General features: G+C 39.4%; 88 protein-coding genes and 2 tRNA genes. 27 read left to right on the top strand and 63 right to left on the bottom strand.

All coding sequences use genetic code 11. The annotated features are described in order from the left end of the window. Positions 1–100: 100 nt before the first annotated feature. From I6F66_RS12780 to queA, 6 genes are all read right to left on the bottom strand, one after another. Positions 101–910 carry an ABC transporter substrate-binding protein gene (locus I6F66_RS12780; protein WP_197209334.1) on the bottom strand — a complete coding sequence of 270 codons (810 nt, stop codon included), beginning with the start codon at positions 908–910 and terminating at the stop codon, positions 101–103. A 322-nt stretch (positions 911–1,232) separates the two neighbouring features. Further along, the gene (secF, locus tag I6F66_RS12775; protein ID WP_007586474.1) at positions 1,233–2,180 is read right to left on the bottom strand and encodes a protein translocase subunit SecF; all 948 of its coding nucleotides are present in this window, start codon (positions 2,178–2,180) and stop codon (positions 1,233–1,235) included. A 9-nt stretch (positions 2,181–2,189) separates the two neighbouring features. Next, positions 2,190–4,049 carry a protein translocase subunit SecD gene (gene secD / locus I6F66_RS12770; RefSeq protein WP_165739576.1) on the bottom strand — a complete coding sequence of 620 codons (1,860 nt, stop codon included), beginning with the start codon at positions 4,047–4,049 and terminating at the stop codon, positions 2,190–2,192. Between the two features lie 19 nt (positions 4,050–4,068). Then, on the bottom strand, positions 4,069–4,404 hold the full coding sequence (gene yajC / locus I6F66_RS12765; protein WP_007586472.1) for a preprotein translocase subunit YajC: 336 nt from the start codon (positions 4,402–4,404) through the stop codon (positions 4,069–4,071). Between the two features lie 25 nt (positions 4,405–4,429). Beyond that, entirely contained in the window at positions 4,430–5,557 is a 1,128-nt protein-coding gene (gene tgt / locus I6F66_RS12760; RefSeq protein WP_007586471.1) for a tRNA guanosine(34) transglycosylase Tgt, read from the bottom strand. A 183-nt stretch (positions 5,558–5,740) separates the two neighbouring features. Beyond that, complete coding sequence (queA, locus tag I6F66_RS12755; protein WP_165739580.1) at positions 5,741–6,772, bottom strand: tRNA preQ1(34) S-adenosylmethionine ribosyltransferase-isomerase QueA; 1,032 nt, start codon at positions 6,770–6,772, stop codon at positions 5,741–5,743. A 187-nt stretch (positions 6,773–6,959) separates the two neighbouring features. Between queA and I6F66_RS12750 the strand changes: the two genes are divergently transcribed. Both I6F66_RS12750 and I6F66_RS12745 read left to right on the top strand, forming a co-directional pair. Continuing rightward, on the top strand, positions 6,960–9,491 hold the full coding sequence (locus tag I6F66_RS12750) for a GGDEF domain-containing protein (RefSeq protein ID WP_165739582.1): 2,532 nt from the start codon (positions 6,960–6,962) through the stop codon (positions 9,489–9,491). 180 nt (positions 9,492–9,671) lie between these two features. After that, positions 9,672–9,884, top strand: a complete 213-nt coding sequence (locus I6F66_RS12745) for a hypothetical protein (protein ID WP_002957835.1) — start codon at positions 9,672–9,674, stop codon at positions 9,882–9,884. Positions 9,885–9,908: 24 nt separating this feature from the next. On the opposite strand, the gene I6F66_RS12740 is transcribed toward I6F66_RS12745, so the two are convergent. The 7 genes from I6F66_RS12740 to I6F66_RS12710 all read right to left on the bottom strand — a co-directional run bounded on the left by I6F66_RS12740 (position 9,909) and on the right by I6F66_RS12710 (position 18,550). Continuing rightward, a complete protein-coding gene (locus I6F66_RS12740; protein WP_007586467.1) occupies positions 9,909–10,829 on the bottom strand; it encodes a hydrogen peroxide-inducible genes activator in 921 nt (306 codons plus the stop codon). 82 nt (positions 10,830–10,911) lie between these two features. Further along, positions 10,912–12,180: an inorganic phosphate transporter gene (locus I6F66_RS12735; RefSeq protein ID WP_007586466.1), complete on the bottom strand. Its 1,269-nt coding sequence runs from the start codon at positions 12,178–12,180 to the stop codon at positions 10,912–10,914. 39 nt (positions 12,181–12,219) lie between these two features. Next, the gene (locus I6F66_RS12730; RefSeq protein ID WP_002957838.1) at positions 12,220–12,897 is read right to left on the bottom strand and encodes a TIGR00153 family protein; all 678 of its coding nucleotides are present in this window, start codon (positions 12,895–12,897) and stop codon (positions 12,220–12,222) included. A gap of 150 nt (positions 12,898–13,047) precedes the next feature. Then, the gene (phoU, locus tag I6F66_RS12725; protein ID WP_007586465.1) at positions 13,048–13,749 is read right to left on the bottom strand and encodes a phosphate signaling complex protein PhoU; all 702 of its coding nucleotides are present in this window, start codon (positions 13,747–13,749) and stop codon (positions 13,048–13,050) included. A gap of 46 nt (positions 13,750–13,795) precedes the next feature. Continuing rightward, positions 13,796–14,623, bottom strand: a complete 828-nt coding sequence (pstB, locus tag I6F66_RS12720; RefSeq protein ID WP_007586464.1) for a phosphate ABC transporter ATP-binding protein PstB — start codon at positions 14,621–14,623, stop codon at positions 13,796–13,798. A 27-nt stretch (positions 14,624–14,650) separates the two neighbouring features. Then, positions 14,651–16,300, bottom strand: coding sequence for a phosphate ABC transporter permease PstA (pstA, locus tag I6F66_RS12715; RefSeq protein ID WP_007586463.1), 1,650 nt, complete (start codon positions 16,298–16,300; stop codon positions 14,651–14,653). A gap of 15 nt (positions 16,301–16,315) precedes the next feature. Continuing rightward, positions 16,316–18,550: an ABC transporter permease subunit gene (locus I6F66_RS12710; RefSeq protein ID WP_165727118.1), complete on the bottom strand. Its 2,235-nt coding sequence runs from the start codon at positions 18,548–18,550 to the stop codon at positions 16,316–16,318. A 380-nt stretch (positions 18,551–18,930) separates the two neighbouring features. Here I6F66_RS12710 and I6F66_RS12705 point away from each other — a divergent pair, with 380 nt between their 5' ends. After that, positions 18,931–19,437 (top strand): glycine cleavage system protein R, encoded by a 507-nt coding sequence (locus tag I6F66_RS12705; protein WP_197178043.1) that lies wholly within the window; start codon positions 18,931–18,933, stop codon positions 19,435–19,437. A gap of 181 nt (positions 19,438–19,618) precedes the next feature. Here the strand turns inward: I6F66_RS12705 and I6F66_RS12700 are convergent, their stop codons facing one another. The 7 genes from I6F66_RS12700 to I6F66_RS12670 form a co-directional block, all read right to left on the bottom strand. Beyond that, complete coding sequence (locus tag I6F66_RS12700) at positions 19,619–20,074, bottom strand: hypothetical protein (RefSeq protein ID WP_166420441.1); 456 nt, start codon at positions 20,072–20,074, stop codon at positions 19,619–19,621. Between the two features lie 190 nt (positions 20,075–20,264). Continuing rightward, positions 20,265–23,384 (bottom strand): efflux RND transporter permease subunit, encoded by a 3,120-nt coding sequence (locus tag I6F66_RS12695; RefSeq protein WP_165739585.1) that lies wholly within the window; start codon positions 23,382–23,384, stop codon positions 20,265–20,267. 8 nt (positions 23,385–23,392) lie between these two features. Continuing rightward, positions 23,393–24,940: an efflux RND transporter periplasmic adaptor subunit gene (locus I6F66_RS12690; RefSeq protein ID WP_165739587.1), complete on the bottom strand. Its 1,548-nt coding sequence runs from the start codon at positions 24,938–24,940 to the stop codon at positions 23,393–23,395. After that, positions 24,930–26,306, bottom strand: a complete 1,377-nt coding sequence (locus tag I6F66_RS12685) for a TolC family protein (RefSeq protein WP_165739589.1) — start codon at positions 26,304–26,306, stop codon at positions 24,930–24,932. Before I6F66_RS12685 ends, I6F66_RS12690 begins: the two co-directional genes overlap by 11 nt. A 258-nt stretch (positions 26,307–26,564) precedes the next feature. Then, the gene (locus I6F66_RS12680; RefSeq protein ID WP_306344997.1) at positions 26,565–26,927 is read right to left on the bottom strand and encodes a hypothetical protein; all 363 of its coding nucleotides are present in this window, start codon (positions 26,925–26,927) and stop codon (positions 26,565–26,567) included. Between the two features lie 94 nt (positions 26,928–27,021). Continuing rightward, positions 27,022–27,636 carry a paraquat-inducible protein A gene (locus I6F66_RS12675; protein ID WP_165739591.1) on the bottom strand — a complete coding sequence of 205 codons (615 nt, stop codon included), beginning with the start codon at positions 27,634–27,636 and terminating at the stop codon, positions 27,022–27,024. Positions 27,637–27,638: 2 nt separating this feature from the next. Continuing rightward, entirely contained in the window at positions 27,639–28,904 is a 1,266-nt protein-coding gene (locus I6F66_RS12670) for an EAL domain-containing protein (protein WP_197176652.1), read from the bottom strand. A gap of 150 nt (positions 28,905–29,054) precedes the next feature. Here I6F66_RS12670 and I6F66_RS12665 point away from each other — a divergent pair, with 150 nt between their 5' ends. The 3 genes from I6F66_RS12665 to I6F66_RS12655 all read left to right on the top strand — a co-directional run bounded on the left by I6F66_RS12665 (position 29,055) and on the right by I6F66_RS12655 (position 31,389). Beyond that, on the top strand, positions 29,055–29,804 hold the full coding sequence (locus I6F66_RS12665) for an ABC transporter substrate-binding protein (RefSeq protein ID WP_165741917.1): 750 nt from the start codon (positions 29,055–29,057) through the stop codon (positions 29,802–29,804). A 78-nt stretch (positions 29,805–29,882) separates the two neighbouring features. Beyond that, on the top strand, positions 29,883–30,449 hold the full coding sequence (locus I6F66_RS12660) for an alkylphosphonate utilization protein (RefSeq protein WP_165741914.1): 567 nt from the start codon (positions 29,883–29,885) through the stop codon (positions 30,447–30,449). Positions 30,450–30,570: 121 nt separating this feature from the next. Beyond that, positions 30,571–31,389 carry an META domain-containing protein gene (locus tag I6F66_RS12655; protein ID WP_165741911.1) on the top strand — a complete coding sequence of 273 codons (819 nt, stop codon included), beginning with the start codon at positions 30,571–30,573 and terminating at the stop codon, positions 31,387–31,389. A gap of 107 nt (positions 31,390–31,496) precedes the next feature. On the opposite strand, the gene I6F66_RS12650 is transcribed toward I6F66_RS12655, so the two are convergent. Continuing rightward, on the bottom strand, positions 31,497–32,336 hold the full coding sequence (locus I6F66_RS12650) for a 23S rRNA (adenine(2030)-N(6))-methyltransferase RlmJ (protein WP_121953748.1): 840 nt from the start codon (positions 32,334–32,336) through the stop codon (positions 31,497–31,499). A gap of 238 nt (positions 32,337–32,574) precedes the next feature. Here I6F66_RS12650 and I6F66_RS12645 point away from each other — a divergent pair, with 238 nt between their 5' ends. The 8 genes from I6F66_RS12645 to I6F66_RS12610 all read left to right on the top strand — a co-directional run bounded on the left by I6F66_RS12645 (position 32,575) and on the right by I6F66_RS12610 (position 38,311). Then, on the top strand, positions 32,575–32,805 hold the full coding sequence (locus tag I6F66_RS12645; RefSeq protein ID WP_007586448.1) for a hypothetical protein: 231 nt from the start codon (positions 32,575–32,577) through the stop codon (positions 32,803–32,805). After that, positions 32,805–33,110 carry a cell division protein ZapA gene (locus I6F66_RS12640; RefSeq protein WP_007586447.1) on the top strand — a complete coding sequence of 102 codons (306 nt, stop codon included), beginning with the start codon at positions 32,805–32,807 and terminating at the stop codon, positions 33,108–33,110. The genes I6F66_RS12645 and I6F66_RS12640 overlap by 1 nt, the downstream gene beginning before the upstream one ends. A gap of 63 nt (positions 33,111–33,173) precedes the next feature. Then, the gene (locus I6F66_RS12635) at positions 33,174–34,196 is read left to right on the top strand and encodes an MBL fold metallo-hydrolase (RefSeq protein ID WP_165741618.1); all 1,023 of its coding nucleotides are present in this window, start codon (positions 33,174–33,176) and stop codon (positions 34,194–34,196) included. Between the two features lie 55 nt (positions 34,197–34,251). Next, the gene (locus I6F66_RS12630; protein ID WP_197176650.1) at positions 34,252–35,721 is read left to right on the top strand and encodes a LysM peptidoglycan-binding domain-containing protein; all 1,470 of its coding nucleotides are present in this window, start codon (positions 34,252–34,254) and stop codon (positions 35,719–35,721) included. 66 nt (positions 35,722–35,787) lie between these two features. Continuing rightward, complete coding sequence (locus I6F66_RS12625) at positions 35,788–36,276, top strand: peptidylprolyl isomerase (protein WP_007586440.1); 489 nt, start codon at positions 35,788–35,790, stop codon at positions 36,274–36,276. Positions 36,277–36,297: 21 nt separating this feature from the next. Next, the gene (locus tag I6F66_RS12620) at positions 36,298–37,026 is read left to right on the top strand and encodes an SDR family NAD(P)-dependent oxidoreductase (protein WP_010554366.1); all 729 of its coding nucleotides are present in this window, start codon (positions 36,298–36,300) and stop codon (positions 37,024–37,026) included. Between the two features lie 24 nt (positions 37,027–37,050). Beyond that, a complete protein-coding gene (locus I6F66_RS12615) occupies positions 37,051–37,890 on the top strand; it encodes an amidohydrolase (RefSeq protein WP_197140968.1) in 840 nt (279 codons plus the stop codon). A gap of 49 nt (positions 37,891–37,939) precedes the next feature. Next, the gene (locus tag I6F66_RS12610; protein ID WP_197140970.1) at positions 37,940–38,311 is read left to right on the top strand and encodes a hypothetical protein; all 372 of its coding nucleotides are present in this window, start codon (positions 37,940–37,942) and stop codon (positions 38,309–38,311) included. 95 nt (positions 38,312–38,406) lie between these two features. On the opposite strand, the gene I6F66_RS12605 is transcribed toward I6F66_RS12610, so the two are convergent. From I6F66_RS12605 to I6F66_RS12590, 4 genes are all read right to left on the bottom strand, one after another. Next, complete coding sequence (locus I6F66_RS12605; protein ID WP_007375956.1) at positions 38,407–39,582, bottom strand: mandelate racemase/muconate lactonizing enzyme family protein; 1,176 nt, start codon at positions 39,580–39,582, stop codon at positions 38,407–38,409. Between the two features lie 26 nt (positions 39,583–39,608). Further along, positions 39,609–40,376, bottom strand: a complete 768-nt coding sequence (locus I6F66_RS12600; RefSeq protein ID WP_197140972.1) for a class II aldolase/adducin family protein — start codon at positions 40,374–40,376, stop codon at positions 39,609–39,611. A gap of 165 nt (positions 40,377–40,541) precedes the next feature. Next, complete coding sequence (locus tag I6F66_RS12595) at positions 40,542–40,865, bottom strand: c-type cytochrome (RefSeq protein ID WP_002957866.1); 324 nt, start codon at positions 40,863–40,865, stop codon at positions 40,542–40,544. A gap of 183 nt (positions 40,866–41,048) precedes the next feature. Continuing rightward, complete coding sequence (locus I6F66_RS12590) at positions 41,049–41,588, bottom strand: DUF2058 domain-containing protein (protein WP_002957867.1); 540 nt, start codon at positions 41,586–41,588, stop codon at positions 41,049–41,051. Between the two features lie 198 nt (positions 41,589–41,786). On the opposite strand from I6F66_RS12590, the gene I6F66_RS12585 reads away from it, so the two are divergent. Beyond that, on the top strand, positions 41,787–42,935 hold the full coding sequence (locus I6F66_RS12585) for an MFS transporter (RefSeq protein WP_197209333.1): 1,149 nt from the start codon (positions 41,787–41,789) through the stop codon (positions 42,933–42,935). On the opposite strand, the gene I6F66_RS12580 is transcribed toward I6F66_RS12585, so the two are convergent. After that, on the bottom strand, positions 42,902–43,402 hold the full coding sequence (locus I6F66_RS12580) for a prolyl-tRNA synthetase associated domain-containing protein (RefSeq protein WP_197140976.1): 501 nt from the start codon (positions 43,400–43,402) through the stop codon (positions 42,902–42,904). The two genes, I6F66_RS12585 and I6F66_RS12580, sit on opposite strands and share 34 nt — an antisense overlap. 1 nt (position 43,403) lies before the next feature. After that, positions 43,404–43,799 carry a hypothetical protein gene (locus tag I6F66_RS12575; RefSeq protein WP_010554359.1) on the bottom strand — a complete coding sequence of 132 codons (396 nt, stop codon included), beginning with the start codon at positions 43,797–43,799 and terminating at the stop codon, positions 43,404–43,406. A 166-nt stretch (positions 43,800–43,965) separates the two neighbouring features. Between I6F66_RS12575 and I6F66_RS12570 the strand changes: the two genes are divergently transcribed. The 4 genes from I6F66_RS12570 (at position 43,966) to I6F66_RS12555 (ending at position 50,968) form a co-directional block, all read left to right on the top strand. Further along, positions 43,966–44,041, top strand: a tRNA-Ala gene (locus I6F66_RS12570). A 179-nt stretch (positions 44,042–44,220) separates the two neighbouring features. After that, positions 44,221–45,483, top strand: a complete 1,263-nt coding sequence (locus I6F66_RS12565; protein ID WP_197119717.1) for a PotD/PotF family extracellular solute-binding protein — start codon at positions 44,221–44,223, stop codon at positions 45,481–45,483. Next, entirely contained in the window at positions 45,483–48,701 is a 3,219-nt protein-coding gene (locus I6F66_RS12560; protein WP_197209332.1) for an ATP-binding protein, read from the top strand. The genes I6F66_RS12565 and I6F66_RS12560 overlap by 1 nt, the downstream gene beginning before the upstream one ends. Before the next feature lie 59 nt (positions 48,702–48,760). After that, entirely contained in the window at positions 48,761–50,968 is a 2,208-nt protein-coding gene (locus tag I6F66_RS12555) for an EAL domain-containing protein (RefSeq protein ID WP_197140995.1), read from the top strand. 76 nt (positions 50,969–51,044) lie between these two features. On the opposite strand, the gene I6F66_RS12550 is transcribed toward I6F66_RS12555, so the two are convergent. After that, complete coding sequence (locus I6F66_RS12550) at positions 51,045–52,292, bottom strand: glutamate-5-semialdehyde dehydrogenase (protein ID WP_007586417.1); 1,248 nt, start codon at positions 52,290–52,292, stop codon at positions 51,045–51,047. After that, a complete protein-coding gene (gene proB / locus I6F66_RS12545) occupies positions 52,289–53,395 on the bottom strand; it encodes a glutamate 5-kinase (protein WP_010554355.1) in 1,107 nt (368 codons plus the stop codon). Before proB ends, I6F66_RS12550 begins: the two co-directional genes overlap by 4 nt. An 869-nt stretch (positions 53,396–54,264) precedes the next feature. Here proB and I6F66_RS12540 point away from each other — a divergent pair. Then, on the top strand, positions 54,265–56,112 hold the full coding sequence (locus I6F66_RS12540; protein ID WP_007586413.1) for a sodium:proton antiporter: 1,848 nt from the start codon (positions 54,265–54,267) through the stop codon (positions 56,110–56,112). Positions 56,113–56,182: 70 nt separating this feature from the next. On the opposite strand, the gene I6F66_RS12535 is transcribed toward I6F66_RS12540, so the two are convergent. The 21 genes from I6F66_RS12535 to rpsJ form a co-directional block, all read right to left on the bottom strand. After that, the gene (locus I6F66_RS12535) at positions 56,183–56,821 is read right to left on the bottom strand and encodes a tetratricopeptide repeat protein (RefSeq protein WP_197209331.1); all 639 of its coding nucleotides are present in this window, start codon (positions 56,819–56,821) and stop codon (positions 56,183–56,185) included. Between the two features lie 111 nt (positions 56,822–56,932). Next, a complete protein-coding gene (locus tag I6F66_RS12530) occupies positions 56,933–58,246 on the bottom strand; it encodes an adenylosuccinate synthase (RefSeq protein WP_010554354.1) in 1,314 nt (437 codons plus the stop codon). Positions 58,247–58,460: 214 nt separating this feature from the next. Continuing rightward, entirely contained in the window at positions 58,461–59,339 is an 879-nt protein-coding gene (gene hflC, locus I6F66_RS12525) for a protease modulator HflC (RefSeq protein ID WP_010554353.1), read from the bottom strand. A 5-nt stretch (positions 59,340–59,344) separates the two neighbouring features. Continuing rightward, positions 59,345–60,514 carry an FtsH protease activity modulator HflK gene (gene hflK / locus I6F66_RS12520; RefSeq protein ID WP_010554352.1) on the bottom strand — a complete coding sequence of 390 codons (1,170 nt, stop codon included), beginning with the start codon at positions 60,512–60,514 and terminating at the stop codon, positions 59,345–59,347. A gap of 100 nt (positions 60,515–60,614) precedes the next feature. Beyond that, the gene (gene hflX / locus I6F66_RS12515; protein ID WP_007586404.1) at positions 60,615–61,904 is read right to left on the bottom strand and encodes a ribosome rescue GTPase HflX; all 1,290 of its coding nucleotides are present in this window, start codon (positions 61,902–61,904) and stop codon (positions 60,615–60,617) included. Between the two features lie 15 nt (positions 61,905–61,919). Next, positions 61,920–62,183, bottom strand: coding sequence for an RNA chaperone Hfq (gene hfq / locus I6F66_RS12510; protein WP_007586402.1), 264 nt, complete (start codon positions 62,181–62,183; stop codon positions 61,920–61,922). 78 nt (positions 62,184–62,261) lie between these two features. Further along, positions 62,262–63,179, bottom strand: a complete 918-nt coding sequence (gene miaA, locus I6F66_RS12505) for a tRNA (adenosine(37)-N6)-dimethylallyltransferase MiaA (RefSeq protein WP_007586400.1) — start codon at positions 63,177–63,179, stop codon at positions 62,262–62,264. Between the two features lie 10 nt (positions 63,180–63,189). Continuing rightward, the gene (mutL, locus tag I6F66_RS12500; protein ID WP_197209330.1) at positions 63,190–65,037 is read right to left on the bottom strand and encodes a DNA mismatch repair endonuclease MutL; all 1,848 of its coding nucleotides are present in this window, start codon (positions 65,035–65,037) and stop codon (positions 63,190–63,192) included. Between the two features lie 36 nt (positions 65,038–65,073). After that, positions 65,074–66,417 (bottom strand): N-acetylmuramoyl-L-alanine amidase, encoded by a 1,344-nt coding sequence (locus I6F66_RS12495; RefSeq protein WP_024597271.1) that lies wholly within the window; start codon positions 66,415–66,417, stop codon positions 65,074–65,076. A gap of 27 nt (positions 66,418–66,444) precedes the next feature. After that, the gene (tsaE, locus tag I6F66_RS12490) at positions 66,445–66,912 is read right to left on the bottom strand and encodes a tRNA (adenosine(37)-N6)-threonylcarbamoyltransferase complex ATPase subunit type 1 TsaE (RefSeq protein ID WP_007586392.1); all 468 of its coding nucleotides are present in this window, start codon (positions 66,910–66,912) and stop codon (positions 66,445–66,447) included. Between the two features lie 486 nt (positions 66,913–67,398). Next, positions 67,399–67,656: a 30S ribosomal protein S17 gene (gene rpsQ, locus I6F66_RS12485; RefSeq protein ID WP_002957888.1), complete on the bottom strand. Its 258-nt coding sequence runs from the start codon at positions 67,654–67,656 to the stop codon at positions 67,399–67,401. Further along, the gene (gene rpmC, locus I6F66_RS12480) at positions 67,656–67,847 is read right to left on the bottom strand and encodes a 50S ribosomal protein L29 (protein ID WP_002957889.1); all 192 of its coding nucleotides are present in this window, start codon (positions 67,845–67,847) and stop codon (positions 67,656–67,658) included. Before rpmC ends, rpsQ begins: the two co-directional genes overlap by 1 nt. Then, positions 67,847–68,260, bottom strand: coding sequence for a 50S ribosomal protein L16 (gene rplP / locus I6F66_RS12475; RefSeq protein WP_002957890.1), 414 nt, complete (start codon positions 68,258–68,260; stop codon positions 67,847–67,849). The genes rpmC and rplP overlap by 1 nt, the downstream gene beginning before the upstream one ends. Before the next feature lie 12 nt (positions 68,261–68,272). Further along, complete coding sequence (gene rpsC, locus I6F66_RS12470) at positions 68,273–68,974, bottom strand: 30S ribosomal protein S3 (RefSeq protein ID WP_002957891.1); 702 nt, start codon at positions 68,972–68,974, stop codon at positions 68,273–68,275. An 11-nt stretch (positions 68,975–68,985) separates the two neighbouring features. Continuing rightward, positions 68,986–69,318 carry a 50S ribosomal protein L22 gene (rplV, locus tag I6F66_RS12465; protein ID WP_002957892.1) on the bottom strand — a complete coding sequence of 111 codons (333 nt, stop codon included), beginning with the start codon at positions 69,316–69,318 and terminating at the stop codon, positions 68,986–68,988. A 13-nt stretch (positions 69,319–69,331) separates the two neighbouring features. After that, positions 69,332–69,610: a 30S ribosomal protein S19 gene (rpsS, locus tag I6F66_RS12460; RefSeq protein ID WP_004588689.1), complete on the bottom strand. Its 279-nt coding sequence runs from the start codon at positions 69,608–69,610 to the stop codon at positions 69,332–69,334. 15 nt (positions 69,611–69,625) lie between these two features. After that, positions 69,626–70,450: a 50S ribosomal protein L2 gene (gene rplB, locus I6F66_RS12455; protein WP_002957895.1), complete on the bottom strand. Its 825-nt coding sequence runs from the start codon at positions 70,448–70,450 to the stop codon at positions 69,626–69,628. 15 nt (positions 70,451–70,465) lie between these two features. After that, positions 70,466–70,768: a 50S ribosomal protein L23 gene (gene rplW / locus I6F66_RS12450; protein WP_002957896.1), complete on the bottom strand. Its 303-nt coding sequence runs from the start codon at positions 70,766–70,768 to the stop codon at positions 70,466–70,468. Continuing rightward, positions 70,765–71,370 (bottom strand): 50S ribosomal protein L4, encoded by a 606-nt coding sequence (gene rplD, locus I6F66_RS12445; protein ID WP_002957897.1) that lies wholly within the window; start codon positions 71,368–71,370, stop codon positions 70,765–70,767. The genes rplW and rplD overlap by 4 nt, the downstream gene beginning before the upstream one ends. A gap of 17 nt (positions 71,371–71,387) precedes the next feature. Further along, positions 71,388–72,023 (bottom strand): 50S ribosomal protein L3, encoded by a 636-nt coding sequence (gene rplC, locus I6F66_RS12440; protein ID WP_002957898.1) that lies wholly within the window; start codon positions 72,021–72,023, stop codon positions 71,388–71,390. Between the two features lie 27 nt (positions 72,024–72,050). Further along, positions 72,051–72,362 carry a 30S ribosomal protein S10 gene (gene rpsJ / locus I6F66_RS12435; RefSeq protein WP_002957900.1) on the bottom strand — a complete coding sequence of 104 codons (312 nt, stop codon included), beginning with the start codon at positions 72,360–72,362 and terminating at the stop codon, positions 72,051–72,053. Between the two features lie 418 nt (positions 72,363–72,780). Between rpsJ and plsB the strand changes: the two genes are divergently transcribed. Next, on the top strand, positions 72,781–75,219 hold the full coding sequence (gene plsB / locus I6F66_RS12430) for a glycerol-3-phosphate 1-O-acyltransferase PlsB (RefSeq protein WP_197119723.1): 2,439 nt from the start codon (positions 72,781–72,783) through the stop codon (positions 75,217–75,219). A gap of 21 nt (positions 75,220–75,240) precedes the next feature. Here plsB and tesB read toward each other — a convergent pair whose 3' ends face one another. Further along, positions 75,241–76,098: an acyl-CoA thioesterase II gene (tesB, locus tag I6F66_RS12425; protein WP_165727095.1), complete on the bottom strand. Its 858-nt coding sequence runs from the start codon at positions 76,096–76,098 to the stop codon at positions 75,241–75,243. Between the two features lie 77 nt (positions 76,099–76,175). On the opposite strand from tesB, the gene I6F66_RS12420 reads away from it, so the two are divergent. After that, positions 76,176–76,634, top strand: coding sequence for an EVE domain-containing protein (locus I6F66_RS12420; protein WP_024592465.1), 459 nt, complete (start codon positions 76,176–76,178; stop codon positions 76,632–76,634). A gap of 69 nt (positions 76,635–76,703) precedes the next feature. Then, entirely contained in the window at positions 76,704–77,738 is a 1,035-nt protein-coding gene (locus tag I6F66_RS12415; RefSeq protein ID WP_007587047.1) for a hypothetical protein, read from the top strand. 36 nt (positions 77,739–77,774) lie between these two features. On the opposite strand, the gene I6F66_RS12410 is transcribed toward I6F66_RS12415, so the two are convergent. Both I6F66_RS12410 and I6F66_RS12405 read right to left on the bottom strand, forming a co-directional pair. Further along, positions 77,775–77,972, bottom strand: coding sequence for a PLDc N-terminal domain-containing protein (locus I6F66_RS12410; protein ID WP_007587044.1), 198 nt, complete (start codon positions 77,970–77,972; stop codon positions 77,775–77,777). Then, positions 77,972–79,039 (bottom strand): potassium channel family protein, encoded by a 1,068-nt coding sequence (locus I6F66_RS12405; protein WP_007587041.1) that lies wholly within the window; start codon positions 79,037–79,039, stop codon positions 77,972–77,974. The genes I6F66_RS12410 and I6F66_RS12405 overlap by 1 nt, the downstream gene beginning before the upstream one ends. A 169-nt stretch (positions 79,040–79,208) precedes the next feature. Between I6F66_RS12405 and I6F66_RS12400 the strand changes: the two genes are divergently transcribed. After that, positions 79,209–80,519: a short-chain fatty acid transporter gene (locus tag I6F66_RS12400; protein WP_165740426.1), complete on the top strand. Its 1,311-nt coding sequence runs from the start codon at positions 79,209–79,211 to the stop codon at positions 80,517–80,519. 46 nt (positions 80,520–80,565) lie between these two features. Here the strand turns inward: I6F66_RS12400 and I6F66_RS12395 are convergent, their stop codons facing one another. The 6 genes from I6F66_RS12395 to I6F66_RS12370 all read right to left on the bottom strand — a co-directional run bounded on the left by I6F66_RS12395 (position 80,566) and on the right by I6F66_RS12370 (position 86,113). After that, positions 80,566–82,716, bottom strand: a complete 2,151-nt coding sequence (locus I6F66_RS12395; RefSeq protein WP_197176631.1) for a peptidase domain-containing ABC transporter — start codon at positions 82,714–82,716, stop codon at positions 80,566–80,568. A 26-nt stretch (positions 82,717–82,742) separates the two neighbouring features. Further along, entirely contained in the window at positions 82,743–83,045 is a 303-nt protein-coding gene (locus I6F66_RS12390) for a hypothetical protein (protein WP_139047204.1), read from the bottom strand. A gap of 134 nt (positions 83,046–83,179) precedes the next feature. Then, on the bottom strand, positions 83,180–83,365 hold the full coding sequence (locus I6F66_RS12385) for a hypothetical protein (RefSeq protein WP_007587028.1): 186 nt from the start codon (positions 83,363–83,365) through the stop codon (positions 83,180–83,182). 12 nt (positions 83,366–83,377) lie between these two features. Next, entirely contained in the window at positions 83,378–83,521 is a 144-nt protein-coding gene (locus tag I6F66_RS12380) for a class IIb bacteriocin, lactobin A/cerein 7B family (RefSeq protein ID WP_007587027.1), read from the bottom strand. Between the two features lie 202 nt (positions 83,522–83,723). Continuing rightward, positions 83,724–84,965, bottom strand: a complete 1,242-nt coding sequence (locus I6F66_RS12375) for an HlyD family efflux transporter periplasmic adaptor subunit (RefSeq protein ID WP_165722370.1) — start codon at positions 84,963–84,965, stop codon at positions 83,724–83,726. 131 nt (positions 84,966–85,096) lie between these two features. Beyond that, positions 85,097–86,113, bottom strand: coding sequence for a metalloprotease (locus I6F66_RS12370; RefSeq protein WP_165727092.1), 1,017 nt, complete (start codon positions 86,111–86,113; stop codon positions 85,097–85,099). A gap of 166 nt (positions 86,114–86,279) precedes the next feature. On the opposite strand from I6F66_RS12370, the gene I6F66_RS12365 reads away from it, so the two are divergent. Beyond that, the gene (locus I6F66_RS12365) at positions 86,280–87,491 is read left to right on the top strand and encodes an EAL domain-containing protein (RefSeq protein WP_165727091.1); all 1,212 of its coding nucleotides are present in this window, start codon (positions 86,280–86,282) and stop codon (positions 87,489–87,491) included. A 32-nt stretch (positions 87,492–87,523) separates the two neighbouring features. On the opposite strand, the gene I6F66_RS12360 is transcribed toward I6F66_RS12365, so the two are convergent. Continuing rightward, on the bottom strand, positions 87,524–88,600 hold the full coding sequence (locus I6F66_RS12360) for a hemolysin family protein (protein ID WP_024590554.1): 1,077 nt from the start codon (positions 88,598–88,600) through the stop codon (positions 87,524–87,526). Between the two features lie 84 nt (positions 88,601–88,684). On the opposite strand from I6F66_RS12360, the gene I6F66_RS12355 reads away from it, so the two are divergent. After that, a complete protein-coding gene (locus I6F66_RS12355) occupies positions 88,685–91,180 on the top strand; it encodes a S9 family peptidase (protein ID WP_197209329.1) in 2,496 nt (831 codons plus the stop codon). A 216-nt stretch (positions 91,181–91,396) separates the two neighbouring features. Beyond that, entirely contained in the window at positions 91,397–92,101 is a 705-nt protein-coding gene (locus I6F66_RS12350; protein WP_002957913.1) for a response regulator transcription factor, read from the top strand. Here the strand turns inward: I6F66_RS12350 and I6F66_RS12345 are convergent. The 3 genes from I6F66_RS12345 to I6F66_RS12335 form a co-directional block, all read right to left on the bottom strand. Beyond that, positions 92,098–93,609, bottom strand: coding sequence for a YifB family Mg chelatase-like AAA ATPase (locus tag I6F66_RS12345; protein ID WP_165727089.1), 1,512 nt, complete (start codon positions 93,607–93,609; stop codon positions 92,098–92,100). The genes I6F66_RS12350 and I6F66_RS12345 overlap by 4 nt on opposite strands. Positions 93,610–93,643: 34 nt before the next feature. Next, complete coding sequence (locus I6F66_RS12340; RefSeq protein ID WP_007587018.1) at positions 93,644–94,258, bottom strand: trimeric intracellular cation channel family protein; 615 nt, start codon at positions 94,256–94,258, stop codon at positions 93,644–93,646. Positions 94,259–94,999: 741 nt separating this feature from the next. Further along, a tRNA-Met gene (locus tag I6F66_RS12335) sits at positions 95,000–95,076 on the bottom strand.

Below are 95,076 nucleotides of genomic sequence, written 5' to 3'. Positions count from 1 at the left end.
CCCGATGGGTTAAGCCAAAACCATCTAAGTATCCCCATAAAAAGAAAAATGCCAGTCAGCTTAACTGACTGGCATTAAGCTCAGGCTCCTTTTTTTGTGTCTAAAAATAAGGGTTATCGAGCTTAATCTCTATCGTTTTGCCTTTTGTATAAGGTAGGGTATTTAAATCCTTTGCGAAGTATTCATTAAATAATGCATCAAACTCGCCGTTTTCTTGCATCACTATTAACCCCTCTTCAACAGCCTTTGCTAATTCAGGTTTACTCTTAGTCACAAAGTAATAAATACCGGTTGGATAACTTATATATAAATTAGGCACAATTACTAAATTACTTTGTTTGTTTTCAATAAGCTCAGAGTTAACCTCAATAAACGAGCGAGGAAAGTAATCTATTCGTCCACGGCTCGTTAAAGTGAACATGGCTTGGTAGTTAGTAAGCGGTCTTACATGTAATCCGTTATAGGACATTATTCTTGTATCTGGCCAGTTGTGCCCTTGTACAGCCGAAAACGTAGCTAGCTGCTCAATATTTTTTACCTTTTTAAAGCGCGCCAAGTTTTGCTTATTAGTTAATAAAGCTCGCTTACCTATATAGCCTTTAAATAGTGGTATTTTTATCGCCAAAGCAAGCGCCTCTCGCTCTGGACTGCTCATACTCCAATACATATCTAATTCGTTATCATCTAGGTTTATTAACTTACGCTTTTGCAGTTCTGATATGGGGGTCATTCGGATAACACCGGAGTAGTTAACACTTTCAAGTGCACGTACTAATAACTCATTGAGGTATTCTTCTCGTGCGTTTTGGGTATCTTGCTTTTGAGCAACATTAATTATTTGCTCTTGCGCCATAAGTGAAAAACTTACAAACAAACTAAATACACTGATAGAAACTTTTATTGGTAACATAATAATTACCTGCTTTGTTTAAATTACCTATTATTGGCTGAAAGGCTAAACACTTCTAAAGCATCCCTTGAGCACATAAATAAATAGATAACTAGAGCGATAACACTTGGCTTATTTTAGCCTCAGTGGCCGGTGACTTAACCTATGGCGATTTATATATTATTGCAAAAAGGTCCTACCGATTCACACTACAAAGTTAGCACTGTTTTCGTAAGCTTGCACTGTTACATCCGCTAATGAAAACTTAGACGCCTGAACAATTAATAAATTGCAGGTATAAAAAAACCGCTCATAGGAGCGGTTTTTATTTAATGAGACTCTACTACGGCATTGCGTCTAGGTCTGCACCTTCTTTTTCAATTACTTCTGGTATTAAGTCTTCTTTGCTTACGCCCATTGCTATAGCAACAGAACTCGCAACATAAATCGAAGAATAAGTACCAATAAACACACCAAACAGCAATGCAGTTGCAAAGCCATGAATGGTTTGTCCGCCCCATGCAAACAAAGCAATCAATACTAAAATAGTCGTGATTGAGGTTACAAGTGTACGGTTAAGTGTTTGCGTAAGTGAAATATCAATAATTTCTACTGTATCGTCAATGCGCACTTTACGGAAATTTTCACGAATACGGTCAGATACAACAATCGTATCGTTAAGTGAATAACCTATTACCGCAAGAATTGCCGCTAATATAGTTAAATCAAACTCTAAACCTAATATCGAAAATAAACCCACAGTAATAATAACATCGTGTAGTAGTGCACCTACCGCACCCACAGCAAAGCGCCATTCAAAACGAAATGCAACGTAGATTAAGATACAAATAAGTGCAGTTAACATGGCAAGGCCACCCTGCTCTTTTAAGTCTTCACCTACACTTGGGCCCACAAACTCAATACGGCGCATTACTACGCTGTCATCAGCTTTTTTAAGCGCATCGATTACTTGGTTACCAATTACTTCAGCTTTAACATCACTACCGCGCGGTGCTAAACGAACTAAAATCTCTTGGCTTGAACCAAATAGTTGTACTGATGCATCAGCAAAACCATTATCAGCTAGCGCAGCACGTACTTTTTTAAGGTCTGCTGGCTGTGAAAAACCAACTTCTACCGCAGTACCGCCGGTAAAATCTAAACCAAAATTTAGACCTTTAACAAAAACTGATGCAAACGACGCTAAAATTAATAACGTCGAAAAACCCATAGCCACTTTACGAAGAGACATGAAACGAAGGGTTCTACTACCCAAACTTAAAATTTGCATGTCAGCTCCTTAAATCGAAAGTTTATCAATACGTTTACCACCAACAAATAAGTTGATTACCGCACGGGTACCAACAATGGCTGTAAACATTGAAGTTAAAATACCAATCGCAAGTGTCACTGCAAAGCCCGCAATCGGACCTGTGCCTACTGCAAACAGTATAATGGCAGCGATTAACGTGGTGATGTTAGCATCAAATATAGTGCTAAATGCGCTATCGTAACCGAAATGAATCGCTTGTTGAGGGCTGCGGCCATCGGCCAGCTCTTCACGAATACGTTCAAAAATAAGTACGTTAGCATCAACTGCCATACCTACGGTTAATACAATACCTGCAATACCAGGTAGCGTAAGTGTCGCGCCTGGAATTAAAGACATAACACCAACAATCAGTACTAAGTTAGCCGCAAGCGCAAGGTTTGCAACCATACCAAAGCCTTTGTAGTACACAAGCATAAACACAAGTACAAACGCAAAACCAAGTGCAACCGCAGTCATACCCGCTTCAATATTTTCTTGACCTAAACTTGGACCTACAGTGCGCTCTTCAACAATTTGAATTGGTGCTACAAGCGCACCTGCACGAAGTAGCAAACTTAAGTTATGTGCTTCAGCTGGGTTATCGATACCTGTAATACGGAACGAGCGATCAAGACGTGCTTGAATTGTTGCTACGTTAATAACTTCTTCAACCTTAATAGGCGGAAGCGCTTTACCGTCTGCATCTTTTTTACCTGATGGCTTGTACTCAATAAATACCGTTGCCATACGCTTACCAATAGCACGTTTGGTAAAGGCATTCATTTTTGCCCCACCTTTGCTATCTAGCGTAATACTCACTTGCGGGCGTTGGTATTCATCAGCGCCAGATTGCGCGCCAGTTATATGGCTGCCTTCTAGAATAATACGCTTTTTAAGTACAACAGGGTAACCGTCGCGGCTCATGATCATTTCAGTACCCGCAGGGATACGACCTTGAGCAGCAGCGCTAATATCAGCGTTTTCGTCTACTTCACGAAATTCAAGTGTTGCTGTTGCGCCTAAAATTTCTTTAGCGCGTGCTGTGTCTTGAATACCAGGTAGTTGAACAATAATACGCTCAGCGCCTTGGCGTTGTACGTTAGGTTCTGCAACACCAATTTGGTTGATACGGTTACGAATAATCGTTTCATTTTGCTTGATAGCGTAGTCACGAATTTCTTTGAGTTTTTGTTCACTCATTGTCGCAAAAAATGCTTTATCGTTACTGCTGTCATCAATGTAGACATTTAGCGGGTAGCGAGTTTCTAAGAAGCTCTCTGCTGCATTTTTGTCTTCTTCAGTACGCATTTCTACACGCATACGATCGGAGCCTGCTACGCGGCGAACACTACGGTAACGTAGTTTTTCTTCGCGCAGGTCGCTACGAAAATCTTGTTCCATTTGCTCAAGCTGGTTATCAACCGCTGTTGCCATGTCGATTTCCATGGTGAAATGTACGCCACCACTTAAATCAAGACCTAGCTTCATAGGGTTGCCACCAACCGCTTTTAACCAAGCTGGTTGAGCTGGTGCCATATTAATGGCAGAAATATAATCGTCGTTAAGCGAATCACGCAGTAAGTCATGCGCTTTAAGCTGTTCTTCAACATTTTTTAAACGAACTAAAATTTGTCCATCTTCAAGTATTGTCGATTTAGCGGTTACATTATTTTTTTCAAGGATTGCGTTTACTTTGTCTACAACACTGAGATCGACATCAGCGCCTTTAGCACCTGAAACTTGTATAGCCGGATCGCGACCATACAAGTTTGGAGAGGCATATAAAAGGCCAATGGCTACCACAGCTAAAACAAGTAAATACTTCCAAACTGGAAACTTGTTTAACACGGGGTCGTCCTTATTATTTTTATAGCGACTTCATTGTGCCTTTTGGCAATACTGCAGATACTGCAGATTTTTGTACTGTTACTTCTGCCTGCTCGTTTAAAGAGATAACGATGAAATCTTTCTCTTCAGAAATCTTCACAATTTTACCCACTAAACCGCCTTGGGTAAGTACTTCATCGCCTTTAGCCATCATACTCATTAAGCTTTTGTGCTCTTTAACGCGCTTAGCTTGCGGGCGGTAGATTAAAAAGTAAAAAACCAAACCGAAAATAGCTAACATTATTAGCATTTCCCAACCACCGCTTGCCGCAGGTTGACCAGCTGCTGCGTGTGCATTTGAAATAAATAAACTCATGATACTTCCTCTTTAATTTTAAAGTTTAATTTTTTATATCTACTAGCTCTGGCACGTCTTGGCCTCGGCGAGCATAAAAATCTTGTACAAATTCTTCTAATTTACCTTCGCTAATTGCATTACGTAAACCTTCCATAACACGTTGATAGTAACGTAAGTTATGAATTGTGTTTAGTCGCGCACCTAAAATTTCGTTACATTTATCAAGGTGATGCAAATAAGCTCGTGAATAGTTTCCACACGTATGACAATCACACTCAGGGTCAAGTGGCCCTGTGTCTGTTTTATGTACTGCGTTACGTATTTTTACTACACCCGTGGTAATGAATAAATGGCCGTTACGCGCATTACGTGTTGGCATAACACAGTCAAACATATCAATACCACGGCGAACAGACTCAACTAAATCCTCTGGCTTGCCTACACCCATAAGGTAGCGTGGTTTGTCTTCTGGCATTTTAAACGCACAATGATCAAGAATATTCATCATTTCGTTTTTAGGCTCGCCTACTGATAGACCACCTAATGCATAGCCATCAAAGCCAATTTCTTCTAAGCCTGCTTGCGATTGTGCACGTAATTCTGGGTACATACCACCTTGAATAATACCAAACAAAGCAGATGGATTGTCGCCATGCCCTTCTTTTGAGCGCTTAGCCCAACGAAGAGATAACTCCATAGAATCTTTAGCTTCTTTTTCAGTTGCAGGGTATGGCGTACACTCGTCAAAAATCATAACGATGTCTGAGCCTAAGTCGCGCTGTACTTCCATCGACTTTTCAGGCGACATCATAATTTCATCACCATTTACTGGAGATTGAAATAACACGCCTTCTTCAGTGATTTTACGCATTGCGCCTAAGCTAAATACTTGAAAACCGCCTGAGTCAGTTAAAATTGGGAAATCCCAATTCATAAAGTCGTGTAAATCACCATGTTGCTTAATGATTTCAGTACCTGGACGAAGCATTAAATGAAAGGTATTACCTAAACATATTTGCGCACCAGTGGCTTTTACTTCATCTGGCGTCATACCTTTTACAGTACCGTAAGTACCAACAGGCATAAATGCAGGTGTTTCTATTACACCACGGTCAAAAATTAAGCGGCCGCGGCGCGCTTTTCCGTCAGTACAATCTAATTCAAATTTCATATCATCCTCAATGTCAGAAAAACAGTCCAACAAGCTATAATTTAACCGCTCGATTCTACCCTTTTTACCTCATTAATACTATTAGCTGCGATAAATTCAGGTTTGCTTATTATGCTAAACAAAAACCCCAGCTTCGTTGCTGGGGTTTTTAGTGTTTTTTACTGAGTATTAAATAATAAACGGTTACTTGCGTGTTAAAAACATCGCATCACCGTAACTAAAAAATCGGTATTTTTGTTCAATTGCCGTATTGTATGCACCCATAATATTGTCTTGTCCGCTAAAAGCACTGACTAGCATTATAAGCGTTGATTCTGGTAAGTGAAAATTTGTGACCATGGCATCAACAACATTAAATTGGTAACCCGGAAAAATAAATATATCGGTATCACCAAAATACGTATCTAACTTGCCGCCGTGAACTTTAGCTGCCGACTCTAATGAGCGTACTGAAGTTGTGCCTACAGCAATTACGCGCCCGCCACTTGCTTTGGTTTGTGCAACGGCAGCAACTACATCATCGGGTACTTCAATGTACTCGGAGTGCATTATATGCTCATCAACACTATCTACTCGTACTGGCTGAAAAGTACCGGCGCCAACGTGTAAAGTAACAAAGGCCATGTTTACACCTTTATCTTTTAGTGCCGTCATTAACTTATCGTCAAAATGTAAGCCCGCTGTTGGCGCAGCAACTGCACCTGGCTTTTCTCCATAAACAGTTTGGTAACGCTCGCGATCAGCTTCGGTATCAGGTCGGTCAATATAAGGAGGCAGTGGCATATGACCAATATCATTAAGTATATCTAGCACGTTTTGGCTATGATCAAACTCAAGCTCAAATAATGTATCGTGGCGTGCAACCATTATTGCCTTGGCTTTGCCCTCTAAAATAACTTCGTTACCAACCTTAAGCGACTTGCTCGCGCGTACGTGCGCAAGTACGCGATGTTCATCTAGCACTCGCTCTACAAGCACTTCAACTTTGCCGCCAGAGGCTTTTTGACCAAACATACGTGCTGGAATTACGCGTGTATTGTTAAAGACTAACAAATCGCCTTCGTTTACTAAATCAAGTATGTCGCTAAACACTTTATGTTCTAGAGTTCCGCTTGGGCCATCTAAAGTAAGTAAACGGCTGCTAGTTCTGTCCGCTTTAGGAAAACGAGCTATTAATTCATCAGGTAAGTCAAAGCTAAAGTCAGCCACGCGCATAATTAGTAATCCACATCATTTAAAATCGCGCCAAGTGTATATGTATCGGATATTAAGCTCAAGAAATCAGCCAAACTTATAATGTCTTGTTTGCGTGTTTGTCATTTAATTTTCTTGTTCTTATGGTTAAATGTCACTATTCTTGTTCGGCTGAATTATTATAAGTTACATTAGGGGTGTTCAACACGTGCCAAACCAGCTTAAATTGCTAATATTAAACGCAAGTAGTGCTGAACGTCGCGCGATTAAAGGCACTTTAGATAGCTTAAATGTATTTACCTTTATTGATGCGCAAGATAGCCAACAAGCTTTAAAGCTTTTAAAACAACACCCTGTTGATATTATAATAACGGGCATTAATGTTGGAAAAATTGACGGCTGGCGCTTTTCGAGGATGATCCGCTCAGGATTATTAAAAACACCAAAAAACACCCCAATTTTACTTATTCCGCCAATTTACTGTGAGCGTATTGCCGAAACAACAGCCAGAAGCTACGGGATAGATGCTGTACTGCCGTTTGAACATAAAGATATGCTTCCTCAAGTGCTTGCGAATGTTTTATCTACGCACCTAGAAAAAAGTAGCCGACTAAATTTATTGCTATTAGAGCCACTTCAAAATACGGCCGACAAAATTAGTGAACAGTTAAAGTTAAACTTTGCTATTACTCACGTTACCTCAGCTGAAGCAGCACTAAACGCTTACAACCAACAGCAGTTTTCAATTGTGCTACTCGATGCCACTACATCAAGTGCAGGGAGCTCGAGTGTACTCGTTGAAGAAATACTACAGCACAATTCTAAACAAGCTATTGTTACGATTATAGAAAGTGATGATGCTGATTACGCTGAGCAGCTTTTGCTGTCTGGTGTTACCGATTTTATTAGAGCCCCATACGACCCTTCATTTTTAAATAAAGTGTGTGACCACGCCGCACGACGTGAAGATTTTATGGTGAGTTATGCTGAGTTTGCTTACAAAGTAGAGCAGCTAAGCGTGAGCGAAGTGCGTTACAAAGAGTTATTTTCGGCTCATCAGCGTATTTTATTGCATTTGAATACGGTTGTTTTAGAGCTTGATCAGCAAGGGCATATTCGTTTTATTAACCCTGCATGGGAGACATTAAGCGGTTTTGGTGTTAAATCATCACTACAAACCCCACTAAGCGCTTATTGTAATAACGAAGATAAAGAAAGACTAAATTATACTATTAATGACATTTTACATGGTGGCGAACAACAGCAACAAATAGAAGTAAAGCTCACCCATAAAAATGGCAATTTAATTTGGGTCGAATGCAGATTACAGCTAATCAAAAATAGTCGTAATAACGCGACCATAACCGCCACTATCGACAACATACACGAACGTAAACAAGCAGAGATCCAACTACGTCATTTAGCACACCATGACCCATTAACTGGTTTACATAACCGTTATTACTTTGATCAACAGCTTAATAAAATATGCCAAGATAAATACACGTATGATGGCATAGAGCATGCTGTTATTTATATTGACCTCGATCACTTTAAAATAATAAACGACAGCAAAGGTCACCACCAAGGTGACATAGTATTAAAAGAAGTCGCGCAATTATTTAAAGCAAATATTGGCGAAGACCATTTGGTGTGCCGAATAGGCGGCGATGAGTTTGCAGTCATACTTACCGATATGAATTTACTGGATGCACACCTTATTGCTGAAGGTGTGTGCAGCGCAATAGAAAAACATGCTTTTAAATCAGAAGATCAGATATACACAATTAGCTGCTCTATCGGTTTAACTCAAATTACGATACAAAACAATGATCCTAATGAATGTTTAAAACAAGCCGATATTGCTTTGTATATTGCCAAAAATTTAGGGCGTAACTTAGTACATTGCTACTCAAAAGAGGACGCTCAAAACAATACGCTTCAAACTGGGCTTGAATGGGGTCACGAAATTCGACAAGCACTGCAGCAAGATAATATTGAACTGCATTACCAACCTATTTGGGATTTTAAAGAGTGTAAAGTTGCTTATTTTGAAGCGCTCTTACGCTTAAAACTCAAAGGTAAACTTGTGTACCCAAATCAATTTATTCCCTCTTTAGAGATGCTTAACGACACATTTTTGATGGATCAATGCGTTATACGTAATGCCGTTGCTTGTGTATCTAAGCACCCAGAGTTAAACCAAGTTGCTATTAATTTGTCAGCACAATCATTCTTAGATGAACGCTTATTGCCATTAATTGAATCAAACCTTGAAAAGTATAACGTGCCCCCTTCGCGGATAATTTTTGAAATAACTGAATCAGCAAGTATTAACAACTTAAAAGCGACTCGTAAAATGATTGAGAAGCTTAATAGCTTAGGCTGTCATTTTTCTATTGACGATTTTGGAACTGGCTTTAGTACATTTAACTATTTAAAGCAGCTTCCAGCACAGCATGTAAAAATTGATGGCTCATTTGTAAGCGACATGCTTAATGACCCTATAGACTTAGCGTTAGTAAAAGCAATAAATGATATTAGTCGGTCTCTCGATAAGCGCTCTGTAGCTGAGTACGTTGAAAACGAAGAGATATTTTTTGCACTAAAAGAGATAGGTGTTGATTATGGACAAGGCTACTTTATTGCACGCCCAATACCTGTTGAAAAAGTAAAAGATGAACTTGAAAAAATTTCAAAAAATAAAACGTTTTACCAACAACAAGCTAGCCCAAAATAAACAAAATTAAACAATTTGTTACTACCAATATTACCTTTCTTGCCTATACTTTCAGTATCAAATAAAAATGTCGTGCATTTTAACGCATTTCACTTTAAAAACATGACATTACCTTTTGGCGGCGTAGTACTGATATTTATAGTGGGTTTCAAAGCTATTTAAGCTTTTAAGGAGAAAGGTATGACACAGCTAGTTATGTTATTACTGATTATACATTTTGCAATCGCGTATCAGTGCTATCGTTACGCAAATATTAAAGGCTACCCAGTTAAGGTTTTTACTGTATTAGGTTGCGTGCCTTACTTTAACTTGGTGGTATGGATTTATTTACTATTTTTACCCGAACTTGAGCCTTTTGAAAGCCATCTTCAAAATCAAAAGCAGCCTTTATAGGCTGCTTTCATTCATTTCCTATTCTTATTTAGAAAAATCTAAACTACATTGGCGCTTTAAAAATATCTCAAGCTGTTGACTAAATAACTTAAAGTCGCGGATCCGCCCCGTAGTTTTACGCCACAATATGCCAATATCTCTATATGCATCGCTTTGTGATGGTGTTGCCACCATATTTTTATTATCTAAAATTCCGGCGTTAATCGCCATTTGTGGTAAAAAAGTCACCCCGAGCTGATGCTCAACCATACTCAATAATGTATGCAAGCTTGCTGCTTCAAATGGGTTAATACAACTAGCACGGTTTAAATGACATGCACTAAGCGCATGGCCTGTCATACAGTGCTCACGCTCGAGTAAGAATACGCTAGCCTCTGGTAATAGATTAAAGTCGACTACGCCCTTTGCAGCGCTGTAGTCCTTATGGTGCACTAAACTAAACTGATCTTTTGCCAATACTTGTGTATGAAATTTATCGGTTTCGTATGGCAGTGCAAGTAGCGCTAAATCAATATGCCCATGCTCAAGTTTATCCAGTAGCTTATCACTCGTATCTTCTATTAATACCAACTCTAAATCACAAAAGGTTTCTTTACAAAAGTGATACAGAGGAGCCGCTATAAAGCTAGCAATTGTAGGTATAACACCCACTGTTAATTTACCACTCAGTGGTGTTAAAAAGCTTTTAGTGAGTTCTTTTAAACTAATTGTATCGTTAATTATTTTACGAGAGCGCTCAACAACTTCTTCACCAATACTGGTAAACATAAGGCTGCGATTTTCGCGTTCAATAAGCTGGCAACCCAACGTTTCTTCAAGATTTTGAATAGCACTGCTTAAAGTAGATTGCCCTATAAAACAGGCACTGGCAGCTCTGCCAAAGTGCTGATGTTGATGAACAGCTAATAAATACTGTAGCTGTTTGATACTTGGAAGATTGGTCATTTTTTCTTTCCACAAATAAAAAGACCCCAACACCTAGGGCATTGAGATCTTTTCAAGCTAAAAGTCTTTGAGTACTTTTTTGTTAAACCCCAAATGCGGTTCTTAGTACGTAGAAAATAACAATAGCAAGGGCAGCGCCAACTGGCAATGTAATTACCCAAGAAACTACAATGTTTCTGATAACACCCATGTTAAGTGCACCAATTCCACGTGCCATACCTACACCTAATACTGCACCCACTAAGGTTTGAGTAGTAGAGATTGGCATACCAGTACCTGATGCAATAACAACGGTAGAAGCAGCGGCTAGTTCAGCAGCAAAACCACGGCTAGGCGTTAAATGTGTAATGCCTTCACCAATCGTTTTAATTACTTTTTTGCCCAAAATAGCAAGACCCGCAACAATACCGAAACCACCTAGAGGTAAAATCCACCAAGCAATAGCCGCTTTTTTAGCAATTTCACCATTGTTTTCAACAATATTTACAACAGCAGCTAGTGGACCGATTGCATTAGCAACATCGTTAGAACCATGTGCAAAGGCCATACAACATGCTGTTAATACCATAAGAACAGCAAACACTTTTTCAACATTGTTGAATTGCATTTGTTTATCTGCTTTTGGATCGATATTTAAACGAGAAATAGCAATTTTACCAATTATAGCAACGACAACTGCTACAGCTATTGCTAAGGCGTACCCTTCGGCTGCACCTAAATCAACACCAACATGCTTTAAGCCTTTTTTAATTGTGACCAAGGCCATTATAAAACCTGCTAAACCCATATAAAGTGGTACATAGCGTTTAGCATTTTTTAGTGGTGCATCTGTATTAAAAATAAGTTTTTGTGCACTCATAAATATTAAGTATGCAATAAAGCCTGATATGGCGGGCGTTATAATCCAACTACCAACAATACCACCTACTTTATCCCATTGAATCGCCTCAGTACCAACAGCAACTAACGCAAAACCAATGATTGCACCAATGATTGAGTGAGTCGTTGATACTGGCCAACCCAAGAACGAGGCCATTAATAACCAAGCACCCGCTGCAAATAAAGACGAAATCATACCCAGAACCATAAGTTCAGGAATGTCTGCAAATGGTGCGGCATCGATAATTCCTTTACGAATTGTTGATGTAACCTCACCACCTGCTAAGTAAGCGCCTGCAAATTCAAAAATCATCGCTATAAAAATAGCTTGTTTGATTGTTAGCGCTTTTGAACCTACAGATGTGCCCATGGCGTTCGCTACGTCGTTCGCGCCAATACCATAAGCCATAAAAAAGCCGACTGCTGCGGCAATTAAAATTAATACCGTGCCGTAAGATGCAATGATATCCATTGTAAAACCTTAATCTTTCGTGTTTGAACTGATTTTAAATTAACGAGCTAACATCAGCTCAAGACGTGATCCTACGCGCTCTGCAATATCTGCAAGCTCGCCAACCCATTCAATGATTTTGTACAAAAACATAACATCAATTGGATTTAACTCACCCTCTACATCACGTAGCTGGCGGCGTACTTTTATCTGCATTTCGTCCGTGTCTTGTTCTATGGCATCCAATTCAACTAACATTTTTTCTACTAAGGTGACTTCTCGACCTTTAAAACCCGTTTCTAGCAATTCTTCTAATTCATTAATTGCTTTAGATGCTTGTTTAGTCGCATCTACACAACGGGTTAAGTAAGCTAAGAAATCAGCTTGCATAACTTTTGGAATGGTCATTTCACGACCAATCACTCGCCCTGCAATATCTTTTGCTTTATTGGCAATTTTATCTTGTTGAGTTACTAGTTCGAGAAGATCTGTACGCTCTACCGGCATGAATAAACCACGCGGTAATTGTAAACGTATATCTCTTTTCATATCATCGGCTTCACGTTCTAAATTGCGAATAGTGATGCGAAGCTCTTCTGCTTGTACCCACTCTTCTTTAAATACGTGATTAAAAAAAGGTATCAAAGCTTTACTTGCTTGATGAACCTTCTTGATGTGTTCTTCCATTGGTTTGATAGGAGATTTTGCAAATACTCCTAAAAACGCGTTTGTAGGCATAACTGACCCTTTAATCAAATTGATATGCTTTGCAGCATGAATTTTACAGTATTAACCAAGATTGTGAACGCTTTTTATTACTTCACTAAAGCTTGCAATACATAAAGCGACACTAAGCCGCTTTAATAGAAAAGCATGATGGGTAAAAAATCATAGTGATTTTTCTATATCTTCTTGAGATGTATGGCGAATATCTTTGCCATTAACAAAATAAATAATGTATTCAGCAATGTTCTGACAGCGATCACCAATACGCTCTAATGAGCGAACAGACCAGACTAAGTCCATGATTTTAGGTATTGAGCGTGGATCTTCCATCATGTAAGTCATTATTTGACGTGTGATGGCTTCATATTCGCGGTCAACTTTTGCATCTTCTTTATGTACTTGAAATGCACGTTGCACATCCATACGCGCAAATGCATCTAGTACGTCGTGTAGCATTTTTAAAACCTGGCGGCCCATATTTTCAATATTTACTAATAAATCTTGCTGATCTTTGGTAAATGAGTCTAGTGCAACTTTAGCAATTCGCTCAGCTTCATCGCCAATACGTTCTAAATCGGCGATTGTTTTAGCAATTGCAATCACTAAACGCAGGTCACTTGCTGCAGGCTGACGACGAGCAATAATACGCGTACACTCTTCATCAATACTTACTTCCATTGCATTCACTTTATAATCGTTCTGACGTACCTTTTGAGCAAGCTCTGCATCGTTACGACTCACCGCATCAAGCGCACTATTTAACTGCTGCTCAACTAAGCCACCCATACTTAATACATGATTACGTACATTTTCTAGTTCTTGGTTAAAACGCCCAGAAATATGTTTATTAATATTATGTTCCATAGTTACCTTCTCTCTTAATCTTGCACAACACGCTACAACGGGCTAATTAACCGTAACGACCGGTAATATAATCTTCGGTCTTTTTCTTCGTTGGTGTAGTAAATAAGGTATTTGTGTCTGAGTACTCAATCAATTCGCCCATATACATAAAGGCTGTTTGATCAGATACTCGTGCTGCTTGTTGCATGTTATGTGTAACAATAACAACGGTAAATTGGTTTTTTAAATCGTTTATTAGCTCTTCTATTACCAAAGTAGAAATAGGGTCAAGTGCTGATGTAGGTTCATCTAATAAAAGAACTTCTGGCTCAATTGCAATTGAGCGAGCAATAACTAAACGCTGTTGCTGACCACCCGATAAGCCAAACGCGCTATCGTGTAATCTATCTTTTACTTCATCCCATAAAGCAGCACCACGAAGTGATTGCTCTACCACTTCGTCTAACTTACGCTTCTCTTTAATGCCTTGTAAGCGTAGGCCATAAACCACATTTTCATAAATTGATTTAGGAAATGGGTTAGGACGCTGAAACACCATACCTACATTACGACGAAGTGCTGCTACATCTACGCTCTTATCGTAAATATTTTGACCGTGAAGTAATATTTCACCTTCAATACGACAAATATCAACCAAATCGTTCATGCGGTTAATACAACGTAATAGAGTTGATTTACCACAGCCCGATGGTCCAATAAACGCAGTTACTTGGCCTTTTGGAATGTTCATATTTACTTTATTAAGCGCTTGCTTATCACCGTAGTAAAGATCGAGATCTTTAATCTCTAGCGCTTTTTGGTCATCCGTTAAATTTTCTAGGTCTAACTTCTGGCCTATATTAGCTTGGTTTACTTTTGGAGCGACTGTAATCATTTTTGTTACCTATAAAATCTTTACTAATTAGTGTTCAAGCGATCTGTACTTTTCACGTAAATGGTTACGTATACCAATGGCCGTTATGTTTAGGGTAATAATCACCGACACCAATAAAAAGGCCGTTGCGTATACCAGCGGACGTGCCGCTTCAACATTAGGGCTTTGGAAGCCAACATCGTATATATGAAAGCCTAAGTGCATGAACTTTCTATCTAAGTGAAAATATGGGAAGTTGCCATCAAGTGGTAATGTAGGAGCCATTTTTACAACGCCTACTAGCATTAACGGTGCAACTTCACCTGCAGCACGCGCAACTGCCAGTATTAAACCTGTCATAATTGCAGGGCTTGCCATTGGAATAATTATGCGCCATAACGTTTCAACTTTTGTTGCGCCAAGCGCTAGTGAACCATCACGTACGGTACTTGGAATACGAGATAAACCTTCTTCAGTCGATACAATAACAACTGGCAGCGTTAGTATAGCGAGCGTTAATGCCGACCACATTACACCTGGCGTACCAAATACTGGCGTTGGCGACGATTCTGGATAAAATAATTGGTCTAAGCTACCACCTAACATGTATACAAAAAAGCCGAGGCCAAATACACCGTATACAATTGAAGGAACACCGGCCAAGTTAATCACTGCGATACGAATCATTTTAGTGATTGCATTTTTTGCGGCGTACTCGTGTAAGTAAATTGCAGCAACAACGCCAAACGGCGTCACAATTACAGCCATCAGCATAACCATAAATACAGTACCAAATATAGCAGGGAAAACACCGCCTTCTGTATTTGCTTCACGTGGATCATCGGATACAAACTTACCTAGTTGCACAAAGTAGTGGCCTAGCTTTGCAAAAAAGCCCATATCGTTTGGAAACCAAACATCAAGTACTTGATACATAGGAATTGTAACAACTTCACCGCGCATATCTTTTACAGTTACGTGGTCACGTTTAGCTTGTTTGCGTAGTGCAAATAAATCTTTTTCAAGTACACCATACTCTGCACGTAATTCAGCACGTGCTTGAGCAAGCTCAGCAACACGCTCATCAGTGAGAGCGTTATCAAGTAAGTAGCCTTTTTCTTTTAAACGTAAGCGTTCAAGTGCGTAGTTAATATGCCCAATGTCACCATTTTGCAAATCAAGTGCTTCGTCATTTAAATCAACCGCACGCTCTACAAGCTCATGTAGCGCTTCTATTTTATCGCCATTAACCGGTTGACCGTCTTTAATAACGTTTTGCACATAACCATAAAAGTTACCGTTTTTACTACGCTCAAATACTGCAAGCGCCGCTGGTGCTGTTTTATTTGTTATGTCGGTTTCTAATATCCAACGAAAATCTAAATCTACATATTCGCGGTTACCTGTTTTAATAAGTAAGCGCTCTATTTCTTCTTTTTCAAACCCGCTAACATCAATACCTGTCGCGGCTAAACGCGTTTTTGGTACTAATTCACGATCGTAAACTTCGCCAATAACGGTTTGCTTTGCAATCGACCCTTCAAGTTCAAACTGTACAACTTCTGAAGGCCAGAAAAAGCTTAACCCTTTCCAGGCTATCATTGCCAATAAGCCTAAAACTGAAATCAAACTGATGCTCACTGCACCACCGGTCATCCAAATCCAAGGAGAACCAGACTTAAACCACTGCTTTACCATGTCATGTCTCTCCGCTTACATTGAGCTGTATTTTTCACGCAGTTGCTGGCGAACAAACTCAGCGACTGTGTTAAAAATGAATGTGAATATGAATAATACAAAGGCTGCTAAGAATAATATTCTATAGTGCGAACTACCTACTTCTGACTCTGGCATTTCAACTGCAATATTTGCTGCAAGCGTACGCATACCTTGGAAAATGCTCCAATCCATAATCGGTGTATTACCGGTTGCCATAAGTACAATCATGGTTTCACCAACTGCTCGGCCAAGTCCCATCATTACCGCAGAGAAAATACCTGGACTTGCTGTTAGTAATACAACACGTATTAGTGTTTGCCACTGCGTCGCACCTAATGCTAATGAGCCATTTGATAAATGCTTTGGAACACTAAATACCGCGTCTTCTGCAATTGAGAATATAGTAGGAATAACCGCAAAACCCATCGCAATACCTACAACAAGCGAGTTACGTTGATCGAATGTCATACCTAGCTCATTTGTTAAGTACTGACGTACATTGCCGTCAAACATCCAAAGTTCAACAAATTCGCTCATAGCAAACGAAAACCAACCAATAAGTAAAACGACCGGAATAAGGATGATTGAATGCGAACCATCAGGAATTCTATGGCGTATTTTTGTTGGTAATTTAGTCCAGGCTAAACCTGTCGCTAACATACCTAAAGGTAATAATATGAGTAACCCAACAATGGCAGGTAAGTGCTCTTCTATTAATGGGGCTAACCAAAGACCCGCTAAAAAACCTAAAATAACGGTTGGTAATGCTTCCATTATTTCAACGGTAGGCTTAACCACTTTACGTAATTTGCTCGACATAAAGTATGCCGTGTAAATAGCCGCCGAAAGCGCGATTGGTACAGCAAACAACATCGCATAAAGTGCTGCTTTTAATGTACCGAACGAAATTGGCACAAGTGAAAACTTAGATTCAAAGTCGTCACTGGCTGATGTTGACTGCCAAATATAACCTGGCTCTGGGTAACCTTCGTACCACACTTCTTGCCAAAGTGCTGACCACGTAACTTCTGGGTGCTCGTTATGAATGTCTAATACTGTTAGCTTATTATCCGCTAAAATTAACGCAGCATTTGAACGTGGTGCAATTGCAAAGTTTTCTATTGCGCCTTCACTTACTTTCCCCTGCCAAAGTTTTGCTTCGCTGGTTGTGTAGTACACGCCTAGCTCACCATTATTGCCGGTAGTAAAAAAAGTACGACGGTAAAACTCAGTAAATACATTTAATTTACTTTGCTTAGTTGTTTCAAATGAGCGAATTTTTTGATATTCACGGCCTGTGTCAGTGTTTACTTCAAACCACTGCGAAACCTCACCGTTATCATTAGCAAGCATGAGTGAGTTTGCGCCCGCTAGCAGTTGTGCAGATACAATATTTGCATTTTCTTCGTTAGCCGAAAGCAACTGAATTTGCTCTACATCACTTGGGTCACGCGTATCGTATACATACACTTGATTAGCAGAACGTACAAAAGTACGTGTTGTATCTGGCGACATTAATAATTCGTCTACACGTCCATTAACATCAAGTTCTGTACGCTCAACAACCCACTCTACTTCACCGGTAAACATATTCTCTTCAGCAATAAAGCTGCTAAATAATACACGCTTATCTTCTGTAAGAGCTACAACCGCTGTTTTGTCTTCATAGTGACTAAATGCAAAGCGTTTAATAGCTGCACCTTGTTCATCTACTTCTAAAGCCATTTCCCCTAGAGGAAAACCTAAGCGAGGTGTTAATTTACGCTCGTTATTTGGAAAGGTAACTAAAAATTTAGGTGCAACAACCATTACGGTGCCATCTTCTAAACCAAACGCATAATGCCCTTGAAAAGGCGCGCTTGTTGCAAAGCTTGTTGCATCACTTGGTAGCTCGGCGTTTAATGTTTTAAGCTTTTTACCAAAGCTGCCATCTTGCACACTGTAAAAATCAACCTGACCTTGCTGACTGAGTAAATAAGCAACTTCAGTTTGCTCTTCTACACCTAAGCCTGCTATTTGCTGTGAATTAGCAACATGAAAGCTATCGCGTTTTTCTACTTTTGCTGATTCAAAAATTGGCTGTACTACATAAAGAAGGTAAAAGAATATTAATAGCAGTGCTACCAATACCATTATCCCACCTGCGGTTATGCCAAACTTGGCAAACCGATCTTTAAATAGACGGCTTCGATCCGTATTAAAAGTCGGCTTATTCGGATTTGAAGTCATCAAAACACCCTTAAATCTTAACGTTGCATAAATTATATTTCATCAAGATGACAGTAATGTTACAGCAGTAATAATAAGCACTCTAAAACAGCTTTAAATAAAACTAACGAGGGAAAAGTCTAAATTAGCTTCAAATAGGTGATTTATAAGTGAACTAAATTATAAAATAATTGGACAAAGTATTTATCGAGGTCAATACTAAAAGAGTACTTAGTAAATAATAATGACTATTAATACTGCGTATAGTCAACACAACTATATTCATTTTTTTAATTTATAATCAAAGATTTATAAAAAGTGCAACAACACACAATTTAAATTAGACAACATACTTAATGCCTATGCATTTACTTTCTTTGGGCTTAAAAAGAGAATTATTTATGAAGCAGTTGGTTATAACTATTTTAGGGCAAGACCGCCCTGGTTTAGTAGAGAGCATCTCATCAGTCGTATTACAAAATCATGGTAACTGGCTAAGCAGTAACTTAAGCCATTTATTAGGTCATTTTGCAGGTATTATTCAACTTGAAGTTGCTGAGGAGCATTTTCAATCATTACAGAGTGCTTTAAATAAGTTACCTAAGTTAGACGTTCGTATTGAAACCGGAAACACTGAAGTTGAACCATCAACACTAGAGCAAATTAATTTAGTAATAACAGGCAACGACCGTCCTGGTATTGTGCAAGAACTGGCAAGTGTAATACGCCACAAAGGCGCTAACATTACTCATTTAAATTCAAGGCAGCAAAGTGCGCCTAATTGGGGAGTGCCTATTTTTAGCGCTGTTGCGACCGTAACTTTACCAAAAGGCATAGACAAAGATGAAGTGATTGAAGCGCTGGAATCAATCACAAGCGATTTGATTGTAGATACAGAAGAAGTTTAACCTCCCTTTTTGCGTGTCACTCTGCTGACACGCATCTCATTCTAACTAATTTTATCAAAATGCTCTGCAGATTATTTAACGCAGACATAAAATAAGCCGATGCAAGCATCAGCTATTTTAAATAACGACCTTAAAGCTAATAAGAGCAAGATAAACTCAGTAATCCCGCTCTTTTATAAAGCTACATATCCATATGTCGATTAGTGCTTTGCATCATTTGTTTAATGCCTTGCTTTTCAAGCTCTAGTATTTGTTGAAGCTTTTCTTGCCCACTTTCGGTTTCAGCTCGCTCAAGTAGGTACTCATATAACTCAATTACTTTTTGATGCTGCTCTGATAAGTAACCTTGAATAGCTTGCTCATCAAATTTTTGATCTTTGCTAATATCTTTAAAAGTAATTAACTCAGGATTTTTAGCAAAATATTCGTAGCTGTACGTATCAAGCGTATTAATTTCGGTAATAGCTTTAAAGCCAACTAAATCTTCAGCGAGTTTTTTTTCGTAATTTAGGTAATAGTCCACCAGCATTGCGTTATGTTCATCGAGTAAATCCTTTACGCTATAAAAATTAGCCGCCATTTGCGTATGAAACAAAACGGTCCAATCGTATACCTCTTTAATTGTTTTAACTTGCATGTGCATTCCTTACTTAGTTGACTGTATAGATAATACATTGCGTAAAGCGTGCCAATTAAAAAGCTATTTAAAAACAGTTAGTTAATTTAAATATGAGTAATAACAAGCTATTTAATAGAACAACTTACAAATTATAGGTAATTTTTATAGAGCAATGCGTGGGTAGTTAACGCATTGCTCTATAGCCTTATTATTTAAGTCCTTGTTTGCGCCATAGTAGGTAAACCGCAGGAATAACAAGTAAGGTGAGTACAATTGCACTGCCCATACCGCCAACCATAGGCGCTGCTATTCGGCTCATTACTTCGCTTCCGGTGCCCGTGCCATAAAGTACAGGTAATAAACCGATAATAATTGTCGCGACAGTCATCATAACCGGGCGTACTCGAAGCCCTGCTCCTTCAATGATAGCTTGCTGTAATTGCACTAAGCTAAGCGGTTTTCCGGCTTGCTCTGCTTCGAGGCACTTTTCTTGATAGGCTTGGTTTAAATACACCAACATAATGACCCCTATTTCTACCGCAACACCGGCTAAGGCAATAAAGCCTACACCTACTGCAACTGAAAAGTTAAAGCCCTCTAAATACATTAGCCATACGCCACCAATCATTGCCAGTGGCAACGTAGCCATAATAATAGTGACCTCAGCAAAGCTTCTAAAATTAAGGTAAAGCAATACAATAATAATCGCTAATGTAAGTGGTAATACATAAGTCAGTTTTTCTTTAGCGCGCTGCATGTATTCATACTGCCCAGCCCACGTAATTGAGTAGCCAGCAGGTAGTATTAGGTCTTTATCGAGCACTTGCTGAGCGTGCTCAACGTAAGTACCAATATCAACGCCATCTATATCAATAAAACTCCAACCGTTTAAACGTGCATTTTCGCTTTTTATACCAGGCGGTCCATCTTCAATAAATACATCGGCTACATCACCAAGTGCTATACGCTGCCCTGTAGGAGTTACAATAGGTAACAGCATTAACTCTTCTGGCGAGTCTCTGTATGCTTGCGGATAACGTAAATTAACAGGATAACGCTCTTGCCCTTCTACCGTTTGTGTTACGTTTGTACCACCTATTGCAGTAGATACAACTTGCTGTACGTCGCTAATGTTTAAGCTATAACGCGCGGCTTTTTCACGATTTATATCTACTTTTATATAACGTCCACCGGCTACTCGCTCTGAGTAAACCGATGCGGTGCCTTGCACATCTTTTAATAGCACTTCTATTTGCTGACCAATTTTTTGAATTTCACTCAACTTTGGTCCCGCAACTTTAATGCCCACGGGAGTTTTAATACCGGTTGCGAGCATATCAATGCGTGTTTTAATTGGCATTACCCACGCATTAGTTAGCCCTGGAAACTTAACCAAACCGTCGAGTTCTTTTTTAAGTTTTTCAAGAGTCATACCCTCGCGCCATTCGTCTTTTGGTTTTAACTGAATAAACGTCTCTATCATTGTAAGCGGCGCAGGATCTGTTGCAGTTTCTGCTCGCCCAACTTTACCAAATACTGTTTTAACCTCGGGTACTGTGGCAATTAACTTGTCGGTTTGCTGTAGTATTTCGCGCGCTTTACCTACCGATAAACCAGGATACGTTGTGGGCATATACATTAAATCGCCCTCATCGAGTGGCGGAATAAATTCACTGCCTATTTTATTTACCGGGTAAAAGCCAATAACAGAAACAACCACCGCGAGTACCAATGTCATTTTTGGAAATTTAAGCACCCAGTTAAGTAGTGGACGATACGCTGCGACGAGTAATCGGTTAACTGGATTTTTTTGCTCCGAAATGACTTTACCTCTAATAAAGTAACCCATTAATACCGGCACTAAGGTAATCGCAAGCCCAGCAGACGCTGCCATAGCATAGGTTTTAGTGTAAGCGAGTGGCGCAAACATACGTCCTTCTTGCGCTTCTAAAATAAATACCGGCATAAAGCTGACGGTAATAATTAATAAACTAAAAAATAATGCAGGACCCACTTCACTCGCCGATTTAGCCACAACTTCCCAGCGGTTTTCGTTGGTAAGGGGCGTTTTTTCCATATGTTTATGCATATTTTCAATCATGACGATAGCACCGTCAGTCATTGCCCCTATGGCTATTGCAATTCCTCCTAAAGACATAATATTGGCGTTAATCCCCTGCCAATACATAATTATAAATGCCGTTAAAATCCCAAGCGGTAACGTAATAATCGCCACCAGCGATGAGCGCACATGAAACAAAAACACCACACACACTAAGGCAACTACAATAAGCTCTTCAATTAGCTTACTTGTTAAATTATCTACCGCGTTATTTATTAAGTTGGAGCGATCGTACACAGGGACTATTTCAACACCCTCTGGCAATCCCTTTTTAAGCGATTCTAATTTTGCTTTTACGAGCTCAATGGTTTTTTGTGCATTTTCGCCATAGCGCATAATAACAATGCCGCCGGTTACCTCACCTTCGCCATTTAGCTCTGCTACACCACGGCGCATTTGCGGTCCAACTCGAATATCAGCTACATCACGCAATTGCAGCGCAGTACCATTAGCGTTTACGCCAAGCGGAATGGCTTCCAAGTCGGTAACACTCTTAATGTAGCCGGTGCTTGTTACCATGTATTCTGCTTCAGCCATTTCAACTACTGAGGCGCCCATCTCTTGGTTGCCTTGTTGAATAGCCGTTTGAATGAGACTAAGCGGAATACCATATGCGCGTAATTTATCAGGCTCTACATTGACTTGATATTGCTTAACCATGCCACCAACAGCAGCCACTTCAGATACACCGGGCACAGTTTGTAGCTCAAACTTTAAAAACCAATCTTGTAAGCTTCGTAGCTGACTAATATCGTGTTTATTTGTTTTATCAACTAGTGCGTATAAATAAATCCAACCTACGCCGGTTGCATCAGGGCCAAGCTCTGGCGTAGCGCTATCGGGTAATCTACTTGCTACTTGGCTTAGGTATTCTTGTACTCGGCTACGCGCCCAATACAAATCGGTTTTTTCGTCAAAAATAACGTAAACGTACGAGTCACCAAAAAACGAAAAACCCCTTACAGTTTGTGCACCCGGCACAGAAAGCATTGCTGTGGTGAGCGGAAATGTAACTTGGTCTTGCACTACTTGCGGCGCTTGCCCCGGATAAGTGGTTTTTATAATGACCTGAACATCAGATAAGTCAGGCAAGGCATCCACGGGAGTATTTTTTACCGCAAACAATCCTCCACCCAGTAAAATTAATGTAAGCAACAACACAAAAAAGCGATTGCTAACAGACCAGCGAATAATGGCAGTTATCATAATGGCTCCTAGTGAGAACTATGTTGCATAGTAGAATGATCAATCGGCTCTGCGTTTTGCGCTTTAGTAATTACAAATTCATCGTTAATAATGCTAAAAGTAAAATTAATATACTGGGCATTTTCAAACTGACTAATATCAATATCTGGCGCTAATACAAAGTCCATTGTGGCGGGTTCTCGATTCCATTTTTCAATGGCTTCTCGGCTAATATTAATAATGCGATTTTGTATATCTATGGCATTAATAGTGCCGTTAATCGTGGCGTTTTGTGGCTGCATATCCATGTTCATATTCGAGCCTGAAACAGAACTCATACCTGAGCTAATACTAGAACTAGGCATTTCCATTCGTTTAAAGTCGGAGCTTTTACTCGATTCAGAGTCTATTAAAAATTGCGCTGAAGTAACTACCGTGTCACCTGTCATTACACCTGACAAAATGACCGCTTCATTACTATTAATTTGCCCAACTTCAACTTCTACCGATTTAAAACGCCCCTCACCTAATGCAATAACCACACGGTTTTGATGCTGCGTGCGGATTACCGCTTCTTTAGGGACTGTAAATTGCGCCTTACTCGCTTTAGCGTGAATGCTCACTTGTGCAAACATATTTGGTTTTAACCGATGATCTACATTTTCAAACCTAAGCCTTACACGCAGAGTCCGGTTTTTAGCATCAAGCGCGGGGTAAATATAATCAACCTTACCTTCCCACTTTTGACCTTTTAAGTAATCAAGCGTCATTGTAACGGGCAAACCAACGCTCACTTGTTCTGATTGGCGCTCGAACACTTCTGCCTCTACCCAAATTTCATCAAGCTGGGCAATACTCATCATTGATGTGCCTGGTTTAACGTAAAAGCCTTCTCGTACTGTTAGCTCATCTACCACACCATTTTGCTTTGCGTAAAAAGTAATATTTTGCATTATCTTTTTATTTTTTTGTAAGCGCTCGATAAATCCATCAGACACATTTAACGACTCTAAACGCGCCTTTGCAGCGCGAATTAACACGGTATTATTACGATTAACTGCCAATAAAAGCTCTTCCTGTGCGTTCACCAATTGTGGTGAATACAATGTATATAAAGGCTCACCGGCTTTAACTTCTGCGCCTTGTGCTTTAACATATAAACTTTCAATCCAGCCTTCTACACGCGGATGAATGTGAATAAGTTGGTCTTGGTTATATTGCACATAACCCACAGTATTTATATCGCTGTGAAGTGTTTTAAGCTGCACTTTGGCAGTTCTTACACCAAAGTTATTAACTACTGCAGGCGAAATAGTTACAGCACCTGGTCCATCCTGAGCGTTGCTAGCGTTTTCATACACAGGTACTAAATCCATTCCCATTGGCGAAAGCCCTGGCGCGTCACGCCTGTAATTACTATCCATAGGGGCTACCCAATATAAGGGCTGTTTGTCAGCGCTTTGTTGTTCATTCATTGCCGAGTTGCTAGGTAAAAACTGCATTACTAAGCCGCCTATTAACCCAAAGGCGCCTGCGCCAACTAAGGCGGCAACAAGTAACTTTAAATTAGTATTCATTGTGTAATTCTCCAGTTTGCTCGCTCATTACTTGGGGGTCTAAGCTACTTGCATAATAATTAAGGCGGGCGGTAATAATATGTTGATCTACTTGAATATTCAGTGCATCAATTTTGGCGTTAAGTTCACTAATGCGCGCGCGCATCACGTCAGAAAAATCTCCGTCGTCGCGTGTATAAGCATTTAGTGTTGCCTGAGATTGCTCTGACATTTGCGGTAATAACGTATTTTGATAAAGCGCATCGCGTTTTTGCAAACGAGCGAGTTGGCTAAACTCCTTAAAGTACATGCCTTTGAGTTTTTGAAGCGCCACCAGCTTTTGTGTTTTAGTAGCTTCTGCACTAGCAATAGCCGATTTAACCTGTTGATCTTGTCTGTTATCAGTAAACAATGGCAAATCAATACTAAACCCCACAGAGAGTAAATCAGCTCGCGACTCACCCATCGGGGTATCATCTCGGTAACCATAACCCACATTAACGCCCATTTGAGGTTTGTAGCTTTGCTTAGCGAGCGCAACTTCGGTTTGCTTTGCCGTTACGGTTTTATCTATCGCAATAATTGCGGGATGCACCATAAGCAACTGTATTAGCTCATCAAATTCAAGGCTCGCAAAATCAACCAGCCCTGTGGTTTTAGTAAACTCAGTATTTAAAGGCTGCATAAGCATATTCATAGGTAACCACTGTGCTAAACGGTTTTTAGCACTTTCAAATTGCTGCTCAAGCATAACCAGCTTATCTTCAAGACGGGTGAGCTCTAATTGCGCACGAATAATATCTTGCTGACGTGTTTTACCTAAGGTGCTTGCGTAGCTTGCTTCGGTAATGTCAATAAGTTGAGTAAATAGCCCTTTATCTTGCTCAATTAAAGCAATACTTCGCTGAGCACGATACGCGTTTAACCACGACTCAATCACAATTGCTTTTACTTGTGCTAAGCGATCGGCGCGCTGCCAAGGGTATTGTTGAGCAGACTGTGCTAATGCTTTTTGTCTAAGCGCTAAACTATTCCCTCGGCTAAACTTTTGGCTCAAATCAACTTTAAGCTGCGTCATCCCTTCTTGATCAAACGCATAACCGTTAGTAGGTAAGTTGAGTAAGCCAACCGTTAAAACAGGATCGGGTAAGGTGCCTGCAGCAATGCTTTGCGCTATTGCTGCATCTTCTTGGTAGCCACTCGCTTTTAGCCATGGCTCATGCGTTAGCGCATAATTAAGCGCTTGCGTTAAGCTAAGCGTTTGCTCATTACTAGTTTGCTTTAGTATTTCGGTATTTAGGTTATTTTGATTGTTTTGCGCATTCACAGCGGTGCTAAATAACACAACACTACATAATACGACTTTAATACTTACAGCGTGGTTCATCATCTGCTCCATCTAAAAATAAAAGAAAATCTTAAATTAGGAAGCAAAAAAGGTGTTTAGGAGTTTTACAAAAACCTTTTATATCAATTGCATTGAATTAATGATCTATTATTGCGGTAGGGAAATAGCTCTATAACAAGGAAAAAATTACGCAGTATAGTTGCTTTATATAAGTAATTTTTAACGCAGTTAGAGAGTAATTTAACTCGCTAGAATGAGCATGTTTTCAATAAAATTGATATTACACCTATCCTGCTATTAAGCAGACATAGGAGGGCGATAGAGTGAACGAGGTATACTAATTTGTGTAGTAAATACACGTACATTTACTTTTTCAGATTCAAGTAAAGTAACGCTAAATAAAGTATCAACATTAAGCATTGAGTTAGCAGCGCAGCCACTCATAGGGCATTTACAGTCATTTTGTGGCGTACTTTCGTCGTCGCAACAATCCATCTGCATCATATTTTCAGACATGCTAGCGACAGCTGTTGCATCACTACTTTGTGTCATTGGCATTTGGGCATGCATTGCTGTTTTAGTTGGCATATGTGGCATTTCGCATACCATAGCTACAGACGCAACTGCCTGACCCACAAAAGTGAGCAGTAAAGTTATCATGAGTAAACTAGAGTAAAAACGTTGCAACATTATGCCTTTTAATAAACTTTAAAATGATTGTAAGGTAACCTAACGGCAACCACAAATACTTTAATTATGTAGACTGCGGTTTATCAGGTGTTTTAATTAAGTTACTCGCGATAATTGCAAATATACAATATGCGCTAAAATACCAAAACCCTTCACCAAATTGTGCATTCATAACAAGTAGCTCACCACTTTTACCATGGGCGTTACCTGCTAAGTAAGTCACTATTAATGCAATAACAAATACATCAACCATGCTCCACTTACTTAATGCACAAATAACCAGACCGAGCTTTTGCTTAAACCCATTCGAAGGTAGGCAACAATAAAGCAATTGTAATAGCAGCTTCAAGCTTGGAATAACAATAGAAAACAACCCCACTAAAGCGGCTACAAATAAATTATTATTGCTAGCAAGCTCTTTAACTGTGCCTAAAATACTTTGTGTTTTGTTATAGGCGCTAATCTCACCTTCTAACTTATCAAGCCCTAGCATGTTCGAGAACATCATTAGCATACTGCGAGTTCGACCATCGCCCTCTTCAGCCAGCATTTCAATACCCGCTTGCGCTAGTTTTGATTTATCTATGTTGCCCTCTATTGTTAATACTGGTTTTGTAATACCAGGAAACAATAAACAAAGAGCAACCACTACACTTATAACCGACAACCAATTACGCATATTTATTCTGCTATTGCCTCAATAATGTCGTCACTGTATAAAACAGCATCCAGTAAAAAATTAAATATATCGCCAATGTGTAGCTCTGAGTTTATGTTGGCCAAATGGACCATAGCTTCATCTACATTATCTAATTCAAATTCTTTTATAAGCGATAAACAGTTTCCTAAAATGCCGCTCTCTAATAGTAACGCATCAGATATAGCTGCATCTAAGGTAAACTCTTTAACTATGTCTTTTAAATCAGCATCTAAAATAGCATCAAGCACCGAGAACAAACCCACTAGATACCCTTGCTCGGTCAGCTCTTTATTATTTTGCTCTAAAATAAGCGACATAAATTGTGCCCGCGTTAAAGCAAGCTTAGTTAATTCGCTTGGTTTTTCGACCCCCAACTCACTAATTGCTAATACACGAACAAATTGCCTTATTGTATCTTCACCTAAATAAATAACCGCTTGTGAAATAGAAGTAATAACTAAATTTGCTTTTCCTGAACGCGCGTTAGCCAGCTTTAAAACCCTGGCTGTTATGGCTACATCTCTGGCCACTCGTTGATGAACTTCTTTAAAGCAAAGTTTTTGTTTTGCTGTAAAACGCAATAGATCAAAAACAGTTAACTTTGAAGGCTCTACACCTTTATACGTAATCATTTCTGGGCGAGAGAAAAAGAACCCCTGAAATAAATCACAGCCTGCCAATTTTAATATATTAAATTGTTCATGCGTCTCTATTCGTTCAACAATTATTTTTGCATGTGGATTTGCGCGTTTTATTTTTTTAATGCGCATATTGGTTTTAATAACCGGATCATCTATCTCAATTTTTATGTAATCAACATGTGCTAATAGTGGCTCCCATTTTGGATCGCCATCGTAATCATCAAGTGCAAAAACATACCCTTCTTTTTTAAGTTCTTGCACACGCTCAGCAACCGCAGGAATATTGCCCGTGCGCTCTACTATTTCAATAACACTATTTTCTGGCAATAAAAGTTTGGGAAAGTTATCGAGAATAGTTTCTGATGACAAGTTTATAAAAGCTAAATGATGCGCGGTAAGTCTATCTAAACCTACCAACATTAATGCATTAAAAAACAGGCGGCTTGTCGCATGCACATCAGAAGTGCCCACAGGAAACGCATTGTTGGCTGAGTCTCGATAAAGCAGTTCGTACGAGAAAACATTCTGGTCTATATCAAAAATAGGTTGCCGCGCGACAAACTGAGTTATTTTTTGTACCTCATCAGGTATGTTATTTAATTTCACTTGGCTCTAAACCTATAAATAAGAGATGGCAAAACAGCCAATAATATGTGTACTTTAATGCAACTCGCATAAGATAAACATAGTCGTCATTGCAAAAATGTTAAAATTACACAACACTAATATAAAAATATTAATATAAAAGGTAGAGATTTGGCTAACTTTATTCGGTTATTAGTACTGAGCCTTCTGCTATTTGTATTTTTTAGCTATGCCAGCATTAACCCTACTCCCCTCAAATACAATGTTAGCGCGTCAGGTAGTCATTATCCATATTATACAAATGATCCAGAAAAGCCTGGTGTATTACCCGAAATTATTGAAAAAGCACTCGATGATGCAAATATTGCAGCTTCTCATATCGACCTACCCACAAAGCGTATTACCAAATATTTACAAGATGAAATAATCGATTTTGATGTTATTTCATTAGAATGGCTCCCAAAGGATGAGAGAAATGACTCTCGCTATGTTTTTTCAGAGCCCCTTATTTATGCCACAGAAATGATTGTTACCTTGCCTCAAAATGCCCAGAACTGGCAAAGCGCCGATAGCTTAAAGGGCAAATATATAGGAACAGTACTAGGTTACTATTACTTTAATGACAACACCTTTGAGCGCGTTGACTTTCCATCCGAGAAAGAACTTATGACCGCTCTCTCAAGAAACCGTGTAGAAGCTGCACTAGTAGGTAAGTTAACTGCGCTCTATTGGGCAAAGCAATTAGAGATAAACATTGCCTTTGGCGCACAGCATTCCCATGGTTTTTTAAGAATTCGTTTATTAAGCAAACATAAAGAATTATTGCCCCAAATAAACCTAGCAATTAAAAACCTTCATGCTCAAGGATATATAAAAAGTATTGAAGATAAGTATATGAGTAATATACCCACACAAAATTAAGGGACTAATGGCGCAGAGCTCGTGTTTTGGAGTATAATAGCAGCAAATGTTAACTCGACCAGAATCAGAAAGAGCCCCATGAGTATTGAAAAAGCCTTAATCGAACGTAGTAATAATCAATGTGAATTGTGTGCAGCCACCGAGAACTTATCTGTTTATGAAGTACCACCGGTAACTGAAACCCACTCAGATAAATGTATTTACACGTGTCAAACATGTAAAGATCAAATCGAGAATAACAGCGAAATAACGCCTACACATTGGCACTGTTTAAACGATAGCATGTGGAGCCAAACTCCTGCAGTACAAGTTGTAGCTTACAGAATGCTTTCGCGTTTAGCGCCTGATAATAGCTGGGCACAAGATGCGCTAGACATGATTTACCTTGAAGAAGACACGCTAACCTGGGCTAAAAAAGCACTTGCCGAAGATGACGATTTAAAGCATGTAGATAGCAACGGTGTAGTTCTTCAAGCAGGCGATACTGTTACCCTAATTAAAGACTTAGACGTTAAAGGCAGTAGCCTTACCGCTAAACGTGGAACAGCTGTTCGTAATATTGGCCTAACCAGCAACCCTGAACATATTGAAGGGCGAGTTGACGGCCAGCGCATTGTTATTTTAACTAAGTTTGTTAAAAAATAATCGTTTGTTTTTAATTATTAAAGGCGCTAATGCGCCTTTTTTTATGTTTAAAATAAGTTAAGGAATGATTAAGTAACTAGGTAATACACTAAGGACATAATATTGAGTAAGGATAACCAACATGGAAAAGCATCAAGCAGTATCTTCGCGTAAAAAAGCAGTTGCAGGGATTGGCTTATTGGCGCTTAGCGCTTTTGCAGTAACTGGCTGCGGTGAGCAAACTAAATCGACTGAAAACACAGAAATTGCAGAAGCAATAACCAGCCTTACTATCCAAGCTAGCTACAAAGATCGCAGTATGCTTCGCCCTGGCTCGCAATTAATAGTTACGCTTTCCAATGTATCTAAAATGGATGTAAAAGCCGATATAATCACACAAGAAGTGATTGATGTAACCCAAGCCCCGCCATTTACCGTTGAGCTAATTTATGATGCCAGCAAAATTAGCGATAAACATCGCTATAGCCTAAGCGCCAGAATTATAAATAAAGACAAAGTGCTTTACACAAGTACAACAAATCATGACCCGTTTGCAGAATCACAGTTAACTACCCCCTATAAAATTGAGCTTTCAAAAGTGTCGACTCAAAAACCCGATGTAACAATCACAAATACTTACTGGAAAGCAATAACAATAAATGCTCAAACTGTGAATGTTACAACTAAAGAACCATTCATTCAGTTCAATAAAGACCACCGCGTTAATGGCTTTTTAGGCTGTAATAATTTTAGCGGAAGCTATAGTACCGAGCAGCAAACAATTACACTTAGTCAGCTAGCAAGTACAAAAAAGATGTGCTCGGATAATATGAGCCAAGAAGCGGCTATGTCTGACGTACTTAGCAAAACTTCAAAGTGGGAAATAACAGGTGAATCACTAAAACTTAAAAACAGTCGCGGTAATACACTTGCTACTTTTAGTGCGGTTTATTTTAATTAATATTTAGCTCCCTTATATAAATATTACCTAACACATTCGTATTGATTTTAAATAAAATGCCCAGCAAAGCTGGGCATTTTATTATTCGTTATAAGCGCTATTTAAAGTTACTCATCAACGAGTTGTTCACTTCGGTAAAAACCACTTGGCTCACTTAACAAACCAACAAGCTCAGGCATTATTGCATCCATTGTTTGCTTTAGCTTCCATGGAGGATTAATTACAATCATGCCCGATGCTGTCATACCGTGTACATCAGTATCGGCTTCAGTGCCTAATTCAAATAACTGAATGTTGCGCATTCCTGAATCAATTAAGCCCTGCTCCATATTATCAATGCGTTCTCTATCAACAACCGGATACCAAATCATGTAAGTACCTGTAGCAAAGCGCTGATGAGCTTTAACTAAGGTTTTTACAACCGTTTCGTAGTCATCTTTAATTTCGTATGGAGGATCAATTAATACACACGCTCTGCGAGATGCTGGTGGTAACAAACCAACTAAGCCTGCAAAACCATCCTCTCCACGTACACGAATAGATCGCTTACCTTGCATGTTTTCTTCAAGTAATAATAAATCGCGCGGGTGCAGTTCAAAAAACCAACCCTTATCTTGGCGGCGTAAGTAGTGCTCTGCAATTTTTGGTGAACCTGGATAAAACGCAAGTTCGTCAGTGTCGTTAAATGACTTAATTAATTCAATGTATTCATTAAGCTCAGCATGCTCACTTTTATGATGCCAAAGTTTTTCAATACCATCTTGATACTCTTGCGTTTTTTGCGCATCGGCAGCTGCAAGTTCAAAAAAGCCAGCACCTGAATGTGTGTCTATATAATCAAGCGGTTTATCTTTAATTGTTTGATAATTTAGCACTTGTGCCAGTACTAAGTGTTTAAGTACATCGGCAGGATTACCCGCATGAAATGAGTGTCTGTAACTAAGCATTATTTATTTTCGCCATACGCAATTTAATATCGTAAGTGAACCATAAGCACTAGGCTTTGGCAACTTACACCAAGATAAGAGAGTGTTTAAGTGAACCATTTCTGAATGAAAAAGCCCATATGCTGAATTATCCCTTAACGCAAAAGAAAAATCAGCTAAAACCACCGTAAATGCTGGCAAATCAACACACTTTGCTTTACATTTGCATGACATTAATTACAGTTATATGAGCGCCTTTATGAATAACACTACTCTTCAACAACTCGAACAACTGATCGATTCTTTAATCGAACGTAATAACCAATTACAAACAGATGTTGTTACTTTAAAAGAACAGAACACTAAACTAAGCGATGACAACGAATTGCTACAACTTGAAGCTTTAGAAAATGAAGAAAAGCAAAAAGATGCCAGCACTACTTTATCTGGTCTTCTTGATAAGTTACAAAGCGCACAACAGGCTAGCTAATGTCTGAGCTGCAAAACCAGCGGGTCACTGTTGAGTTGCTAGGTAAAGAGCAGCAATTTGCTTGCCCTGAAGGGCAGGAAGATGCATTAATAGCAGCAGCTAAAAATCTAAATGACTTAGTTGAGCAAATGAAGCAACGCTCAACCGTTAGAAACGATCAAAAAGCCCTACTAATGGCAGCATTAAACTTAAGCCACGAATTGCTAGAAGCAAAAACACAGGCTACAGTTGAGCAACAGCATCAAGACCAAATGATTGATAAACTCAGTCAGCATTTGGCAAATGACCCCAAACACCAAAAATAAAAAGCGCATACTGCGCTTTTTGTTTATTATTAAAGTAATTAAACATCAGCGTAGAGATAATAAATGAAGTTAAAACTTTCAAACATAGCCTCTTCATGTAAGCACTTACTATTAGCATGCACTTTATTATCAATAGTACCTAGCACCTATGCTGCCGTCACTTGGAATACAATAAACCCTCATATTCAGTTTTTAAAGCAACAAGACAAGCTTCGCTTTTACGACTCTAACCAAATGTTAATTGAAGGCGAGAAATGTGCCCTACTTGTTGATACGAGCGCCAATTTTGCTGCAGTTGAACAACTTGCTGAAGATTTAAAGAACCGCCTTAAAACACCCTTATGCTATTTAGTGGCTACCCACTACCATGACGATCACTTGCTAGGTATGGCGGTTATGCAAAATTTTTATCCTGATGCCAAGCTCATTGTTCATCAGCAGGTAAATAAAAATTTTAACCTTTATCAAACAGCATATACCGACAAGCTAGACACGTATGAAAAGAGCATTGAGCTGAGCTACCAACGATTAGCGAATGTGCCCAAAGAAGAGCAAGCTAAATGGCGAAATAAGTTAGAGCTTGCAAAAAAACGACTTTTTCGCTGGCAAGAATATCAACTTGGCGAACCAAAAATAATAATCGATAATCATAAAACTATCGACCTTGGTAGTTTTGAGATAACCATTGAGCCGCAGCAAGCCCATACTAACGGTGATTTAACTATTACTACTAATAATGGCAGTGTGCTGATTGGTGGCGATATCGTTGACTGGCTTCCTTACCCTGGACACGGTGAACTTAAAAGTTGGCAAACGTTGCTTAAGCAATATATTAACGACGAAAAGCTCACTATTATTTTACCTGGGCACGGCGGTACATTAACAAAAGAGCAGCTGAAACAGCCTCTATCATTTTTAACAGCCATAACAGAGCACGTTAAAAACAATAAAGATCAAAGTATTGAGCAGTTAATGCTGTCGTTTCCTGAATCAGTTATTGAGCCTTATAAACAAGAAGCGCTTAATATAAAATCGAGCAACTTCTTTTTACAAGCTGGCCTAAATCGCGCAAAAAGCGCAGAATAACTCAACACAACGGATTGTGTTAAAATAATAAAAGGAATTCACAAAAGTGATCACTATGCGCAGTTTGGTTTTATGTTGTTTGGGTATTTTGTTATTTGGTTGTCAATCAACGGAGCAAGAACCACAAGAAGCTCCACAAATATTTACTCATTTTGAGCCTGACTATACTTATGATATTGATGATGAAGTAGCTCAAACGCCCCAAGTTAGTGAGCACGTTACGCCACTTCAATTCAAAAAAACAATCGTAAAAAAGCGCCCACCAAAAACCACCGATCTGTGGGTGCATATAGCCAACAATCTACACTTTACGGTTTATCAAAATCGCGCGTTAAAAAAGCGTATCAGCTGGTACGCAAAGCAACCTAACTACTTACAAACTGTGAGTAAACGCGCAGCGCCTTACCTGTATCATATCGTAAAAAAAATTGAGCAAAAGCAACTACCTATGGAGCTCGCTTTACTACCATTTGTAGAAAGCGATTTTAGACCAACGATAGCCTCATCACAGCAAGCTGTTGGTGTTTGGCAGTTAGTTGGCGCAACAGCGCATCACTTTGGAGTTAAGTCAGACCAATGGTACGACGGTCGCCAAGACGTACTTGCTTCAACCGATGCTGCACTTGATTACTTAAGCTACTTACATAAACGCTTTGATGGTAATTGGCTACATGCTTTGGCTGCTTATAACAGTGGTGAGGGCCGCGTTAAACGCGCAATCGAAAAAAACAAAAAACGCGGTAAAAGCACCGATTACTGGTCACTCAGTCTGCCAAAAGAAACTGCCGACTACGTACCCAAGTTACTCGCTTTAAGCTATTTAGTTAAGCACCCACAAAAGGGCATTAAATGCCCAAAGCTTGCATATAAGCCATTTACAACACAGATGAATATAGGCCAGCAGTTCGACTTTTCAGTCATCGCTAAGCTCTCTGGTATAGGTTCAAAGCAGTTACACGCGATTAATCAGGGATATTTAAAAAATCAAAGCTCACCTAACGGGCCGCATACTTTACTGCTGCCTATAGGGCAAGAGGCCTTATTAAAAAGTCAGTTTTTTAAATCAAACTTTGCTGGAGAGTACATCGTTAAACAAAACGACACGCTTTACGGTATTGCTAGACGTTTTAGTATGTCGGTAAAAGCTTTAAAACAACTTAATAACAAAAATAATAATTTAATAGGCGTTGGAGAAAAGTTATTAGTTGGACAACCTAAAACCCTGCCAAGCACATTAACAGTTGATTACAAAATTAGCCCTTATTTAGAACACCAAGAGATTGCGATTCCCACCATTGAAATAGATTACGAAGTTAAGTCGGGCGATAGCCTTTGGAGTATAAGTCAGCTTTACGATGTACCCCATAGCGACTTGGCAAAATGGAACAAACTCTCTGCATCGAGCATTTTAAAGCCTGGTACTCAATTAGTACTGTTTATACCACAGGCTGAAAAGCAAAAAGCAGCCCCAACAAAAAAAGATTTTCTGCTAAATTTACAAAAAACACTAAATCAGCCACGTTAAGTTTATAAACAAGTATATTTCGCGTAAAATTGCGCCCTAACATAGTTATTATTTTAAGAGACAAGCATGCAAATTAGCAAAAATTCAGCAGTTGAATTTCATTACACCCTTAGCGAAGCGGGCGAGCAAATTGAAAGTAGCACAAACGAAGCGCCACTTACTTACATTCATGGCAGCGAAGGCATGCTTCCTGGTTTAGAAAAAGCACTTGAAGGCAAAGAAGCTGGCGAAAAATTTAGTGTAACTCTAGAGCCAAGTGAATCATACGGCGAGCGTGTTGATGACTTAATTCAGCGTATTCCGCTTAAGCATCTACAAGGCGATGTTAAAGTATGGAAACCTGGTATGACAGCAATGGTTAGCTCTAACCAAGGTCGTCATCAGGTTACTATTGTTAAGGTTGGTCGTTTTAACGCAGATTGTGATTTAAACCACCCATTTGCTGGTAAAACGCTAACGTTTGACGTTGAAGTTATATCGGTACGTGAAGCAACAAGTGAAGAAGTTTCTCACGGACATGTGCACGCTGAAGGCGGCTGTGGTCACTCTCACTAGTTAGCAATAAAGGAAGTAAGTATGTCTAAAGTTGCAGTCGTTACAGGTGGTACAAAAGGTATTGGCTTAGCCGTAGTTAAGCGTTTGCTAAACAATGGCTATGAAGTACATAACCTTGATATAGAGCTGAGCGAAATCGGTATATTTCATCAGTGTGATGTAAGTGATGTATCGGCGGTACAAAGCTGTATCAACGCTATCTGTGAACAAAGCAAACGTATTGATGTACTTGTTTCTAATGCTGGAAAACACTTAAGCGCAAATATAGAAAGCACCGACGAGCAAACTCTCGATGCACTTTTTGCGCTTAATGTTAAAGGCGCTTATGCCGCAATACAAAGCGTATTGCCAAGCATGAAAGCGCAAAATGGCGGCGCTATTATATTAGTCGCTTCCGATCAAGCAATTATAGGTAAGCAAAACTCTTTTGCGTATAACCTAACAAAACATGCCCTTGCCTCAATGGCTAAAACAACAGCGCTTGATTATGCGGGTTTTAATATTAGAGCAAATGCGGTATGCCCTGGCACAATAGAAACCCCGCTATTTCATAACGCGATAGATGCGTACTGCGCAAAAAGTGGCGCAAACAAAGCTGAAATAGTTGCCGAGGAAGCAAGTCTGCAACCGCTTAACCGATTAGGTCAAGCCGACGAGGTTGCCGCCCTTGTGAGCTTTTTAGCAAGCGACGATGCCAGCTTTATTACTGGCAGCCTACAAAGTATTGATGGTGGTTACACAGCGCAATGAATACTGCCCAATGAGTAATCTGCAATGAGCCTAAAAATTATTGACCCACACGTACACTTTTTTAATTTAGTAGAAGGTCAATACTCATGGCTACAAGGTGCTAACCCACCAGCGTGGCCTAACCTAGAAAAAATTAAACAACCAGTAAGTGCACAGCAACTTGTTAAAAGTACTGACTTTGAGCTAGTAGGGCTTGTTCATATAGAAGCCGGATTCGATAACACCTCCCCTATTAACGAGCTAAACTGGCTAGACTCGCATTTAAAAGGTATTCCATTTAAAGCCATTAGCTACAACCAAATTGACTCATCGGCTGATGAGTTTATAAACTCGTTAGAAGCTTTAGCCCATCTGAGTTTGTGTGGCATTAGAGATATAACCGAAGGTACTGACGCAAAGCGTTTATTAGATGCTAATAGCTTTAAAAACCTAACAACGTTATCAGATACCCGACTGCATTTTGAAGCTCAGTTTGATATTGAAAATAGCGAAATAACCAAACAAATAGCTTACTACGCTAAGCAGCTACCGCAACTTCAAATTATAATTAATCATGCAGGGTTGCCGAGTAATTTAAATGATTGGCGACAAGGTGTTGAGTTACTTGCTCAGCATGACAACATAGCAATTAAATTTTCTGGTTTTGAATTACTACAGCTCACCAGCGAGCAACAAGCAGCGTGTTTTAATTTTCTTTTTAATCACTTTGGACAGCAGCGCATTATGTTTGCTAGTAACTTCCCTGTGTGCCAAATAAATACAAGCTATAACACTCTATGGCACTGCCATAAGGCGTTATGCTCAAACGATAAGACATGGCATGACCTTAGCTATACAAACGCTAAGCACTACTACCAAGTGTAAGTAAAACTAGTTATATTAAACTCTCTTTTTATGATAATACGGCCAATTTATGAAAATGTACTTTTTACTAATCGTTGTATTTTCAGCGCTTCTTCTCAATGGCTGCATATCTCAAAATCCAGACCCGACACCTAAGCTGCAACATGCTCTACTGGCAAAGCCAAATAAAACAACGGTTAGCAAAGCAATTAAAACACTTGTACATATGCAAGAGACTCAATTAGCTGATGATGTATTTACTACCAGCAGCACAGTAACCCTTAGCAATGTAGATGGTAATAATATTATCGACACGCAAAGTCGCAATACACCCGATCAGTTTGAATTGATGATTAAAGGCAAGCAATGCTATATACGCCATCTCGATAGCAAAGCAACTATTGAACTTAAAGACGTGGAATGTAAAATCAACGAGTTATAACAAGCTTTACCTCCCGCCGAAAAAGTAAAAGCCGGTAAGTGACTATTCACTTACCGGCTTTTTAATGCATAACCTAAAGTTAGGTTAAAAGGCTATTATTTTATTTCTACGCGTTGAGAACGCATAACAATCTCATCGTTTAATTCAATACCTAACCCAGGCTCTTCTGACACTTCAAAGAAACCATTTTTAGGTTGTGGGTCTTGTAAACATAACTCGCGGTTCCACTTTTTAATCGCATAAGTGTGGTGCTCATGAATCAAAAAGTTAGGGATAGCCGTTTCTAAGTGCAGTGATGCTGCCGTTGCAACAGGCCCGCCACATACGTGAGCTTGAATACGCACATCAAAAATATCAGCGTAATCACACACTTTTTTGGTTTCGGTAAAACCACCACATAAACCAATATCAGGTTGTAGAACATCAATACTTTGATCTTCTAAGTACGGGCGCACACCCCAGCGATTATACAAACGTTCACCACCAGCAATTGGCACATTAACTTTATCTGCTACTTTTGCATGTAATGAATGGTTTAAATAGTTAACTGGCTCTTCAAAGTACATACAGTCAAATTCTTCTGCAATTTCACCCAACTGAATGGCGGTTGTAACACCCGGTAAACTGTGGCATTCGAAAATAATGTCTACTTCGTCGCCTACTGCTTCGCGAATAGCTTGCATACGCGCACGGTATAGCTTCATTTCAGTACGTGAGATTATTTTTGTACGGTCGTAATAAGTATTGCCGTCTTTATCGTACTGAATTGGATCTACTTTTACTGCATCGTAACCTTCGGCCATCGCCTTTAAAGCCGCTTCTGCATATTCTTGCGGCTGTACGAGCGCTTTAAATTCGCTATCCCAGTCGAACTGTAATTGCGAAGCGTAAGTGCGTAGTTTGTCGTTAACTTTACCGCCTAACAATTGATATACAGGTAAACCAAGCGCTTTACCTTTAATATCCCAAAGCGCGGTATCTATAGCACTCATGGCTGCGTATACAACAGGTCCGCCGCCTAAGCCCCAAAAGCTCTCACGTAGCATACGTGACCATAATTTTTCTGTTTGAAATGGGTCGTGACCAATTAAAAAGGCATCGGCCATTTCTTTAATCATTGCAGCAGCAGCACTATGGCCTAAATCGTAAGCAAGGCCTGCTTCGCCAACACCACTAATGCCTTCATCAGTATGAATACGTACAAACACAGGCGTCCAAGAAGGTCTATCAGGACAGTGAATATCAAATACTTCAACGCGATTTACTTTCATTAAAATTCCTTATTAACCGCTATGGGTTATTTTGCAAAACTAGGGTCAAGTCGATACGCTTTACGTAACATCGCAGGCCACGCAAGTTGCCCGCCAGTGCTGCCGCTGTGTACTACGTTTGCTTGATTATAAATATTGTCGATTATAGGTTGCGGTACTTCAATCACCTCTTGCAAGCTTGATTGTAGCGCTAATTGAATTTCACACGCTCGCTGTAAATCATAAAAGCGCATAAACGCATCGCCTACCGTTGGGCCTACCGTTAAGCCACCGTGGTTTACCAATAACATATGGTTAGTACTGCCCAAATCATCTTGCAGCACTTTTCGCTCGTCGTCGTTTACTGCAAGCCCTTCGTAGCCATGATAAGAAAGTGATGGCAGTGAAAACATTGAATATTGGCTAAGCGGTAATAAACCATTTTTTTGTGTAGCGACTGCGATTGTTTCTTTGGTATGAAGGTGAATAACACAATGAGCGTCTTCGCGTACCTCATGAATCGCACTGTGAATAGTAAAACCAGCAGGATTAATACTAAATGGCGTATCGTCAATAATGTTACCGTCTAAGTCGACCTTTACTAAATTAGACGCAGTTACTTCATCAAAGGTTAAACCAAAGGCATTCACTAAGTAATGATCGGTGCCAGGCAAACGTGCTGATAAATGCGTATAGATCAAATCCCCCCAACGAAAGTGCTCTACCAGTCTGTAACACGCAGCTAAATCAATACGCAGTTGCCACTCTTGTGCCGATACTTTATTTTTTAAATCGAGTTGGGGTAAATCAAACATAATAAGCCTTTTAAAAACGTACATTATTAACCTGTACGAACAGATGTTTAGAAGTCTAAAGCAGTCTCTATTTTATAGCAAACACCAAACAAAACAGCCACACTATTGTGTGGCTGTTTGTAAAACTAAAATACCAATTGTATTAAAATGGTATAACTGCGTAAATTATTTTACGTTAGCTAGGTAATCTGCAATTGCTTCAAACTCTTCATCAGTTACCGTTGCAACCATTGCTTTCATAGCCATGGTCATACCGTTATTACGTGCACCTGACTTAATATCTTTCATTTGCGCTACTAAATAATCTTTGTTTTGACCGTTTAGTTTAGGGTACATACCCATAATTGGTGCTTTACCTTCAGCGCCATGACAAGTTTGACAATTTTTAGCGGTATAGAGTGCAGCGCCATCGGCAGCAGCTGCATTAAACGAGAAGCTTGCGGCTAAAGTAATGCCCGCGCCTAATAGTAGTGTTTTCATCTTGCTCATTGTATTTACTCTTCTTTTTTGACGGTTAGAAAAACTGTTCTATTGATTGTAGTAAACAATCAAATAAAAAGCATACGTACGAAACGACGCTAGACGATCAACTTAACCAAAAACCGCTAACTCGTTTCTGTCTCACTTTTATATACTTTAGCAAATAAAAATGAGCTTACCCTTAATGGACTATTACCACACTATATCATCTGGTACTTCAAAGTCTGCGTACGGGTCATCTTCATCTTTTGGTTTGTTTTCTGGCTCTACATGAAAAACAATATACTTTTCGTCAACTTCAGCCACTTTGCGTGCTGGTTCGTCGTCTAATACGTAAAATTGCCCTTCTAGTACACAAATAGCTAAACGACCGCCCGATAACGCTTTTTGCGTTTTCTCGTTTACGTCGATATTTTTTACTTTATTTTGATAAGTAAAATTAAATGTGCGCTCACCACGAATAGCGTCTTGGTTGTGGTGCTCTAAAATTTGTTTAACACGCGCTTCTTGCTCGCGCTGCTTTAAGCTTACTTGGCGTGTTTGGTTAAGCTCTTCAGCTTTTTTTTGCTGCTCTAGCTTGGTTTGTTGAATATGCTTTTGCAGATCACTTGGGTTGCTAGTAGCCCCTTTCTTTTGCTTTTTTTGTTGCTTACGCTTTTCTGATTTAGCAACTTTAGCATTATGCGATGTTGTTAATCCTGCTTGAAGCAATTGGTCTTGTAATGAACCCATGGCTTTGTTCCACTAAAAACTAATATTATCGCTATTTTAATCACCAACGAGTTCAAATAACAGCGCTATCGACATTAATCTAGCAAACTAGTTAAAACAAACCATGATATAGCGCAATGACTATGGTTTTAATTATGAATTAAAAACAATTTTTAATACAATGCCACGCAACCAATCAGCAAATGCACAAGCCATATAATGCGTTTACCTCATCTACTCGTTTGCTCGGTATTTATATTTTTTGTGCTTTATGCACCGCAACCCCTACTTAGCCTTTTTGCGAGCGAATTTAATGTAGCACCTGCGGTAGCTGGCAGCTTAATGACTGCAACTATGCTGCCCTTAGCCATTGCCCCGCTCGTTTATGGTTTATTTTTAGCAAAAATAAATCCATTACTTATATTACGTATTGCAATGGTGCTTTTAGGCCTTAGCTGCTTACTTTTTATTTATGTACCTAGCTTTGAGCTTTTATTATTAGTCAGATTTTTACAAGGTCTAACGCTCCCCGCAGCTTTAACAGCAATGACTAGCTATATAGGTATGAGTTATAGCGCTGATACACTTCAAAAAAACATGACCCTATATATTGGTAGCAGTATAGTTGGTGGTTACTTTGGTCGTGTGCTCGCAGCTTTGTTTAGCGACTTATGGAATTGGCAAAGCTTTTATTACGTAATTGCTTTTATACTTATTTTTTTAGCTTTAACAATCAAACATTCTCAATTTTCGAACCCAGCAACAAAGTCTCAGCTTTCACCACTGGACTACATTAAACAGCTTAAAGAAGGGGCTATCCTTAAAGTGTACGGTGCCGTTTTTTGTATGTTTTTTTGCTTTGCTGCACTACTTAATTACTTACCGTTTATATTACAAAACACGTTTTTAATTACCAATACTCGTGACATAGGTTTAGTTTACAGTGGTTATTTAGTTGGTGCCCTCGCCTCGATTGCTGCACCTTGGTTACTTAAAAAAGTCCCTTCGCCTTGGCATTTATTAACTGCGGTATTTAGTTTTTATAGTGTGAGTATTATTTTATTAATGAGCCACCAGCTTAGCTTATTTTTAATCGCATTTACTTTGTTTTGTGGCGCTATGTTTGTGATTCACTCAACTGCCGCACCGCTCGTTAATAAAATAAGTAAAGCCCCGCCAAGCGTAACCAATGGCGGATATGTATCGTTTTATTACAGTGGTGGGGCATTGGGGTCGTTATTACCCGGTGTGGTATACCAACATCATGGGCAAACAGCGTTTATGTTTACGCTGCTCGCGGTTTGCTTATGCGGTTTATCGTTAATTATGTGGGCTTATTTTGAGGGTAAAAATACAACGCGCGGTTGATGCTTTGTGTGATTAAAAAATGTTTCTAAATCAGCTTTACTAAGCAACCATGTTTGGGTGTTTTCAAACGGATGACAATGAAACAAATTACCACCCCAAATATCTTGATCGACCCATAAGCTCACTTCGTTTTGCTTATCATTTAAAAGAGCCAACATAGATACACACCCATGAGCCACTTTTAAATACGTTGCTAAGCGTTCACTCGATGCAAACCCTAAACGCGAAAGCCCTTGTTGCTTTGATAGTGCCTTTAAATCGAGTTGCTTATTGTGCGCTGTAATAACTAAAAAGTGTCGCTTGCCTTCGTTATCGCGTAAAAATAGGTTTTTAAGACGAGTACCTGGGCGCTCAATCATAAACTCATCAGCCGCTAAGCTAGTATGTAGTGGCGGATGTTCTATTGCATCGTAAGTAATATTTAGGTCCACTAAAAGCTCTGCTAACTTAGTTTTATCAGCCAACATATTACAAGCAACGTCCTCTTAGCTGTACGCTCAAATCTCGCCATAAAACATCATTAACTTCATGTTTGTTATCGCAATACTCACGCTCTTTTAGCTCTTGGTTCAATAATTCAACTGCTTGATCTTCTAGCTGCAACTTCAGAATGCTCGACTCTTCAAAATGCTCTTTCTCTATATACTGCTTAACCTCACCACGGCTTGGTCTATTGTTAGGACCACGGTCTAGGTTAAAGTTTTCACGATGCTTAGCTTTTACCGAAACAACATAAGCAAAAAGCTTATTGCCTTGCTCATCTTGCTTTTCGTGAAACTGTTTATTATTTATTTCAAAAGGCGGCTCATCATTTGAGGCACAGCCAGCGAGTAAAACCATAAGCGCTAGAACACATTTTTTCATTGTTTTTTATCGTTTTAGTTTTGAATTAAGCCGAGTCTAACAAAAATTGACGTAAACAGTGAAAATTTACGAAAAAATACTTGACCAAATTTATAAAAAAACTTAAAGTTCGTCCCGCTTGGAACTCAGCAGTCAAGCAGTTACATTATATGTAATTTAGGAATGTGGGGCTATAGCTCAGCTGGGAGAGCGCCTGCCTTGCACGCAGGAGGTCAGCAGTTCGATCCTGCTTAGCTCCACCACTTTCCTACTCCTTTTCAAATTCGCTCTACTCTTCTATTTTTCCATTGTTTTTATTATTTTTTGACACCCTACTATTCTAGTTTTTCATTTTATATAATTTTAAATTTATCCATTCAACTTGTGTCTTTACAAGTTCTTAGCTATACATAATGTCACACATTAGTACTTTAGGCTTAACATGGACATACCTAAGCGTTCAACGCTAAAAAAGCTAGCTGCAATAGGTTTAACAGCTGGTGCAATAACACATGCGCCTTATGTTTTTGCCCGAAAAAAAGTCACATTAAGAGTACTTGGTACGCATGTAACACTCCAAGAGGCTATCCGCAAACAAGCGATGAGTGACTTGGGTATTAATATAGAATTTACTCCCGCAGGCAGCGCTGCTGTTTTGCAAAAGGCATCAATGGACCCTAGCTCCTTTGATTTATACGAACAATGGTCAAACAGCATTAATGTGCTTTGGGATGCAGGTTCTATACAGCCAATAGAAAAAAAACGACTCACCTACTTTAACGAGATAAATCCACTTACTAAAACGGGAAAACTAACCGAAACTGCAAGTATTGGTGCAGGTGATGCTCCCTATAAATTATTAAATGTTCAACCCGATGGCACATTAAGCTCACAAGAAAGCGATCATATTAGCTTTTTACCTTATGTGCATAATGTTGACTCTTTTGGTTACAACACCGATTTTATTAAGCCCGGTATAGCATACGAAACCGAAAGCTGGAGTTGGCTGCTTGATGACGAGAACAGAGGTAAAGTAGCTATCGTAAATGCGCCTACCATTGGACTATTTGACCTAGCCCTAGCAGCGCAAAGTAAAGGGCTTATAAAATTTAAAAATATAGGTGCGATGACTCGCCCAGAACTTGATAGATTGTTTAGTATATTACTCGACTTTAAACGCCAAGGTCACTTTAGTGGCTATTGGAACTCGGTTCCTGAGTCGATTGAATTTATGAAAAGTAAGCGAGCCCATATAGAAAGTATGTTTTCGCCTGCCGTCTCTGCGTTAAACAGCCAAAATATTAATATTCGTTTTGCCGCGCCAAAAGAAGGCTACCGAGGCTGGCATGGTGTTATGTGTTTATCGTCACAAACACAAAGTAGCGTAAAAGATGCAGCTTACGATTATATGAATTGGTGGCTTTCAGGCTGGCCTGGTGCATTTATTGCTCGCCAAGGTTATTACATTAGTAACCCACAACGCTCTAAACTACTCTTATCGCCGGCCGAATGGGATTACTGGTACGGTGGAAAAGCAACAAACATAGACTTATTAAATACAAATGGCGACGTAGCTATTAAAGCTGGTGCGCAACGTAATGGTGGTAGTTACTATAAACGCTTTAGCAATGTAGCAGTATGGAATACTGTTATGCCAACCTATGACTACAGTCTACAAAAATGGTATGAGTTGATTAGCCGATAATGATAATAAATTCAATTAAATCAAAAATAATATTAGCTTTGTGTTCGCTGATTGGATTACTTCTTTTACAAAGCTATTTGTTTAACTATTCGCAAACGTCCTTACTTAACTTGCAAAAGTCGCAGCATAACGCGCTTATTCAAAGTGAAGCTGTGAATCACTTAGAAAACGATATTATTTCCCTGCAAGGGCATGCAGTTTCATTTATTGACAATGCAAATGAAAATACGATTACCAAATTTAATTTTTATTTAAATAAGGCAAATCTAAATCTCGAGCAGCTAAAAACAAACATTCAAAACCAGACCCCTGAGTATCAAAACTCACTAATACGCCTTGGCGAGTATCTAAATAATTACCAAGATACATTTGGCCAAGTTGTCGTAAACAGACAAAAACGCGAACACCTTTACACTACTCAGTTCAAACAGCCTATTGATGACCTACAGGTAACAATTAGTGATTTAGAAGGGTCTTCAAACAATGATAATAAAGTTATTTTTAACGATGTTTTACTCACAATAAGTAATTTAAAACACGCAATTATAAGCTATCTCTATAAACCTAATTTTGATGAAGCACAAAATGTAAAACAAAACTTAAATCACTTACATAAAAAACTAACGAGCACCTCTGTAATAAATGAATCCCTCTCCAATAAAACAACAAGCTTAAAACAAGCTTATAACCAACTTGTATTACTCACCCGTAGCTACACTTTTTCTGTAAATGTAGTGCTTACAGGCATAGAAAACGAATTGCTGTATTTAACTAATGAAATTAAAAACATAGAAAAAAATAAACTAATCAAAACAGAAGAGCTACTAAGTAGCCACTTAACAAAAAATACGGAACAGGCAAATATATTTGCCGTTTTAATTATGTTAATCATTTTATTTTTAAGCTATTTTATTTTTAGATCGGTTATAAAACCAATTACTCAGCTCACTTTATTACTTAAAGATATGAATAGCGAAAAGCCAGTAACTATTTCAAATAACAGCCAAAATCAAACTGAAATAGCGTCGGTAATAAAAGCAGCTAATGCTTTATATTTAAAAAATAAGCAAACCAAAGAGCTACTCAACGAAACCCGCGTATTAAATTCCCAAATGGAAGCAATGAATGCCGACCTGACGAGTGCTATGGAGCAAACTGATAAAGCCAATAAAACAAAAATAGATTTTGTAGCCAATATGAGTCATGAACTTCGCACCCCAATGAATGGCATATTAGGTATGTTGCAACTCTTACAAAGCAGTGAGCTTCCCTCAAGGCAAAAACACTACGCAGATAAAGCTTTTTCAAGTGCTCAAAATTTATTGCAGATTTTAAATAATATTCTGGATTTTTCTAAACTAGAATCGGAAAAAGTTCAGTTAGAGCAAATCCCTTTTACCTTACATACTATAGTTTCTAACGTTCAAAATTTATTCTCAACAAATGCTAAGCAAAAAGGCTTGTTATTAAACTTTACTTTACACGTTGATGCAGGGCTTGAACTTATTGGCGACCCAATGCACTTAAGTCAAATAATAAATAACTGTGTAGGTAACGCAATTAAGTTTACTGAGCATGGTGAAATATCATTAATTATAGAAGCGACATCTCAACATGAAAAAACAATAAACCTTCGCTTTAGTATAAAAGACACGGGTATTGGGATGACTGAAGAGCAATCAAAAATTATATTCCAGTCTTTCTCGCAAGGTGATTCAAGCACAACAAGAAAGTATGGTGGGACTGGTTTAGGACTCACTATAAGCAAACAATTAACTAAATTGCTAGGCGGAGATATACAAGTAAGGAGCACTATTAATCAAGGTAGCGAGTTTTTCTTTACTCTACCCTTTACTTTATCTGAACAACAAAAGCTTAAAAAACACGCCTTATTAATTAGCCCTGATAATGACCAAATTAAAAAATTAATGGACTTACTAAGTGATATAAATATAACGACAGAAACAACACAAGAACCATTAAGGGCCATTGCAAAAATGTCTCAGCCTAGTAGCCCATTTAGTATTGTAATAATGTCGATAGAAAAAAAAGAGCTCAACGATAACTTTATTTTACAACAACTGTACGCTCAAAATAAAAACGTTAATGAAAAATTGACACTGATTTTATTAATTACCGATGAAGAGTCTCCTGAGCCAATTGCAAAAAATGAAAATATAGACATTATAATTATTGGTAATAAAAATAGTGAAGTTGAAATTTTAAGAAAGCTTTCACCAAATAATTTTAAAGAAAAGCAATTAAAGCCTCGCCCTAAATTCTCGGGTTTTAATGCATTAGTTGTTGATGATAATAGAATTAACCAAGAAATAGCCTCCGCCCTTTTAGCAAGATTAGATATGACCGTGATCATTGCTGATAATGGACATGATGCATTAGATAAAGTAGAGATAAATGACATCGATATTATTTTTATGGATGTTCAAATGCCAGTTATGGATGGGCTTGAAGCAACAAGCATATTAAGAGAGCGAGGCTACAAAACCCCCATAATTGCCATTACGGCAGCCGCAGATCCTAATGATAAAAAAGCAGCGTTTAGAGCGGGTATGGATGACTTTTTAGTAAAACCGATTATTTTTGATGCGCTTTACGAAAGTATAGAAAAGCATCTGCAAAGTAGCGAATCTCTGAGCACTATAAACCTGCCTTTAGCAAAAGAAAACCTAGAAAACAATGACGAATTGTTAGCTAAATTATTTACTCAGTTTGTCAACGATTACAATGACTTTTCGATTAAAGCTGATATATTAATCAAAAATGGAGAGTTAGAAAGCTTAATTCGACTAGTACATACACTCAAAGGCTTGGCCGGCACATTAGGCTTTGAGCTACTGCAACAAAGTGCGCAAAGTGTTGAGAAAAGCTTAATAGATAAGAAAAGTATTAATTTATCTCATTTTAATGAGCAATTAATACTTACACTTTTTGCTGTAAAACAATTTTTGATAGCTTACAGCTTTAAAAAAGAACATATACAGCAACATGAACTAGAAAACGAAGACTCGGTTATTGATAATATATACTCATTAGCATTAACGGCTCGCCCCGTACCTAGCAGTTTGATTAGACAGCTAGAAATGAATCAATATGAGAGAGGCCACTCTCTATTTAAGCTCAAAGAAGCAATTGATCATTTTAACTACGCGTTAGTAATTGAGCTTATTGATAAGTATAGAAACGATAATAAAAATTAGGCATAACCACTAACCTGAACTAGATTTAATATTGTAAAGAACGCAGAGAAGGACAGATAGTGCATTCAAATTACCTCGCAAACAGTAATGGATTAACCACAGAACAAAAGCATAAACCTTTAATTCTTATTGTTGATGACGAACCTAGTAATTTACACGTATTAGTAGAAGGACTTTTAACTGACTACGATGTACGTATTTCTACTAGTGGTGAGCAGGCTTTGATCTTTATTGAGTCAACTAGGCCTGACTTGATTTTATTAGACATAATGATGCCCGGCATGGACGGCTACGAAGTATGTAATATACTCAAAGCGAAACAAAATACCAAAGGCATCCCCGTCATATTTGTAACTGCGCTTACCGAGGAAGAGTCTGAAGAAAAAGGCTTTGCTATGGGCGCAATTGACTACATACACAAACCTTACAAGCTAGCGCTCGTTAGAGCACGCATTCGCACTCATATTACCGCTCAAGGCATGCTAGATAGGCTTATAGAAAAAAACTTTGACCTGCACGACAAACTACTTGAAATAGAATCACTAATACAAGAGCTAAGCCAGCGAGAAGAAGAATTAAAAGAACTCTCCTCAAAACAAAAGTTATTTTATCAAGCCCTAACGGGAACTGCCGATGGTGTTGTTATTACCGATAGTAACGGAAAAATCATTGCCGTAAATCCTTCATTTTGCCGGATTACAGGTTACTCTGAATCTGACTCACTACAAATGCAGTTGCACGATATTAAACAAAATAACCACCCTAGTATTAGCTTTGATCAAGTATGGCATCATGCAAACCAAGCAGGATATTGGAGTGGAGAGCTAGTAACCAGACGAAAAAATGGCGAGCTTTATCCTGAGTTATTAACTCTTAGTATGGTAAGAGGCGAGCAAGATACCAACGTGCACTATATTGGTGTATTTAGTGATATTTCTAGCGTTAAGATAACGCAAGAAAGAATTCACTACCTCACATGGCATGATGAACTTACAGGTTTGCCCAACCGAAATGGTTTTTTAAAGCAGTTAGAGCAGCAACTTCAGGTTTGTAGTACCGAAAATAGTTATGCCTATATTTATATTATTGACATAGACAGCTTCCACTCAATAAATGATGGATTAGGCCTACTCGCTGGCGATAACATTTTAAAAGAATTAACTAAACGAATTCATTCTAAGGTGAATAAAAAAGATGTTATTGCTCGCTTAGGCAGTGATGAATTTGCAGTACTGTGTACAGTTGAAAAAGGCGTTGGCAGGATCAGAGCCCAAGCTATGGCTGAAAATAAAGCCCAAGAACTGATCATAAGTGTAAACCACCCCTTTGTCGTTGATGAACAAGACGTTAGCTTAACAGTAAGTATTGGCACGTATATTTTTCCTCGAGAAGATCAGTGGGAAAGCGCTATAGAAACAATCCGTAACTGTGAGGCAGCTTGTTACAAAGCAAAAGAAAAAGGCGGCAATAGAGTTACCTTTTTTGATACTTCGTTTGGCGAGCAAGCAAAACGCCGTTTTGAAATAGAGCAAGATTTACGTAAAGCAATCTCAAATAATGAGTTATCCCTATATTTACAATCCCAATTTGACCGAAGCCAAACCCTTAAAGGGGCTGAGGTTTTATTAAGATGGGAGCATCCTCAAAAAGGCTTCATTAGCCCTGGTGAGTTTATATCTATAGCCGAAGAGTCAGATATAATTTATGACTTAGATTGCTGGGTAACTTCAAATGCACTTGAAATATTAACGCAACTTAGTAAAACTCACCCTGAGTTAAACCTATCAATTAATGTAAGTGGCAGGCACTTTCATGAAGCGCGCTTTTTAAGCTTTATTAGCCAACAAATAAAGCAACATAGCATTAATCCTCAGCAACTCACTATTGAGATAATTGAAGGTACATTGCTTAATCACATGGAAGCGGCTATTGAGGCTGTTCACTTTCTCAAGAAGCTAGGTATTAGGGTATCAATTGATGACTTTGGTACTGGATATTCGAGTTTAACTTATCTTAAACAATTACCCATACAAGAACTAAAAATTGACCGTTCTTTTGTATTGGAAGCACCGACTGATAATAACGATAAGCTAATTATTGATATGATTGTAAGCTTAGGCCGTTTATTTGAACTCGAGATAGTTGCTGAAGGTGTAGAGAACCAGTCCCACTTTGATTTATTGCAAGAATATCCAGAAGTTATTCTTCAAGGCTATTATTTACACAGGCCTGAACCTGCAAGCGACTGGCTTGAAAAACTAAATTAATTACAGAGTAGTCTGAAAAAACAAAAAAGCCGAGTATTTCCATACTCGGCTTTTTAATGAAATTAAGCTTTAGCGGTTACTCGCGAACTTGGCCTTCACCATTCACTAAGTACTTCTCAGTAGTCAGTGACTCAAGTCCCATAGGGCCGTATGCATGAAGCTTAGAAGTTGCTATACCAATCTCTGCGCCTAGACCCAGCTGTGAGCCATCAGAAAAGCGAGATGATGTATTAACCATAACTACAGAAGCATCAACACTACGCTGGAATAGCTCTGCAGCGGCTGCGTTTTTAGTACAAATTACTTCAGTGTGGTTTGAACCAAACTGTGCAATGTGTTCAACCGCTGCCGTAAAGTTTGGTACAACGCGAATAGCGATTTCTAGGTCTAGATATTCTTCACCAAATTCGTTATCGGCTAACACAGTTGCATTATCAAAGTATTTAGCTGCAAAGCTGTCAGCATTTATTTTTACACCTTCTTGGCGTAATACAACTGCGCACAGATTTAAAAACTCATCTGCAACATCTTGATGAACTACTAAGCCCTCAAGTGCATTACAAACACCGGTACGCTGCGTTTTACCGTTAAGTAGTAAGTTAAGCGCAATTTCTAGGTCTGCATCTTTATCTACATATAGATGACAAACGCCTTTGTAATGCTGAATTACTGGGATCGTACTGTTTTCAGTAACAAAGTTAATTAAGCCTTCACCGCCACGTGGAATTATTAAGTCAATGCTTTCACGTTGCTGCATTAATTCCATTAATAGTGCACGATCTGGATCTGGAATCACTGAAATAAGTGATACTGGTAAGTTATGCTTTTCAAGTACGCTGTGCATTACACTTGCGATAGCTTGCGAACTTTTAAGTGCTTCTTTACCGCCACGTAAAATTACGCCATTACCTGATTTAAAACATAATGCGCCAGCGTCTGCTGTTACATTTGGGCGTGCTTCGTAAATCATACATACAACGCCAAGAGGTACGCGCATTTTACGAATTTTAATGCCATTTGGACGCTCTGTAATATCACGTAGCTGACCAACAGGATCGTCCAGGCTTACGATTACTTCAATACCTTCTGCCATTGCTTCAATACGCTCATCGTTTAGCGTTAAGCGGTCGATCATTGAGGCTGCTAAGTTATTGTCGCGTGCTGCGCTTAGGTCACTTTCGTTTTCTTTGATTATAAATGCTTTTTGCTCTCTTAATGCCGCTGCCATTTCAACTAGTACTTGATTTTTAGTCTCGGTATCGAGTAAAGCAAGTGTATGGGCAGCTTTAGCTGTCTGGCGTGAAATGTCCGTAATTAAACTCATGACTTCTCCAATAATGCGATATGTTTTTCAGATATAACTGGTCCAATTGAATCCTGCATTTTTTCGCTGAATTCACTCTGTTCGTTGTCTGCAATAAAGTTTAACAAACAGCTACTATAATTTGCGGTCGCTTTAGCTAAACGCGTACCGTCTTCACTACGTACTAAAATGGTATCACCAACAGCAAATTCACCATGGACTTCCATGATTTCATCACCGCGAATACATCCACTTTCACCTTCAAGGGATTCATCAAATGATCCATCAACAACAACTTCACCTTGCTCATTTGCTGTATGTGTCATCCAATGTACAGAATCTTGCATCGGCTTTTCGTACGGTAAAAATACGCTACCAGGATTTTCCCCAGCTAGCAGTTTCGTAAATGTTTCTTCTTTAAAGCCGTTTATAATATAAGTCGCGATACCATGTGACGTTGCTTTTTCTGCCGCTTCTATTTTGGTTTTCATGCCACCAGTACCAACAGCACTTGTAGCACATCCTGCCATAGCATAAATAGATTCATCAATTGATTTTATTTCAGGCAGTAACACCGCATCATCATGTAAGTTAGGGTTTTTATCATATAACCCATCAACGTCTGAGAATATTAATAAAGCATCGGCATCGGCTGCTGCTGCGACCATTGCTGATAAGTTGTCGTTATCACCCACTCTTAAGTCGTCGGTAGTTACAGCATCATTTTCATTAATGATAGGAAAAACACCATGCTCAAGCAAAGTAAACACTGTTTCGCGAATACTTTGGTAACGCTCGCGGTCACGTAAATCGCCGTGCGTTAATAATAGTTGCGCAGATGGAAAGTCAAAAAAGCGGTCCCACATGGCGATCATTTCTGTTTGGCCTGCTGCTGCCATTGCTTTTTTCATCACCACAGAGCGAGGTTTGTCTGATGGGAATAAATGCGCTCCAGCCGCTACAGAACCCGATGATACTAAAATCACCTCGATTCCACGGGCACGACAACGAACAATGAACTGTGCGATGGTTAATATGTAACGCGAACGGCAGCCATCTTGATCTGGTGCAATTAATGCACTACCTACTTTAAGTACGATACGTCGCCAATTTAACTTTTGCATAAATGCTCAACTTTCCATTTTATCTGCGCTCATCTTAATTAGACGAGCTAAAACTAAGTAGCTAGGTTTAAAACATAGCTTCGAATTTTTCTTTTCATTTAGGCAACACTTTTTTACACACACGCAAAAACCATATCTAAAACAAGAAGCTTAGATTTGAGGTTAAGTAAAAGTAGCAACAACCCAATAATATTGAGCAGCACTAATCAAAAAATTTAAAAGTGTTGTTTATGCATCGCTGTAAAAAGCTGTGTGTGGCTTTTTTATTAACAACATACATAGAGCCTCTAAAGTCTGATACACCAACAGATAGGGTGAAGACCAAAGGACCGAGATTTAACCGCCACGATGGGGGGCTAAATATTGAAAGTAATAGTTCAACTCAAACCTTTATTTACTTAAATAATTAAATAAACTTGTTTGGCAAAACCATACCAAGAATTCGGCAAATGATATTTTGTAATGCTCTAATACTAGAAACATCACTAAACATGATTATAAAGATTAAAAATGACGTTAGGATTAACAAGCCTGTTTTATCTTCAATAAACTTCGTTAGATGACTAATTATTAGAACACGAAGTATAATACACCAAATACCCCTTTAAAATCAAGGTTAAAATTCGAACTAAGTTAATACGAAACACTCATACCCTTTATATTGTTATTAAAATTCAATAAATTAAACAATTAATACACTTTAAAATAAGGTGGCTAAGTTCTCGCTAAATAATTTAAGCCTACTAATCTTTTATAAGCAGCTAAAATTGATTAGTAATATTTCAGTTTCCGGTGTATACCCCTGTATTAATAATTAACAAAAGTTATACTTTCTAAACATATCGTCATAAATAAGGAATTCTTAATCTATGTCAGCAATTTACATAGCCGGTATCGCACTTTGCTCTGTGCTTGCCCAATGGGTCGCGTGGGCTTTTAGAGTACCCGCTATTCTTTTTTTATTGCTTACTGGTCTTTTACTTGGACCATTTAGTGGTGTTTTAGACCCTGATGCACTTTTAGGTGATTTACTGTTTCCAGTAGTATCACTAAGCGTTGCCATCATTTTATTTGAAGGTTCCTTAACTCTGCATTTCAGAGAATTAAAAGGGATAGGAAAAGTTGTAAGGAATCTCTGCTCAATCGGTATGCTTACTACCTGCATTATTATTAGCTTAAGCGCCTACTGGTTGCTTGAGCTCAATTGGCGTGTTGCTGCGGTACTAGGCGCAGTACTCGTTGTTACTGGCCCTACCGTTATAGCACCGCTATTAAACTCAATGCGTCCAACACAAGACATAGACCGCATACTTCGCTGGGAAGGTATTGTAATAGACCCAATTGGCGCATTATTTGCTGTATTGGTATTTGAAGCTGTAATGCTTGTAGGCCAAGGCGAAGTATTTAGTCATACTATTATTGCTTTAGTTAAAACCCTGGGTGTTGGTTTAAGTATTGGTGTTGCTGCAGGTTGGCTAACAACCCTATTAATGCGTCGCGAGTGGCTGCCATTTGAATTACATAAGTTTGGAATTTTAGCACTAGTCCTTATTAGTTTTTCTGTATCAAACTATTTAAGCCATGAATCAGGCTTATTAGCAGTAACTGTATTTGGTATTTGGCTTGCGAACCAAGACGATTTAGAAATAGATTCTGTACTTGAGTTTAAAGAAGACTTGTCGATGATATTAATATCAACGCTGTTTATTTTACTTGCAGCACGTTTACAGCTTTCTGATTTGATGATGCTCGACAGCGATGTATTTATATTTTTAGCTATTGTGCTTTTTGTTGCACGCCCACTGTGTATTGCTATTTCGACCTTTGGTACTGACTTACCAATGAAGTCTCGCTTGGTACTTGCCTGGATTGCTCCACGCGGTATAGTTGCCGCAGCCGTTGGGTCGGTATTTGCACTAAGTATGATGGAAGCTGGCGTTGCTGATGCTGAAAAGATGGTGCCACTTATATTTACGGTGATCATCATTACGGTTGTGCTGCAAAGCTTAACAGCCATCCCTGTTGCCAAGCTATTAGGTGTACGCCAACCATCGCCAAACACAATATTAATTATTGGTGCAAACCATGTATCGCGTGCAATTGGACGTGGCTTACAAGAGCAGAATATTCCGGTTCACCTTTCAGATCCTGCATGGGAAAACTGCAGAATGGCACGTATGGATGGCTTAGCTTGTTATTATGGTAACCCGCAATCAGAGCATGCTGAACGCTACTTACCTCTAACAACTATTCGCAGTGTCTTAGCGCTATCGCCAAACCGTCATCATAATGCGCTAGGCGTTCAATACTTTTCGCATTTACTTAATGAAAAAAATGTATTTTCGCTTCGCTCATCAACGTCGCATGCTAAAGCAAATAAAGACAGTGCAACGTTTTTATCTAGACAAATATTGTTTGGCGACGAAGGCTCATACGCACGTTTGAGCAGTATCATAGCTAAAGGCGGTAAGGTTAGTTCAACACGTATCTCGGATGAGTTTAGCTGGGAGCAATACCTAGAAATGAACCCTGAGGCTATCCCTTTGTTTATTCTTAAAGGTGATAAAGACAGCGACGACGATACGCCAATTAAGCTAAGACCGTTTACAATCAACATGGAAAAACCGCCGCAAGAAGGCGAGCGTGTTGTTGCATTACAGCCGCCTAAAATGTCGGTCTTAAAAGACCCGCAAACAAAGGCTAAAGAAGAAAGTTAAACACTTTTATTACCTGTAAAAACTGAAAAACCCTAACTTAAAAAGTTAGGGTTTTGTTTTTTAAGAGCCATTAAATAGGAAGGCGAGCTCGCGCAACCACACTATCTGGCATTTTTTGCGCTAACTTAGTCAGCGCTCGCTCAATTTTTTTATGAGTCGCTTTATCTGCGACCATAGAATTAAATAGCCAACGGTATGCATCTTCAAAATCACGCGGGCTGCCATAGCCATCATTAAATAATTTAACCAAACGTAGTTGTGCTTTTAAATTGCCTTGCGACGACGCTTCACGCAAATACGTAATTGCCATTGCTTTATCTTGCTGAACTAAACGCCCGGTGTCGTAGTAACGCCCTAACTGCTCTAGCGCTGCCTCTAAGCCTTGTTCAGCCGCTTTTCGCATGTAATACACACCTAACTCTACATTACGATCCACGCACACGTTATAAGCCAGCATATCGCCGTATAAAAATTGATAAGACGGCAATGCCATTTTATTGGCTCGTGCTTCTATATCTTGCACTAACTGGCAATCATCTGCCTTCACCCGCGCTAAATGCGTATTTTTATTTATTAACGCAATTAGCTCAGATTCTGTATACAGCGGTACAGCAGCAGGGCTTTCTGTAGCTAAGCTGTTGGTTGCTATAAATAAAGACAGCGGAATTAATGAAAGCCTTAATACGCAATTACGGTAAAATAAACGCATGCTCACCACTTATAAAAATAAACTTATTAAAATATATACAAAGATCGTTCCAAGGTGAATTTTAGATACAAAAAAAGCTGCACTAGGCAGCTTTTTTTAATCTAATGGTAATTACGCAAACGGGTTGCGAAGTACCATAGTTTCTACGCGGTCTGGACCTGTAGAAATAATATCAATTGGAACACCCGTAATTTCTTCAATACGCTTGATGTAGTCAATCGCAGCTTTTGGTAAACCGTCAAGACTCGTTACACCAACAGTGTTTTCTGACCAACCTGGCATTTCTTCGTATACTGGCGTTACTTTATCGTAACCTTCAGCTGCTAATGGTGTTACGTTAGTAACTGTGCCATCTTCAAGCTTGTAACCAATACAGATTTTAAGCGTTTCTAAGCCGTCTAAAACATCAAGCTTAGTTAAACAAAAACCTGAAATACTGTTGATTTGAACCGCACGGCGCATAGCCACTGCATCTAACCAACCAGTACGACGAAGTCGACCTGTTGTAGCGCCAAACTCATGGCCTTTATCACCTAAGTGCTTACCAACTGGATCTTGTTTCTCAAGACCGTCGTAAAGCTCTGTAGGGAAAGGACCTGAACCAACACGTGTAGTGTACGCTTTAATAATACCTAAAACGTAATCAAGGTTTAATGGACCAAAACCTGCACCAGTAGCAACGCCACCAGCTGTAGTATTTGAAGATGTTACATAAGGGTAAGTACCGTGATCGATATCAAGTAACGTACCTTGTGCACCTTCAAATAAAATGTTTTCGCCTGCTAAACGCGTTTGATCTAAAAGCTCAGTTACATCTACAACCATTGCTTTTAAGATATCAGCAACAGCCATTGCATCATCAAACGTTTTTTGGAAATCTACAGCGTCTACTTTGTAGTAGTTAACTAAAGTGAAGTTATGGTATTCAAGAACTTCTTTTAATTTAGCTGCAAATAATTCAGGATTAAATAAATCGCCTACGCGTAAACCACGGCGAGCCACTTTATCTTCGTACGCAGGACCGATACCACGGCCAGTTGTACCAATTGGCTTATCGCCACGAGCAGTTTCGCGGGCTACATCTAATGCAACATGGAAAGGCAAGATTAGCGGACATGCTTCACTTATTAAAAGACGCTCACGTACTGGTACGCCGCGTTCTTCAAGCATGCCAATTTCTCTCATTAGCGCTTCTGGTGATAAAACTACACCATTACCAATCACACATTTAACATTGTCACGTAATACACCCGATGGAATAAGGTGTAGAACCGTCTTTTCACCTTCGATAACTAAAGTATGACCCGCATTGTGGCCACCTTGATAACGAACTACTAAAGATGCTTTGTCTGTAAGGAGATCAACTACCTTACCCTTTCCTTCGTCACCCCATTGGGTGCCTAATACAACAACGTTTTTACCCATCGTAAATTCACTTAGAGAAAATTAGGACGAGATTTTACCAGAAAACTAAAGTAAAGATCACCCCTGTTCAGCTTATTTTTTCTGCGCGCATTTGTTATATCCAAATATTAGCTAATAACCACATAAATAACAGTGATTTAAAGCACTAGACTGTGTTTAACAAAAAGCCCCGCAAATGCGAGGCTTTTTAACTTTTAAATAATTAACGTAAAGCCTATTGAGCTTTAGCGCCTTTCATATATTGGAAGAAGTCGCTATCTGGTGAAAGCACCATAACGTCTTGCTTATTTTTAAAAGTCTTTTTGTAAGCCTCAAGCGAACGCACAAAACTAAAGAACTCAGGGTCTTTGTTATACGCGCTTGCATAGATGCCTGCGGCATCAGCATCGCCTTGACCACGTACAGAACGCGCATTACGCTCTGCATCGGCAAGCATTACTGTTACACGACGGTCAACACCCGCACGAATAGTCTCGGCTTTTTCCTGACCTTCAGAACGATGCTCTTTTGCAACAGCAGTACGCTCAGCGCGCATACGTTGGTAAATAGAGCTACTCACTTCTTGTGGTAGGTTGATTTGCTTAACACGTACGTCTAGTACTTCAATACCTAGCTCACGTGCACTTTCAGAAGCTTGTACTAACGCTTCTTCCATCAACTCGCTACGCTCACCTGATACAATTTCACGAATTGTACGTGTACCAAAGTTTGTACGAAGACCATTATTTACTTTTTGTTTAAGTAGCGTTTCAGCATATTGCTTATCGCCACGGGCACGTAAGTAAAAAGCGCTAAAGTCATTAACACGCCATTTTACAAACGAATCAACAATTAAGTCTTTTTTCTCACTAGTAACAAAGCGATCCGGCGCACCATCTAGCGTTTGAATACGTGCATCAATACGACGTACTTGGCTAAAAAATGGCACCTTAAATTGTAGGCCTGGGCCATATACAATCGCTTGATCGTCACTGTCTTTTTGTACTTTACTAAATAACATTACAATTGCTTTTTGCCCTTCAGGTACAACAAATACCGATGAGAAAGACATAACAATGGCAGCTAATAGTATTACTAAACTAAAGTTTTTCATTATGATTATCTCCCATCATTGAAGCGGTCGTTGTTAAAGCGGTCATTGCCACTATTAACAGAGCTATTGCGCGACGTATTTACTTTATTGCGTAAATCTTGAATATCACTAGAGCTTGGAAGTGCAACACGTGTTGCTGTCCCTTGCTTATCCATGATCTTATCAAGTGGTAAATAAAGCATGTTATTACCGCCTTTAACATCAACCAATATTTTAGAACTACTCCCTAACACTTCTTCCATTGCATCAATGTATAAGCGCTCACGAGTAACTTCTTTAGCTGCTTGATATTCAGGTAGTAGCTTTTCAAAACGAGCTACTTCACCTTGTGCTTCTAATGTAATACGCTCTTGGTAACCTTCCGCTTCTTGAGTCATACGCGTTACTTGACCACGAGCACGCGGTTCAATTTCACGAGCATATGCTTCTGCTTCACGAATGAAACGTTCTTCATCTTCTTGTGCAGCAATCGCATCATCAAATGCATCTTTAACTTCAGTTGGCGGACGAGAGTCTTTAAAGTTCACGTCAGTAACAATTAAACCTAAGTTATATGGTTCGATAATCTTATTAAGCTCATCCCATGTATTTTGACGAACAACCTCACGGCCATTAGTTAATACTTGGTCCATTTTTGCATGGCCCACAACGTAACGTAGTGCACTATCTAGTGCTTCTTCTAAGCTACTATCAGCGTTAGTTACGCTAAATTCATAAAGGTATGGGTCAATAACACGGTATTGCACCTGAAACTCAACGCTCACTACGTTTTCGTCTTCAGTAAGCATAAAACCAGAAGCCGATAATGAACGAACTGCTTCAATATCTACTGGGATTACCGTTTCAATAAACGTCATTTTCCAACGCAGACCAGGATCAGCAATTCGGTCATATTTACCAAATTGAAGAACCACACCACGCTCGGCTTCTTTAACCGTATAAATACCACTTAACGCCCATACAATAACGGCGATAATAAGTATGAATGAAATACCGGCTCCGCCAAGTCCACCGCCGCTACCATTGCCGGATTTTTTCCCGCCAAATAAGCCACCGAACTTGTTACTAAACTTGCGGAACACCTCGTCTAAATCAGGTGGGCCTTGATCACGTCCGCCTTTATTATTCCACGGATCTTTGTCATTGCCATTATTACCCGGTTCATTCCAGGCCATAGCTATACTCCATTGTTATCTAAATAAATTAGGAAATTGTGTTAAATCTAACAAATCTACCGCGTTTCTCATACAAAAACCGACATTAAAACGTCAATTTTTAATTACGGTTGATAAAACCAGCAATTTCAGGACCAAATTCTTTAATTAAACGATTCCACTCAACCATTGGCATTCTAACATCTAACAGCCAATTACCTTGCTCATCAAATCGCTCTTCATGTACTGCATTTAAACTAAACAATGCAGCCCTTAGGCGACCATACAATGGCGTAAGAAATAATGTTTCGTTAAACATCTTCTTAGCAAGCAGTTCACTAATAGCCTCACTAAGTAATTCACACCCTTCACCAGTCTGAGCGCTAAGCCATACTCTTATAGGTTGGCCTTCGTCATCTCGATCAATACGTGGGCTTACGTTATCCAGCGCATCAATTTTATTATAAATTAATAGCTGTGGTACTTCATCGGCTTCAATTTCTTTAAGCACCGATTGTACTTGTTCAATATTTTCTTGAAGACGAGAGTCTGCTGCGTCAATTACATGTAACTGTAAATCAGCTTCACGAGTTTCAGTTAGCGTTGCTTTAAAAGCAGCAACTAAGTCGTGCGGTAAATGACGAATAAAGCCCACTGTATCAGCCAAGATAACAGGACCAACATCACCTAATTCAAGCTTACGTAGAGTCGGGTCAAGCGTTGCAAACAACTGATCGGCCGCGTATACATCTGAATTCGTAATTCGATTAAATAATGTAGATTTACCCGCATTGGTATAGCCAACTAACGATACCGTAGGTATTTCGTTACGAGTACGAGCTCGCCTACCTTGTTCGCGTTGCACTGCTACTTTAGCTAAACGCGCACGGATATTTTGAATTCGGGCACGAAGTAATCGTCTATCTGTTTCAAGTTGGGTTTCACCAGGTCCACGTAAACCAATCCCGCCTTTTTGGCGTTCAAGATGGGTCCAGCCCCGAATTAATCGAGTCGACATATGGCGAAGTTGTGCCAATTCAACCTGCAGCTTACCCTCATGGGTACGTGCACGTTGGGCAAAAATATCAAGAATTAGCGTCGTTCTATCAAGCACACGACACTGACAAACACGCTCTAAATTACGCTCTTGTGACGGCCTGAGTTGATGATTGAAAATTACGACATCTGCATTGTGGATTTTGACAATCTCAGCTATTTCTTCTGCTTTACCGGTACCGACGAATAGTTTCGGATGTGGTGCTTGACGGCTGCCTTGCACAACCGCCAAACTACTAACACCAGCAGAAGATACCAACATTTCTAATTCATGAAGATCTTCACGATCCCCTTCTTTAGGTAAGTCGATATGAACTAAAATTGCCTGTTCGCCGGATTCATAGCGGTCAAACAAACATTATGCTCCTAATTAAAAGTTACCAGCTTCTGGTTCTTCAGTGTCTTCACTCCCTTGAACTGCTTGGAAGTTAACTGCGCGAGCAGGGACAACTGTTGAAATTGCATGCTTATAAACCATTTGATTTACGGTGTTCTCTAGTAAAATAACAAATTGGTCAAATGACTGAATTTTGCCTTGTAATTTTATGCCATTTACCAAAAAGATTGATACTGGAATGCGCTCACGTCGTAGTGCATTCAAAAATGGGTCTTGTAACGATTGGCCTTTTGCCATGTTATTGTTCCTTCGTTCTAGGTGTTATTATAATTAAGTGGCTGAACTTATTTGATAAAAAACAATATTCAACTACTACTAGCTTAGCGAACTTACTACACGATGCAAGTTTTCTTCGTCACCCGTTGTTAACCAAGTAACATCAGGCCAGCTACGAAGCCACGTTAACTGACGTTTTGCCAATTGACGTGTTGCTGCGATGCCACGAAAAACCATTTCATCATGGCTTGTTTCACCCGCAAGGTAATCCCACATTTGTCTATAACCAACACAACGAATAGAAGGCATATTGGGGTGTAAATCCTTACGTAGATATAGGGTCGAAACTTCATTTTCAAACCCCTGATCAATCATTATTTTAAACCTTTCTTCAATTCGGCGATGTAATTCGCTACGTTCTTGCGGTGCAATCGCAAATTGATGAAAAGTATAAGGTAAAGCCGGCTGTTTTTGCTTTTGCAACTCAGTCATGGTCTTACCAGTTAACCTGTAAACCTCTAAAGCTCGATTAATTCTTTGTGAGTCATTCTCACTTATTTTTTCGGCTGCTTTTGGGTCAACTTTAACTAATTCTTTATATAAATGAGGCCAGCCAAATTCTTTAGCTTGTGCTTCTAGCTCTGATCTTATTACTGTATCTGCTTCAGGCAAAGGCGATAAACCATCAATTAAAGATTTAAAGTACAACATTGTACCTCCAACCAATACAGGCACTTTACCTTGTCTATGAAATTCGTCAATTTTTTGTACTGCATCGCGCCTAAAATCAGCAACTGAATATGTTTCACTCGGGTCAAGTAAGTCGATCAGATGATGCGGAGCTTTAGCAAGTTCTTCTGCATCGGGTTTTGCAGTACCAATGTTCATATCTTTATACACTAACGCTGAATCAACGCTGATTATTTCTGTATTTAAATGCTCGCACAGTGAGATTGCCAATGCTGTTTTACCAGCAGCAGTTGGACCCATTAAAAATATGACTGGTAAATTACTCAACACTGATACCTTAATCTAATTGCATTAAATAGTGATTTAGCTCTATTTTAACTGCTTTTTCGCGTAAGCGTTCAATAGTTTGCGGATTATTTTGTAAGCACATTTGTTGCGCTAAAAACACATTGCTTAAATAAAACCGGGGAGGTACACATTTTATCTGCCACTCTAACCAATTCTCTATATTTTCAAGCCCTGCTTTACACCCATCAAGTAGCTCACCTATCGCTGTACTTACATCAAGTAAATATAAGCACGCTGGCAATTTTTTAACCATTACAAACTGTTTTTCTATTACGAGTTCAAAACCAAGTAAAGTAAACCACGATTGCTGAGCTTCTATAAGTAAGCAATCTTCTTTTGATAAGTTTACTCTTACGGGCAGCAAAAGAGCTTTCCCTTCTAAACTTCCGGACTCTTTAATTTGATTATGCCAATCATCTACCAATGCATATTTGAAATGTGAGCAATACAATTGCTGCTCTTCACTAAATACACACATGCCTTCACTAACACTAATAATAGAAACAGCCTGTAAAACATTCCTAGCTGGCTCTACCTCGTTTTGTGCTGTTGGTAAGTTTGTTACATTGTCAAAATGCGCAGCGTGTTGCTCACTGACACCTTGATAGAAAGCATTTACATCATGGTGACTCGTATTTGGTGTAGCCCGATATCCCCCATTACCTCCGCCCGTTCTAGTGCCTGATGATGAGCTACCAGCACTTCCGGAATAAGAGGGCTGTAATTGCGATTTAGGGTAATCAAACACGGCTTCGCTCTGAATATTATTAGCAATGCTATGCGTTGTTCTCATGGACGCTGGCGAGGACTCAGTTTCGGTGTTCACCGGTGCATTACTAAATTCGCCTTGCAGTGGTACTACTACTTGCTTAATCGCTTGCAATATAAAATCATGAATTAAGCGCCCTTGATGAAAGCGCACTTCATGCTTAGCTGGATGAACATTTACATCAACCTGGCGAGGGTCTATATCAATATAAATGACAAAACCGGGTAATTCTTGTGTTCCACTTACTTCTTCAAATGCTTGGCGTATAGCATGCAGAATAAGTTTATCGCGCATCATACGATTATTAACATAAGTATACTGAGTCGTATTAGCTGAACCTACAGGCAGTACCCAACCATGCAGCTGTAAGCCACCCTCTCCTGATTTAATATGCAGACCTTGCTCAGCAAAAGCCTTACCTGCAACTTGCGCTACACGTGTAATAGCCTGAGAGGGATCTGTCTTCGCACGATACTGCCTTACTACTTTTTCGTTGTGAGTTAGTGTAATAGAGACATCAAAGCGACTAAGCGCAATACGCTTTATCAACTCATCAATGTGGCTAAATTCAGTCTTTTCGGTGCGTAAAAACTTACGCCTTGCTGGGGTATTAAAAAATAAATCTTTTACTTCAATCGTTGTGCCATCAGGGTGCGCTACAGGCTTTACTTGCACGGCCATATCGCGACCTTCTGCAAATGCTTGCCAGGCTGCTTCTTGCTCTTTAGGTTTTGAGCTCAGCGTTAAACGCGATACAGAGCTAATTGACGCAAGCGCTTCGCCCCTAAAACCAAGTGAACAAATATTTTCAAGGTCATCTAGAGATTTTAATTTACTCGTAGCGTGACGAGAAAGTGCAAGCGTTAGCTCATCTTTACTTATCCCTGAGCCGTTGTCGCGAATACGAATAAGCTTATGACCACCACGCTCTATATCTATTTGAATACGTGTAGCGCCAGCATCTAAACTGTTTTCGACCAACTCTTTTACTACCGACGCTGGGCGCTCTACCACTTCGCCTGCGGCAATTTGGTTAGCTAAACGCGCGGGTAATATTTCAATATTCATGAGATTTCCTAGCAAGCATTGCGCTAATAATAATGACTAACTTTGTGGTATATCGAGCTCTTGCCCAATAAACAAAGTATTAGAGCTAAGCTTATTAACTTGTTTTAATTCAGTGACTGTAATGCCATAGCGACTCGCCAACATACTTAAAGATTCACCCGGGCGTACCTTGTGCTTTGTTGGATATTGCGACTTTAATTTAGCAAATAAAGAGTCATCAGGTGGATTTTTTAAATAGTAATTTTTAATTGAAGTAAATATAGCTTTAGCCAAACGCTCTTGATGGTTAGCACTTTTAAGCAGCTTTTCTTCTCGTGGGTTAGATATAAACCCTGTTTCTACTAAAATTGATGGGATATCTGGTGATTTAAGTACAGCAAGACTCGCATGTTGGGGATCTTTTTTATGCAGCTTAGCAACTTTACGTAACTCTTTAACCACTTCGTCAGCTACGTTTAAGCCGGTTTTCATAGAGTGATCCATCGACATATCAAGTAATGCTTGCGCTAAGTATTTTTCGTTAGCGGCATCTTTCATTACATCCGCAGCGCCACCTAAAAGCTCAGAGTGCTTTTCTTTATCTTCTATCCATTTACCTATCTCTGAATTAGCACGCCTTAACGACAACACCCAAACAGAGGCACCATTTGGTCCCGGGCTCGTAAATGCATCAGCATGAATAGAGACAAAAAAGTCAGCCTTTTTTTCACGAGCACGATTGGTACGCGTATTAAGTTTTACAAAGTAGTCACCGCTTCGTACCATGCGCGAAATCATCCCACGTTCGCCATCAATCATGCGCTCTAAACGTTTTGCAATTTGCAGTGTTACTGTTTTTTCGTACGTGCCAGATGGACCAATTGAACCTGGATCTTCGCCGCCATGACCCGCATCAATTGCAATCACAATATCGCGCTCTTGGCTTAACTGGCGGTTTTTAGCTGCTGTTTGAGCAGGAGAAACAACTGTGGCAGCTTGGCTTTTATTGTATAAATCAACAACGAGCCTGTTTTTATAAGGGCCTGTAGGCGCTAAAGCAAATACAACTGGCTTTACTGGTGCGTTTAATTCAAACACTAACCGAACACTGTGCTTATTTTTAGGTTTTGAGTAGCGTAGCTTGCTCACTATTTGATGTTTTGGTGGTACACCTGGTAGTATTTTTAATTCACTAGTGTTTTCTAAATCAATTACTAAGCGGCTTGGGTTTTTAAGCATGAAATAGCTAAAGTCAGGCTTATCATTTAAATCAAATACCACACGCGTACTATCAGGGGACGGCCATACGCGTACACTATTAATTGTATTTTTGGCCCACAGCGGCAAGCTTATGGTAATAACCATAAGGTAAATAAAGAGTTTAACTACACCTCGGCTCATTTGATAATTACTGCCTTAACTATATTATTATTTGTTATTTAGTTTTTCGACAATTGCTACACCACGCTCACTGGCGCTATTAATAACAATTTTACGTTCGTTACCCATATAGCTTAGAGTAATATCTAAATCAGGCACAGGAATAAATTCACCACCTTTTTCTGGCCACTCAACAACGCAAATTGCATCTGGTGAAAAATAATCGCGTATTCCCATGTATTCTAGTTCTTCAGGGTCACCTAAGCGGTATAAATCAAAATGATAAACATTTGCGCGCTCGAGTTCATAAGGTTCAACAAGTGTATACGTTGGGCTTTTAACTTTGCCTGTATGTCCAAAGCCTTGCACTACACCTCGAGTAAACGTTGTTTTACCAGCGCCTAAATCACCATGTAAATAAATAACCGCACCTTGCTCTATAATATCAGCAACGCAATTACCCATTGCGACCGTGGCTACTTCATCAGTCAAATGAAATTCAAAACTACGCGTCATTACTACCTCAAAAATTCATTCAAAAGCGCATATTTGCTAATCATACCAGAATATTAATTTAAGGCGATAAATTGAGGTTTTAGACATAAAAAAACAGATAAGCTGATAATGAAAGTTGTGTATGGATGTCTATTTTCGATACTTTGAAACTGTATTATTGTAATAAAATAAGGTAAGTGAGTTCTCAGACTAAAAGACTGTAAAAGAAAAGTAACACCACGAATTAGATGACCCCATATTGGCATTAAATTAACTGAGATATGTAAGTTTATTATCTAACTTCTTCTGATTCAGCAGATGGTTCTGCTAGCAAAAAAGTAACTGGTAAATGAAACTCTCACTACTCCCCAAGATAACTTTGTATTTTCAGATAGAAGACTAATCCAGGTGACCCGCTCATCCTAGTTTACTGTTTGCAGGTGCTTTAAAAACAAAAAGCCCCAGCTAATGCCGGGGCTTTTTTACAAAACTAACTTAATTAAAAAATTAAGCTTGTTTTGGACTAGAAATAACGTCTACTAAAGTCCAAGATTTATTCTTAGAAATTGGTGCGCATTCACGGATAGTAACTACGTCACCCGCTTTTGCTGTGTTATTTTCGTCATGTACGTGTAACTTAGTCGTACGTTTAATGAATTTCCCATAGATTGGGTGCTTCACATAACGTGCGATAGCGATAGTGAAAGATTTTTCCATCTTGTCGCTGATTACACGGCCTTGAAGAGTACGAATTTTATCGCTCATTATTGACCTGCCTTCTGGTTAATAACTGTTTTTACACGCGCGATATCGCGGCGTACTGTTCTTAGCGTGTGTGTCTGAGCTAACTGACCAGTGCTAGCTTGCATGCGCATATTAAATTGCTCACGAAGTAGTCCTAGAAGTTCAGCATTAAGCTCTTCTACGCTTTTGTCTTTTAGTTCGCTAGCTTTCATCACATTACCGTCCGAGTTACGAAAGTTGTTTTGAATGGCAATTTACGAGCAGCAAGGTCGAATGCTTCACGAGCAAGCTCTTCTGAAACACCTTCCATTTCGTAAAGTACTTTACCAGGCTGAATTTCAGCAACCCAATATTCAACAGAACCTTTACCTTTACCCATACGAACTTCAAGAGGTTTTTCTGTAATCGGTTTGTCAGGGAAGACACGAATCCAGATTTTACCTTGACGTTTCACGTGACGCGTCATAGCACGACGAGCTGCTTCGATTTGACGAGCAGTCATACGGCCACGGCCAGTTGCTTTCAATCCGAAAGTACCGAAGCTTACTTTGTTACCGTTTTGCGCTAAACCGCGGTTGCGGCCTTTGTGCATTTTACGGAATTTTGTACGTTTTGGCTGTAACATTAGTCGCTACCTCTACTTAGCACTTTTCTTGGCTTTCTTTGGTGCGCGTTTAGCTGGCTTCTCTTGCTCTTGTACTAGTGGTAAACCACCAATAACTTCGCCTTTGAAGATCCAAACTTTAACACCAATGATACCATAAGTGGTTAAGGCTTCAGAAGTTGCGTAATCGATATCAGCACGAAGAGTATGTAGAGGTACACGACCTTCACGATACCATTCTGAACGTGCGATTTCAGCGCCGCCAAGACGACCGCTAACTTCAACTTTAATCCCTTTAGAACCGATGCGCATTGCATTTTGTACCGAACGCTTCATAGCGCGACGGAACATAACACGACGTTCTAGTTGAGAGGCAATGCCGTCTGCTACTAGTTGTGCATCTAGTTCTGGTTTACGTACTTCAGAGATATTAATCTGAGCAGGTACACCAGCGATTTTAGTTACCGCTTGACGTAATTTTTCTACGTCTTCGCCTTTTTTACCGATAACAACACCCGGACGAGCCGTGTGGATTGTTACTCGGATTGATTTTGCTGGACGCTCAATAACGATTTTAGACACAGAAGCCGTTTTCAATTCCTTTGTAAGGAATGTACGAACTTTGTGATCGCCAAAAAGCTGTGCAGAGAAATCTTTTGAACTCGCGTACCAGGTAGAAACCCAAGGTTTAGATATACCTAGGCGAATACCAGTAGGATGAACTTTTTGTCCCATTACTTATACTCCTAGCTATCTGAAACCATAACAGTGATATGGCTTGTACGCTTAAGGATGCGGTCTGCGCGTCCTTTAGCACGAGGCATAATACGTTTCATTGTAGGACCATCGTCCACAAAGATCGTTGTTATACGAAGCTCATCAATGTCAGCACCTTCGTTATGCTCTGCGTTAGCAATAGCAGACTCAAGTACTTTCTTAACTAATACAGCGGCTTTCTTAGGGCTGTACGCCAGGATTTCTAGTGCGCGATCTACAGGTAACCCGCGGATCTGATCTGCAACTAGACGTGCTTTTTGCGCCGAACCAGAGGCGAATTTATGTTTAGCTAATGCTTGCATTTATCTTCCCCTCTTATCGTTTCTTCGCTTTCTTATCCGCAGCATGGCCACGGTAAGTGCGAGTTGGTGCAAATTCACCTAGTTTGTGACCGATCATTTCGTCAGAAACGAAAACTGGTACGTGCTGGCGACCATTATGGACAGCAATGGTCAATCCGATCATGTTAGGTATGATCATTGAACGACGGCTCCAAGTTTTAATTGGCTTTTTCTCACCGCTTTCCAAAGCTTTCTCTACCTTCTTCAGCAAGTGTAGGTCTATAAAAGGACCCTTCTTGAGAGAGCGTGGCATGGCTATTCCTCAATATTACTTAGTACGACGACGTACTATAAATTTATCCGTACGCTTGTTCTTACGCGTCTTCGCACCTTTAGTCGGTTTACCCCATGGAGACACAGGATGACGACCACCAGATGTACGACCTTCACCACCACCGTGTGGGTGATCTACCGGGTTCATGGCAACACCACGAACTGTCGGACGAATACCACGCCAGCGATTTGCACCTGCTTTACCAAGTGAACGAAGCATATGCTCAGCATTGCCTACTTCACCTAGAGTCGCACGACAATCAGATTCAACTTTACGAACTTCGCCTGAACGAAGACGTAATGTTACATATTGACCATCACGAGCAAGGATTTGAACGTATGCACCAGCAGAACGTGCTATTTGAGCACCTTTACCTGGTTTTAATTCTACGTTGTGAACAGTCGAACCTACAGGCATATTACGCATTGGTAATGCATTACCAGGTTTGATTGGTGCATCAACACCAGACTGGATTGCATCGCCAGCTTTTAAGCCTTTAGGTGCGATAATGTAACGACGCTCACCGTCTGCATATAATACAAGAGCGATGTTTGCGCTACGATTTGGATCGTATTCTAAACGTTCAACAGTAGCTGGAATGCCATCTTTAGTACGTTTAAAATCGATTAAACGGTAGTGTTGTTTATGACCACCACCGATATGACGAACCGTAATACGACCATTGTTATTACGACCACCTGATTTAGAGTTTTTCTCTAAAAGTGGTGCGTATGGCTTACCCTTATGTAGATCAGAGTTAACCACTTTAACTAGGTGACGACGGCCCGCAGAAGTAGGCTTACACTTTTGAAGTGCCATAATTCTATCCCCTTATTACTCGGCGCCGCCGACAAAGTCTAGCTCGCTGCCTTCTTTAAGAGTAACGTAAGCTTTCTTCCAGTCGCTACGACGACCGAAACGTGCGCCAGTACGTTTTGTTTTACCCTTAACGTTAAGTGTGCGAACACCAGTTACTTCTACTTCAAAAAGCTTCTCAACTGCTACTTTAATTTCAGCTTTAGTTGCGTCATTTACTACTTTAAAAACAATAGTATTGTTTTCTTCAGCAGCAATTGTGCTTTTTTCAGAGATATGTGGAGCAAGGATCACTTTTAAAAGACGTTCTTCGCGAATCATGCTAGCGCCTCCTCAAGTTGCTTAACAGCAGCGGCTGTAATAAGTACCTTATCGAAAGCAATTAAGCTTACAGGATCGATACCAGCTACATCACGTGTGTCAACCTTATAAAGGTTACGTGCCGATAAGAAAAGATTTTCATCTACTTCTTCAGTCACGATAAGAACATCTTTAAGCTCAAGCTCTTTAAGCTTAGCAACTAGTTCTTTAGTTTTTGGTGCTGCTAGAGCAAAACTTTCAACAACGATTAAACGCTCTTGACGAACTAATTCAGATAAGATGCTTTTAATCGCACCACGGTACATTTTACGGTTTACTTTTTGGCTGTGGTCTTGTGGTTTAGCTGCAAAGCTAACGCCACCTGAACGCCAAATTGGGCTACGGATTGTACCGGCACGTGCACGGCCAGTACCTTTTTGAGCCCATGGTTTTTTACCACCACCGCTTACTTCAGAACGTGTCTTCTGAGCACGAGTACCTTGACGAGCGCCTGCTGCGTATGCAACAACTACTTGATGTACTAATGCTTCGTTAAACTCACGTCCAAAAGTAGCTTCAGAAACTTCAAGACCGCCAGAAGCGTCTTTAATTGCTAATTCCATCACTAAATCTCCAGGACTTATGCTTTAACAGCTGGTTTAACGATAACGTCACCGCCAATAGCTCCAGGTACTGCACCCTTAACTAAAAGCAAATTACGCTCAGCGTCAACGCGAACTAGTTCTAAGTTTTGAGTCGTTACACGCTCAGCACCCATATGACCGGCCATTTTCTTACCTTTAAACACCTTACCAGGTGATTGGTTTTGACCGATTGAACCAGGAGCACGGTGAGATAGAGAGTTACCATGTGTAGCGTCTTGCATGCTGAAATTCCAGCGCTTAACACCACCTTGGAAACCTTTACCTTTAGAAGTACCGGTTACGTCAACCTTGTTGATTTCGTTGAATAATTCAACAGTAAGCTCAGCGCCTACTTCAAAATCGCCTTCACCACCGTTAAGGCGGAATTCCCACAGACCGCGACCCGCTTCAACACCAGCTTTAGCGAAATGACCCGCTTTAGCTTTGTTTACACGACTTGCTTTTTTAGTGCCTGCGGTTACTTGAAGCGCGTTATAACCGTCTGTTGCGTCAGATTTGATCTGAGCAATGCGGTTAGGTGTCGCTTCAATAACTGTCACAGGGATAGATACACCATCTTCAGTGAAGATTCGTGTCATACCCACTTTACGACCGACTAGACCTAATGCCATTTTCCTAAAACCTCTCTAATCTTTCGATTAACCCAGGCTGATTTGAACATCAACACCAGCAGCAAGATCTAAACGCATAAGCGCGTCTACAGTCTTGTCAGTTGGTTCTACGATGTCAATCAGACGTTTATGGGTGCGGATCTCGTACTGATCACGCGCATCTTTATTAACGTGCGGTGAAGTTAGTACAGTAAAACGTTCAAAGCGTGTAGGTAGTGGAATTGGTCCACGTACTTGTGCGCCAGTGCGTTTCGCAGTTTCCACGATTTCTGCCGTTGATTGGTCAATCAAACGGTGGTCAAAAGCTTTTAGGCGAATACGAATGCGTTGATTTGACATTCTTAACCTCAATATAAAGAGCATATAAAAGAGCATAAAAAAACGACCGAAACAATCTTAAAACTTAAGATGCCGGCTGTTTGATTATATCTACGTTGAGTTCCAAATCGGAACTCCTGTTTATTAGCTTGAAATCCAAGCTTAATTTATCCTTTCTAATTCCCAGAGGAATTTTGAAAGCCTGCGTATTATAGAGGCATTGGTGATAAATGCAACAACTATTTAGAAACAATGCAATGGCTGTAAATTTGATTAAATAAGCGCCCATAAATGCTTATTCGCTATACTTGAACTAATAGATCTACTTGCTAGTCAATAAACAAGTTAACACCTTAATTACGCAAACTAAGTGATTTTTAGATATTATGGTATCCTACTGCGCTAATTTTGCCCTTAATACTCTCAATATGGTGAGTCGATGCGTATTTTTAATTATTGTTTAAATGTTATGTCTGCTGGATTTAGCCGCTTATTTGTGAAAAGCAAAGTGCTGCCAGAAAATCCTATTAAACAGTATGATCTAAACCCTGAGTATCCTACATTTTATATAGTGCGCCTAAATTCGCGATTTGATTTAGCCGCCCTTGCACATGCTTGTAAAAAAAATGGCCTACCTAGTCCAACCGAAGAGCAAGTATTAGGCAACCAAAATTTAGACCGCTTTATTGGCATTAAAAACCCGCCGCCACTGTTTGGTGATGAAGCTAAGCCAACCAATGCTTTAGCTCAAGGTAAGCAAATTATTGAGTACCTCATACAAAGCGGACAGCAAAATGTACAAGTTGTTCCGGTAACTATTTTATGGGGACGCGACCCAGGCAAAGAAAAGCCAGGATTGCGCACTTTAATCACGCACTCCCTAACTCCTAGCTGGTTTAGAAAGATTTTTGTCGTGTTGTTTTCAGGTCGCGATAACTTTATTCGCTTTAGTCAGCCTCTCGACTTATCGCTGTTAGTGAATGAGAAAGCAGACGTAAGTGAATTACCACATAAGTTGTTACGTGTTGCACGTGTACATTTTAAGCGTCAAAAACTTGCAGCTACGGGCCCTAAAATGCCCTCTCGCGAGCAATTATTTAATTCATTATTAGCATCACCTACAATAAAAAAAGCAATTCAAGATGAAGCTAAAGCTAAAAATATCAGTCAAACCGAAGCGCGCCAAAATGCACTTAAGCTACTTGATGAAATAGCGGCTAATTACTCTGAGGCGATGATACGTGTAGCTGAAAGGTTTTTAACCTGGTTGTGGAATAAGCTTTATAACGGTATAGACATTAAACATGCTGAACAAATTCATGAGCTAACCGATAAAGGTCATGAAATTATTTATATGCCTTGTCATCGTAGCCACATGGACTACTTACTGCTTACCTACTCTATTTATCATTTAGGTTTAGTACCACCGCATATTGCTGCGGGTGTAAATCTTAATTTTTTCCCTGCTGGCGGTATATTTAGACGCTCAGGTGCATTTTTTATTCGTCGCTCGTTTGCCGGTAATAAGCTTTACTCAGCCATATTTAAAGAGTATTTAAGCCAGCTATTTATTAAAGGCTACTCTGTTAAGTTTTATACAGAAGGCGGACGAAGCCGCACTGGGCGTTTGCTACCGCCTAAAACCGGCATGCTCTCAATGACCTTACAAGCCATGCTACGCGGAATAGACAGACCTATATCTATTGTTCCTGTGTATATTGGCTATGAGCATGTAATGGAAATTAATACTTATCTTAAAGAACTAGATGGTAAAGATAAAAAAGGCGAATCTATTTTTGGAATTTTTAAGGCAATCAAAAACCTTAAAAACTACGGTCGTGGTAATTTAAACTTTGGTGACCCAATCTCTATAAACCAATATTTAAACGATAACCAACCAGATTGGCGTGATTCAATACACCCAACCGACGTGCAAAAGCCGCAATGGTTAGCGCCACAAGTAACTAAGCTTGCCGACCAAGTGATGGTTAAAATTAATAATGCGGCGGCGCTTAATGCGGTTAACTTACTAGCGATGATATTGCTGGTTAACGATAAACAAGCATTGAGCAAACCAAAGCTATTAGCACAACTTGATTTTTACCTGCGTTTACAACGCGATGCAAGCTATAGCGATAAAGTAACCGCGCCAGACGAAACACCAGAGCAATTACTAACGCATGCATTAAAGCTGAATAAGTTTGAAGTTATCAGTGATGAATTTGGCGAAATTATTACTATTAGCGATAAAGAAAAAGTACTGTTTAATTACTACCGAAACAACATTTTACACTTGTTTGCAGTACCAAGCTTAATTGCACTACATCTATTTAAACAACACAGCACAACTATTGAGCAATGCCAGCAACTTGTAAAAACGTTTTATCCGTTATTTGCTAAAGAATGGTATTTACAGCCTCTTGATGAAAACTACATTACACGTATTTTAGCGAACTTTGCAGATCAAAACTTAATTGAGTTTGATGGTGACAATATTCATATAACAAACGGTAATGACTGCTTAGCTAAGCTAGAGATGCTTGGGCGAGCACTTAGCTTTACTCTGCAACGATACGCTATTGTGATTGGTTTTATTCAAACAAGTGATGGCATTGAAAAAGCTGAGTTAGAGCGAGAAAGCCAAGTGTTAGCGCAACGTTTAGGCACACTGCATGGTATTAAAACACCCGAATTTTTTGACAAAAAAGTACTTGTTAGTTTTATTGAAAACTTGCGTGGTGAATCATTAATAACAGAAGGTGATAAGGGCTTAGTAGGTAGTACACAACTTTGTGAAACCTATGCACACCTTAAAACATTACTGCCAGCACGCGTCTGGCAGTCAATCAGCGATATAGTACAAGATCAGTGTAACTAGCACTATATCTATAAAAGGGGGTTAGCGCTGACGCATAACCCCTTCTTGCATTGTTGAGGCAACCAAGTTGCCTTGGCGATCAAAAAACTGCCCGCGTACCAAACCACACCCATTACTCGCACTTGGACTATCAATTGAATACAAAATCCAATCATCCATTCTAAATGGGCGATGAAACCACATTGCATGATCAATAGTCGCTACTTGCATATTTGGCTGCATAAACGATACACCATGTGGCTGTAATGCAGTTGGCAAAAACTCAAAGTCAGACGCATAAGCAAGTAAATAATTATGAATGCGTTGATCGTCTGGCATTTCACCATTAGCTTTAAACCAAATATGCTTTACCGGCTCCATAGCTTCTGGTTTAAATGGATTATGAAAAGTAACTGGTCGCATTTCAATCGGCATTTCACGCGTAAACTTATTACGGATCACCTCTGGAATATGCGCAGCATTTTCTTGATAAAACTCAAGCGATGAACGCAGGTCTTCAGGTGCGGGGACATCAGGCATTGTTGCTTGATGCGATAAGCCATTTTCCTCACCCTGAAACGACGCTGTCATATAAAAAATTGGCTTACCGTACTGAATCGCTTTTACTCGGCGAGTACTAAAGCTCTTCCCATCACGAATAGTTTCGACATCATAAACAATCGGTTTAGCAGGATCGCCTGGGCGTAAAAAGTAAGAATGCAATGAGTGAACTATACGCCCTTCGGGTAGAGTTTCTTTAGCTGCAGAAAGTGCCTGCCCCATAACTTGACCGCCAAATACAGCACCAAAGCCTAAGTCTTGGCTTTGCCCTCGGTATAAACCTTTCTCAATTTCTTCAAGTGTTAACAACGACAATAAATCATCTAATACTTGGCTCATTACTTCTTCCTCATTACCCTAGTATCCAAATGATACTATACAATAGTGGGAAGTAAATATTTGTTAGGAATACTGTTATGGCTTACTGGCTATTTAAAACTGAACCCGATGCGTTTTCATTAGATGATTTAAAAAACGCACCAAAACAAACGACTCTTTGGGAAGGCGTGCGTAATTACCAAGCGCGAAACTTCATGCGTGATGGCGTTAAGGTCGGTGATTCAGTGATGATTTACCATTCAAGCTGTAAACACGTAGGTGTAGCGGGTATTGCCGAGGTTACAAAAGAAGCCTACCCAGACCCCACTCAATTTGATTTAAGTAGCGACTATTACGATGCAAAAGCCACCAGCGACAAACCACGCTGGGTTGTTGTTGAAGTTACTTATCAAAGCCATTTAAAAAAATTAATTAGCCTTAAAGATATTAAAGCCAATAATAACATTACTGAAATCGCACTTAAAAAAGGCGGACGACTATCAATAATGCCTGTTACTAAAAATGACTGGGATGAAATAATCAAAATGGCGCAGTAACACCCTCTCAGTTTGACCTAATTTCATTGAGTTTGATATGATCTATGCTGACTTATAGCTGGAGGATTAATGAAATTACTGTATTGGTTAGATGAATGGTTAACTCTCCCGCGCAATGAGCAACAAACTCGATTACCCATGACGGGTAGTGATTTACTCGGCGATGTATTTGTTAAGTATGATTTTGTTGACGTTAATAAGCCCCTGCTTTTTACCTTTTCACCCGCAGGCACTAACGTGCAAGAGCAAGATCTTCACCCTGATTTTGCACCATGGGGTTATCACTTGGCTCAAAAACAAAACGTAAACGTAATCGCTTTTCAGCATTTAGGTAAAAGTAATTGGTTTCGTAATCGTAATTTAATCTTTTTTCTCGAGCAATTATCAACATTACTTACGCCGTTTAATTGTCGATTAGGCTATGGCTTAAGCCGTGGCGGATTTGCTGTTGGCGCTTTTGCTAAACTATTAAAGCTAAACCAAGTACTGTTCTTTCACCCGGTAAGTACTAAAAATAAAGAATTAGTACCCTGGGATGACCGCTCTAGTACCGATATAGCTCAGCAGTTTGACTGGCAACAAGATTATCACGATCTAGATTTAGGAGATGCCCAAGGCTATATTATTTACGATCCTACTAATCGTATAGACCGAATGCACGCCAAGCGCTATAAGCAGTTAACTCACTTGCGAGTATTTGGTATGGGACATGGCACACACGCTACATATTTGAATAAGTTTGGGTTTTATAAGCAAGTAGCCGTTGATTTCATTCAACATCAGCAAATCGATATTGCACAGTTTCGCCTGCAAACCAAAACCTTACGCTTAAAAGAAGATTATTATCAAAGTCTCAATACGGCTAATGCAGACTCCCCCCATCGTTTAGCATTATTGAGTACAGCGCATAAAATTTTAGCTGATGAAAAAGAAGTGTATGTACAAGAACATCAAGCAAAAATTGATATTCAGCCATTAATAGATGTGGCACTTAAGCACCAAGATGAGCACCCTAATGATGCTATTCAGCTATTAGAAGTCGCCCAGCAACTTCTACCTGACGACCCTCTAATTGAGCATAAACTCAAACAGTTGGAAGAGTAATTATTCCAACTAAAACGGCTATAAAGGCTAACTACTCTATTTAGCCTTTTTCTTTTTGTGCCTATGCTTGGGCACAATGGTAAAGTACATCATTAAACCTAACCAAGAAAATATAATGATTCCCATTAGCCAGCCATTCTTTTCATGACCCTGTGTACGCTTACTGTTGAGTACAATAACGACAGGTAATATGTAAGCACTTAAAACAACAATTAAAAATACAACTTCATTCATTATTTTTCTAGGCTCGACCAGTCTACTTCACTACTTAATACTCGATCTACCGATATATAGTGCAAAATATCGCCTTCACTTACTTTGTAATCTAATGGTGGGTTTAAATCCATATTTTGCGCACTTAAATTATGGGCAACACCTAACAGTATTGCATCATGCTCAAGCTTAAAATGATGAAACAAAGTACCAAACTCCATATCTTTGCAGCCACTTGGTACTTTCAAGCTAAATTGTGTATCGCCGTGCAAAGTAGATAGCAGCTCCTCTTGCACACGGCTCGAACCTGGATCTTGCATTGAGCGTACTAATATCTCAGCTGATTTTGCACTACTACATTCTACATTTTGGCAATGCTCTAACATCATCTCAACTTTAGTTTCATCTAAAAAGTGAGCACTTATATGACAATCATCTTTTACTAAGCGACTTATGCGCAGGGCTGTCGTAAATGTCTGGTCGTCATCTTGACCATCAATAATCACCTTATCAGCACTACGAATAGCTACCCGCTCTAGTTCAGCTAAATTTGTAAAACTCGTTAAACGTGCAAAATCAACGCTTTCGTTAGCTAAAAAAGGATGATCCATTTGCTCTGTTACCGCGAGTAAAATACGACGGTCAGTACGTTTCGTATCTGCCAAAATGTAATCAATCATCTTTTTTGTACGAGTGTCGTGCCAACCAAAAATAATAATATGGTGGTTACTGTGGGCAAAGTTTTTATCACCAGTCATAGCGCGCCTAATTAAGTAAGTAACAGTTTGTCCTGCTTTTCCTAGCAAAACACCAAATAAAGCTAAACCAAATGGAATTTGTATTAATGCTACCACCCAACGACCAAGATCAGTAGTTGGACTAAAGTCACCATATCCCACTGTTGATGTTGTTACTGTGTAATAGTAAAAAAAGGTAGTAAGCGAGGTTAACGCTTTCTCATTCGCTATAAATAGTAAGCTCCATGTTAATAGCATATGAGTCAAAATAGCTAATGCCACTGCTTGCCAACTCAACTGATCTATATGAGCGCGAACAAGTAACGCTAGCCTTTTAAATATCACCGGCATAATACAAAGTCTTCGTTAGTAAATTATCTATAAACAGTACGTTACTGTAAGCGATGCTTTTAAGCAATGTTTAAGCTTTTAACCACAAATATAAGACTAAATGCTGTTTGCCAATGGTGATTTTTCATGATTAATTAGCGTTAAAATAATAACCAAAACAGTTGTGCTTATGCTTAATAAAATAGCCCGCCCTTTTACTAAAATTGTAGAGCGCTATCTTCCCGACCCTTTTATATTTGTAATTTTACTTACAATAATTACTCTTATTAGTGCGAGCTTATTTACAACCGCAACCAACATTGAAGTATTACAAGCGTGGGGAGGTGGATTTTGGAACTTATTAAGTTTTGCTATGCAAATGCTACTAGTGTTAATTACAGGCTACATGTTGGCAAGTACGCCACCTATAAGTAAGTTATTAGAAAAACTAGCAACACTCGCAAATACAGCACCTAAAGCAATTATATTGGTAACGCTTATTTCACTTTTAGCGAGCTGGATAAATTGGGGATTTGGCTTAGTTATTGGTGCTCTTTTTGCCAAAGCAATTGCTAAACATACTCGTGTAGATTATCGATTATTAGTAGCCAGCGCTTACTCAGGTTTTGTTGTATGGCATGGCGGATTAGCCGGTTCGATTCCTTTAACTATCGCAACCGATAGTCACTTTTCAGAGGCCAGCATTGGTATTATTAGTACAGAGCACACTTTATTTGCGGGCTTTAATATAGCCATATTAGTTGGTTTATTCATTATTATGCCGCTCGTTAATCGCTATATGCTGCCAAGCGAGCAAGAAAGCGTATATATCGACCCAGCTCTTTTACAAGAGACAACACCTAAGCCCACAACAATAACCAGACCCGCCCAACATTTAGAACAAAGTAAACTACTCGGTATGACAATTGGCTTATTAGGTTTGGCATATTTAGGTTATTACTTTTTTATTGCTGGCGGAAACTTAAACCTTAATAGCGTTATTGCCGTATTTTTGTTTTTAGCTATTACGCTGCATCAAACACCCCATAATTTACTTAACAGTCTGCAACAAGCAATTCCAAGCGGGGCTGGCATTGTTATTCAATTTCCTTTTTATGCCGGCATCATGGCGGTAATGGTTGATAGCGGATTAGCACAACAGATATCACGTGGCTTTATTGCCGTTGCAGATGCTGATAGCTTGCCATTTTTTAGTTTTATAAGTGCAGGACTCGTTAATATGTTTGTTCCCTCTGGCGGTGGCCAATGGGCTGTACAAGCACCCATTGTAATACCCGCAGCGCAAGAGCTAGGCGCCGATATATCTCGCGTTGCAATGGCCGTTGCATGGGGTGATGCGTGGACTAATTTAATTCAACCTTTTTGGGCATTACCCGTCCTTGCTATCGCAGGCTTAAAAGCAAAAGATATTATGGGATTTTGTGTTGTGCAGTTATTTGTAACTGGGGTTTTTATATCGCTGGTATTGAGCTTTTATTAAATGTAAACATAATAAAAAGGCGTGTAAAACACAAGCACTGGTCATTTTATGCACTCTCGTTCTGCTGTTGTAGCTCCACCAACCTACCCTCTTTCAGTTGATAGACTTTGCTGGCCATGTTAATGGTTTCTTGGCGATGAGCAATCATAATCCGCGTGATGGGTAAGTGCTGAATTTGTTCACTTATTTTCGCTTCGTTGTCTTTATCTAAATGACTAGTTGCTTCATCCATAAACAACACGCAGGGTGATTGATACAATGCGCGAGCAAGAAGTAAACGCTGTACCTGCCCGCCCGATAAGTTTGATCCCATGTCCCCAACTAATGAGTTATAGCCCATAGTCATTTTGGTAATATCATCATGAATAGCCGCATGACGAGCACACGTCTCTATTTTTAAATAATTCGGCTGTGGGTCAAAAAAACTGATGTTATCAGCGATTGAGCCAGCTAACAGTGTGTCATCCTGCATTACTGCAGCTATTTGTTTGCGGTAGTTTTTAAGGCCAAGCTGAGTAATATCTTTGCCATCAAGCAACACAGTCCCTGAGGTTGGCTGTAATAACCCTAGCATTATTTTCATCAACGTAGTTTTACCCGCACCTGACGGACCCGTAATCGCAATCGAGTCACCGGAATTCAGCGTTAAATTAACATTGTTTAAAATCGGCACTTGCTCTTCACTGTAACTAAAGCAAATATTTTCGAGCGTAAGCTGACCTCTCACTTTACCTTCGTCATCACCTGTATAGGCCATTTCACCGTCACGATTAGCTTCTTGTTTCGTGAGTGCTATATCTGCAATACGGTCTAAGTGTAAGCGCATCATTTTGAATTGAATGATTTGTTCAATTAAGTTGGCAAAGCGGCTGGTTAACTGGTTTTTATAAGCAATAAACGCCAGTACCATACCAACAGACAAGCTATTGCTCATAACTAGTAATGCAGCAAAGTAAATCACTAATACATTTTCAAGGCCAAATAACAGCTTGTTAAATGAATCAAAGCTAATGTTTAAACGCCCTAAACGAATTTCACTGTTTATTACCTCTGCATAACGGTTTTGCCAAATTCCTTGGCGCTGCGATTCATTACCAAACAATTTTATAGTTTGCATACCCCGAATATTTTCTAAAAAGTTCGATTGCTCTTTGGCAGATGATTGAATCATTTCTTCGGTGGCTTGATGTAGTGGACGATACAGCGCTAAACGTACCAAGGTATACAGTACAATTGCACCAACAACTACCGCAGTGAGTTTTAGCGAATAAATTAGCATCATAATCAATACGGTAATGCCCATTACTCCATCGACCAGTGTTTCTACAAACCCTGTAGTTATGCGCTCCCGTATTTGCGCTAATGAGCCAAAGCGCGAGACAATATCGCCAATATGGCGGGACTCAAAATAGTTCATTGGCAAGCGCAATAAGTGCCTGAGCAAATTCACGCCCATTTGCATATTGAGCAAACTCGAAAGCCGTAAAATTAGCCAACTTCGTACCGCATTAGTCACCACTGAAATTATCGCAATCAGAGCAAAACCCATGGCAAGTACCGTTAATAACGATTCATCAAAACTAATGAGTACTTCATCCACCACCCACTGCATATAATAAGGGGTCATCAAAGCAAATAATTGCAATACCAGTGACAACGCAATCAGTTTTATTAGCCCTGCTTTTAAGCCCTTCATTGAGCTCCAAAGTTGGGTAAACTTCATCTGTGCTTGTTCTTGTTTGGCTTCAAACTGACTGGTTGGAGTCAGCTCTAAACAAATACCGGTAAAGTGTTTACTAAACTCATTACTATTTAAACTGCGTTTACCAACAGCTGGGTCGTTTATAGCAAACTTAGTTGAAGATCCTTTACCAGAGACTTTGGTCAATACCACAAAGTGATTCATATCCCAGTGCAATATACACGGCGTTTGCAGTTTATGAACTTCATCAAGCGGGCATTGTAGCGCACGGCTAGCTAGCCCTAAATTATCACCTAGCTCAATCAACTGCTGTAAGTTCATACCCTTTAGATTAGCCGAAAAGCGTTTTCGCATGGCAGGCATATCCAGCTTATGACCGCGATAACATGCCACCATAGCCATTGAGGCAAGGCCGCATTCGGCTATTTCGGATTGGAGAATCACTGGGACTGGTTTTGAGAATGAAAAAGTTATAAGTCCATTTGCAGAGTTCATAATTACCTTAGTCAAACAACATTCTATTAATCAAGCTCATTTTTTGAGAAAATAGCCATTGAATCTAACTTCAGCATAACTCGTATTACTATCGCGGAGACACCTAAAGTACAAGTAATAATCCAAAAATCAACTAGCTCTAAGGCACCATTGAGGCTTAATCTTAAAATAATAAAATTACCTCCCATAAAGAAAACCATAGAGATAAAAATATATAACGCCCATTTTTTATTTTTATATATACCCGTTAGAATAGCTAAAGAAAACCCAAGAGTTACAGTAAAGAAAGCTAGCTCACCGTATGAAATTACATTATCACTAAGCAGCAAATTTACGTCTTTTATAATTACATATACAGACCCTAGGACTATCAAAGAACACATTGCAAAAATTGATACGATCGCGGATAGCTTCATTTTAAATAAAGAAGGGAATAAATCCCCTTCTATCTCCTCTATTATAATTACTCAGCGGCGTTATGATATACTGCAGCTATACCACCTACAATTGCACCAAAACCAGCTCCAATCCCAATTGCAGTAGCCAAACCGCCTGCAGTAATCGACGAGCTAGCATATAGACCAGCAATAATAAAAGGTAGTGGGCCACCATTTATTTCTTGTATTTCATTACTTGTTAATTCTCTCATTGCAAGACCCTCCTATTTTCTAATTGCATTATAAGTTGCTATACCACTAATGATTGCAGCAAAGCTTGCAACTTCTCCATAGACTGCTATTGCTACAAACAGGGGGAATGGACCACCACTTACTTCTTTAAGTTCATTTACATTTAATTCACGCATAATGTTATACTCCATAAATCCGATGCTTTTTAGTTAAGTCATCGGGTTGTTAATATGCTCCCCTTCAATAAAGGTGAGCGATTAATAGGCTAGCTTTAGCTGCTCGCTAAAGTTAACTAAAGCTGGCCGTCTTTTTCGGTTGTTTGCATTTAGCAAACCACCAAAACTTTCAAATTTTTCTTTATTTTATAAAACTCTACACTTAACTTACGCGCCCTTTTAGGCTGTACAGTGGCTCTAGTAACCACTCGATTAATGTGCGCTGCTCCAACATAATATCTGCCTCAAACAACATGCCACTTTTCAACTCAAACGCCTTACCATAGGCCTGCATTTGTTGTTGGCTGAGTGTCGCTCGCAAACGGTACACTGGCTCTTGCAGGGTAATAGGCAGGCGTATTTCATTTGGAGTAATGAGCGCCTTGTCGATGCGGATAATTTTGCTGTTAATAAAACCAAAGCGTTGGTAAGGGAAAGCATCAAAACGCAGGCGCGTATCGTTACCTAGTTGTATAAAGCCTGCTGAACGTGTTGGTAGCAGCAACTCTGCTACTAGCTCTGAGCCTTCGGGAATAATATGCAACAGTGGTTTGGCTTGGGTAAGTGTTTCGCCTTCAACCACTTGAATGCCAGTAACAACACCGCTGTTACTGGCTGTTATGGTATATTGATAGTTACTTTTAATTTGTGTGAGCTGGTTTTGAATATCCGCTTGTTGGCGCTTAAGACTATTTATACGCAAAGTATACTGCTGGGGCACGTTAGCAATATTAAAACTAAGTTGACTTAATTGATTTTCTTGCTGCATAAGCAAGCGCGCTAGGTTTTGTTTTTCTTGCTTAGCATCTAAGAGGGCTTGCTGCTGTTGCTCTCGCTCGATGTTTGATAAAAAGCCATTTTTATTAAGTTGATTAAGGTTGCTTTGTTGGCGGTTAAGTAGCCCTAATTTTTCATCAGCTAGAGCAAGTTGACTTTGTAATGCAGCTTGCTCATTAGTAAGTGCACGTTTTTGCGCGTGCAAGTTAAGTGACTCTTGCTTTTGTAGGGTAAGGTTTTGTGTTATCTCATCATTGAGCAACTGTATTTGCATACTTAGCTGCTCAACAAGCTGGGTACTCAAGGCTATGCCTTGGCTGTTATTTTGCTGCACAATAATGGTCGCCAACGGCTGACCTTTAGTAACGGCATCACCCTCTTGTACAAATAGCAGCTCAATCATACCACCTTGACTAGCAAAGGTTTGGATTATCCCTTTATTGGGTATTAAAAACCCCCGTACTGTTTCCTTGCGGGAATACTCTGCTGTAAATAAAAAGCTTATCACTACAATCGCAATACATACCAAAACAAATACGATAAGTTTTATTGATAGTGGTTGTGCTAGCGTAATCACACCAGTTAAACGCTCACTTTGCTGAGCGACAGCTTCCTTTCTAAATAACATCCAGTTGATCCGCTAAGATTGTTCTAATTTATATTACACTAGAATTCAATTAACAATAAATCAACATAAAAGTCGAAAAATAAAATATTAATGCAAAAAACTAACTTATTTAGTTAGAAAAAATAAAAATACTAGCTCGATAAAATAGTCATCGGCAGGCTCAATATTGGATTTTCCGAATCGGCAAAGTGCATCATTACAGCTACATGCCCAGCTACTACAATTGCATACATAACCGCTGAAAAACCTTGGCCATATTTATCTAGTGGCATTAAATGTGAATAGTGACGGCCTCGCCATTCAAATACAATTTCCAGCGCACCTACAAACAAAAAGAATACCAGTAACATTAAGCCAAATGTGTAGCTCAGCCATAAGCCAAACAGTACACCGAGTAAACATACACTTAGGCCAATCCATGAACGCATTGAAAAGCTAATACTTTTTAATACATGTCCGCCATCAAGCGGTAAAATAGGTAACAAGTTAAATAAATTTAGTAACGCACTAAGCACCGCCACACCTGCAAATATTTCCATCTCAGTGGCGTAATATAAAACGACACCCAGTACTGAGGTAATTAAACCAAACGCGGGTCCCATTAATGATATAACGACATCTTGCCAACGAGTTGTTATTTTGTCGTCACTTACAGCGAGCCCACCTACAAATGGGATTAAGTAAATACCTTTGGTTTTTATGCCAAAGTATTTCATTGCTCGCACATGGCCGTACTCGTGTACGACTAAGCAACCAATTAGCATCAGTGCAAATTCAATACTAAATAACCACGCATAGCCTGCAACAGAAGCCCCCGCAAGCACTACTTTAATGACCTTAGCACTTTTAAAAAGCTTAAAGCCTAATGCAGCCAGGCCTAAAAAGCCTTTTTTAGGTGAGCCATTTGTAGGTGCTGGTAGCGCAAGCTGTGTTGCAAATTGCTCATCCACAAAAAGCGAAATACTTTGCTCTTCCGCCGCTCCAGTATCAATACCAATTACTTTGTTGTCGTAAGTAAACTGATAATAGTTTTCACGAGGGTTATCAAAGGTAATGGCTTGTTGTCCATGAAACACTTGCACAATTTTTTGCCCAGACACCATAAGCGAAAATGGTTGCTCGGCTAAGGTAAGATCTATTCTTATCATAATTAAGACCGTTTAAAATAATGGCGCTAGTATACCTAATCAGCTTAAAAACACGAGTGAAGGTGCTAGGTAACTATTTTCAAAATAAAAGTATTTGATACTGACAAAATAAAAAAACACTACTACTTTTATAGTAACTCCAAGCGATACATTGAAAGGGATAACAGTGGACAAAATAGTGCCTAATATTTTAGTTGTTGACGATTCAAAAGCAATTTTGATCGTTATGGAAGCTATACTTAACGAATTGGGTATGTCTAACACTATAACTACGTGCCTGAATGCAAAAGAAGCTCTTGAAAAAGTAAAAGAAGATGTTAACTACTTTGATGCTATTTTTACTGATCTCAATATGCCCGAAATGGACGGCATGGAACTAATCCGCCACTTAGGAGAGTTACATTATCAAGGCGGTATTATAATTGTTTCTGAAATGGACCATAAAGTTATTAGCTTAGCTGCCAATCTCGCGAAACAACATAACGCTCACCTCATTGGTAATATTTCAAAGCCAGTGCAACTGTCTCAGGTTAGTAGGTTACTTATTAAAGTGGCGCAATTAAACAGCCACACTTTATTAAAAGAGTCGGCCATTTCAAAAGATGAGCTTATTGATGCATTAAAAAACGATGAAATAACGCCTTTTTACCAACCAAAAATAAACGCTGATAACAATAAAATTGAAAGCGTTGAAGTCTTAGCACGTATTTTATCAAGTAAAGACGGCAATATTATTTTACCTAACCGTTTTATAAACACTGCCGAACAACACAACTTAATTAATCAAATTACATTTTCTCTTTTTGAAAAGGCCACCAGCGAATTCAAAAATATGAAAGCGCAACTAGGTCATGATTTTAAAATGGCATTTAATTTATCGCCAACTCAGCTCGACGACTTAAACTGCCCTAATAAATTACTGCTCATTTTAGAATTAAACCAACTCACGCCTAGTAATATAATTATAGAAATAACAGAACAACATGCACTCTCAAGCCTCATGCAATTAGAAACACTAAACAGATTAAGAATGCATGGCTTTGGTATATCGCTAGACGACTTTGGTGTTGGTTTTACTAATATGAATCAGCTTCGAAATCTTCCTTTTACTGAAATTAAAATAGACCGTTCACTTATTAGCCATATAGAAACAGATTTATTTTCTCAAGTGGTCGTAAGTTCGTTATTTAATATTACGAGTAAAGATAATTTAGACTTAGTAGCAGAAGGTGTTGAACGACCAGAAGAGCTCGTTTATTTAAGGCATTATAGAAGAAAACTAGCCATACAAGGTTTTTTATTTAGCCGCCCTAAACCACAAAACGAATTTATATCTTGGGCTAAAGATTGGCTGAAAACTGATGGCAGCCCCGCTTAAAGCGGTATTAATATTTAATCGGGGCTGGTTAACTAATTATCACCCCGAGTGTGTTTATCTTCTTCACTGACTATATGCGCACTGCTTGCTAAACGTTTGTGCCAACGCTGCCTTGCTACTGCGCGCATATTAGTAGATTGGTCACGCTCATCTACAATCTCTAGCCCCATTAAAGCTTCAATCATATCCTCTAGCGTTACAATACCTTGCACGTCACCGTACTCATCTACAACTAGGCATATATGCGTGCGCTTTGTTAAAAGAGTTTGCAGTAACGACGATACATTTTGAGAACTCGGCACCGTATAAATAGGCTTAATCAATTTGCTAATTTTGTAATCGGTACCTAAACGGTGAAATGCCAGCATAATATCGTTTTTATGCACAAACCCAACAATATCGTCGCTGTCTTTATCAAATACCAATATACGAGAAAATGACGACGAGCCGTGATCGTTTAAATACTGATTCACTGTTAAGTCTTTGTGGATTTTAAAAATTACAGTTCGAGGCGTCATTAAGTCGCATAATTTTGCATGTCTAAAATGCAATAAATTACGAATTATTTCGGACTCATCCTGATGTAATGCACCCGACTCCGTACCTATATCAGCCATTGCCTCTATCTCTTGACGAATATAGTAAGCCTCATCGTGCTTTGGACCCATTAAATTTGTTAGCTTTTGTGCAAACCATACAAAAGGCTTTAGCGATATAACTAAAAACCTCAAAGCGTAAGTAACACTTGGCGTTAGAGCTCGCCAGTAATTAGCCCCCAAGGTTTTAGGAATAATTTCAGAAAGAATTAATACGAGGAATGTCATAATGGCTGATGCAATACCTACAGCCGCATCGGAAAACACGACAGCTGCCTGTGCGCCTACCCCAGCAGCACCCGCAGTATGGGCAACCGTATTTAAAGTTAAAATAGCAGCTAAGGGCTGATCTATATTGTTTTTAAGTTTTTCGAGCTGTTTAGCAAGCTCAGGATGATCTTTCCTAAGTGATGCAACATAGCTGGGCGAAATACTTAATAACACAGCCTCCATCACAGAACATAAAAACGAAATAACAATCGCCACTACCATATAAACTATCAGTAAAGTCACTTTCTCTCCTCTATATTGGATATGTGAGCATGGTATCAATACATGCTATATTTGGCCAAACTTCCAATAATAATAGGCATAATAATGAAATTTAGCGCACCATGGTGTCATCAAAATAAGCTATTTAAGCATGCAGCGACTCTTTTGACGCTTAGCAGCTTGAGCTTTGCTGCAATAGCTGCACCATTGGATAAATCAAAAATTCAGTTTATCGGCCCACTTGCCGAAGATATGCAGTTAAAGCCTTTTCAAACACCTCATGGCAATGCCATTATTAATAACCTATTGCCGCAGCTACAAGCAGACTCAGATAGTTTTTCTGTATTTGGGAAAAAACAAAACTGGCAGCCGTTTAATAAAATCAATGCGCTCACTTTAGGTGGGTTACAGGCACTAAAATTTAATATCGAAACAACCCGCTTCACTCAAGGTACGCTTACCTTAAAAGGGATTGAGCAAGGTCAGTTATTTATTAATGGCGAACTACAAACAGGCGATAAAAATAGCTATAAGTTAGCTTTAAGTAACAGCACTCACTCAGTTTTAATAGTAACTCAGCAAGTAGCTAATTGGCATGACGTAACACTTGATTTTGCACCTAAAAATGACGTTGATAAAATTACGCTTAGCGCCTCACAAACAAAACGCTTATCTGCAAAACAATTGTTTGATGCCCCTACAATTAGCCAATTATCACTCGCACCTAATGCTAAGCAGTACGTTACTACTACTCGCACTTATAGCGATAAAACACAAAACCAAGCAAATACAATTACTGTACTTAAAGATTCAGATAATCAAACGCTTTATCGCTTCGAAGCAGGCCAACCAAGTAACATTATTTGGAGTCCAGATAACCAATATTTAGTGTATTTGTTAAATGGTGAACTTAAACAACTTAGCCGTAAAAACTTCTCAATAAAAACATTAGCAAACGATTTAGAAGGAGCCAATGGCTTTACCTTTTATAACGACACCAGTCTTTTGTTTAGCTGGTCTAAATCACCTGAGAGCACTAACAGCTTAACCAAGCACTATAAAGGTCTACAAGATCGTTGGTCGTATGCACGTACCACCAGCCAAATTTACATGCTTGATACTAAAAGTGGTTTAACAAAAGCACTTAGCCAAGGTCCTCTTTCTTACAGCCTTGAAGATTCAAATAGTAACCGTGGCAAAATATTAATGAGCCGCCCAGTAATGGCAATGCAAGCATCAACCCACCCTGAAACAGAGTTAGCCGAACTCGATTTAAAATCAAACAAGCTTTCATCGCTTGGTAAATTCAAAACATTTAATTTAGCCAAATACGCAAATAAAGATATTTATGTAATTGCAGGCCCCGATTTTAAAAATGGCGCAGGCAGAGCATTGCCAAAAGCAATGCTTGCCAATAACTACGACGGGCAACTGTATTTACTTACCGAAAACGGTAAAAATGTAAAAGCTTTCAGTAAGCAGTTCGATTCTGCTATTGGCCAACTGCAAGTTTTAGAAAACGGCGATGCGCTCATTAAAGTAACAGAGCAAGACACTCAACCGCTTTACCTATTTGATTTAAGTAAACAGCGCTTTAAAAAGTTAAATACAGGATTGGATATTGTTGAACAATTTAGTTACTCACACGACCGTAATACCGAAATTTTATTAAGTGGCACTAACGCTTTAGCGCCACAACAGCTAAAGCGCCTTAACGTAAGTAAAAATAAAACAGATTTAATATGGGATTCAAAACCAAGTAGCTATGCAAATACACGACTCCCTACATTAGAAGAGTTTAATTTTAAAAATAAACATGGTGTCGAAATCACTGGCCGCGTTTATATTCCTAGCAACTTAGATAAAACTAAAAAGCACCCGGCGCTCGTGTATTACTACGGCGGCACTTCACCAGTTACGCGTGGTTTTACAGGTCGTTATCCGTTTAACTTATGGGCAGAAAATGGCTACGTTGTTTATGTAGTACAGCCTACTGGCGCAACAGGGTTTGGACAAAAGTTTTCAGCGCAGCATGTTAATGCCTGGGGCGACTACACTGCAGACGATATTATCGAAGGCACGCAAGCCTTTTTAAAGAAATACAACTATGTTGATAGTGAAAAGGTAGGAAATTTAGGGGCATCATACGGTGGCTTCATGACCATGTTATTGGCAACTAAAACCGATATATTTAGTGCTTCAATAGCTCATGCGGGTATTTCTAATATTACCTCGTATTGGGGTGAAGGTTGGTGGGGCTACTTATATTCTGGCGAAGCATCAAAAAATAGCTTTCCGTGGAATAACCCTGAGCTTTACAGCAAGCACAGCCCTGTGTTTCATGCCGACAAAGTAACAACACCTATGCTACTTCTTCATGGTGATAGTGATACCAATGTACCTGTTGGCGAAAGCTTAACAATGTACACTGCGCTTAAACTGCTTAATAAGGACGTAGAGTTAATCGAATACAAAGGCGCCGACCACCAAATTTTTGCACGCGATAAACGATTTGATTGGTGGAACACCATGCTCGCATACTTTGATAAAAAGCTAAAAGATGAACCTCAATGGTGGGACTCAATGTATAAAAATGACTGAGCCTGAACCTTTAAAATAACGACTTAATACAGATTTATTAATAGTAGTATTAATTATTTAGCACCTTTTAATTAGTTTAAAGGTGCTAACCTCATCCTCTAATAACGTCTTATACACCTTTGAAATATTAAGTTACTTAAAACTAATAAACCCCCTTCTCAGCATTTACCTAATGGTGCTACCATACAGAGCTATAAGCATTCAAAATAAAGTACTATGGCTATTAATGTTTTATTGGTTGAAGACGATGAACTACTCGTTAAACGCATCCAAAATCACTTTGCAGATACCGAATTTACAATAGAGGTAGACCCAACTGGCGCTGATGCACTTAACATTGTAAGGCAGCGGGTAAACCTGCGCGGTGCTATATCATTAGCCATAATTGACATTGTTTTGCCAAAGCGTGATGGGCTTCAGCTGGCAAAAGAATTAAACACACTTACCGATATTGGCGTTATTGTATTATCGAGTCGTGACTCCCAAGCCGATCGTATTGCAGGCCTTGCACAAGGTGCTGATGACTATATTTGTAAGCCTGTCGATTTACTTGAGTTAGAACTTCGCATGCGCGCGCTCTATAAGCGTGTTGCCGTTAACCTAGAAGACGACGAAAGCGAAGAATTTATAGAATATGCTGACTTTAAGCTTCACCCCGATAACCGCACACTAATTACTGCTGCGGGCGTTGAGTCACGCTTAACTGAAGCCGAACATAAAGTGCTTATTTGCTTAATTAGTAATGCAGGTAAAGCCACATCCCGTGAAAAAATATCAGAAGAAATAGGCCAGCCCGATTGGAGCCCAAACGATCGTACTGTTGATGTGCTTATTGGTCGTTTACGTAAAAAATTAAATGACGAAAAAGATCAAAAACGTATTGTTACCGTTCGCGGTAAAGGCTATATGCTTTCTATTTAATACTTAGTTAATTGCGCAATAAGGCGCTCAAATGCGCGGTAATTAAGTGCTTCTTTAAGCTCATTTAAACTAATGTTTTCAGCGCCTTTTAAATCACTAATTGTACGCGCCACCTTAATTACTCTATGGTAAGAGCGTGGCGATAAAGATAACTTCTCGCTTGCTCTAGCTAAAAACTGCAACTCTGCTGGCGCCAGTACACAGTGCACACTCATTTCTTTATTATTAAGCCTCGCATTAACCTTACCTTGGCGTTTTAGCTGTAGGTAATAAGCCGCTTCAACTCTTGCTCTAACCTCAGCACTACTTTCCTCTGGCTGAGTACTTTGTAGTTCAACGCTCGTTAGACGAGGCAGTTCTATTTGCAAATCAATACGGTCAATAAAAGGTCCTGATACTCGCGATAAATAACGCATAACTTGATCGGGAGTTGCCCGCTTATCAGTATGGCTCCCTGTTGGGCTTGGATTTAATGCTGTAATAAGCTGAAACTGCGCCGGAAACTCCATTTGCCTTGCTGCACGTGAAATAGTAACCGTGCCGGTCTCCATTGGCTCACGCAGTGAATCAAGCACCTTACGCTCGAACTCCGGTAATTCGTCCAAAAAAAGTACGCCATTATGCGCCAATGAAATTTCACCGGGCTTCGGGTTTGAAGAGCCACCCACTAAAGCAACAGCTGAGCATGTATGATGCGGATTACGAAATGGCCGCTGTCGCCAATTAGTTAAATCTATGGATTGCCCAATAATGGAGTAAAGCGCGGCAGTCGAAATAGCTTCATCGTCCGACATAGTAGGCATTATAGTTGCCATTCGCTGAGCAAGCATTGATTTACCAGTGCCTGGTGGACCTAAAAATAATAAATTATGCCCGCCAGCTGCAGCAATTTCGAGTACTCGCTTTGCACCGGGCTGACCTTTCACATCGCTTAAATCAAGTAAAAAGTCAGGGGCTTGTGTGCAGTCGGGATACTCTATATTTAATGGTAAGGGTTGTTGATTAAGTAAATCCCCCCACACTTCTTGAATAGAGCTTACGGCTTTGCGTTTAACGCCATTAACTAGGCTTGCTAGGCTGTCGTTTGCAATAGGTAAAAAGCAGCAACGATCTTGCTCTTTTGCAGCAAGTACCGAAGGTAAAATAGCGTTTACACCACGCACCTCACCATTAAGAGCAAGCTCACCATAAAACTCGTACTTGTGAATATCAGGACACACTATTTGCCCAGAGGCGACTAAAATACCCACCGCAATAGCAAGATCAAACCGTCCGCCATCTTTTGGCAAATCGGCAGGGGCTAAATTTACAGTTATTCGTTGATCGGGAAAACCAAATTGTGAGTTTTCGAGTGCGCTACGTACTCTATCTTTTGATTCTTTAACGGACGCTTCGGGCAGGCCTACTATATGAAAAGCGGGTAAACCATTTCCTAGGTGAACTTCTACAATAACTTCAGGGGCATTTATACCCACTTGAGCACGAGAAAATATACGAGCTAACGACATTCCTTATCCTAGTAAATGGTGTGATTACACCAGTTTAGTCAGGATATTTAAAAACGTGTAATGTGATTTGCCATTTTATAGCAGCTAAACGAAGTAATAAGGTCATTAACATACCTAATACCATCGCCATTTCGGTTACTAACGAAAAACTAATGCCAAGCGTATAAACAGTGCCACCCGCTATACAGGTAATAGCGTAAAGCTCACCTTTTAATAGCATAGGGATCTCGCGTGCAAGCACATCTCGAATTAATCCACCAAAGCAGCCTGTAATTACAGCCATAATTACCGCTGTCATATCGGGCATACCAACAAGCTGCGCTTTTTGCGCCCCCATTACTGCAAAAAAAGCTAAACCAAACGCATCCGCTGTTTGTAAAATATAATGAGGTATCGGCTTTTGTTTATTTATAAGGCGTGTTGTAACAAATACTGAAGCTAGTATGGCAAAAAAGTAACTTTGATCGTGTAACCAAAACACAGGAACATCTAAAATTAGATCTCGCACTGTACCACCACCAATAGCAGTTACCGTCGCTAAAACTACGACTCCAAAGCCATCCATTTTTTTTTCGTACGCTAGCAAAGTGCCCGACACAGCAAACACCGCAATGCCTATTAAATCAAACCAGTGATAAAGTTCTGTCATGTGATGTGTATTGTTACTTAAAATCTTTTAACCGTTTTAACATAAAATACTCTTTTTTAAAAAATAAGTTATTTGTTAAACGTCACAGATATTAGAGTAAAGTCATTAAATAAAGCAGAATATAAGGTATTTTATCAAACTGCTGACACAAAAAATCACTCGATAAAGAGTGCGATTTTGTTTTAAATTTTTAGATATTTAATTTCAGTGGTTGCGGGAGCTTGAGTTTATAAAAAGCGAACCGACGACCTTCGCTTACTTATGCAGAGTATTTTGCGCAGTAACAGTGGGTTTAAATTTATAAGAATTTATTAAACTGCAGACGTAAAAAATCACTCGATAAAGAGTGCTATTTTATTTTAACTTTTTAGGTATTTAATTTCAGTAGTTGCGGGAGCTTGAGTTTGTAAAAAGCGAACCGACGACCTTCGCTTACTTATGCAGAGTATTTTGCGTAGTAACGGTGAGTTTTATAATTATAGGAATTAATTAAACTGCAGACGCAAAAAATCACTCGATAAAGAGTGCGATTTTGTTTTAGCTTTTTAGGTATTTAATTTCAGTGGTTGCGGGAGCTTGAGTTTGTAAAAAGCGAACCGACGACCTTCGCTTACTTATGCAGAGTATTTTGCGTAGTAACGGTGAGTTTTATAATTATAGGAATTAATTAAACTGCAGACGCAAAAAATCACTCGATAAAGAGTGCGATTTTGTTTTAGCTTTTTATGTATTTAATTTCAGTGGTTGCGGGAGCCGGATTTGAACCGACGACCTTCGGGTTATGAGCCCGACGAGCTACCAGACTGCTCCATCCCGCG

The organism is Pseudoalteromonas sp. NZS100_1 (assembly GCF_015864285.1).
Lineage (GTDB): Bacteria > Pseudomonadota > Gammaproteobacteria > Enterobacterales > Alteromonadaceae > Pseudoalteromonas > Pseudoalteromonas arctica.
This window is presented reverse-complemented; position numbering and strand designations above follow the sequence as displayed.

Bases quoted from the DNA above. Each gene is read 5' to 3' on its own strand.
- I6F66_RS12780 (WP_197209334.1), bottom strand. From the start codon at position 910: ATGTTACCAATAAAAGTTTCTATCAGTGTATTTAGTTTGTTTGTAAGT.
- secF (WP_007586474.1), bottom strand. From the start codon at position 2,180: ATGCAAATTTTAAGTTTGGGTAGTAGAACCCTTCGTTTCATGTCTCTT.
- yajC (WP_007586472.1), bottom strand. From the start codon at position 4,404: ATGAGTTTATTTATTTCAAATGCACACGCAGCAGCTGGTCAACCTGCG.
- tgt (WP_007586471.1), bottom strand. From the start codon at position 5,557: ATGAAATTTGAATTAGATTGTACTGACGGAAAAGCGCGCCGCGGCCGC.
- queA (WP_165739580.1), bottom strand. From the start codon at position 6,772: ATGCGCGTGGCTGACTTTAGCTTTGACTTACCTGATGAATTAATAGCT.
- I6F66_RS12745 (WP_002957835.1), top strand. From the start codon at position 9,672: ATGACACAGCTAGTTATGTTATTACTGATTATACATTTTGCAATCGCG.
- I6F66_RS12740 (WP_007586467.1), bottom strand. From the start codon at position 10,829: ATGACCAATCTTCCAAGTATCAAACAGCTACAGTATTTATTAGCTGTT.
- I6F66_RS12735 (WP_007586466.1), bottom strand. From the start codon at position 12,180: ATGGATATCATTGCATCTTACGGCACGGTATTAATTTTAATTGCCGCA.
- I6F66_RS12730 (WP_002957838.1), bottom strand. From the start codon at position 12,897: ATGCCTACAAACGCGTTTTTAGGAGTATTTGCAAAATCTCCTATCAAA.
- phoU (WP_007586465.1), bottom strand. From the start codon at position 13,749: ATGGAACATAATATTAATAAACATATTTCTGGGCGTTTTAACCAAGAA.
- pstB (WP_007586464.1), bottom strand. From the start codon at position 14,623: ATGATTACAGTCGCTCCAAAAGTAAACCAAGCTAATATAGGCCAGAAG.
- pstA (WP_007586463.1), bottom strand. From the start codon at position 16,300: ATGGTAAAGCAGTGGTTTAAGTCTGGTTCTCCTTGGATTTGGATGACC.
- I6F66_RS12710 (WP_165727118.1), bottom strand. From the start codon at position 18,550: ATGACTTCAAATCCGAATAAGCCGACTTTTAATACGGATCGAAGCCGT.
- I6F66_RS12705 (WP_197178043.1), top strand. From the start codon at position 18,931: ATGAAGCAGTTGGTTATAACTATTTTAGGGCAAGACCGCCCTGGTTTA.
- I6F66_RS12700 (WP_166420441.1), bottom strand. From the start codon at position 20,074: ATGCAAGTTAAAACAATTAAAGAGGTATACGATTGGACCGTTTTGTTT.
- I6F66_RS12695 (WP_165739585.1), bottom strand. From the start codon at position 23,384: ATGATAACTGCCATTATTCGCTGGTCTGTTAGCAATCGCTTTTTTGTG.
- I6F66_RS12690 (WP_165739587.1), bottom strand. From the start codon at position 24,940: ATGAATACTAATTTAAAGTTACTTGTTGCCGCCTTAGTTGGCGCAGGC.
- I6F66_RS12685 (WP_165739589.1), bottom strand. From the start codon at position 26,306: ATGAACCACGCTGTAAGTATTAAAGTCGTATTATGTAGTGTTGTGTTA.
- I6F66_RS12680 (WP_306344997.1), bottom strand. From the start codon at position 26,927: ATGATAACTTTACTGCTCACTTTTGTGGGTCAGGCAGTTGCGTCTGTA.
- I6F66_RS12675 (WP_165739591.1), bottom strand. From the start codon at position 27,636: ATGCGTAATTGGTTGTCGGTTATAAGTGTAGTGGTTGCTCTTTGTTTA.
- I6F66_RS12660 (WP_165741914.1), top strand. From the start codon at position 29,883: ATGAGTATTGAAAAAGCCTTAATCGAACGTAGTAATAATCAATGTGAA.
- I6F66_RS12655 (WP_165741911.1), top strand. From the start codon at position 30,571: ATGGAAAAGCATCAAGCAGTATCTTCGCGTAAAAAAGCAGTTGCAGGG.
- I6F66_RS12650 (WP_121953748.1), bottom strand. From the start codon at position 32,336: ATGCTTAGTTACAGACACTCATTTCATGCGGGTAATCCTGCCGATGTA.
- I6F66_RS12645 (WP_007586448.1), top strand. From the start codon at position 32,575: ATGAATAACACTACTCTTCAACAACTCGAACAACTGATCGATTCTTTA.
- I6F66_RS12640 (WP_007586447.1), top strand. From the start codon at position 32,805: ATGTCTGAGCTGCAAAACCAGCGGGTCACTGTTGAGTTGCTAGGTAAA.
- I6F66_RS12635 (WP_165741618.1), top strand. From the start codon at position 33,174: ATGAAGTTAAAACTTTCAAACATAGCCTCTTCATGTAAGCACTTACTA.
- I6F66_RS12630 (WP_197176650.1), top strand. From the start codon at position 34,252: ATGCGCAGTTTGGTTTTATGTTGTTTGGGTATTTTGTTATTTGGTTGT.
- I6F66_RS12625 (WP_007586440.1), top strand. From the start codon at position 35,788: ATGCAAATTAGCAAAAATTCAGCAGTTGAATTTCATTACACCCTTAGC.
- I6F66_RS12620 (WP_010554366.1), top strand. From the start codon at position 36,298: ATGTCTAAAGTTGCAGTCGTTACAGGTGGTACAAAAGGTATTGGCTTA.
- I6F66_RS12615 (WP_197140968.1), top strand. From the start codon at position 37,051: ATGAGCCTAAAAATTATTGACCCACACGTACACTTTTTTAATTTAGTA.
- I6F66_RS12610 (WP_197140970.1), top strand. From the start codon at position 37,940: ATGAAAATGTACTTTTTACTAATCGTTGTATTTTCAGCGCTTCTTCTC.
- I6F66_RS12605 (WP_007375956.1), bottom strand. From the start codon at position 39,582: ATGAAAGTAAATCGCGTTGAAGTATTTGATATTCACTGTCCTGATAGA.
- I6F66_RS12600 (WP_197140972.1), bottom strand. From the start codon at position 40,376: ATGTTTGATTTACCCCAACTCGATTTAAAAAATAAAGTATCGGCACAA.
- I6F66_RS12595 (WP_002957866.1), bottom strand. From the start codon at position 40,865: ATGAGCAAGATGAAAACACTACTATTAGGCGCGGGCATTACTTTAGCC.
- I6F66_RS12590 (WP_002957867.1), bottom strand. From the start codon at position 41,588: ATGGGTTCATTACAAGACCAATTGCTTCAAGCAGGATTAACAACATCG.
- I6F66_RS12585 (WP_197209333.1), top strand. From the start codon at position 41,787: ATGCGTTTACCTCATCTACTCGTTTGCTCGGTATTTATATTTTTTGTG.
- I6F66_RS12580 (WP_197140976.1), bottom strand. From the start codon at position 43,402: ATGTTGGCTGATAAAACTAAGTTAGCAGAGCTTTTAGTGGACCTAAAT.
- I6F66_RS12575 (WP_010554359.1), bottom strand. From the start codon at position 43,799: ATGAAAAAATGTGTTCTAGCGCTTATGGTTTTACTCGCTGGCTGTGCC.
- I6F66_RS12565 (WP_197119717.1), top strand. From the start codon at position 44,221: ATGGACATACCTAAGCGTTCAACGCTAAAAAAGCTAGCTGCAATAGGT.
- I6F66_RS12560 (WP_197209332.1), top strand. From the start codon at position 45,483: ATGATAATAAATTCAATTAAATCAAAAATAATATTAGCTTTGTGTTCG.
- I6F66_RS12550 (WP_007586417.1), bottom strand. From the start codon at position 52,292: ATGAGTTTAATTACGGACATTTCACGCCAGACAGCTAAAGCTGCCCAT.
- proB (WP_010554355.1), bottom strand. From the start codon at position 53,395: ATGCAAAAGTTAAATTGGCGACGTATCGTACTTAAAGTAGGTAGTGCA.
- I6F66_RS12540 (WP_007586413.1), top strand. From the start codon at position 54,265: ATGTCAGCAATTTACATAGCCGGTATCGCACTTTGCTCTGTGCTTGCC.
- I6F66_RS12535 (WP_197209331.1), bottom strand. From the start codon at position 56,821: ATGCGTTTATTTTACCGTAATTGCGTATTAAGGCTTTCATTAATTCCG.
- I6F66_RS12530 (WP_010554354.1), bottom strand. From the start codon at position 58,246: ATGGGTAAAAACGTTGTTGTATTAGGCACCCAATGGGGTGACGAAGGA.
- hflC (WP_010554353.1), bottom strand. From the start codon at position 59,339: ATGAAAAACTTTAGTTTAGTAATACTATTAGCTGCCATTGTTATGTCT.
- hflK (WP_010554352.1), bottom strand. From the start codon at position 60,514: ATGGCCTGGAATGAACCGGGTAATAATGGCAATGACAAAGATCCGTGG.
- hfq (WP_007586402.1), bottom strand. From the start codon at position 62,183: ATGGCAAAAGGCCAATCGTTACAAGACCCATTTTTGAATGCACTACGA.
- mutL (WP_197209330.1), bottom strand. From the start codon at position 65,037: ATGAATATTGAAATATTACCCGCGCGTTTAGCTAACCAAATTGCCGCA.
- I6F66_RS12495 (WP_024597271.1), bottom strand. From the start codon at position 66,417: ATGAGCCGAGGTGTAGTTAAACTCTTTATTTACCTTATGGTTATTACC.
- tsaE (WP_007586392.1), bottom strand. From the start codon at position 66,912: ATGACGCGTAGTTTTGAATTTCATTTGACTGATGAAGTAGCCACGGTC.
- rpsQ (WP_002957888.1), bottom strand. From the start codon at position 67,656: ATGAGCGATAAAATTCGTACTCTTCAAGGCCGTGTAATCAGCGACAAG.
- rpmC (WP_002957889.1), bottom strand. From the start codon at position 67,847: ATGAAAGCTAGCGAACTAAAAGACAAAAGCGTAGAAGAGCTTAATGCT.
- rplP (WP_002957890.1), bottom strand. From the start codon at position 68,260: ATGTTACAGCCAAAACGTACAAAATTCCGTAAAATGCACAAAGGCCGC.
- rpsC (WP_002957891.1), bottom strand. From the start codon at position 68,974: ATGGGACAAAAAGTTCATCCTACTGGTATTCGCCTAGGTATATCTAAA.
- rplV (WP_002957892.1), bottom strand. From the start codon at position 69,318: ATGCAAGCATTAGCTAAACATAAATTCGCCTCTGGTTCGGCGCAAAAA.
- rpsS (WP_004588689.1), bottom strand. From the start codon at position 69,610: ATGCCACGCTCTCTCAAGAAGGGTCCTTTTATAGACCTACACTTGCTG.
- rplB (WP_002957895.1), bottom strand. From the start codon at position 70,450: ATGGCACTTCAAAAGTGTAAGCCTACTTCTGCGGGCCGTCGTCACCTA.
- rplW (WP_002957896.1), bottom strand. From the start codon at position 70,768: ATGATTCGCGAAGAACGTCTTTTAAAAGTGATCCTTGCTCCACATATC.
- rplD (WP_002957897.1), bottom strand. From the start codon at position 71,370: ATGGAATTAGCAATTAAAGACGCTTCTGGCGGTCTTGAAGTTTCTGAA.
- rplC (WP_002957898.1), bottom strand. From the start codon at position 72,023: ATGGCATTAGGTCTAGTCGGTCGTAAAGTGGGTATGACACGAATCTTC.
- rpsJ (WP_002957900.1), bottom strand. From the start codon at position 72,362: ATGTCAAATCAACGCATTCGTATTCGCCTAAAAGCTTTTGACCACCGT.
- plsB (WP_197119723.1), top strand. From the start codon at position 72,781: ATGCGTATTTTTAATTATTGTTTAAATGTTATGTCTGCTGGATTTAGC.
- tesB (WP_165727095.1), bottom strand. From the start codon at position 76,098: ATGAGCCAAGTATTAGATGATTTATTGTCGTTGTTAACACTTGAAGAA.
- I6F66_RS12420 (WP_024592465.1), top strand. From the start codon at position 76,176: ATGGCTTACTGGCTATTTAAAACTGAACCCGATGCGTTTTCATTAGAT.
- I6F66_RS12415 (WP_007587047.1), top strand. From the start codon at position 76,704: ATGAAATTACTGTATTGGTTAGATGAATGGTTAACTCTCCCGCGCAAT.
- I6F66_RS12410 (WP_007587044.1), bottom strand. From the start codon at position 77,972: ATGAATGAAGTTGTATTTTTAATTGTTGTTTTAAGTGCTTACATATTA.
- I6F66_RS12405 (WP_007587041.1), bottom strand. From the start codon at position 79,039: ATGCCGGTGATATTTAAAAGGCTAGCGTTACTTGTTCGCGCTCATATA.
- I6F66_RS12400 (WP_165740426.1), top strand. From the start codon at position 79,209: ATGCTTAATAAAATAGCCCGCCCTTTTACTAAAATTGTAGAGCGCTAT.
- I6F66_RS12395 (WP_197176631.1), bottom strand. From the start codon at position 82,716: ATGAACTCTGCAAATGGACTTATAACTTTTTCATTCTCAAAACCAGTC.
- I6F66_RS12385 (WP_007587028.1), bottom strand. From the start codon at position 83,365: ATGAGAGAATTAACAAGTAATGAAATACAAGAAATAAATGGTGGCCCA.
- I6F66_RS12380 (WP_007587027.1), bottom strand. From the start codon at position 83,521: ATGCGTGAATTAAATGTAAATGAACTTAAAGAAGTAAGTGGTGGTCCA.
- I6F66_RS12375 (WP_165722370.1), bottom strand. From the start codon at position 84,965: ATGTTATTTAGAAAGGAAGCTGTCGCTCAGCAAAGTGAGCGTTTAACT.
- I6F66_RS12370 (WP_165727092.1), bottom strand. From the start codon at position 86,113: ATGATAAGAATAGATCTTACCTTAGCCGAGCAACCATTTTCGCTTATG.
- I6F66_RS12355 (WP_197209329.1), top strand. From the start codon at position 88,685: ATGAAATTTAGCGCACCATGGTGTCATCAAAATAAGCTATTTAAGCAT.
- I6F66_RS12350 (WP_002957913.1), top strand. From the start codon at position 91,397: ATGGCTATTAATGTTTTATTGGTTGAAGACGATGAACTACTCGTTAAA.
- I6F66_RS12345 (WP_165727089.1), bottom strand. From the start codon at position 93,609: ATGTCGTTAGCTCGTATATTTTCTCGTGCTCAAGTGGGTATAAATGCC.
- I6F66_RS12340 (WP_007587018.1), bottom strand. From the start codon at position 94,258: ATGACAGAACTTTATCACTGGTTTGATTTAATAGGCATTGCGGTGTTT.